Below are 110,313 nucleotides of genomic sequence, written 5' to 3' on the forward strand. Positions count from 1 at the left end.
GCTGACGGCCGCTGGGACGCGGCCTATGGCGGGCAGGCCGATGTGGAGGTCCCGGCGGACCTCGCGGCCGCCATCGCCGCGAACCCGGCGGCGCAGGCCACGTTCGATGTCCTTACCAGGACCAACCTTTTCGCCCTGGTGTTCCGCACCAATTCGGCCAGGCAGGCGGCCACCCGGGAGCGCAGGATCGCCGGGTTCGTGGACATGCTGGCGCGCGGCGAGACGCCGTTTCCGCAGAAGAAACGTGCGGCAGGGCAGGACTAGCCCCGGCTGTATGACGCGCGCGATTCGGTCCCCGGCGGCCCGGCCGGTAAAATTGACGGTTCACTTGCGCTGGTGCCGTTCCCCGAACCCGGGGGACGGCACTTGTGCTTTCAGCGACGGATCGACACCTCCATGCCCCCCACACTTCCGGGAACAGTTCTTGCCGTCCTTCGGCGCCGGCCCCTCCTTCGGCGCACGTCCCTCCTGTGGATCGCGGCAGCCGTGGTTGTGCTGGTGGTGGCCGGTTCGCTGGTGCTCGCGGCAAACGCCCGGCATGACGAAAGCCGGCCGGGAGCAGGACAGCCAACGGCCGCGCCCACGGAAGCTGCCCCCGCGGAGGATACCGGCTTCCGGCCCGCGTACCACCTCACCCCGGACCAGCACTGGATGAACGATCCGCAGCGGCCCTTCTTCCTGGACGGGCTGTGGCACTACTACTACCTCTACAACGCCGACTACCCGGAAGGGAACGGCACGGAATGGTTCCACGCCACCAGCACGGACCTGGTGCACTGGAAGAACCAGGGCGTGGCCATCCCCAAATTCCGCAACGGCCTGGGTGACATCGAGACCGGGTCCGCGGTGGTGGACACGGAGGGGACGGCCGGGTTCGGCAAGGGCGCCGTGATCGCCGTCCTCACCCAGCAGCACGACGGCGTCCAACGCCAATCCCTGTTCTTCTCCACGGACAAGGGCTACAGCTTCCAAAGCTACGGGCAGAACCCGGTGATGGAGAATCCCGGCGCCGGGCACTGGCGGGACCCGCGGATTGTGCGGGACGAGGCCAACCATCAATGGCTGATGCTGCTCGCCGAAGGCCACAAGATCGGCTTCTACACCTCCCCGGACCTAAAGCAGTGGACCTACGTTTCGGGGTTTGAACAGGACGGACTGGGGATTTTGGAGTGCCCGGACTTCTTCCAGCTGGACCTCGACGGCGACCCCGCCAAACGCACCTGGGTCCTGGCCGCGAGCGCCAACGGAACGGCGGAGGGACGCACCACCGGCCTTGCCTACTGGACCGGCAGCTTTGACGGCAGGGCCTTCACCGCCGATGGCGGCCACCAGTGGCTCGACGGCGGCTCCGACTTCTACGCGGCCGTCACGTGGGATGACCCGCGGCTGGATGACGGCCAGCGGAAGGCTTCGCGGCATGCCATCGGCTGGATGAACAACTGGGCCTACGCCCGGCACTTGCCCACTGACGGTTGGCAGGGGGCCGCCTCGGTGGTGCGGGACATCCGGCTCACGTCCGACGGCGGGCGGCCTGCGTTGGTATCCGCACCCACCGCAGCGCTCCAGTCACTGGAAGGGGAGCCGGCGCAGCTGGCGGGCGGCAGCATCGGGGACGGGGCCACACTGCCGGTTCCGGACAGCGGCGCATTCAAGGCCGACGTCGAGCTGGAAAGGCCCGCGGACGGGACCGGCGAGGCGCGGCTGCTGCTGCAAAGCGGGGGCGCAACGTACGCAACCATCGGCTACGACTTCGCTGCCGGCCGGGCCTTTGTGGCCCGCGACGGCGACGCGGTGGCCGGCGGCAACCGCGAGGCAGATGGTCCGGAAGGGCTGGGGGAGTACCGCGCGCTCCGTTCCGTGGACGCCAGGCCGGCCGGGGACACCGTGCGCCTGACCGCCTACGTGGACCGGTCATCCATTGAGGTCTTCGTGGCCGGACAGGCCCTGACGTCCCTGGTGTTCCCTCCCCCAGGCCACAAGGAGGTCCGCCTGACGGCCCACGGCCCGGTCGCGCTCAGGGCCGGCACCGTTACCCCGCTGGCCGGCATCCGCTAAGCAGCAGCCGGGGGAGTGCCGCCGGGAAGTGCCGCGGCGACGGCCGCCGCGGCTTCCAGCGTCATCCACGCCTGGAGCTGGGTGGAGAGTTCGACGGCGGCGCCCGGCGGATACGTGGCAGCGGCAGGTTTCGCGGCGTGCAGCGAGAAGATGCTCCTGCCCTCCAGCCTTGACCGGCCTTCTTTCGGTTCCACGGAGCGGCGGCCGGACCAGAACGCCTCCGCAGTGTCCGTCACCAGCCGGGCCGCCGTGGCGCGGGTTGCCCCGGGAAGCCGGCGGTCCGCTGCCGCGAGCGCCAGGTAGCGGCAGAGGATCCCGGTGAAGAGGCCGCCGTCGCCCGTTCCTTCACAGCGGAGCACGGAGCTGTCCGGAACGGTGAGCTTCCTGTCGACCGCTTCCACCAGCGCAACCGCCCGTGCCAGGTTCGCCTCGCCGCCCAGTTCCAGGAGCGCACCCAGCACCGGGCCCTGGTTGTAGGTGTACACCGCCCGCTCCAGCACCACCTCGCCGGCCGGATTCAGGCGTGCGCCGTCCAGGTACAGGGCCTGGTCCGGGTCGAAGAGGGTGGCGTCAAGCCAGTCCAGCAGGGCCTGGGCCTTGGCGTGCTGGCCGGTGCGGGCATAGAACAGGGCCACCGGTGCGGTGGCGGGGGTGTTCTTGAAGTCCCTTTTCTTGCTCCAGAACGTGCCGCCGCCCAGGTCGGCGGTGCACGCGGCGTCGAACTGCAGCGCCAGGGACGCACGGACCACCGCGTTGCGGCGGCGGCCAGGACGCCGCGTCTCCTCGGCCAGCCTGTCCAGCCGGAGGGTTGCCAGCGCAAGCCACGCCATGTCGTCGTAGTAGCTGTTCACGAAGGTCAGGGCGTTGCGGAGCCTGATTCCGGTGACCAGCCGTGAGGCCAGGTGCCCGGCGCTGGGCCGGTCCGGGCCGTTGAAGCGGGCTGCAGGGGTGGCTCCACCGCCCAGCTCCCGCCGGCCGGTGTCCACCAGGCAGTCCACGTAATGGGCCTGCCACCAGTAGTGCCACGGCAGGACCAGCGCGGCCGCGGGCCGTACCCGGCGGAGCGCGGCGAGCCACCGTGCCGGGGGCTGGCTGCCCGGTTCCTGGCCCTGCTCCGACGCCGAGGGTCCGCCCTGCCCTGCCGGGTGCTTGCCCTGCCACAGCACGGCGCCCAAATGGGTTCCGGGCAGGAACAGCAGCTTCCGGCCGAACAGGGCCGTCGCTGACTGGGCCGCGTGGTTCGCCCTGTCCTGCCAGGTGGTCAAAGGGGTGCTGCTGGACGTCATGCCGTCCACCCTAACCGTGCCGCCGGTGCCGGGAGCGCACCTGGAAGCGCGGCAGAGTGCGGCGGCGCCGGATTTCAGTTAACATTCATTAACTTTTGCTCGAGGCCGCGCCGCGGCATGGGGACACGCATCAAGGAGGATGTATGGACATCAAAGGCAGCGTCGCACTGGTGACAGGCGGTGCCTCCGGGCTGGGAGCCGCCACAGCGCAGAGATTGTTCGACGCCGGCGCTTCAGTCGTACTCGTAGACCTCCCGTCCTCGAACGGGCAGGCAGCGGCAGATGAACTCAATGGCCGCGCCCAGGCCGGGCAGTCCGCCGCCTTTGCCCCAGCGGACGTGACCAGCGAGACTGACGTCCGGGCCGCCGTCGGAACCGCCGCGGGGATGGGGCCGCTGCGGATCGTGGTGAACTGCGCCGGGATTGCCACCCCCGGCAAGGTGCTGGGACGCGACGGGGTGCTGCCCCTGGAAGCCTTCAGCCGCGTCATCCAGGTCAACCTGATCGGCACCTTCAACGTCCTGCGGCTGGCGGCCGAGGCGATGGTGGCCACCGAGCCCGCCGTCACGGAGCTGGGTGGCCCGGAACGCGGCGTCATCATCAACACCGCCTCCGTGGCGGCTTTCGACGGGCAGATCGGCCAGCCGGCGTACTCCGCATCAAAGGGCGCCGTGGCCGCCATGACACTGCCCATCGCCCGGGAGCTCGCGCGCTCGCTGGTCCGCGTGGTCACCATCGCCCCTGGCATCTTCGAGACTCCCATGATGGCGGGCCTGCCGCAGGAGGCGCAGGACTCCCTGGGCGCCCAGGTTCCGCACCCCTCCCGGCTGGGCAGGCCAGCGGAATACGCCAACCTGGTGGCGCACATCGTAGACAACGCCATGCTGAACGGCGAGACCATCCGCCTTGACGGCGCCATCCGGATGGGCCCGAAATGAGCGTGCCGGACGTGTCGCAGCTGCCGGCGGCCGACTTTTTCGAGGTCGAAGCAATGCTGGGCCAGGCCGAACGGAACAAGCTGGCAGAACTCCGGGACTTCCTGGCAGCCGAGGTGGCGCCCCATGCCGCGGACTGGTGGAACAAGGCCGAGTTCCCGGCCCACATCCTGCCCAAGCTGGCCGCCCTGGAACTGAGTACCCCGGCGCACCGCGGTTACAGCCACCTGTTCGCGGGGCTGGTGATCGCGGAGATGACCCGGGTGGACACCTCCCTCGCCACGTTCTTCCTGGTCCACCATGACCTCTTCGTCGAGTCCCTGCACACGTTCGGCAGCGAGGACCAGAAGCAGCGGCTGCTGGCCGACGCTTCCGAGCTGCGCACCACCGGCGCATTCGCCCTCACCGAACCCCTGCACGGATCCGACGTAGCGGGCGGGATGGAGACGCGGGCCCGGCGCATTTCGTCCCGCACAGGAGAAGCGGACGACGACGGCGACACCTGGGTGCTCACCGGTGCCAAGCGGTGGATCGGGAACGGGACGTTCTGCGACTACATGCTGGTGTGGGCCAGGGACGAATCGGACGGCTCCGTGCGGGGCTTCATCGTGGACGCCACCCTGCCGGGGGTCAGCCGGAGCAGGATCGAGAACAAGATCGCCCTGCGCACTGTCCAGAACGCGGACATCGTGTTCAAGGACGTGAGGGTTGCCGAGGCCGACCGCTTCGGCGGGATCAGCAGCTTCGAGGACACCAAGGAACTGCTCCGCAGCTCACGGATCATGGTGGCCTGGCAGGCGGTGGGCCAGCAGCTGGCGGCGTTCGACGTTGCCCGGCAGTACGCCGTGGAACGCCACCAGTTCGGCCGCCCGCTGGCCCACTTCCAGCTCATCCAGCAACAGCTGGTGACCATGCTGGGCAACGCGGTGGCCAGCATGGCCATGATGGTTGGGATCGCCAGGCTGCAGGACCAGGGTGCCGCCGGCATGCCACAAGTGGCGCTGGCAAAGTCCTACATCAGTGCCCGCATGCGCGAAACCGTGGCGCTGGGCCGGTCCATCCTGGGCGGGAACGGGATCGTCACCGATTACCGGATGGCCAAGATCTTCGCCGACGCCGAAGCCATTTACACCTACGAGGGCTCGTTCGAGGTCAACACCCTGATCGTGGGCCGGGCCATCACCGGAATTTCAGCCATTTCCTAGGCGGGATACGGTTCTTTCTCGCCCGCCTCCACCCGGATGTCCAGGCTGTTGTTCTTCACCGGCATGGGGCAGGTGCCGTAGGGGGTGAAGGCGCTGGGGTAGTTGATGGCCCGGTTGAAATCCAGTATCACCGAGCCGTCCGGGCGGGGTCTGGGCAGCTGGAGCTTCCGCCAGTCATCGGTGGTGTCGCCGTTGGTCTCGTCGTGGAAGGTGACGGTCAGGGCGCCCAGCTTCTCCTCCTCCGCCTGGAGCCGGAACTCGTGGCCGCTGCCCGGGCGGCTGAACACCACCTCACCCACGCTGCGGTGCAAACGGTCCACCAGCGGGTTCGCGGTGCCGATCGGTACGTCCACCGGTTCCGGGTAGGGCTCGAAGCGGCCCGTCACCTCCCAATCGGGGTTGTAGGGATAGGTGGGCACGCCGTCGAAGTCTGTGAACACCGGCGACGACGAGTCCCGGGTGCGGATGGCGTACCGCCCGCCGCGCATGGCCAGTTCCACCACCACCTGGTCCCCGTTGGGGCCGCCGAACTGCACCCACATCAGCGACTCCTCGTCCGCCAGGACGGCGGAGACAGTGCCGTCCACCGTTTCCCCGGTCTCCACCAGGGTGAGCCCGTCCGCCGGGACCGCGGTGAGGAACGCCGTCGTGCCCGTGCCGTCCGTGGACCATAGGCCAGGGACCAGGTCGACGGCGGCGCGGGAGTCCTCGAGCCACTGGAAGGAGGTGAGGGTGAGCCAGCCGTGAGGCGTTGCCAGGGCCTTGTCACGGTTGGCGCGGAAGCGCTGCCAGCGCTCGACTTTGGCGGCTGGGGCAGTAGCGGCTGCGGTGGTGGCCATGGTTCCTTCCGGTTGCGTTGCCCCCGCTACAACCGCCGGCCAGGCCCGTTCATTCCGCCTGACGGACGTCACGCCGGGGTTGAATGGGTGGGTGGACATCCTTAGCGGAGTGAATCGGGAGTGGCTGGCAGCCCTCACCTGGCTGGCGGCGGTGCTCGCCGGCGCGAGTGTGCTGCTCTGGCGCAGCCGGCGTGCAGACCTCGCCGCGCTCACCGCCGTCGTCGTCTTCATGGCAGCAAACGTCGGCGCGGGCGTCTACGTCCTGAACCACCTGGCCGACGGGCGCTGGGGCGGGGACGCGCAGGCCAAGCTCGCACCGCCCACGCTGTCCGGGGCCCCCGTGGTGGGCCAGTTCCTGGAGCCCCTCGACACAGCCATGGCGGGCATGGCCGGCGGGGTCAACGACTTTATCGACTTCCGTGCCGCGCTGCCCGTGGCGCTGGACTTCTTCGCCGCGGCCGGCTGGGCACTGGCCGTTTCGGTGCCGGTGGCGCTGGCAGCCGCCGTTGTGCAGGGCGGGAGGGCCCGCCGTCGGAAGGCCGAGGCTGCCGGCTGGCAGGGCGAGGTGGAAAAGCTCCGGGCGGAGCTGGACGCCGTGAAACGCCACGTGGGGTACCGCGACATCTTGTGAGACGGATTCCACTGAGCCGCCGGTCCGGGGGTAGCATCTTTAGCTAGTAACGTGGCTCACAGTATCCAGCGCAGTGTACGGGCCAAGTCCAAATCCGTCGAAAGATTGTTTCAATGGCTCACACTGCAACACCTCCCGAGACCGATCTTGCCTCCGAACTGCGCGCGGACGTCCGGCGTGTTTCCACGCTGCTGGGCGAATCGCTGGTCCGCCAGCACGGACCGGAGCTCCTGGACCTCGTGGAGCAGGTCAGGCTCCTGACCAAGGAATCCAAGGAAGCAGCACGTGGCGGTGCGCACGCCACGGGGCCCTGGAGCGCGCACGACGTCGTTGCCCAGGTCCGCGAAATGCTCGGCTCCCTGCCCATCGAGCAGGCAACCGACCTGGTGCGTGCCTTTGCGTTCTACTTCCACCTGGCCAACGCCGCCGAGCAGGTGCACCGGGTCCGCGGTCTGCGGACCCGTGCCGAAAAGGACGGCTGGCTGGCCAAGACCGTGGCGGACATTGCCGCGCAGGCCGGCCCGGACGTGCTGCAGGAAGTGGTCAACGGGCTGGACGTGCGGCCCATCTTCACCGCCCACCCCACCGAGGCGTCCCGCCGCTCCGTCCTGGACAAGATCCGCAAGCTCTCCGACGTCCTGTCCCAGTCCACTGCCGAAGGGTCCACTGCCCGGCGCCGGCAGGACCGGCAGCTGGCTGAAATCATCGACCAGATGTGGCAGACCGACGAACTCCGCCAGGTCCGGCCCACCCCTGTGGATGAAGCCAGGAACGCCATCTACTACCTGGGTGGCATCCTCACCGACGCCATGCCGGAAATGCTGTCCGAACTCTCCGAGCTGCTGGGCGAGCACGGCGTCACCCTCGCCTCCAAGGACGCCCCTATCCGGTTCGGCTCCTGGATCGGCGGTGACCGCGACGGCAACCCGAACGTCACCGCCGCCGTAACCCGCGAAATCCTGCAGATCCAGAACCAGAGCGCCATCCGGATCAGCATCGGCATGATCGATGAGCTGATTTCCATCCTGTCCAACTCCACGGCGCTGGCAGGCGCGGACCAATCCCTCCTTGAGTCCATTGATGAGGACCTGAAGAAGCTGCCCGGCCTGGACAAGCGCGTCCTGGAGCTGAACGCCCAGGAGCCGTACCGGCTGAAGCTCACTTGCATCAAGGCCAAGCTCATCAATACGGGCAAGCGGGTGGCTGCGAACACCAACCACGAGCACGGCCGGGACTACAGCGGAACCGAGGAACTCCTGGCGGACCTGCATTTGCTTGAGCTCTCGCTCCGGAACCACTCTGCGGCCCTGGCCGCGGACGGCGCCCTGGCCCGCGTCCGCCGCGCCATCGCCTCCTTCGGCCTGCACCTGGCCACCCTGGACATCCGCGAACACGCGGACCACCACCACGACGCCGTGGGCCAACTGATGGACCGGATCGGCGGCCCCGGCCTGCGCTACGCCGAGCTGAGCCGCAGGGAACGCTTCGAGGTGCTGGGCTCAGAGCTCGCCTCCAGGCGTCCCCTGTCAGGCCACCCCATCAAGCTCGAAGGCGCCGCCGACGGTACCTACGACGTCTTCCGCGAGATCCGCCGGGCCCTGCGCATGTACGGCCCGGACGTCATCGAGACCTACATCATCTCCATGACCCGCGGCGCCGATGACGTCCTGGCCGCCGCCGTCCTGGCCCGTGAGGCCGGCCTGGTGAACCTCTTCGGCGACAAGCCCTACGCCAAGCTCGGCTTCGCGCCGCTGCTGGAGACGGTGGAGGAGCTGCGGGCCTCGGCAGAGATCATCGACCAGCTGCTGTCCGATCCCTCCTACCGGGAGCTGGTGCGGCTGCGCGGCGACATCCAGGAAGTGATGCTGGGCTACTCGGACTCCAACAAGGAATCCGGCGTGATGACCAGCCAGTGGGAAATCCACAAGACCCAGCGCAAGTTGCGCGACGTCGCCGCCAAGCACGGCGTCCGCGTCCGCCTGTTCCACGGCCGCGGCGGTTCCGTGGGCCGCGGCGGCGGCCCCACCTACGACGCCATCCTGGCCCAGCCCAACGGCGTCCTGGAAGGTGAAATCAAATTCACCGAACAGGGCGAGGTCATCTCCGACAAGTACTCCCTGCCGGAGCTTGCCCGGGAAAACCTGGAGCTGTCGCTGGCTGCGGTGCTGCAGGGTTCGGCCCTGCATCGCAACCCGCGGACCTCCGAGGACCAGCGGGAGCGGTACGGACACGTCATGGAAGCCATCTCCGATGCCGCGTTTGACCGGTACCGGAAACTGATCGACCACCCGGATCTGCCCGCCTACTTCATGGCTTCAACCCCGGTGGAGCAGCTCGGTTCGCTCAACATCGGCTCCCGCCCGTCCAAGCGGCCGGATTCCGGTGCCGGACTGGGCGGCCTGCGCGCCATCCCGTGGGTGTTCGGCTGGACGCAGTCACGGCAGATCGTGCCCGGCTGGTTCGGTGTGGGCTCCGGCCTGAAGGCTGCCCGGGAAGCCGGACACTCCGCCCAGCTGGTGGAGATGATGGATCACTGGAACTTCTTCCGGTCCGTGTTGTCCAACGTGGAGATGACCCTTGCCAAGACGGACATGGACATCGCCGGCTACTACGTGTCCACCCTGGTCCCGGAGGAACTGCACCACCTGTTCCGCACTATCCGGGATGAGTACGAGCTCACGGTGGCCGAGGTCCGCAAGCTCACCGGCGAGAACATCCTCCTGGACGCCCAGCCCACGCTGAAGCGTTCCCTGGAGATCCGCGACCAGTACCTGGATCCCATCAGCTACCTGCAGGTTGAACTGATGCGCCGCATCCGGACCGAGGCGGAAATCAGCGGAGCCGAGATCGACGAGCGCCTCCAGCGGGCCATGCTGATCACCGTGAACGGCGTGGCGGCAGGCCTCCGCAATACCGGCTAGACGCCCGCTCATTTTTGGCCGTTTTTGATGGAACGCCCGCTCACCACCAGCCCTGGAGGTGAGCGGGCGTTTCGGATTCAAGCGCAGGATGTGAGCGGGGGTTTGGATAGGGTTGGAAGCATGCCTTCCTTCCAGACCCGCCTCAAGATCACCGGGCTGCGGCCGGGCAATCCGCCCGAGGCGGTGATGGACGCGGCCGTCGAGGCCCTGGGCACCCGGCACCACGTGGAGGCGCACCAGCTCCAGATCGCCGGCGGCGTGCCGCAGCTGAACCTGCGCTTCCTGGTTGAGGCGACCGAGTACAGCGGCGAGAACCGCCAGGCGGTGGAGTCGGCAGTGATGATGCGCGACGCCGTCGAACGCGTTGCGCTGACGGGTGCACTCAGCGTGCTGCGGCGCAGCCGCGGCAAGTGGCTGCCCGTCTAGCCTGCGTCGGGGACGGGCTCGTCCTCCACGGGTGACCGGTCGCCGCGGCGCCGGGTAACGATGATGCCGACGACGGCGCCGATCACCAGGCCAACGGCCACGCCGATGAGGGAGCTGGCCCAGAACGGGAGCTTGGTGGCCGAACCGGTGAAGTAGCCCAGTCCCACCAGCCAGCACGCCCACAGGACTGCCCCCAGCCCGGCGCACAGACTGAAGCCGCGGACGGAGACGTTGGCGATGCCGGACGCTGCGGATGTGGCAAGCCGGCCGCCGGGGATGAACCGGGCGCCGATGATGGTCCCATAGGTGGACGACCGGCCGGCCTTGGCCAGCGCGGAATGGATGCCGGCGTGGACGCGGCGGCCCCATTTCCAGCGGTCCAGCACATGGCTCAGCCGCCGGCGGAAAAGGTGGAACACCACCATGTCTCCCAGCCAGGAGGCGACGGCGGCCAGGACCAGCACCAGGAACACGTTGGCCCGGCCGTCCGCGGACAGTGCCCCGCCGGTAATCACCAGCATCTCCGACGGGATGGGCGGAAAAATTGCGTCGCCGATCACCACCGGGATGACCCAGAAATAAAGGGCCGTCCCCCAGCTGTCAACGCTGCCGAAGTCCATTGCCACAAGGTACCGCACTTGGGAAACTGGCGGCATGCGGATCTCGGTTCTGCAGGGTGACATTACGCAGCGGCGGGTGGACGTGGTGGTGAACGCCGCGAACCCGTCGCTGCTTGGCGGCGGGGGAGTGGACGGGGCGCTGCACCGGGCTGCCGGGCCGGAACTGCTGGCTGTGTGCCGGGAACTGCGTGCCACCCAGTTCCCGCATGGCCTCCAGACCGGGGCCGCTGTGGCAACACCGGCTTTCCGGCTGCCGGCACGCTGGGTGATCCACACGGTGGGACCAAACCGCCACGCGGGACAGACCAACCGCGCCCTCCTGGTGTCCTGCTTCAGCGAAAGCCTGCGGCTGGCCGCCACGTTGGAGGCCGGCACGCTTGCCTTCCCGGCGGTGGGAGCCGGGGCCTACGGGTGGAGCGCAGCGGCCGTCGCGCAGGCGGCGCTGGACGCGGTGACGGGCTTCCGGGCCTCGCATCCGGCCAGCGGACTGGAGCTGGTGGAGTTCGTGCTGCACACCGCCGAAGTGGAGGCAGTGTTCAAGGACGTGCTCGGACCGCTTCGCTGAGTTCCAGGCTGCTGCGGTACTCCACGGGCGTGCCGGAGATCGGATCCACGAACCTGATGCCGCGGGCCAGGAGCTGGAGCGGTTTGGCGTAGTCATCCGGGGCCTTGTCCAGCAGGTCCGGGTAAAAGGCGTCGTTGACGATCCCCAGTCCCAGCGAGGCCATGTGGACCCGGAGCTGGTGGGTCTTGCCGGTGTGCGGTTCCAACCGGTACCTGGCGAGGCGGGTGGCGGCCGTGCTGCCGTCGGCACGTGTGGAGGTGCCGGCGTCGAACGTTTCCAGCCGCTCAATCCTGGTTTCCGCGTTCGGTTCGCCGTCGATGACCTCTGCCAGCAGGTAGCTGCGGGACTTGGTCATCCGGTTGCGGACCACCACGGGAAAGTCGACGGCGGGGTGTCCCGGCGCTGGCTCGGCGGCCGAGACGCACTCGTATTCCTTCTGCACCTGCCGCTTCTCGAAAAGCACCTGGTACTTGCCGCGCGTCTGCGGGTTGGTGGAGAAGAGCAGGACGCCCGCGGTCATGCGGTCCAGCCGGTGCATGGGGATCAGGTCCGGAAGGTCCAGCTGGTTCCGCAGGCGCACAAGGGCCGATTCCTGGATGTAGGTGCCGCCCGGCGTGGTGGGCAGGAAATGCGGTTTGTCCACCACCAGCAGGTGTTCGTCCTGGTGCAGGATGCTGATGTCCACCGGCAGGCGCGTTTCCGGCGGCAGCGTGCGGTAGTACCAGATGAAGGTGTGGTCTTCGAGCTTGGTGTGCCGGCTCAGGGGTACGCCGCCTTCACCAACGATCTCGCCGGCGTCGAACCTGTCCTCGATCCCCTGCGGATCGATGTGGCCCCACCGGTGCATCATGTAGTCCATCGCGGTGTCCCACGGGCCTTCCTCCGGGAGGCGCAGGCGGGTGGCGTTGACGCCGTCGCGCACGGGGAGGGGGGATTGCATCACCGGTCCATTCTACCGGGGGCTCTTGGCCGGCCTTCGCCTGCAGCTTCCTGCTGTGCCCGCGCCGCGCCCGCGCCGCTCCATCCGACGATAAAAAAGTTCTTGACAACAAAATTTGTCGGTGGGCACACTGGAAGCATGCAGGACATCGCAGTCATCGAGGACCCGGCCGCCGCCGAGGTATCCCTGGATCCCATCCGCTCCCGCATCCTGCGGGAGCTGGCCCAGCCGGCCTCGGCCACGCAGCTGGCGGTGCGCGTCGGCCTCCCACGGCAAAAGGTGAATTACCACCTCAAGGCCTTGGAGCGGCACGGCCTGGTGGAACTGGTGGAGGAACGCCGCAAGGGCAACGTGACCGAACGCATCCTGCAGGCCACGGCAGCCTCATACCTCATCTCACCTTCCGCGCTCGCCGCCGTGTCCCCGGACCCGGGCCGGTTCGCCGACCGCTTCTCGGCGTTTTGGCTGCTGGCGCTCGCGGGCCGGATGGTGCAGGAGGTGGGCAAGCTGATCGCCGGCGCCGCCGCTGCGAGCCAAAAACTTGCCACCTTCGCGATCGACGGCGACATCACCTTCCGCACCGCCGCCGACAGGGCCGCGTTCGCCGAGGAGCTTGGCGTCGAGGTCGCGCGGCTGGTGGATAAGTACCACGACGGCGGCGCGTCCGCGGGCGGCCGGCGGCACCGGCTCGTGGTGGCGCTGCACCCCGCACTTAAAGAAGCCAGTGCACTCAAGGCAACCAACGAATCCACAGCAGGCAAGGAGCAGGACAAATGAATGACAAGCGGGACTTCGAGATCGTCCACGACACGGAGCTCCCCGGCACCCCCGAGCGGGTGTGGGAAGCCGTCACCGCCGGAACCCCGGCGTGGATGTTTCCCACGGACCAGTGGCCGGCTGTCAGGACGGTGGAGGAGTATCCCCACCACCTGGTGTCCCGGATGGAGGGCCCGGACGGCTGGTTCAACCAGCTGGAGCACGTGCTGGAGCCGCTCGACGGCGGCCGTGCCCGGCTCCACTACGTCCACAGCGGCATATTCGCGGACAACTGGGACCAGCAGTACGACGGCGCCAGCCGCCACACCGAGTTCTACCTGCACACGCTGGGCCAGTACCTGCAGTACTTCGACGGCCGGCCAGTCGTCTTTACCGACGTCCAGGCCCCCGCCGCATCCCAGGCCCCGGACGGCTTCACCCGGCTCCGCGAGGCATTGGGCGTCGGTTCGGCCGGGAAAGGCACTGCGGTGGATGTGGAGCTCCCCGGGGTGGGGCGGCTGACGGGCGAAGTGGACTTCTCGAATGAGCACTTCCTGGGCCTTCGCACCCCGGACGCCCTGTACCGGTTCTTCGGCCGCAACGCTTTCGGCGCTCCCGTGGGCATGACCGTGCACGACTTCAGCAGCGCCGGTGATTCCCAGGCCACGGCCACGGCGTGGGGCGGCTTCCTGGAGCGCGTGTACGCGTAGCCCCGGACTCCGGTTTGGCGCCCCGATCGCCGGAACGGTGCGGGGTCGCCGGACCGACTCTTCCGGCGGTTACGCACAGCTCCGGCGATTTTGGTGGCCCGGGTCAGGCAATGGCGACGGCGGGCGCCTGGGTCAGTGAGCGCCGCAGCTGGGGCGCGGCGTCCAGCCTGTCCTGGGCCGCCCGGAGTGCCAGGACTGCGGCCTCCAATTTGTCTGGCGGGAGCGTGAAGGGCAGCCGCAGGTTGCGTTCGAACGCGCCGCCGACTCCGAACCGGGGTCCGGCCGCCAGGCGGATGCCATAGTCCGGCGCGATGACGGTCAGGGCGGTGCTGAAGGGTCCGGGAAGGCGGCACCAGACGGAGAGGCCGCCGGCGGGCCGTGCTGCTTCCCATTCGGGCAAATGTTCCTGCAGGAGGGCGAGGAGTGCTGCCCGGTTGCCGCGCAGCGTCTCCAGTAGTGCCGGAAGGGGCTCATCCAAGGCCCGGACCAGGTGGGCGGCCGCAAGCTGCTCCATGACGGGCCCGCCCAGGTCCAGGGTTGTCCGCGCCGCGGCAAACCGCTGGATCATGGACTCCGACGCCCGGATCCACCCCGTCCGCAGGCCACCCCAGTGCGACTTGCTCAGCGATCCAACCGATACCACGGCGTTGCTGAAGCCAGCCAGGGGAGTGCTGGCGACGCCGTCGAGGTTCAGCTCCCGCAGGGTCTCGTCCGCCACGAGTACGGTCCCCGCTGCCGCAGCGGCCCGGACCAGGCGGCGGCGCTGGTCGTCGGGCATGATCATGCCCGTGGGATTGTGGAAGTCGGGGACGACGTAGGCGAGCTTCGGCCGCTGCTGGGCCAGCGCGGACTCCAGTGCCGGCATGTCCCAGCCGGACTCGGTGATGGGTACCGGGACCGGCTTGCAGCGGGCTGCCAGGACAGCGTCCAGGGCGTTGGGATAGCTGGGGTGCTCAACGAGGATACGGTCCTGCCGGTCAGCCAGGGTGCGGATGATGATGGTCAGAGCATGCTGTGCACCGGAGGTCACCATGATCTGCCCTGCCTGAGTGGGCACGCCGGCGGCCGAATATCGGTCGGCGATGGCCTGGCGCAGTGGCGGCAGGCCCAGTGCGTCGTATCCGAAGCCCGGCAGCAGTGCGGGAAGCTCCGTCAATGCCGCGGCGAAGGCGCGGTGGACTACCTCGCCACTGGCAGGCATCGCAGAGTAGGCCAGGTCGATCAGCCCTTCCGGAATGGTCAGTCCAGGGGCGGTCAGCGGACCGGTGGCCTGTGGCTGCGGCCCGTAAAGCGACCGGCCAAAGGGCGTGAGCTCGGGGATGCGGGTCCGTCCGCGGCTGCCCTGCCCGCTGCTGAGGAAGCCCTGCTCCCGCAGGCTCGAATACGCCGCGGTGACCGTGGTCCGGCTGACAGCCAGGGTTGTGCACAGTGAACGCTCGCTGGGCAGGGCTGTATCAAGCGGGATTCGGCCATCCAGGATGAGCAGCCGCACCACGCCGGCCAGTTCACGGTACGCCGGCCCGGCTCCGGTATTCCACGGGCCCAAAAGCCGGGACAAGGCGAGGGCGGTAAGGGCGGCAGCCATAAAGCCAGTATCTCAGACTGGATATGTAATTGAATGCCAGTTTGCTGCGAGCATGGTTTCATGATGACCCGCAGACTTGTCCAGCTCTTCACCGGCCTCGCCATGTACGGCATCTCCCTGGCCATGTTCATCCGTGCCGGGCTGGGCCTGGACCCGTGGGACGTGTTCCACCAGGGCCTGGCCAACCGGAGCGGATTGAGCATAGGCGTGGTGGTGATCGCCGTGAGCTTCCTGGTGCTGCTGCTGTGGATCCCCCTGCGCCAGATGCCCGGCTTCGGAACACTCTGCAACGCCATCCTGGTGGGCGTGTTCGCGGACATCGGGTTGGCAGTGATCCCGCCGGTGACCCACCTGGCCGGCCAGATCGGACTCCTGGCGGGGGCCGTGTTGGTGAACGCCGTTGCCTCGGCCTGCTACATCGGCGCCGGGTTCGGGCCAGGAGCCCGCGACGGCCTGATGACCGGGCTGGCCCGGCGCACCGGCTGGTCCGTTAGGTTGTCCCGCACGCTCATTGAGGTGACGGTGCTGGCCGCCGGCTGGCTGCTCGGCGGATCCGTGGGGGTGGGCACGGTGGTCTACGCCTTGGCGATCGGTCCCTTGGTGCACATATTGCTGCCGCGCTTCATGGTCGTAACCAGGGAGCCCAAAACCGCCAGGGAACCCAGCGCCGCGAACTGCTAAGGTCACCCAGGCCGCCCGTCAGGCCGGCGCGGGCTGGCACTTCGGGCAAAAGTAGATATCCCGTTCCTCGTCGCCGTTCGGCTTGCCCAGAAGCCCGCGCTGGATGGGCGTGCCGCATTTCAGGCATGGCCGCCGCTCTCCTCCATACACCCAGTAGCCGGGGCGGCCTGACATCCGGCCGACCGGCATGCCGCGGGCATTGAGGACGGTGACCCGGCGCCCCGGGCCCAGGTTGACCTCCAGGAGCTGCTTGGCGTCGGTCATCATGGTCCGCACGTCCGCGACGTCGGAGACGGGAGTGGCAGGATGCACTCCGGAAAGGAAGCACGCCTCGCAGCGGTAGATGTTTCCAATTCCCGCGAGGTTCCGCTGGTCCAGCAGCGCTACGCCGATGGGAACCTCGGGGCGCGACCGGATGCGGCGTTCGGCTTCGTCCAGGTCCCAGTCCGGGCCCAGGAGGTCCGGGCCGAGGAATCCAACGATTGAGTCCTCGTTGGCGGTGGCCACGACTTCCACGATTCCAAGGGAGAAGCCGACGGCGTCGGCTACGGCGGTGCGCAAAACGCAGCGGGCGGTGAAACCCGGCTTGCGCCACCTCCCGCCGGGCGGATAGACCTGCCAGGCACCTTCCATCTTCAGGTGCGAGTGGATGGTCAGTCTGTTGTCCTCCGGGCTGACCACCCGCATCAGCAGATGCTTGCCCCTGGGGATCACCTCGTCGACGGTCCAGCCGGCCAGATTCAGCGTGGCGAACCGGGGCACACGGAAGTCCGAGGCAATCAGTGTCTGTCCCGCCAGGGCCTCATGCAGCTGGTGAGCCGCCCGCCAGACGGAATCGCCCTCAGGCACGGATCCTCAGCCCCTTCGGTGTCGAATAGGCGCCGGCGGCGCTGAGGGCAACAGCGATCGGAGTATCCAGGATTCCGTGCCCGTTCACCTTTTCCATGATCAGCTTGTCCACCGCTCCGCGGGTCACCACGCCCACCAGCGCCGCACCTGCCGCCGCCAGGACGGCGTCGTCCCCGCTGAAAGCCAGCAGGGTTTTCCCGCCGCGCTCCACGTAGAGGACCAGCGCGCCGTCCACCAGGACAACCAGCGCACCCGCCTTCCGGCCGGGACGGTGGCCCGTGCCGGCGTCATCCCGCAGTGCCGGCCAGGGGAGGGCTGCGCCGTAGGGGTTGGCAGGGTCGGTGGCGGCGAGGGCCAGGGCCACGGGGTCCGCCTTGGCCAGCTGGGTGTCCTCCGAGTAGGAGCGGAGCCGGTCCACGGTGGCGGGAACTGCGAACTGGGCAGCACCGAGGTGTTCGATGAAGTAGCCGCGGCGGCAGCGGCCGGCCTCCTCCAGCCGGGCAAGCACCTTGTACATGAGCCCGAAGCCGCCCAGGATCTGCTCAGCCATGACGGAGCCACGGGTGACCACGCCGTAGCGGTCCAGCAGCAGTTCCGCGGTGGCGCGGGCGTGGATGGTGGCATCGAGTTCTGGCTCGGGCAGCGCAGACCACCTGCCCGCGGCCGTTGGCGGGGTGGTGGCACCCTGCGATCCATACCGGCCACCCGACAGCCCCGGAGATCCCATCAGGCCGGTTCCGTGGGAACGGCCCAGCCGGCTCAGCCGCGGGGCGCGTGCGCGCGGTGCCCGGGCCACCTGCCGGTGGGCGGTGTGGCCCCCGGCAATCAGTGACCGGACAGGGGCGAACGTGTCCCCGGTGATCCTGCCGGCCCAAGCAAGATCCCAGAGCGCAGCCACCACCTCCTGGTCGCTGAGGACGGCGTCCATGCCCCCGGCCACCTCAGTCAGCTGCCGGAAGAAATACCCGCCGCCGTTGTTCCGCAGGTGGTCCAGGAGCCGTTGGCCGGCGTCCCCGGGTTCAAACTCGGGCGACGGGTTCAGCGTCAGTTCCACCGAGTCCGCCAGGTGAAGGCTGATCCAGCCGTCGTTCCCGGGCAGCGCCCCGGCCCCGGACCACAGGACTTCCCCGGCAGCCATAAGTTCATCAAGCATGGCCGGCTGGTAGTTGGACACCCGCGTGGCCAGCACCAGGGGTTCCCATGCTGACGCGGGAACGGGAACCCCGGAGAGCTGGTCGATGGCGGTGATGATGCCATCCAGCCCCCGCAGCGAGGGCTGGCCACGGCCGCCGCCCGGGGTCCTGACATGCTGCCATGCGGGCAGGAAGCGTCCGTAGGCGGCGGCGTCCACCGGCTCCACTTCCGCGCGCAGGGCCGCCAGTGAACGACGGCGGAGCTTGCGCAGCACTTCGGCGTCGCACCATTCGCTGGTGATGGCGTGCGCAATGTCGGCGGGGGAGCCGCCGGCAGGTCCCGGCACCCCACCCGTTGGCTTCGCCTCGGCAACAAGCCCCGACTCCCCGGCCGCGCCGTCCTCCTGGGTGGAGCCCGGTTGTGTGGCCCCGGGCGGGGCGGCGTGGGGCCGGAACTCGCCCTCCACCACCCGGCCGTCCGCCGCCAGGCGTTTCAGGGCGGTGCCCACCACTGCCACGCCAAGGCCCAGCCGGGCCGCCGCCTCCGCTGCAGTGAAGGGGCCATGGGTGCGGGCATACCGGGAGACGAGATCGCCCAGGGGATCGGCAACCGGCTCGATGAAAGCCAGCGGAACCCCCATGGGCAGCGGCACACCGATTGCGTCGCGGAGGCGCGCTGCATCCTCCACGGCCGCGAAGCGTTCCACGCCGCCGACGTTGACTTTGATGGCGCGGTTGGCACGCTGGAGGGCGGCCAGGTGTGCTGCCGCTTCCGCGACGGTTGCGGCGGTTTCCCCGGGCGCGGGTTCCACAGGAGTTGCCTCGACAGGCCCGGCTTCCACGGGCGCGGCCTCCTCGACTCCAGCGGTAACCTGCCCAACCACAGCGGCACCCTGAAGCCGCGCCGCCGTTTCCTCGGGCGCGAGCGGTCCCAGCAGCCGCAGCAGGTCCGCCACGCCTTCCATCCCGCGTGCCCGACGGTCCGGAGCCAGGCGCTGCAGCTCGCGTTCGGTGGCGTCGATGACCTTGGCGTCCAGGAGTTCGCGCAGCTCCACCCGGCCCAGCAGCTCGTTGAGGAGGGTGGAGTCCAGTGCCAGCGCAGCGGCGCGCCGTTCCGCGAGCGGGGAATCGCCCTCGTAGAGGAACTGGGCCACGTAGCCAAAGAGAAGGGACTTGGCGAACGGCGAGGGCTGCTGCGTGGTGGTCTGCACAATCCGCAGTTCCCGCCGCTCCACGGACGCGGCAATGTCTTTCAATGCGGGCAGATCGTAGACGTCCTGCAGGCATTCGCGCACCGTCTCCAGCACGATGGGGAACGTGGGGTATTTCCTGGCCACGTCCAGCAACTGGGCCGACCGCTGGCGCTGCTGCCACAGGGGCTGGCGTTTGCCGGGGGTCTGCCGGGGGAGCAGGAGCGCACGGGCCGCGCACTCCCGGAACCGGGACGCGAACAGGGCGCTGCCGCCCACCTCGGCTGTGACAATCTGTTCCAGTTCCTCAGGATCGAAGAGGAACAACTCGGCACCGGGCGGCTCGTCCTCCATCATGGGCACCCGCAGCACAATCCCGTCGTCGGCCGCCATGGCGGAGCCGTCCAGCCCGTAGCGCTGGTGGAGCCGCTGCCCCACAGCCAGGGCCCACGGCGCGTGCACCGGCATGCCGAACGGACTGTGCAGGATAACGCGCCAGTCGCCCAATTCATCGTGGAACCGCTCCACCACCAGGGTGGTGTCGCTGGGGACCACTTCGGTGGCCTGCTTTTGCTCGCTGAGGTACTGGATGAGGTTGTTGGCGGCGAAGTCGTCCAGGCCGCTGGCCTTGCAGCGCTCGGTGGCAGGGCCGACGTCGGACGCGGACAGCTCGCGGACAAACGCGCCCAGGGCGCGGCCCAGGTCCACCGGCCGGCCCAGGGAATCGCCCTTCCAGAACGGCAGCTTGCCCGGCTGCCCGAACGCCGGGGAGACCAGGACGCGGTCGTGCGTGATGTCCTCGATCTTCCAGCTGGTGGCACCAAGGGCAAAGACGTCGCCCACCCGGGATTCGTAGACCATCTCTTCGTCGAGCTCGCCCACGCGGCGGCCGCCCTTGGGTGCCCGCGCCGGTTTGCCGTCCTCCGAGGGGGAGGCCGAACCTTCCTGTTCGGTGCCGATGATGTAGACGCCGAACAGGCCGCGGTCCGGGATGGTACCGCCGGACGTGACGGCCAGGCGCTGGGCTCCGGGCCGGCCTTCGATGGTGCCGGCATTGCGGTCCCAGATGATCCTTGGCCGGAGCTCGGCGAATTCGTCCGACGGGTACCGCCCCGCCAGCAGGTCGAGGGTGGCTTCGAACGCTGACCGGGGGAGGGACGCGAAAGGTGCGGAGCGCCGGACGGTGCTGAACCATTCCTCCACATCGATGCTGCCTAGGGCCGTGGCGGCCACGGTCTGCTGGGCCAGGATGTCCAACGGGTTGGCCGGAATGCTGAGCCGCTCGATCCTGCCGCCCAGCATCCGCTCCACGGTGATGGCGGTGTGGACCAGGTCTGCCCGGTGCTTGGGGAACAGGACGCCCTGGGAAATCTCGCCCACCTGGTGCCCGGCCCGGCCCACCCGCTGCAGGCCGCTGGCGACTGACGGCGGCGACTCCACCTGCACCACCAGGTCCACAGCGCCCATGTCGATGCCCAGTTCCAGGGATGACGTGGCCACCACGCACCGCAGCCGTCCGGACTTGAGGTCGTCCTCAATGAGCGCACGCTGGTCCTTGGACACGGAGCCGTGGTGGGCCCGGGCCAGCACCGGGTCAGCCCCCGCGGAGCTGCCGGCCTGCGCCATCATGTGCGCGGGCGTGGCAGTCGAGGCGGGAAGTCCGGACGGCGGTCCCCCTGCCGTGCCGGGTGCACCCGCCTGCCCTTCCGGGCCGGGCTCGTCCCAGCCGCCGCCCACCGCAATCAGTTGGCGTTCGGCGTAGATTTCGTTGAGCCGTGCGGTGAGGCGCTCGGCAAGGCGGCGGGAGTTGGCGAAGACGATGGTGGACTGGTTGGCCAGCACCAGGTCGACGATCTTCTCCTCCACATGCGGCCAAATGGAAGCCTGCGGCTGCAGCCCGGATGCGGGGCCGGAATCGAACGCCCCGGCCGCGCCCTGCAGGTCCGACATATCCTCCACCGGCACGGAGACCGTCAGGTCCCAGTTCTTCCTGGCCGGTGGCGCGACGATCTCCACGGGGGCCGACCCGGCAAGGAACTGTGCCACGAGTTCCCGGGGTTCCACCGTGGCGGAAAGCCCGATGCGCTGTGCGGGTTTGGGCAACAGCGCGTCGAGCCGCTCGAGGGATACCGCCAGGTGCGCCCCGCGCTTGGTCCCGGCCACGGCATGGACCTCGTCGATGATGATGGTGTCCACCTCGGCCAGGGTCTCCCGGGCCTTCGAGGTCAGCATGAGGAACAGCGACTCGGGGGTGGTGATAAGGATGTCCGGCGGGTTGCTCAGAAGCGTGCGGCGCTCCGCGGCGGGAGTGTCCCCGGACCGGACCCCCACCGTGATCAGCGGGGCCGGGAGTCCCAGCCGCTTTGCCGTCTGGGTGATGCCGATCAAGGGGGAGCGCAGGTTCCGTTCAACGTCCACGCCCAAAGCCTTCAGGGGCGAAATGTAGAGAACACGGGTTTTACGCTTGGGTGCCCGTGCGCGTTTGCCTTTCGCGGGCGCCTCCGCCGCGGCAGGGTCTGGGGATTCGGACGCCGCGGCCAGGAGCCGGTCCAGCGCCCAGAGGAAGGCGGCAAGTGTCTTTCCGGAGCCCGTAGGGGCCACCACCAGCGCGTGCGAACCGGAGGAGATGGCGTTCCAGGCCCCGGCCTGCGCCGGAGTTGGCTCCGAAAATGCGCCCAGGAACCAGTCCCGGGTGGGCCGGCTGAACTGGCCCATGGGGGCAGCCGTGCCGGAGGCGCCGCCGCCGGCAGGACGCTGTTCCTGCTTCATGCCTCCATCATGCCCCAAGGCACCGACACTCAACGCCGCAACCGCCCCAGGCTCCGCCGCCAGCAGAACCCCGCCGGATCCAGCCAAAAACGCCGCCTACTGATGTTCCCCTAATGCAGCCCCGCTCACGCAGTTTCAGCCCCCGGCAGGTCCTTGGTGGCAGGGCCCTCGAGCAGCTTGCCCTCATTCGTGAAGCGCGAGCCGTGCAGGGGACAGTCCCACGTCTGTTCGTTGTCGTTCCAGTGCAGGACGCCGCCCAAGTGGGTGCAGACTGCCGACAACCTGCACGTGCTTCCGCCGACCGTGGACACTGCCACCGGCCGGTTGCCGTCGCGGTAGACCGTGCCCTGGCCCTCAGCCGGGGCGGCGGCAGCGGCGGAGCCCGCAGGAACAGGTGTTGTGGGGACGGTCGCCTCGGAAGCAGTCACGGCAGACCGGTCCGTGCCCCGCTTCAAGCCAGCAAACCTGCGGCCTTCAGTGGTCACCTTTCCCCAGTCCGAGGCCAGCTTGGCCGCCACACCGGCGTTCAGTGCGACGGCGGAAAACGCACCGGCCGGTGAGGTGACGCGGTGGTGGATGGTGTCAGCCCAGGGCACCTGCCCGCCAAGGATGTCTGCCGTTATGCCCAGTGCTGCGGCGACGGCGTTGGTCATTCCCCATTTGTTGTAGCCGGTGCCGAAGTAGATCTGGCCCTTGCCCCGGGGGAGTTTGCCGAAAAACGGCATGAGGTTGGTGGGCATGTAATCCTGCGCGGACCACGTGTGCGTGGTGACAGCGCCGGGGTAATGCCGGCCGGCCCAGTCGAGCAGGCCGGTGAGGTGCGCCTTCTCGGAGTCCGTCCGGCCCACGTGGTGCCCGTGGCCGCCCACGAGCAGCAGGTTCCTGCCGTCCACTTGGTAGTCGCGGAGGGAGTGGGTGGGCTGTTCGACGGAAATGTACATACCCGGCGGGGGAGCCTGGTCATCCTGCAGTTCGAGTGCGGCCGCGTAGGAACGGCTTGGTTTCAGCTTGGCGAAATACAGGCCGCGGTCCAGGACCGGGATCCCGGTGGCCAGGACCACTTTGTCCGCCCTGACACTGCCCCGGTCAGTCCGGACGGCAGAGGGAGGATCCCCGGTCACGTCGCGAAGCCGCACGCCGCTGGCGATCCGTCCGCCCCGGCTGCGGATATCCGCCACCAGTGCGTCCAGGACATCCATGGGGTTGATCTGGGCTTGGTCGCGCAGGCGGACGGCGCCGTGGACGGGAAACGGCAAACCGGCGTCGCGCACGTAGTCCACGTCCAGCCCGGCAGTGCCGGCGGCGCTGATTTCTTCCCGCAGCTTCTCCGTGCCCCGGGCGGACGCAGCGTAGGTGTAGGCGTTGCGTCGCTGGAACGGCACATTTTGTTCTTCCAGGTAGCGCAGCAGCCATGCCTGGCCCTCCCGGTTTGCGTCCACGTAGGCCTGAACCTGTTTCTGCGAATATTGGCGGGCGAGCTGGGACAGGAACGTTCCTTGCAGCAGGGTTACCTTGGCGGTGGTGTTGCCGGTGGTCACAGCCCCCGGGTAACGGGCCTCCAGCACCAGCACGCGTTGCCCGGACCGGGCCAGCAGCAGGGCGGTCACCAACCCGGTGAGACCTGCGCCCGCCACCACGGTGTCATACCTGGAGTCCGGTTCGAATGGATCAGACGTGAAGGGATCGCTGCGGTCCAGCCAAATCGACGTCATGCCAGTCCAACCTGCCTTCGGTCCAAGGCCCTCACAAGGCGTTTTGTGATGGGTCTGTTATGCACCCCTGCTATCCGCGGCGTATTTGCTAAGTGTACTTAGGATATTGGGGTTTAATCACGACATCGTCCCACTGCTCTTTGCTACCGCGGGCGCCGGCCGCACCACCCGGCACCGCGGTAACAACCAAAAGGGCCGGCGGCGAAACAGAAACGTCCGACGGCGGCCCAACAGAATGGAAGGCGGCCCGGCTTGTTAGCCGGGCCGCCTTCCGTCATTCCAAGGTCCTTCCCGGACGGTCAGGCGGGCTGGAATGCTCCGATGCTGAGCAGTGTGATTTCTGCGTTGCTGCAGGCCGTGGTGGGCTGCGGGATGAACAGCGAGTCAGTGTCCTCCGGCGGGTAGACCCGGTAGCCGGCGGCGTCCACGGCCGTGCAGCCCTGGTAGTTACGGGCCTGCGTGTAGCGGAGGACGGCGGTGCCGGTCTGGCCGGGGGCCAGGAGGACGTCCATGACGCCGGCGGAATCGTCCCGCGTTGCCGGAGCTCCGATGGGGGCGCCGGCAGCGTCCGCCACCAGGGAGACGCCGGGGAATCCCCTGAGGATGCAGGGGTCGGAGCCCTTGTTGGTGAGGTTGAGCTTCATGTAGACACTGCCGGCCGCCCCGCCACCGGAGGCATCGGTTGCGGCGGTGAGCCCGGCTGCCTTGCACAAGCCGGGCTCACCGGCGGCTGTGGTGCCCGGGGCGGGCGAGGCCGGTGTCGACGTGGCGGGCGCTGAAGACGCCGGAGGCGGCGTGGACGCCGTCGCCGTGGGGGACTGGCTCGCCTGCCCGGTGGCGGGCGACGTCGTCGTCTGGGACTGCGGCTGGCCTGGACCACACGAGGTGAGCAGCAGCGCTGCCGCTGCGGCCGCCGTCGTCATGGCAAACCCCTGGGAAATTATCTGAGACCTCATGGCACCACCTTCGCGGTAGCCGTTGCCCGCGTCAACGATGCAACCTGCAGTAGTGGCAATTTGATGCCCGGATCGTGATGATCCGGGCATCAAATGCGTCCTTACTTGGTGCCGGTTGGTGCCTGGCTGGCCGTGCGGGCCGCCGGCGTGCGGCGTCCGCCCCTGCTCCGGAAGAGGGCAGCCCCGCCCAGGACCAGCCCGCCCACTCCGGCAGCCAGCCCGGTCCAGCTCCGTGCCTCGGCACCGCTGTCGGTCACGGCCGCCGCCTGCTCGGTGGCGTGTGCCGCGCCGGCGGCCCCGTGTCCGTCTCCGCTGTGCCCGTCTCCGCCGGCCGAGGCAGTGAGGGTGATTGAGGGAGCGGGCGCCTTCAGGTCATGCGGGTCCTGGCCGTCGGCGGCGATCTGGGACCAGTCGGTCTGGCCGCTTTCGCAGGTCTGCAGCGTGGGGAAGTGCAGGGTTGTGCCGGCAGTGTCCGGCAGGTGCACGGACAGGACCAGGGTGTCGCGGAGTTCGGGGCTCAGCGGCGCCTTGGCGGTGTACACAATCTGGCTGGTCCGCTTGGTGATGGCCGTACCGTCAGGGAGCTTGCGGGGTTCGGCGAACTGTTCGGTCACCTTCTCCGCGGTCCAGTTGGGGTTGACGGTGGGCTGGGCGTCGTTCAATTCCTGCGGCAGCGTGATGGCCACCTTGGTGGTGGGGGATGTATCGCAGCCGTGCGGGATTCCGAACGTCAGCAGTGCGTAGGAGCCGGCGTCGGTCTTGTCCGGCGTCACGCCGACGTGTGCGGAGGCGCCGCCCGCCGCGGCGAGCAGCAGGGCGGCTGAGCCCGCGGCGGCTGCGGAGGTGGTCAGGGTACGGCGAAGGAATGGGGTTGTCATGGGTGCCTTTCTGGCGCACGCCTCTCAAGGAGGGGTGCAAAGTCTGGTCCCCGGCGCCGAAAAGGCCGGTGCCGGGCTTTAAAGGGGGAGCACGACGGCGGAAGGCGGGCCGCGCCGGCTGTCTTGGCGGAGGTTGCGCCAGGGGGAGCGGCGCGAGGGGGCGTGCCTGAACAGTCCGTCCAGGCGGACGGCAGGCAGTGGTGCCACGGGGCGGGGAAGGCCGGCGAAAGGCCGGAGCCAGCCGGCGAGTGCCCACAGGGCAGTTTCGCCTTTGGCGAGAAGCAGTGCGCAGGCCAGCGTCGCCGCCGCGTGCGCTCCCAGCATCAGGGGCGCCAGCCCCGGATCCGCCGGGCTCAGGTGTTCTGCGAGGGGGGCAAGACCGTGCAACGCGAGCAGGCTGTCGCTGTGCAGGTGGGCCGGCGCTGCCCCGGCTGCGTTGCTTGGAAGGGGGGTGGAGAAAGCAGTGAGGAGCTCGTGCAGGGCCAGCTGGCCGCCGCCCAGAAGCGCTGACATGGCGGCGAGGGAGAGCCGGAGCCGGGTGGCAACCGTGCTGGTCAGGGCGGTCAGCGCCAGTACCGCGAGGAGGATGACGGGCGCCGGCAGTTGGCCCCCAGCAGCTACGTGGGCGCCGGCGGCGAGGGCCAAGGTGCCGGTGGCAAGGGCCGATGCGCGGAGGAGGTGGAAGGGCGCCCGCGGGAGGGAACCACGCACGGCTGCTCCTCCTGCTGTCAGCCGGCACCGCAGGTTGCAGGGCCGGGTCCGCTTGCTGGTCCGGAGCGGAGGCTCCGGCCTTCCAAATTCTATCGGCAATACCGGTGCGCCCGGCCCTGTGACGGCGCGGAGGGGCAGGGTTAGACTGCCTGCGTACGTGTTGGCGATCGAAGGAGAAGTTCATGGACTACACCGGAAGCCAGTCGGAGAAGGCCGTTCAGGCCGGTGAACTGGGCCGCAGCCACATCGGGCAGACAATCAGTTTCCAGCCGAACGAGTTCACCGTCGTTTTCGGGAAGCTCGCCGGCATCGCACGGACTGAGGCCATGGTCTACCTGTCCCTGACGGGAGTGGGAAACGGGACCCATCTGAAGGATGAATACGACCTTCCGGTCACCCATGAGGTGTACGTGCCGGTGGACGTCATTTCCAACGCGGAATCCACCATCAAGGACCTGTTCGGCAAAGTCCAGGAGAACCTCCGCGGGGCAAGCCACAAGGGCGGCGAGGAGCGGACAGACCGGCTCTAACTGGTGTCACAGCAAGTGGGAAGGCCGGTACGAAAGTGCCGGCCTTCCCACTTTTCCACCTAGTACGCCTTGACCCGCTGCTCCACCACGAGGTGGATGAGGGCGAACACGCCGTCCTGGTCGATCGCTGCCAGGGCGGCATCCAGCGCGGCCGGGACATCCCGGTCCTCCGTCACCGTGACTCCGAACCCGCCAAAGGCCTTGGCCATCAGCGCAAAGTCGGGGTTCTTTAGCTGGGTGCCGGACACGCGCTGGGGGTAGTGCCGCTCCTGGTGCGTACGGATGGTGCCGTACTCCTGGTTGTCCATGACAACCACCAATGGGGTGGCGCCGTACTGGGCAGCCGTTGCGAGCTCCTGCCCGTTCATGAGGAACTCGCCGTCCCCTGCGATGGTGACCACGCGCCGTCGCGGTTCAGCCAGGGACGCGGCGATGGCCGAGGGGACGGAGTAGCCCATGGAGCCGTTCCGCGCGCTGAGCATGGACGCGTAGCGGCGGGTGGGGAAATACCGGTGCGCCCAGTTGGTGTGTTCCCCTGCACCGAACGTCACCAGCGCGTCCTTGGGAAGCCGGGGGACGAGATTGGCCATCAAGGTGTCCATCCGCGCCTGTCCTTCCGCCGGGGCAGCGGGGGGCAGCGCCGCAAAGCGGTCCTGCTCTGCGCGCATCCGGCCCGTCCAGGCCTTCCACTTTTCCTTCACCGGCAGGCTGATGTCAGCCAGGCCGCGCACGAACGCTTCCGGCTTGGCCAAAATCTGCCGGGACACCGGGCCGGACCTTCCGCGCAGCGACGGGTCCACGGTGACCAGGAAATTCTTCTTGGCCCAGTCCTGCCGGCAGACGAAGCCGTCCGTAATGACGTCCCCCGGCACCGTTCCCACGAAGACCAGGAGGTCGGTTTCCTCCAGCAGGTCATAGGTGGGGCGTGGACGGCCGTAGCCGATGGGGCCCACATAGGAGGGCGAATCGAAGGGCACCGTCCCCTGCGTCCGCCATTCCGCCGCGGCCGGGATGTGGTGCCGCTCCAGCCACTCGGTGAGCTGGTCCGCGGCCTCCTGGGTCCAGTCGTTGCCGCCGGTGACAAAGAGGGGCTTGCTGGATTCAGCCAGCGCCGCTTCCAGGGCCGCCGTATCCGTGCTGGCCATGCCGCCTGCAGCAACGGGGATCGCAGGGTGCAGTGCGGGGCTGATTTGATGCCGGATGACGTCCTCGGGCAGGCCCACCACCACGGGCCCGGGCCGCCCGCTCATGGCAGCAAACATGGCTTCCGCCACGATCTCGGACGCCCGCTCCGCGTGGTCGAGGACCATCACCCGCTTGGCGCCCGTATCGAACCAGGACTTGATGTCGAATTCCTGGAACGCTTCACGGTCCCGGTGGGCAAACGGGATCAGGCCCACGAAGAGCAGCATCGGGGTGGAGTCCTGCCAGGCCGTGTGCAGGCCCACATGGGCGTTGGCGGCACCCGGGCCACGGGTCACCATCGCGACGCCGGGCCGCTGGTTCAGTTTCCCGTCGGCTTCGGCCATGTAGGCGGCGCCGCCTTCATGGCGGCAGACGATGGTTTCGATCGTCGAGTTGTGCAGGCCGTCCAGCACGTCCAGGAAGCTCTCGCCGGGAACCACATAGGTGCGTTCCACGCCGTGCGCCACCAGCGAATCAACGATCACATGCCCCGCGGATTTCAGGGCGCGCACCGCGCTGTCCCGGTGATGGACGACGGCGGCGGGCCGGGTAGGGGAGGAGGTCAGGGTGGACTGCGGCTCTGGTGTCATGTTCTTTCTTTAGCTCGGAGGTTGCGGAAGTGCGGGGTCAGGAGATGGGAGTGCGGTTGGCGATGACGGGTGCCTTCCCGGTGTAGCCGTCGCGGGTTTCGGCGATGTCGCGGATGCGTTGGCGGCAGGCGTACCAGCCGATGACCATGAGGATGGAGGCGATGGCGGTGACGAGCATGGTCAGGGGTGAGTCGATGAAGACCATGATGAGGACGCCGATGAGGAAGAGGAGGGAGAGGTAGCCGGTGTAGGGGGCGCCGAACATGCGGAAGGAGGGGCGTTCGACCCAGCCTTTGTCGGCCCAGCGTTTGAGTTGGATTTGGCACAGGACGATGGTGGCCCAGGTCATGATGATGCCTACGGAGGCGATGTTGAGGACGATTTCGAAGGCTTCGGCGGGGACGAGGTAGTTCAGGGGGACGCCGAGGAGGGAGACGGTGGCGGTGATGGCGATGCCGCCGTAGGGGACGCCTGCTTTGTTCATGCGGGAGGCGAACTTCGGTGCTGAGCCGTTGACGGACATGGAGCGCAGGATCCGGCCGGTGGAGTAGAGCCCGGCGTTCAGGGAGGACAGGGCGGCGGTGAGGACCACGAGGTTCATGATGACGTCCACGCCCTGGACGCCGATGGAGCCGAAGAACGTCACGAAGGGGCTGACGCCTTTTTGGTAGGAGGTGAAGGGCAGCAGCAGGGCCAGGAGGATGACGGAGCCGACGTAGAACACGGCGATGCGGAAGACCACGGAGTTGATGGCTTTGGGCATGATTTTTTCGGGGTTTTCGGTTTCGCCGGCGGCGGTGCCGACGAGTTCGATGGAGGCGTAGGCGAACAGGACGCCCTGCATGAGGATGATCATGGGCAGCAGGCCGTTGGGGAAGATCCCGCCGTTATCGGAGAGGAGGTTGAGGCCGACTTGTTGGCCGTCGACGGGGGTGCCGAAGATGACGAAGTAGGTGCCGATGATGAGGAACGCGACGAGGGCGGCGACTTTGATCAGGGCGAACCAGAATTCCATTTCGCCGAAGACTTTCACGGAGACCAGGTTCAGGGCCAGGACGACGATGAGGGCGGTCAGTGCCCAGGCCCACTGCGGGACGTCGGCCATCCAGGGGATGTAGTTGCCGAAGAAGTGCATGTAGAGGGCGGCGGCGGTGATGTCCACGATGGTGGTGGTGGCCCAGTTGATCCAGTAGAACCAGCCGGAGACGAACGCGGCTTTTTCGCCGAAGAATTCGCGGGCGTAGGAGACGAAGGAGCCTGAGGAGGGCCGGTGCAGGACCAGTTCGCCCAGGGCGCGCAGGATCAGGAACGCGAAGAACCCGCACACGGCGTAGGCGATGACCAGGGACGGGCCGGCCGCGTTGAGCCGGCCGCCGGCGCCGAGGAACAGGCCGGTGCCGATCGCGCCGCCGATCGCGATCATCTGGATCTGCCGGGGCTTGAGGTTCTTGTGGTAACCCTTGTCCTCCGCGTGCAGGGAGGTCTCGGACGCATGCGCGTGACCACCATCAATAATGTGGTCGAAACCAACCTCGTCATTGGGGTTGTTGGGCATGGGTATTTCCTTTCGATCCGGGGAAGATCTGATGGGGTGGGAAAAATCTAGAAAACTGACCAGCCGGTGCGGTCGGAGAGGTCGGCGAGGGCTGCGGTGCCGGCGAGGGAATTGCCTTTCGCGTCCAGGCGCGGGCTCCACACACAGATGGCGCACTGCCCGGGGACGATGACCAGGATCCCGCCGCCCACCCCGCTCTTGCCGGGCAGGCCCACGCGGTAAGCGAATTCGCCGGCGGCGTCGTACATGCCGCAGGTCAGCATGATGGAGCCGATCCGCTTGGCCTCGCTTGCCGACAACACCGTGCCGGAGGCTCCCTGGCCATCATTGGCAAGGAACAGTCCGGCCTTGGCCAACTCCGTGCAGGTCATCATGATGGAACACTGGCGGACATAGTTTTCCACCACTGATTCCGCAGGCTGGGTGAGGTTGCCGAAGTCCTTCAGGAAGTGCGCCAGGGCCAGGTTGCGGCTGCTGCCGGCCAGTTCACCGGCAGCCGCCGCCTCATCGATGAACGGCCCGGACTCTCCCTGCCCCAGCTTGCCCGCCTGCTTGCCCGCTTGTTCGGTGAGGAACCGCAGGAGGTGCGCGGCGGCGTCGGGCGTCTGTTCCATCAGGTGGTCGGTGACCACCAGGGCGCCGGCGTTGATGAAGGGGTTGCGCGGGATGCCGTGTTCGGCTTCGAGCTGGACCAGGGAGTTGAAGGCCGTTCCGGACGGTTCGCGCAGCACCCGCGGCCACAGGCGGGCGGAACCGCCGCCCTGCAGCGCCATGGCCAGGGTGAACACCTTCGAGATGCTCTGGATGGAGAACGGGACGTCCGCATCGCCGGAGCAAAAGACGTCACCGGAGGTGGTGGCGACGGAGATGCCAAAACGGTTGAAGGGGACTTTGGCAAGGAAGGGGATGTTGCGGGGTACTGCACCCATTTCCTTCCGCGGCCGGTGATGCCGGACGATGTCCTCGAGGAGGATGTCCAGGGGTGGTGCGCCGAGCGTTGTGGTCATTTCCTGCCTGAGGTGTCGTAGGAGGTGGAGGCCCACTCCTGGAGGTGGAGCAGTGCCACCAGGGAGTCCCTGGGACTGCCGAAGTTGAGACCGGTCACCCGGGTGGCTTTGGCCACCCGGTAATAGACCGTGTTCTTGTGCAGGTTCATCCGCCTGGCGCACTCGGCCACGTCGAAGGACGCGTCGAAATACGCGCGGAGGGTTTCAGCGAGTTCGGCGTCCTCCTGGAGGAGCGCTGCCAGGCTGCGGTGGCGGAAGGGTGATGAGTGGAAGTTCCGTACCGCCTCGCGGTAGAGGATCTCGGCTTCGAAATCGCCTACCGAGGCAACCGTGCCGGGTTCCGCGGTGCCCACGCAGGTTAACAGCGCCTCCGTAATCCGGGTCACCGTGTGAAGGGACACCAGGTCCGGTGCCAGGGGGCCGACGGCTGCGAACGGACTGATGCCGAGGTGTTTGCCGGCATCCCGGACGATCGCTTCGGCCAGCGACCGCAGCCCCGCTTCCGCCGTGCTTGACTGCAGGTCAGGGACGATGATGGCGGTGTCACCGTTGAACTGGCCCACGACGGCGGTGGGCTTGTAGGCGGCTGCGTGGATGGAGGCGAGGTTGGCAAGTTCGCCGTGCTTGAGCGCGGCGTCGTCGGCACGTGAGTCGGCGTCGGACATGCCGATCAGAATGAGTGCGGCGGGACGTTCCGAAGGGATTTTCCCGCTGTGCGCGCTGGCGGCGGCCTCGGCGGGACCTGACAGGATCCGCACTATCCGGTCCTCGCGCATGTGGACGGACTGCTGGTTGCGGTAGCGGATCAATTCGGCGGAAACGCGGGCCGCGGACCCCGTAAGGACGTATTCGACATCGGGACCGAAGCCGTCGCCGGTCTCCTGGAGCCAGATGTAACCCATGATCCGTTCGCCGGCAAAGAGCGCGATGGCCACCCGTTCCCGCAACCCGTCCTGCGGCCTGGCCGGGACACGGACCGGCTGGCGGGTGCGGTGGAGCTCGCGGTAGGCGCCGAGGTCCTTGAGCAGCAGTTCGTACTTCCGGGGGCCGCGGCGGGCCAGGATGGAGGCTTTCCGGAGTTCATCGATGTCATTGGTGACCGTGGAATAGGCCAGGACTTTGTTGGCCGCATCCTCGATGAGCACGTGGCTGGACGTGAGCCGCGCCGTGGTCTGGGCGATCGCGAACAGGTCTTCCTCGAGCAGCGTCAATACTTCGCTCTGGTAGCTGCGCGGCTGGATCCGGTCCTTGGCAATGGACAGCAGGCGGTCCCAGTCTGCTGCCGGGTCCACCAGCAGCAGCCCGGACCCGGCCGCGCGGAGGAGCTCCTCCGCTTCCGCGAGGTCTTCCCGCTGGCCCTTCACGGCGACCACCGGGGGCGGGTCCTTCAGGAGGCGCCGGAGGGCAGGCAGCGCGGACCTGCCGCGGACCCCGATGAGCAGGACAAAGGCTCCGGAGGCTTCGACTGCTTCATCGTCGGCGTCGACAATCAGGAACCGTTCAATGGCCGGCGCAGAAGGGGCGGCCCGGAGGATGAGGCTGGCGAAGCCAAGGGGAAGGTCCGAGAGGATGTCATCCACCGTAACCGCAGGCATGGTTGTCCTTTGCGTCGATCCCACCGGACGGCTTTGTCCGGTCACCTCATGCTATCCAGCGTCCTGAGGCGAAATTATGGAATCTGATCCAAGCTCGGCGGTTCGTTTTTGGTTTCCAGTCCGAGGCGAAGCCCTTGAGGTGGAAATGGCCAGCAGCGCCGAAAGGCGGGCCAGCCCGTGCTGGCCCGCCTCCCGTGCGGTTTTCTGGTTCCGGTCAAATCCAGGCCGGCGCCGGCGGCGCCGGGGTGACCGACCCGCCGTCGCGCGTTGCCGTGGTTCCGTCCGTGCCGCGGCCCGTCGCCCACTGTGCGATGGCGGGCAGGGGACCGGAAACCACGGTGGGTGAGGCAGCCGCCGTGTCACCGTAGGTCAGCGGCGACGCTGCGCCGGTGACCTTGACCAGAAGCCCTTGGTCGGTGCCGCGGGTGTGCCAGGCCCCGGTGATGTCCTTGAGCAGCCGTTCCAGGACGGGTGCGGGGATGTCCTTGAACGTCGCCCCGTTGTCCAGGTCCACGGCGTGCACCCATACCTCGCGGGTGCGCATCCACACGGTCTCTTCCGCCGGGACGGTCCTGCCCTGGACGGTTTTGACCTTATGGTGCCAGTTGTCGGCGGGCAGGTCGCGCCATTCCACGTTCAGGTGGACCGCCGAATGGTCGAACAGGTTCCGCAGTGCGATGGGACTCAGAGTGGCGCCGAAGTCGATCTCGTGGTTGCGGACCTCAACGGAGGAGTACATGGGTGTTTCCACTCCTGTGGCCGCCCATTCCACCAGCCGGGCGACGGCGCGGGCGTTGTAACCCACGTGGGCTACAACGTGGCGGCGGGTCCAGCCCGGCAGCAGCGAGTCCCCATCGAGTTCCGCGTCGGTCAGCTCGTTGAGCTTGCGGGCGAAGAACGCGGTGCCGCGCCGGGCCTGCAGCAGCCCGTCGAGCAGGACGGGGTCGGTGGTCAGGTCGTGCCGGGCAACCATCAGGCTTCCTTAACCACGCGGTTCGTCAGCTGGCCCAGGCCCTCGATGGTGGTCACCAGGACCTGGCCCTCCTGCAGGTAGCGCTTGGGGTCCTGGGCGTGGCCCACACCGCCGGGGGTGCCGGTGGCAATGACGTCGCCCGGGTTCAGGGTGATGATGGTGGAGATGTAGGAGACCAGGAATTCGGGCGTGAACACCAGGTCCGAGGTGGGGGTGCTCTGCTGGACTTCGCCGTCCACGGCCGAGGTCATCAGCGGTCCGGCAGTGAATTCGTCCTTGGTTACCAGTGCCGGGCCGAATGGGGTGGACTTTTCCCAGGTCTTGCCCTGCAGCCACTGGATGGTGCGGAACTGGTAGTCGCGCATGCTGATGTCGTTCAGCACGGAGTAGCCGGCGATGTATTCGGCTGCCTCTGCTTCGGGGATGCGGCGGCCGGACTTGCCGATGACCACGGCGAGCTCTGCTTCCCAGTCCACGGTGTCCGATTCCTGCGGCAGCGCGAGGTCATCGTTGGGGCCGATCAGGGATTCGGCGTACTTGGCGAACAGGGTGGGGTGCTCGGGGACCTCGCGTCCCATCTCCTTAATGTGGTTGCGGTAGTTGTGGCCCACGCAGATGATCTTGCCGGGGGACGGCACGACGGCGGCGAGGTCGGCGCCGTCCAAGGGGTGCGTTGCGCCGTTGGCTGCCTTCGCCGTGGTTTCCCAGGTGGGGTCCTTCAGCAGGGCCCCGACGTCGGAGAAGCCCGGGATTTCGGTGAGGGTGCCGCCGTCCTGGCGGACCGCCGTCGTGCTCTTGCCATTGCCTGTGTCTCCGGAATTCAGGCGGAGGGTGAGGAGTTTCATTACTTGGTGCGTCCTTCGATGTAGGTGCGGTTGAAGTTCAGGCGCTCAAAGATGGGGGCGTCGCTGAACCGGAAGAGATCAAACTCGGTTTCGGCCTGCAGGGACCAGGCGGCCCAGGACGGGACCACGAACAGGTCGCCCTTGGCCAGGACCCGGGTTTCGCCGTTCAGGGTCACGGTGCCGGTGCCTTCGAAGACCTGCCACACGCTGGAGCCCACCTCGCGGACGGTCTCGGTCCAGGCGCCGGCACGGAGCCGGTGGAACTCGGCGCGGATGGTGGGCATGACGTCCCCGCCGGTGGTGGGGTTGGTGTAGCGGATGGCCGCGTGGCCCTGGGAGACGGTGGCAGGGTGGCCCTCATCCTCGAGGAGCAGCTGTTCGCGCAGGGCGGCGTCGGTGTACTTCCACCGGTAGGCGGCGATGGGGGAGTTGGTGGTGTCATCGAGCCCGGAGAGCGGGCGGAGTCCGGGGTGGGCCCAGAGCCGTTCCGAGCGGGAGATGTCCGGGGTGGCTTCGTCGGTGACCCGCTCGGTGCCGAACTCGAAGAACCCTGCGTCGGCGTAGTGCACGAACGGGATGTCCAGGCCGTCGATCCACGCCATGGGCTGGTCGGTGTCGTTGTGGTGGCCGTGGAAGTTCCAGCCAGGGGTGAGCAGGAAGTCGCCGCGGGACATCCGGACCGGGTCCCCGTTCACCACGGTCCACACGCCCTCGCCCTCGACCACAAAGCGGAAGGCGTTCTGCGAATGGCGGTGCTCCGGGGCCGTCTCGCGGCCGCCCAGGTACTGGATCGCTGCCCACAGCGTGGGGGTGGCGTAGGGCGTCCCGGCCAGGCCCGGGTTGGCCAGTGCGATGGCGCGGCGTTCCCCGCCACGGCCCACGGGCACCAGGTCCCCGGCACGGGCGGCCAGCGGGTAGAGGTCATCCCACCGCCACACATGCGGCACTGCTTTGGGGGACGGGACCATGGGCATCAGGTCCGCGATCTCCGTCCACAACGGAATCAGGTTTTCCTTATCGAAATCCTTGTACAGCTGCTCGAGCTGGGCAGCCTCCTCGGGGGTGGGTTCGGGAACATGGTGTTCCTGCGCCACGGACTGGTGCGTTTGGTTTTCAGCGCTGATCGACACTGGCCTTCTCCTTGCGTGCGGACTGACTGCGACGTGGATTCGACCCTAAGGAAGCCTGCCTGTGATCTCCAACATATTCTGGCTGGCAGAATTGATGCGATGGGCCCTTGGAAGAGGTTCAGCCGCTGGCTGCCCCGTCCACCGGATTGGCTGCGATGTCTATTTCCAGCTGGCGCCGGGTTTCCATCATGACGCCCACCAGTCCGGCGTCGAACAGCGGCCGGAACCTGGCCACCGGCGTGGCCACGCTCAGGGCGCCCACCACCATGCCGCTGCCGTTGTGCAGCGCCATTCCGAAGGCGCTGATGCCCTCCTCGGTGCCCTCGAAGTTGGCCGCGAATCCGTTGGCCCGCACGGACTCAAGTTCGCGCAGGAAGGCCGGGTACTCGGCATCGGGAATGTAGTCGCCCGCGAGCTCCGCGTTCGGGCTGCGGAAGAGCTGCTCCAGCACGGCGGGATCCAGCTCGGCCAGGATGGCCTTTCCGCCGGAGGCCTTGTGCGCGGGGAGCAGGGTGCCCTGGCGGTCCCCGACGCGCAGGATGTTCGAGCTTTCCACCGTGTCCAGGAAGCGGACCTTGGTGCCCACCCGGATCATCAGGTTGACGGTCTCGTTAGTGCGCGCACACAGCAGTTCCATGTGCGGCCGGGAAATGTCCCGCAGTTGCCGGGTCCAGCTGAATCCCGCGGGCCCCGCACCCATCGCCGGGCCCGGCACGTACCGGCGCGTCTCATCCTGGACCGCAAATCCCCGGTAGACCAGCATGGCCAGGAGCCGGTGCGCCGTGGAGGGAGCCACGCCGAGTTCCGCGGCCGCGTCCTTGAGCCGGAGGCTGCCCACGTCCCGCAGGAGTTGGAGGAGCTGCAGTGCGTTGTCCACTGCCTCGATGGAGTAGGTGGGCTTCCGCCGTGCCGGAAGATTCTGCATAACAGAATCTTATGGGCGGGCCCGTAGGACTGCCAGCACAGTGGTGGGATGAATCACACAACTTCCGCTGCAGCGCCGCAGCGCATGGCCGCCCCCGCTCCGGGCGCAGGCCTTTCCGGGTTCCCCCGGCGTTCCGTGCTCGCCGTCCTGGTGTGCTGGCTGCTGGTCGTTTTCGACGGCTATGACCTGATCGTCTATGGCACCGTCCAGGGCTCCCTCATCAGCGACACCGGCTGGGGCCTGACCAAGGCCACAGCCGGAACCATCGGGTCCATGGCCTTTATCGGCATGATGATCGGGGCCGTCTTCGCCGGCCGCATGTCCGATACCTGGGGCCGCAGGCGCACCATCATCGGCTGCGCCATGGTGTTCTCCCTCTTCACCATCCTCTGCGCCTTCGCGCCCAACGCGCCGGTCTTCGGCGGCCTCCGCCTGCTGGCAGGCATCGGCCTGGGTGGCCTGGTGCCCTCCGCCAATGCCCTGGTGGCCGAGCTGGTGCCGGAAAAGTGGCGGTCCACCATCGCCACCCTGATGATGTCCGGCGTTCCCATCGGCGGCTCCATCGCCGCCCTGGTGGGCATCCCGCTGATTCCGGCCATCGGCTGGCCCGTGATGTTCCTGGTGGCCGTCGTCGCCCTGGTGGTGGTGATCCCGTTGGGTATCCGCTACCTGCCGGAGACGCTGGCGCCCAAACCTGCCGGCACAGCCGGCAGTGAGGCCAAGGACTCCGTGGGATTCGGCTCCCTCCTTCGGGCGCCGTACCTCGGCATCAGCCTGCTGTTCGCCATCGGCACGCTGGTGACCCTCTTCGCCTGGTACGGGTTGGGTACCTGGCTGCCCAACCTCATGCAGCTGGCCGGTTACAACCTTGGCTCCGCCCTGACGTTCGCGCTGGCGCTCAACCTGGGCGCCGTGGCCGGCTCGGTGCTGACCGCCTGGGCCGGCACCAGGTTCGGTCCCATTCCCACGGCGATCGCGGCAGCTGCCGTGGCCGCCGTCGCCCTGGTGGTACTGGTGACCGGGCCGCCCGTCGCCGTCGTCTATTTCATGCTGGTGCTTGCCGGCGTGGGAACGCATGGCACCCAGTGCCTGATCATCGCCGCGGTGGCCAGCCACTATCCGGCCCACCTCCGCGGTACCGCCCTTGGCTGGGCGCTCGGTGTTGGCCGGATCGGCGCCGTTGCCGCACCGCAGGCCGGCGGGCTCCTGCTCGCAGCGGGCCTGGGCGTCAATTCCAACTTCCTGGCGTTTGCCGGAGCAGCCGCCGCGGCAGCAGTCCTGATCGCGGCAGTCGGCATCAAAATCAAGAAATCAACAGCAGTAGGAGTTTCCAATGTCTAACGTCAAAGAGTCCACCGATGTCCTGGTGGTTGGTGGCGGCATGGCCGGACTGGCCGGAGCCCTGGCGCTCCGCGAAAACGGCGCGGACGTCACCCTGGTTGAAGTGGCACCGGCCTTCGGTGAAGTGGGTGCGGGCCTGCAGATGGCCCCCAACGCTTCCCGCGTCCTCAAGCGCTGGGGCCTGCTGGAGAAGGCGCTGGAAATCGGCGTCCAGCCCAAGCACCTGGTGTTCCGCGACGCGGTAACGGGCGAGGAACTGACCCGCCAGACCCTGGGCGGTGAGTTCGAGGAACGCTACGGCGCCCCGTACGTCGTCATCCACCGCAGCGACCTGCACCGGATCCTGCTGGAGGCCTGCCAGGAAGCCGGCGTCACCCTGGTGAACGACGTCCTGGTACAGAAGGTGGAAACCGACGGTGACCGGGCCCGCGCCTACACCGCCAAGGGCGAGGTCTTCGAAGCCGACGCCATCCTGGCAGCGGACGGACTGAAGTCCACCCTCCGCGGCACCGTTGCCAACGACGGTCCGGTGAACTCGGCCTACGTGGCGTACCGCGGAACGGTGCCCATCACGGAGGAGACGCCGGCCGCGGACCTGGAGGACGTCATCGTCTACCTGGGCCCGAATTGCCACCTGGTCCAGTACCCGCTCCGCAAGGGCCAGCTGCTCAATACCGTGGCAGTCTTCAAGTCCCCTTCATTCGAACGCGGCGAAGAGCAGTACGGCGGCGTAGACGAACTCGAGGCAGCCTACAAGGACTGCGTCCCCGCAGTTCAGGAAGCCCTGAAGAACCTGGCCACCGGCATCCGCTGGCCCATGTACGACCGCAATCCCATTGAGAACTGGGTCTCCGGCCGCATGGCACTCATGGGTGACGCCGCGCACCCCATGCTGCAGTATCTGGCCCAGGGTGCGTGCCAGGCGCTGGAGGACGCAGCCGTCCTGCAGGACGTGGCCCGCGACAAGGTCTTCACCCCCGAGGGCGTCGACGCCGGCGCCTGGGAAGCTGCCTTCCGCGAGTTCAACGAAACCCGTGCAGCCCGCACCGCGCGGGTCCAGCGGACCGCCCGGATCTGGGGCGAGTCCTGGCACGTGGACGGCGTGGCCCGCGTCCTGCGGAACATGCTGTTCAAGAGCCGCGGCGACAACAACTTCCAGTACAACGACTGGCTGTACGGCCGTAACGAGCCCGGCGCTCCGGCGGAGGTTCCGGCCGGCGCCAAGCTGGTGGAAGCCTAAGCACCGCATTCCCAAGGCGGGCATACGACGGCGGGTGGCTCCCGGCGTCGTACGCCCGCCTTTTGCATGGGCTGGGTGCGGAACAACCCATCGATTGCTCCGTACCTGTCCTTTTGGCCGCTGAAAACGGCAGTTTTGGAGCAATGGATTCGGTTACTGGGGCGCGGGACCCGTGGACTCCCTGACGGTCAGGTGCGTGGGCATGACGGCCAGCTGGCGGGTTGCACTTCCTGCAAGCGGGTTGAGCTGGGCCAGCAGCATGGACACCGCCACCCTGCCCGCCTGTTCGATGGGACTGGAGATGGTGGTCAGGGGCGGGTTGCAGAAGTCCGCCCCAAAAATATCGTCCGACCCAATAATGCTCATGTCGGCGGGCACCCGGATGCCGCGGGCCTGCAGCCGCTGGAGCATGCCGATGGCCAGCAGGTCGTTGAAGACGATGCAAGCCGTTGCCCCCGTCCTGACCGCGGCGTCCGCCGCCGCGGCCCCGGACGTCGTTTTCGGCGTGTAGGGGCCGATCCGGTGAACCTCCATCCCGCGCTTGGTCGCATCTTCCTCGAAGACCTTCCACCGCATCTGGTTGGACCACGAAGTGGGAGGTCCGGCCACGTAACAAACCTTGTGGTGGCCCAAGGAGGCCAGGTGCTCCAGCGCCTGGATGATGGCGGACGGCGTATCAATCATCACCGTCGGGGCGCTGGTGGATGCCCGGTTGAAGGTGACCAGCGGCTGCGTCCGCGAGACCTCCGCCAGTTGGGCGTCCGTCAGGCGCGAGGCGGCAAGGATGAAACCGTCGGCGGACTTGCGCATCTTATGCAGCGCGTCCAGTTCCATTTCGCTGGACTCCTCGGTGTCAACCAGGAGCTGGGTGACTCCGGCTGCCTTGAGCTGGTGCTGGGTGCCGCGGATGATGTCGAAGTAGAACGGGTTGGTGATGTCAGGCACCAGCACAGCTACTGCGTTGGTTCGCCCGGAGCTGAGCCCGCGCGCCTGCGAGCTCGGCACGTAGTTCAGTTCCGCTGCCGCCTCTTCGATCCTTACCCGGGTGCGCGGGTTGACCCGGTCTGGACGGGCGAGGGCGCGCGACACCGTGGAGGTGGCAACGCCAGCCAGTTCGGCCACGTCGCGGATGGTGGGCGGGCGGTCCGGCCGGGCATCCCTTTTGGGTACGCCCCTGGCGGTGTCTGTAGTCCCCGGGTCAGCCATGGCAGTGGACCTTTCCTTGCTGGCTGGACGAACCGCCGTCCGCAGTTTCCCGCCGGCGTGCCCTGACTTTTGCTTTATCCATATGAGCACTTATGGCAACTTTTGGCAACCGCTTGCCACGCGCTTGCCACCTTCCTAGACTGGCTTTCGAGTCGCCTGCAGTGATTTCCGCCACAGGACGGATGTGGCCATGCGGGTGTCCTAGAGGAGAAAAAACAATGAGGTTTAAATCGACTACTGGGCTTGCGGCGATCGTTACGGCGGCGGCACTCGCCCTGACCGGTTGCGGATCCAGCTCGGGCGGGGGCGGGGGCTCAACGAACGCGGACGGCAAAGTGGACGGGACGGGCAAGACCCTGAACGTTTTGACCGGCGTCCTGAGCCAGTACCCGGAGCAGCAAAAGCAGTGGCAGAGCGATATCGCTGCCAAGTTCAAGGCTGAGACGGGCGCCGACGTGAAGTTCGAAACGTTCGCCTCGGCCAACGATGAGCTCACCCGGATCCAGACGTCGGTCGTCTCGGGGCAGGGCCCGGACATCTACGGCTTGGGCACAACCTTCACTCCCACGGCCTACGCCACCAAGGCATTTGTCACCCTCTCCGACGACGACTGGAAGAAAGTGGGCGGCAAGGACCGCTTCAACCAGGCCGCCCTCGGCATCTCCGGGCCGGACAAAGACCACATGGCCGGCATCCCCTTCGTGAGCCGCCCGTTCGTGATGGCCTACAACAAGGACCTGCTGGCCGCGGCCGGCATTGACAAGCCCGCCACCAGCTGGGATGAGTTGGCAGCCCAGGCCAAGAAGATGACGACGGGTGACACCTACGGCATCGCCACCGGCTACAAGGACAACTATGATCCCTGGAAGTTCATCTGGGCCATGTCCGTGCAGGCAGGCAATCCGCTGGTTGATGGCAACAAGCTGAAGATGGACGACCCCACCGTCAAGAAGGCTTACGAAACCTATTTTGGCTGGCTGACCAATGACAAAGTGGTTGACCCCGCATCGGTGGGCTGGAGCAACAGCAACGCCGTTGCCGCCTTCGCCAGCGGCAAAGCCGGCTACCTCATGATGACCACCTCCAGCTCCATCCCCACGCTCGACAAGTCGGCCGTTGCCGGCAAGTACGCGTACACCCTGATGCCCACCATCGCCCCCGGTGAGACGCAGTCCAAGTCCGACGGCGACGCCGCCAGCATCCTGTCCGGCGACAACTTGGTGGTGGCTGACTACTCCAAGCAGAAGGACCTCGCCTTCGCCTACATCAAGCTCATCACCTCCAAGGATGAGCAGTTGAACTACCAGAAGACCTTCGGCGACCTGCCGGCCAACGCCGAGGCTCTCGCCAGCCTGACAGATCCCACGCTCAAGCCGGTGGCCGACGCCGCCGCCAAGTCCAAGGCAACTCCGTTCACCGGTGCATGGGGCGACATTCAGCTGGGCCTCCTCAACGTCACCGTGCAGTCCATCCCGGACCTGGCTGCGGGGAAAGTAGACGGTTCCGCCCTGGACCAAAGGATCAAGGACGCCCAGAACAAGGGCCAGGCTTCCCTGGACCGGGCCTCCAAAGGATAAGTTCTGATGTCAACCGACGCCTCACATGAAGTCCGGCTTGCGGCGGATACCGCCGCAGGCCGGGCGCCCCGGAACACCGACAACGATGGGCAACAGCCCGGCCACAAGGGTGGCCTGCGCCGCAAGGGCCTGAGCGAACGCAACCGCCCGCTCTGGATGCTCATCCCCGGCGGAGCCTTGATGATCATCATCATCGTGCTCCCGCTCCTGCTGGGCATTTACATGTCGGTCCTCAACCTGGACCAGTACACCCTGCGGAAGTGGATCAGCGCGCCGCTCATCGGAGTCGAAAACTTCGTTGAAGCAGTCACGGCTTCGCCCCTCCTGCACGCTGTCTGGCTCAGTGTCAGCTACTCGCTGTTGGCCATGGTGGTGACGCTGCCGCTGGGCATCGCTGCCGCGGTGGCCACGCAGAACGCGTTCAAGGGCCGGGCAGTGATCCGCTCGATCTTCCTCATCCCGTACGTCCTCCCGTCCTTCGTGGTGGCCACCGTGTGGCGGACCATGCTCCAGCCCGGCGGAATTGTTGATGAGGCTCTGGCTACCGTGGGTATCCACGTAGGGCTCTGGCTCAATGGCCCGCAGACCTTCTGGACGCTGGTGCTGGTCCAGATTTGGGCTTCCTGGCCTTTCATCTACCTGCTGGCGCTGTCCGGCCTGCAGTCCGTAGACCACGAAGTGCACGAAGCGTCAGCCCTGGACGGGGCACTGTGGTGGAACAAGCTGCGGTACGTGATCTTCCCCTACCTGAAGGGCCCGCTGGCGCTGGCCTTCCTGATCGGGATGCTGCACCACATCAACAACTTCACCCTCCCGTTTGTGCTGTTCGGCGTCCCGGCCCCGGCCGACGTCGAAGTCCTCCCCATCCTGACCTACGTCACCAGCTTCCAGAGCTTCCGCTTTGGCCTGAGCGCCGCCATGGCCTTCATTTCCCTGGTGCTCATCGCCATCCCGCTGTTCGTTTACCTGCGCGCCGTGAAGCTTGACGACGCCGAGACTCCAGGAGCGAAGAAATGAGCGCCACTACAGCCACCCGGCGCAGCGCGCGAAGTGTCGCAGTTGACCGTCCGGGCTCGCACCGGCAGCACGAGGTGTTGCGGCTGCTCCCCGGCCCCCTGCTCGTTATCATCCTTGTCTTCCTCGGCGCCCTGGTCCTGATCCCTGTGCTCTACATCTTCCTGGCCTCCGTGAATTCGGACATCGGGGTGGCCAATGGCGAGTTCTGGCCATCAACGGTCACGTTTGAGAACTACTCGAAGATCTGGACCAGCGTGGGCCTCGCCACCGGCCTGACCAACAGCGTCCTGGTGGCCGGTGCCACCGCAGTGGTCTCCGCGGCGCTGTCCATCTCCACGGCGTTCGTCCTGGTCCGCTACACCTTCCGCGGGCGCCTGACCATCCTCCGTGGCCTGCTGGCTCTGCAGTCCGTGCCCGGCACCCTGATGGTGCTGCCGGTCTTCGTCCTGTTTTCGTCGGCTGCGACCTATCTCGGGATCCAGGTCATCGGCACCCAGTGGGGCCTGTTCGTCACCTACCTGACGTTCGCCATGCCGTTCTCCACCTGGGTGATGGTGACCTACCTCCGGGGGCTTCCCAAGGAGCTGGAAGAAGCAGCCCGGATCGACGGCGCATCCCACCTCGGGGTCCTCTTCCGCATCATCCTGCCGCTCAGCTGGCCCGGCATCGTTGTCTCCGGCATCTTCGCGTTCCTGCTCGGCTGGAACGACGTGCTGTTCGCCTCGGTGATGACCCGGCCGGAAAGCCAGACCGCCGCCGTCGCGCTCCAAATCTTTGGTGCCTCCCAGGAAGGCGGCGCCATTCCCTTCTACGGCCAGATGATGGCGGCGGCACTGGTCTGCGCTGCTCCGGTGGTCATTCTTTACTTGATTTTCCAGCGTTACCTAGTAGGCGGGCTGACCGCCGGAGGAGTTAAATAACCATGGTTTCGACCACCCAGGTCACCTGGCAGCTGTCAGGCTTCGGCGACGAGATCGACGACGACCCCGCAATCCAGATCGCAGTGCTGCAGGCTCTCGGCGCCAACCACATCGAGGTCCGCAGCGCATGGGGCACCAACATCGTGGACCTCAGCGACGAACAGCTCCAGTCCCTCGCAACCCTGCTCGCCCAGAAGGACATGAAGGTTTCCGCCATTGCGTCCCCCGTCGGGAAGGTGGATGTCAGCCTGCCCGTGGAGCACGAGGTGGAACGCCTCCGCCGGGCGGCCAATGCCGCCAAGGCCCTGGGTGCCAAGTACATCCGCATCTTCTCCTTCTACTACGGAGAGTCGGTACAGGTGGAGAGCATCCGGGATGCCGTGATGGAGCGCATGCGCGCCCTTGCCGACGTTGCGGAGGAAGCCGGCGTGGTCCTCCTGCACGAGAACGAGAAGGACATTTTCGGGGACATCCCGGACCGGGTCCTGGACATCATCGAGACCGTGAACTCGCCCGCCCTGAAGGTTGCATGGGATGCCGCGAACTTCGTCCAGGTAGGGGTCAAACCCTTTGACGAGGGATACGCCAAGCTTCGCCCGCACCTTGAGTACCTCCAGGTCAAGGACGCCCTCTTCGCCAACGGCCACGTGATGCCGGCCGGTGAAGGCGACGGCGACCTCCTCCCCACCGTGGAAGCGCTTAAGGCCGATGGGTACCAAGGCTTCGCCTCCCTGGAACCGCACCTGGCCGGAGCCCACGGACTGGGCGGTTTCTCAGGCCCCACCGCCTTCGGCATTGCAGCACGAGCCTTCGCAAAAGTCACCGCAGAAGCAGGAGTCCAGACCGCATGAGCACCCTGAACGTAGCCATCACCGGATGCGGCACCATTGGCCGCACCCACGCCGTGGCCCTCCGCGAATTCCCGGAAACCCGCATCGTGGCACTCATTGACGCCATACCCGCAGCGGCCGAGGCCCTGGCGGATTTTATTGAGAAGCAGGGCGGGGAACGGCCTGCCCTGTACACCACGCAGGCGGAAGCGTTCGCCGCGGAGGACATCCACCTGGTGGCGTTGGCAACGCCCAGCGGCCTCCACATCCAGCAAGGCCTGGAAGTCCTGGCCGCCGGCAAGCACGTAGTGATCGAGAAGCCCTTGGATGTAGACCTCAGCCAGGCCCAGGAGATCGAAGCCGCAGCCAACAAAGCTGCGGAAAAGGGGATCGTTGCATCGGTGATCAGCCAGCACCGGTTCGACCAGTCAAGCGTGGCCGTAGCCGACGCCATCGCCAAGGGACGCTTCGGCCGGCTGACGTCTGCGATCGCTTCCGTCGCCTGGTGGCGCAGCCAGGGATACTACGATTCGGGCGACTGGCGCGGCACCTGGGCCATGGACGGCGGCGGCGCCCTTATGAACCAGGGCGTCCACACCGTGGACCTGCTCCTGTGGTTCATGGGCCGTCCCGTGGAAATCCACGCCCACACTGCCCGGCTGGCCCACGAACGCATCGAAGTTGAGGACACGGCAGTAGCTACCGTCACCTTCGAAAACGGCGGGCTGGCCGTCCTGCACGCCACCACCGCTGCCTATCCGGGGCTGACCGTTCGTGTCCAGCTCATGGGATCCGAAGGATCGGCCGTGGTGGACAATGACCGCCTGCAGTACTTCCACAGCAGGGACGCCGGCGGCGAATCCGCGGACATGGGCCTTCAGGGCGGCGGCAACCAGGCCGACGAGGAACTGGCCAAGTACCCGCAAGAGGACTACAAGGCCGCCGATCCCACCGTCTACCCCGCCGGGCATGTGCGGCAGTACCGGGACATCCTGGGCGCCATCGCCGCCGGCAGGCAGCCGGGTGTCACCGTCAGTGACGCCGTCAATGCGCTCGCGGCGGTGCGCTCCGTCTACGTTTCAGCCACCCTGGGCCAGCCCGTCCTCTTCGACGACGTCCTGGCGGGCAAGTACAACGACCTTGAAGTCCGCACCGGCAGCACCGCGGCAGAAAGCGCCTAAGACCATGAAGTTTTCAGTATTTACTGCATCAACCCCCGAATGGACCCCTGAAGAAGCAGTACAGCACCTCGCTGAGCAGGGCTGGGACGGCGTTGAATGGCGCATTACAGACCAGGCTGAGTCTGCCGAGCCGGGCTTCTGGGCCGGCAACAAGGCCACAGTTCCGCTCACCGGCATGGAAGACCACCTGGACCGGATTGCCGCCATCACCAGCGCCGCCGGCCTGGAGTTCTCCGGTGTAGGTGGATATGCCCGGTGCGATAACCACGCGGATGTGGACCGGATGCTGGCTGCCACGGCCAGGCTTGGCGCACGCCAGGTCCGGGTAACCACACCTCCGCTGGGAACCGCGGCGTGGGGCAACGAACCGGCCAGCGGCACGTCCTACCCGGAACTGTTCGAAGGAGCGCGCCGTGACTTCGAATGGATCGCGGAGCGGGCTGCCCACCACGGCGTCAAAGCCCTCGTGGAACTGCACCACCGCACCATCACCGCTTCCGCCTCGTCCGCGCTCCGCCTGCTGGACGGACTGGATGCGCGCCATGTGGGCGTCATCCATGACCTGGGCAACCTGCTCATCGAAGGGCAGGAGGACTACCTCCCTGCATTCGAGCTCCTGGGCGACTACCTGGCCCACGTGCACGTGAAGAACGCCATGTGGGTCAACAGCGGTGAAACCGACGAATCCGGAGCCGCCATTTACCGGAACGAGTGGGCTCCGCTGCGTTCAGGCCAGGGCAGCGTGCTGCAGTACTTCAAGGCGCTCGCTGCGTTCGGCTACGACGGATGGGTGACCGTGGAGGACTTCTCCACCGAGCACCCGTTGGCCCAGCGGACGGTTGACAACCTTGACTACCTCCGCTCCACGGCTGCCCTGGCCGGGCTCTCCGTCCCGGCGGGGAGGCGTTGAGCCATGCGCCAACCCATAGCCGACCACCCGGACCGGCTGCTGCCGGCCGATCCCGGTGTCCGGGACATCGCGCGGTCGCTTTTCGAAAAGGTGGAGCGGCTCCCCATTATCTCGCCACACGGGCACGTGGACGCGGCGGTCATCGAACTGAACACCCCCTTCCCTGACCCGGCCGCTCTCCTGGTCACTCCTGACCACTACGTCACCCGGCTGATCCATGCCGGCGGTGTCTCCATGGACCAGCTGGGCCTGGGCAGCCGGCCTGCTGATTCGCGGCAGGTGTGGCGCCACTTCTGTGACGCCTGGCCGGACTTTGAAGGAACGGCGTCCGGCTACTGGATCCGGCAGGAGTTCGCCCACGTGTTCGGCCTGGCGGAGGAACCGTCCGCGGAGAACGCGGACCGGCTTTACGACGCCCTGCAGGCCAAACTCTCCGAGCCGGGCTTCCGGCCCCGCGAGCTGTTCAAAGAGTTCAACATCGAGGTGCTCGCCACCACGGATGACCCCCTGGACTCGCTGGACAGCCACGCCGCCCTGCACGCAGACCCCTCGTTCGCCGCCCGCGTGCTCCCTACCTTCCGCCCCGACCAGTACCTCAACATGGCGCATCCGGCCTGGCAGGACAACGTTGAGCGCCTCATTGCCACTGCCGGGGAGGGTTCCTCGGGGTATGCAGGCTATATCAAGGCCCTCGAAGCGCGCCGCCGCCACTTTGTGGAGCGCGGGGCTGTGTCCGCTGACCACGGCGTGTTCACGCCCACCACGCTGAAGCTGGACGTTGCCGAGGCGGAGCGGCTGTTTGAGCGCGGCAGGGCAGGCCAGGCGAGTGCTGCGGACAGGAACGCCTTCGAAGCGCACATGATCTACCAGATGGCGCGGATGTCGGTGGAGGACGGGCTGGTCATGACCATCCATCCCGGCTCATTCCGCAACCACCACGCGCCCACGTTCGAAGCCTTCGGGGCGGACACCGGCCATGACATCCCGGTGGCGGTCAACTACACGGAGGCCGTGCGCCCGCTGCTGCAGGACTTCGGGACGGCCAAGGACTTCCACCTGGTCCTGTTCACCCTGGATGAGACGGTGTTTTCCCGGGAGCTGGCCCCGCTGGCAGGTTTCTACCCCTCGGTGTACCTGGGAGCGCCATGGTGGTTCCTGGATGCACCGGACGCCATGCTCCGCTTCCGCTCGGCGGTGACGGAAACGGCAGGGTTCTCACGGTCATCAGGGTTCATCGACGACACCCGGGCGTTCTGCTCCATTCCAGCCCGCCACGACACGGCCCGGCGGATCGAGGCTTCCTTCCTGGCCCGGCTGGTGGCCGAGCACCGGATCACCGAAGAGCGGGCCCACGAGGTGATTGTGGACATCATCGATGCCTCACCGCGGCGGGTGTTCAAGCTGTGAACGCCGCGCCGCCTGCACTCAGCCGCAGCCTCAAGCCGCTGCCCAAGGCCCCGGTGCGCATCGTGCACCTCGGCCTGGGGGCATTCCACCGGTCCCACCAGGCCTGGTACACGCAGCATGCGCCGGACGCGGCGGAGTGGGGCATTGCGGCGTTCACCGGCCGCCGGCCCGACGCTGCGGAGGCGCTGTCCGCACAGGACTGCCTCTATACGTTGGTGGAGCGGTCCGCTGGTGGCGACAGCTTTGAGGTGGTGGGCAGCATCGTCGAGGCCGTGGATGGCGCCAACGTCGCCAGGCTCAGCGAGCTTGTGGCGGCGAAGGAGACCGCCATTGTCACGCTGACCATCACCGAGGCAGCCTACGGGCTGGCCGCGGATGGAACGTTCGACGCCGACGCACCGGCCGTGGCGGCTGACCTCCGCGCGCTGGCAGCAGCAGCGTCCGGGGGGACTTCCACTTCCGGGAGGACGGGGGTGCCAGGCACACCTTTGGGGCGCCTGGTGCTGGCCCTGGCCGGCCGTATGGGCAGCGGTGCGGGACCACTCGCCGTCGTCAGTTGTGACAATCTTTCGGCCAATGGCGACGTTGCCCGAAAGGCAGTCCTGGGCATGGCGTCGGCCTGGGGGCCTGGCTTGGGGGAGTGGATCGGGGCGAACGTCAGCTTCGTCAGTACCTCGGTGGACAGGATCACACCGCGGACCACTGACGCGGACATCTCGGAGGTGGCAGAGCGGTGCGGCTACAGTGACAGCTCGCCGGTGGTGGCCGAGCCTTTCCGGAACTGGGTGCTCAGCGGAAGCTTCCCGGCCGGGAGGCCGCGCTGGGAGGATGCCGGCGCCGTCGTTGTTGATGACATCGAGCCATACGAGAACCGCAAACTGTGGCTCCTCAACGGGTCGCACTCCATCCTGGCGTACGCCGGGCAGCTCCGCGGGCACGCAACCGTAGCCGAGGCCCTGGCCGACCCGGCCTGCCGTAAGGCAGTGGAGGACTTCTGGGATGAGGCCGCAAACCACCTGCAGGCTGCAGGGCTGGACATTCCTGCATACCGGCAGGCCCTGCTGGAGCGGTTCGGGAATGCCCGCATCGCCCACCGGCTGGCCCAGATCGCTGCCGACGCCACCACAAAGCTGCGGATGCGCGCCGTGCCCGTCATGGCGGCGGAACGGGCCAGCGGCCGCAGCGGTTCCGGCGCCGCCCTGATGCTTGCCGCATGGATCGACTACGTGGCGGCCGCGCAGGACTTCCAGGACCCGCTGGCGTCCGGGATCCGCGAGGCAAATGCGCTGGAAGGCAGCGAGAGGGTCCGGGCCCTGCTTCGCCTGGTCAGTGCGGACATCGCCGAGGACCCTGGCGTTGTTTCCCTGGTCCACGGTCTGTGCGGATCCTTCACAGCCACAGCGGCACATTCCGCCACCCCAACACGTCTTTAGACCCTGCTTTTTTACTTCCGGAAGGAACAGTTAGTCCCATGAAGATCATTGCCGCCGAGGTGTTTGTTACCAGTCCGTCCCGGAACTTCGTGACGTTGCGGATTACTACGGAGGATGGTGTGACCGGGATTGGTGATGCCACGTTGAATGGGCGTGAGTTGGCTGTTGCCGCGTATTTGAAGGAGCATGTGGCGCAGTTGCTGATCGGGAAGGATCCGCACCGGATTGAGGATACGTGGCAGTTCCTGTACCGGTCGTCGTATTGGCGGCGGGGTCCGGTGACGATGGCGGCGATCGCCGCGGTGGATATGGCGTTGTGGGATATCAAGGGCAAGGTGGCCGGGCTGCCGGTGTACCAGCTGCTCGGTGGTGCGTCGCGGAACGGGTTGCGCGCGTACGGGCACGCGTCGGGTTCGGATATTGAGTCGCTGTTTGATTCGGTGCGGGAGCATTTGGAGTTGGGGTACAAGTCGATCCGGATCCAGACGGCGGTGCCGGGGATCAAGGCCGTGTACGGGGTGGCGGCGCAGGCGCAGGCGTCGGGGGAGCGGTATGACTATGAGCCGGCCGGGCGGGGTGCGTTCCCGGTGGAGGAGGACTGGGACACCCGGGCGTATCTGCGGCATTTGCCGACGGTGTTTGAGGCGGTGCGGAATGAGTTCGGCCCGGAGCTCCCGTTGCTGCATGACGGGCATCATCGGATGACGCCGATCCAGGCGGCGAGGCTGGGCAAGGCGCTGGAGCCGTATGACCTGTTCTGGCTGGAGGACTGCACGCCGGCGGAGAACCAGGAGGGGCTGCGCCTGGTCCGCCAGCACACCACCACGCCGCTGGCCATCGGGGAGATCTTCAACACCGTGTATGACTTCCAGACGCTGATCAAGGAACAGCTGATCGATTATGTCCGGGCGGCGTCCACGCACTTCGGCGGGATTTCGCCGTTGAAGAAGGTGATGGATTTCGCCGCGCAGTACCAGATCAAGTCCGGGTTCCACGGCCCTACGGATATTTCCCCGGTGGGCTTCGCGGCGCAGCTGCACGTGGGGTTGGCGATCCATAATTACGGGATCCAGGAGTACATGCAGCACTCGGACAAGACCAACGAGGTCTTCGAGCAGTCCATGACCTTCTCCGACGGGTATCTGCACCCGGGCGACAAGCCCGGGATCGGCGTTGAATTCAACGAAGAAGCCGCCGCAGCCTATCCGTACCAGCAGGCCTACCTGCCCTACAACCGCCTGGTCGACGGCACCGTCCACGACTGGTAAGAAGGACAATTTCGGTGAGCAACAACAAACCCGCCCCTGCCAAACCCCGTGTGGTGGTGATGGGCGTCTCCGGATGCGGCAAGACCACCATCGGCGACCTCGTGGCCCGCGAACTGGGGGTCCCGTTCCTTGACGGCGACTCCCTCCACCCCGTGGAAAACGTGGCCAAGATGGCAGCCGGCACGCCGCTGACGGATCAGGACCGCTGGCCCTGGCTGGCAACGGTCGGCAGCAGGCTTGCAGCTGCGGGCAACGGCGGATTGGTCCTGGCCTGCTCGGCCCTTCGCCGCAGCTACCGCGACGCCATCCGGGAACAGGCCCCGGACACCATCTTCCTGCACCTGAACGGCAGCAAGGAGGTTCTGAAGGCCCGGACCGAAGGACGGACCGGGCACTTCATGCCTCCCGCGCTGCTGGAATCCCAGCTCGCCACCCTGGAACCGCTGCGGGAAGACGAATCCGGAGTGGTGGTGGACATCTCCGCGCCCGTCCCGGAAGTGGTGGCCCAGGCACTCAAGGCGATTGCCGGCGTCGTACGTCCCGCCAACGGTGCCCGGGGCACCGCGCCGCGCCAGTTCGACGTCGACCTCGCGGCAGCGCCGTTCAATCTCGACGCCGACGCCATCGCCTGGGTGGAGGGCACCATTGGTGCCATGACGCTCGAGGAAAGGATCGGGCAGCTGTTCATCAACCACAACAACGACTACTCGCCGGAGTACCTCGACGGGGTGCTGGAGAACTACCACGTGGGCGGCATGCGCTATCGGCCCGGTCCTTCAGCCGCGGTCCAGGAACACATCCGCTACGCACAGTCCAAGACCCGAATTCCCCTGCTGATTGCGTCCAACCCGGAGATGGGCGGCGCCGGCAGCTGCGACGATGGCACGTTCGTGTCCACGCACCTGCAGGCGGGCTCGCACCCGGACAAGAACATCGCCCGGCAAATGGGCCAGGTCGCAGGCGTTGAGACGGCGGCACTGGGCTGCAACTGGGCCTTCGCGCCGATCGTGGACATCCACTACAACTGGCGGAACACGGTCATTTCCACTCGTTCATTTGGCAATACGCCAGAGGTCGTGGTGGAGCGGGCCAAGGAATACTTCGACGGCATCAGCGAATCGCCCACGGCCTGTGCCATGAAGCACTTCCCCGGCGACGGCATCGATGAGCGGGACCAGCACGTAGTGACGTCCTACAACACCCTTGGCTACGAGGAGTGGGACCGGACGTACGGGCACGTGTACCGGGAGATGATTGCGCACGGCGTGCAGTCCATCATGGTGGGCCACATTGGCGCGCCGGAAGTCTCCCGGCATTTCCGGCCGCGTCTTTCGGATGCCGAAATTTTGCCGGCCACGTTGTCCCCGGAGTTGCTGCAGGACCTGCTGCGGGGCGAGCTTGGCTTCAACGGGCTGGTGCTCACCGACGCCTCTCAGATGGTGGGCCTGACGCAGGCGAAGAAGCGCAAGGACCTGGTACCGGCCACGATTGCCGCCGGCTGCGACATGTTCCTGTTCTTCCGGAATCCAGCCGAGGACTTCCAGTACATGCTGGACGGGTACAAATCGGGCATCATCACCGAGCAGCGGCTGCATGATGCGCTGCGGCGGATCCTTGGGCTGAAGGCGTCCTTGGGACTGCACCTGAAAGCTGCGGACCAGCTGGTGCCGACTGCCGGGGCTCTTGCCGTCATTGGATCCGCCGAGCACCGGGCCATCGCCGCTGGGATTGCCGACAAGACGGTGACCCTGGTTAAGGACACCGCAGGGAACCTGCCCATCACCCCGGCCACCCATCCGCGGATCCGTTTGTACGGCATTTCCGGTGGCGCCGACTTCACCCGTGCCGACCCGCTGGCCTACCTGGAGGTGGTGAAGGAGGAACTGGAGGCTGCCGGCTTCGAGGTGCATCTGTTCCGTACTGCCGAGCAGCGCGAGGCTGCGGGGGAGACCGGGGTGAACTTTATGTCCATCATCTCCGAAGAGGCCACAGGGGACTACGCGGACAAGTACGACGCTGCCTTTGTCTTTGCCAATGTGAAGGGCTTTGCGCAGGAGGCGGCAATCCGCATCAAGTGGTCTTCGCCGATGGCAGCGGAAATCCCGTGGTACGTCACGGAGGTGCCCACGGTGTTCGTGTCCCTCAACCAGCCGAACCACCTGATCGACGTGCCCATGGTCAAGACGGCCATCCACGCGCATGCAGGGACGCGGGAGGCCATTCGGGCTGCGGTGGAAAAGATCCAGGGCAAATCGGAGTTCCAGGGCACGTTCAACGACAACGTGTTCTGCGGGTCGTTTGACACCCGGCTGTAGCACTACTGTGCTTGTGGGAGGGCGCCGCCGTCGAAACCGCAGTGACCGCAGCCGCTCTCAGCGCTCCCTTTGCTGTGCCCTGTCTGGCTTGCCGGTCCGGCTGCGCTGCTCCGATAACCAAGTAAGGGCAACGGGTTCGCTGGTGAAGTAGGCCGTAGGAGTCAGGGACCGCTGGGAAAACGCCGCCACAACTTTGCCCATGGGACCATCCCCAATGAGCGCCACAGCGGAGAACCCGCGGTAAGCGTTCATGCCGGCCCTGGCTTCCGGGGTCAATCCCGGCCACTCCTGCGAGATCAACGAGAAGAGGCAGGACCCGGCCGCCGCTGAGGCCTTCCAGGACCCGGGCAGCCCGGACGGCAATGTCGTACGTTATGAGGACTTCCGGTGTCCACCGCAACTGCAGCACGCCCTTTTCACAAGCGGCAGTAAAGAATTCGTTCATTCCCGCCCTGGATTCTCCCTAAGGGTTTTTATTCCAGACACTTGACTGGTTGAGACCCTATCCTGCCTGATCACTACGACAATTGGCCCGACGTTAGGCAGGCGTAAATTGTTCGGACCGGCCGCCCATCCCGCCTATGTAGTGTGAACACGTGGACTCCTCCTGTGAACTCGCTGATGGCATTGTCCTCCGTCCCGTCAAGGCGGCGGACGCAGGGCCGCTGGCTGCGGCGTTCCAAACGAACCGAGTCCACCTTGCCCCTTGGGAACCGGTCAGGGCAGAGGAGTTCTACACAGTCGAGGGGCAGCGCGCGGTGATTCAAAGACGGCGGGCTGAACGTGATTCAGGCACAGCGCTCTCCATGGTGCTGGCACGTGATGACGGCATCCTGGGCCTGCTGACCCTCAGCTCGATTGTGCGCGGTGCGTTCCAGAACGCCCACCTCGGCTACTGGATCTCCCGATCCTTCCAGGGCAGGGGGCTCATGACTGCGGCGGTGGCCGCGGCCCTGGACATCGCGAAAGATAATCTCGGACTCCACCGCCTCGAAGCCGCCACCCTGGTGCACAATGTTGCTTCGCAAAGAGTGCTGGAAAAGAACGGATTTGAGGCCTACGGTACGGCGCGTGCGTACCTACAAATAGCCGGCCAGTGGCAGGACCACCGCATGTACCAGCGGATTCTCTGACTGCCGCACGGTTTCGGTGGGCCGGGGAGAGTAGTTGCTTTTGCGGCTACCAATGCCTCGACGACACATGCGAAGATGTCGGCCGGACCCGCGGATGGATGCAAACGGGCGAAGTCGATATGTGGGAGGTCATGTGCGCGCGATTGTCTTGGACCAGATAGCAGGGCCGTTGGCTGTCCGGGAGGTTGAAGAGCCAAAGGTGCCGGTGGGCGGCGTCGTCATCAGCGTCGTCGCTACCGGGCTTTGCCGCAGCGACTGGCACGCGTGGGCCGGCCACGACGAAATTGCCCTGCCACACGTCCCCGGCCATGAGTTCGCCGGCGTCGTCGTCAGTGTCGGTCCGGGAGTGACGAAGTGGACGGTCGGCGACCGGGCCACCGCACCATTCGTTGAGGGCTGCGGCACCTGCGAGTGGTGCCTTGCCGGCAACGCGCAGGTTTGCCCGGAGCAGCAACAGCCTGGCTTCACCCACTGGGGTTCCTTTGCCGAGCAGGTGGTGATTCACGCCGCGGATACCAATCTCGTGGCGATCCCCGAAGGGGTCACCTTCGAGGCAGCTGCCAGCCTGGGATGCCGGTTCGCGACTGCTTACCGTGCGCTTACCGGCCGGGGCCGCCTTGCTGCCGATGAATGGGTCACTGTCGTAGGGGCAGGCGGGGTGGGGCTCAGCGCCGTCATGATCGCCAAGGCACTTGGCGGCAAGGTCATCGCTGTTGACCGGAACCCGGCTGCCCTCGATGTGGCGGCGTCCCTCGGTGCCGACCACGTATTGGTTGCAGACGGCTCAGATATCCCGCCGCAGGTGCATGCACTGACGGGAGGAAGCCATATCTCCATCGATGCCGTGGGCAGTGAGCAGACGTGCGCCGACGCGCTCCTGAGCCTTCGCCGCCGCGGACGGCACGTGCAGATCGGGCTCCTGCCGCCCGTCGACGGTCATCCCCGTGTGCCCATGGCAAGGGTGATCGCGTGGGAACTGGACGTCTTTGGAAGCCACGGAATGGCCGCGGCGGACTATCCCGGGATGCTTGCCCTGATTGAATCGGGGGCGCTCGAACCGCAGAAGCTCATCGAACGCGTCATCGGGCTGGAGGAGGCAGCCGGCATGCTGCCACGGCTCGACACCGCGAATGTCGCGGGCATGACGATGATTGATCCGACGCGCTGACGCTTTCGTCGTCGACAGCCCGTTAGGCCGCTTCCTTCCGGGATGAGAAAAGGCCCTGCTCCCTTCGTTTACAAGGGAAACAGGGCCTTTCTCTTTGGCGGTGACGGTGGGATTTGAACCCACGTTGGCTTTTACACCAAACAACATTTCGAGTGTTGCACCTTCGGCCGCTCGGACACGTCACCAACCTCAATAGGGTACCGGAGCAAGGCCTGCATCCCCAAAACGTGGGTACACCAAGCCGATGGTCCCGCAGCTGATCTCAAATGTCGTACCCCCTTGTCATGATGGGTTTATGGGGAAAGCGGCGGTGGCGAAGGCGTTTGAGGACATCAAGGCTGCCCTCACTGTGCTCAACACAGAAGTTGATGGGGCGGGCTCAGAGGCGTTTTCGAAGGCTGACCCGTTGGCGGGGTTGGCGGATGGTTGCCTGGACGTTCTGGCCCGGTCCCGGGAGGTCGAGGCCGGGATCGCGGGGCTAAAAGCGAAAGCCGCGGTGCGGCATGCGGAGACTGCCTGGGCTGTTGCGGGGCCGGATGTGCCGGTGGTGGCGCAGGAGATGGCGGTCGCGGCCGAGATCGGGTGCGTGCTGGCACTGGGGCCGCGGGCTGCGGCGTCGTTCCTGGGCACGTCCCACGCCCTGACAGCGACGTTGCCGCGGACCTTTGCTGCACTGCAGGCCGGGGTTCTGTCCTGGAGCCATGCGGTGGCCATGGCAGATGAAACGGCGAGCCTTGATCCTGCGGGGGCCGCGGCGTTGGAAGCCCATTTCATGGATCCCGACGCGCTGGACCCGGCCAGGGGCTGCCCGGTGGGGGAGATGCCCGCGCATCGGTTCAGGGCCAAGGCCCGCACCTGGCGGGAACGCCACCACGCCGAGAGCATCGAGAAGCGGCACGCCAAGGGAGTTGCTGACCGGAGGGTGGAGCTCCGGGCTGACCAGGACGGCATGGCCTGGCTCTCCGCGTACGTCCCAGCGGACCAGGCGGTGGCTGGGTGGAACCGGCTCACGGCTATCGCCAGGGGAATGCAGGGACCGGACGAGTCCCGCAGCATGGCCCAACTGCGGGCGGACACCTTTGCCGACGCGGTTCTTGGCAGCGGAACTCCCACCAGCACGGACGCCCGCGATACCGCAGCCGTGACCGTTGAAGGAACAGATTTCCCGTCGTCACCAATCCGCGCCCAGGTCCTGGTCACCGTCCCGGTGCTCTCCCTGTCGGGCATGACGGATGAACCGGCCATGCTGGACGGGTATGGGCCCATCCCGGCGTCCATGGCACGGCGGCTCGTCGCGAACGGTGCGGGGTCGTTTTACCGGGTGCTGGTGGATCCACGGGACGGGGCGCCGCTGGAGATCGGCAGGACCAGCTACCGAATCACGAAAGCGATGCGGGCCTGGCTGAGGATGCGGGACGGCAAGTGCCCGTTCCCCGGTTGCAGCAACAACTCCCTGGACAACGACGCCGACCACATCCTCGCCTGGGCCAACGGCGGCACCACGGGCATCAGCAACCTGGGACAGCCCTGCCGCAAACACCACAAACTCCGCCACACCACAGGCTGGAAACCCACCCCGGCCAGCAAAAACGAACCACCCGGCTGGACCTCACCCACAGGCCGGCACTACAAAAGCGAGCACCAGGACTGGGAACCAACCCAATGGCCCTCGGGATTCCTCCCCGGCGAACGAAGCCTCCTCGAGGAAGCGCTCCTTGAGCATCTTGTCTCTTGACGCGGCGTCGAACCATGCGCCATGAAACCCCGCCATGCGCCGTCGGACTTTCGCCGTCCATGCGCGTCCGGCTAGATTCATCAGCAAGATGACAAATTCACAGACTCCGATCCACGCAACCGCATACTGGACCACTGCCAAGGAGCACGGCGAGCTCAGGGCCGAGGAGGTGCCCGCCCCAGGGCCGGGCGAAGCGCTGGTCCGTACCCTCTACTCCGGGATCAGCAAGGGCACCGAAATGGTGGTCCACGCTGGAGCGGTGCCGCCCCGGGTCGCGGAAGAAATGCGGGCGCCGCGCCAGGAAGGTGAGTTTCCCGGGCCGGTAAAGTTCGGTTACCTCTCCGTTGGGGTCGTGGAGGAGGGGCCCGAAGACTGGAAAGGCGCGCGCGTCTTCTGCCTGAACCCCCACCAGGACCTTTATGTGGTTCCGGTGGACTCACTGACCAGGATTCCCGGCGACGTTCCATCCCGGCGCGCCGTCCTCACCGGCACCGTGGAAACGGCGGTCAATGCCCTCTGGGAAGCCGGGCCGCGGCTGGGAGACCGGATTGCAGTCGTCGGCGCCGGCCTGGTGGGCGGCATGGTGGCCACGCTGCTTCGCACCTTTCCGCTGCAGCGCCTGCAACTGGTGGACCTCGACCCCGGCAGGAAGGAACTCGCGGACGCCTTGGGGGTGGACTTCGCGCACCCCGATGACGCGCTGCCTGATTGCGACATCGTGTTCCACTGTTCTGCCTCGCAGGAAGGCCTCGCGCGCAGCCTGCAACTCGTCGGCGATGAGGGCGACGTCATCGAAATGTCCTGGTACGCCAACCGGGAAGTTACTGTCCCGTTGGGGGAGGATTTCCACGCAAGGCGGCTGTCCATCCGGGCCAGTCAGGTAGGCATGGTGGCCCGCGCCCGGCGCCACCGCCGCACCAATGCCGACCGCCTGGACCTGGCAGTGTCGCTGCTGAAGGACTCCGTCTTCGACGCATTCCTGACCGGAACCTCCCCGTTCGAGGACCTGCCGGGCGTGGTTCAAAGCCTCGCGGACGGCACCCTGGAAGCCCTGTGCCACGTCGTCGAATACCCCGCGAGCAGCCCAACACCCAGCCCAGCCGCCCACGACTCCGAAAACCTGAGGTAACCCATGTTCAGCCTGACCGTCCGCCGCCACTTCATGATCGCCCACAGCCTTCCGCGCGAGGCCTTCGGCCCAGCCCAGGGACTCCATGGGGCAACCTTCGTCGCAGAGGTGTCTTTCCACCGTCGCGCCCTGAACGACGATGCGATCGTCCTGGACATCGGCGCCGCCGGGACCATCATCGAGGAAGTGCTCGCCGGCCTGAACTACCGCAACCTGGATGAGCACCCGGACTTCCAGGGCAAGCTCAGCACCACGGAGGCCCTCGCCGAGTACATCGCCCGGAAGGTTGCCGCGCAGGTCAAGGAGAGCGATGACGGCCGCGAACTCGCAGGCATCGACGTAACCCTCCGCGAGAATCCGGACGCCTGGGCCACCTATTCCCTGGACCTCACCGCCTGACCGTGCGCTCCATCCGGATGCTGGTCCCCGGCAACATCCGCCACAGCTCCGGCGGCAATGTCTACAACGCGCGCCTCGCGGCAGGGCTGCAGGCACTGGGCGCCGAGGTGGACGTCCTAAGCGTCGAGGGCAACTGGCCTGACGCCAGCGCCAAGGCACGACGCCGGCTGGGCGCCCTCCTTGGGGCATGGGAACCTGACGCAGGTCCAGGGCAGGCCGTGGCCGTCGTGGACGGGTTGGTTGCCGTGGGTGCCCCGGATGAACTCGAATTCGCGGCGAAGGGAGGCCGGAAAACATGGGTGCTGGTGCATATGCCCGTTCCGGAAAGTTCCGGGACTGCAGCCCTTGCAGCGGAAGCCAGGGCCCTCCGTGCGGCAACGGGCGTGATCTGCACCAGCACCTCGTCAGCCTCGCTCCTCCTGGAAAGGGGGATTCCGCGGACCGGCGTTGTCCTGCCCGGCGTCAATCCCGCACCCCGGGCATCCGGGTCCACGCCTCCGCACCTGGCTATCGTTGCCGCGCTGCTGCCCAACAAGGACCAGCTGCTGACAGTGGAGGCACTGGCCCGAATCCAGGACCTTGAGTGGACTGCGTCCTTCGTAGGCTCCGGCCAGGCGGATCCGGACTACGCACAGGAGGTCCGGGCTGCCATTACTGCCAACGGGCTCCACGGTCGGGTGCAGCTCACCGGCGAGCTCACCGGCGACGCCCTCGAGGCTGAATGGGCGCGGGCGGACCTGACCTTACTGGTGTCACGGGTGGAGGCGTTCGGGATGGCCGTCACCGAGTCCCTGGCCCACGGTATTCCGGTAATGGTCCGCGACGGGACAGGGGCGGTGGAGGCGCTGGGGATGGCCGGGCTGGCAGCGGCCGACGGCGGACCGCGCCTTCCGGGGGCAGTGCTGCCACTTCCCGCCGGGGGACACGAGAGTCCGGCACGGCTGGCCGATGCCCTGCGGCGGTGGCTGGTGGACGGAAGGACCCGGGAAAGCTGGCGGACAGCAGCCCTGGATGCGCGGACCAGGTTGCCGGGGTGGAGCAAAACGGCGCAGGATGTGCTGGCCCTCGTCGAAGGACGTGACGAACCAGGGCAGCGGCAGCAAAGCTAGAGGCTGCTGCGGTGCCCCGCGAAAAATTCGCGCAGCAACAACGCGCACTCTTCCTCGCGTACCCCCGGATACACCTCAACCCAGTGGTTGAGCCGGCGTTCGCGAAGGATGTCAAACACCGAACCGGCTGCGCCGGCCTTCTCGTCCCAGGCTCCGAACACCACCCGCGGGATCCGGGCCAGGACTATCGCGCCGGCACACATGGCGCAGGGTTCCAGCGTGACCACCAACGTGCAGTCGGACAGCCGCCAGCCGTCGCCGCGCCCGCCGTCGAGCCGCGCCCGCTCCTGGAGCCGTCCGGCCGCTTCCCTGATGGCCACCACCTCGGCGTGGGCTGTGGGGTCGCCCAGTTCCTCCCGCTGGTTCCGGCCTGAACCCAGCACGCCGCCGTCGGGCCCTATCACCACGGCGCCGATGGGCACATCCTCCGTGGCCAGCGCCCGGCGGGCCTCCGCCAGGGCAAGGCCCATCCAGGCATCATGTTTCTTTTCGGGCAACGGCATGGCTCAATGATAGTTTCGGGGATACTCAGGTTACTTACCGATGCCGGGAGGCACCATGGACACTCTTCGGGACCGTTTAGGTATTTGGTTCAAACCCTACGCGGCGCTGGTCCTCACCATCCTTGTGGGTGGCGTGATTATCGTGTCCCTGGCATTGCTCGGCGCCGAGGTGTACGACAACGTGGTGGATTCTGCGGGGCTGGCCAACCTGGACAAGCCTGCCCTGGGCCTGGCCGAGAGCCTGCGCAGTCCCGGACTCGATGCGTTCGTTACGGGTTTCACCAACATCGGCGGCGGCATCGGCATGCCCATCCTTGCCAGCATCCTTACTGCCTGGTTGACCTTCCTCAGCCGGAACTGGCGTCCGCTCGTCCTGATCGGCGGTGCGGCGGGGGTCTCCATCATGGCCACTACCTTCGGCAAGAAACTGGTGGGCCGCACCCGCCCGGACCATGCAGACGCGGTGCCCCCTTACGAGGACTCGCCATCCTTCCCCAGCGGCCACACCCTGAACACCACTGTGGTGATCAGCTTGGTGGTGTACCTCATCTGCCTCCAGTTCCAGGCCATGGCTGTGCGCGTCACAGCCATCACGGCCGGCACGCTCTTCATCATCGCCATGGGGTTAAGCCGCGTCTTCCTTGGCCACCACTGGCTGACGGACGTGATGGCCGGGTGGTTGCTGGGCCTCACCTGGGTGGGAGTGGTGATCCTGGCCCACAGGCTGTTCCACCTGGTCCGCAGGCGAGAGCACGCCGGGGCGGCGCCGTCGTTCGACCGTCCGATCGTCCGGGACGTGGTTGCCGAGGAAGTGCACCACCACGGCGACGGCGGCAAGGAGCACGCCCATGGCAGCCAGAACAAGGACACCGCCGGATGATAGTTTTGGGGGATGCGTACTCTCGTTGTTGACCACCCCCTGGTCGCCCACAAGCTCACCGTCCTGCGGGATAAGAACACGCCGTCGCCGGTCTTCCGGCAGCTGACGGAAGAGCTGGTGACCCTGCTGGCCTACGAAGCCACGCGGGAAGTCCGTACCGAGCCCGTCACCATCGAAACGCCGGTCAGCACCACCATCGGCACGGCGTTCACCAAGCCCACCCCGCTGGTGGTCCCCATCCTGCGCGCGGGCCTGGGCATGCTGGAGGGCATGACCAAGCTGGTCCCCACCGCCGAGGTGGGTTTCCTGGGCATGGCCCGGGACGAGGAGACGCTGGACATCATCACCTATGCCGAGCGCCTGCCGGAGGATCTCACCGGCCGCCAGGTGTTCGTCCTGGACCCCATGCTGGCCACCGGCGGCACGCTGCGCGAGGCCATCAAGTTCCTGTTCAAGCGCGGCGCCTCCGACGTCACCTGCATCTGCCTGCTGGCCGCTCCCGAGGGCCTGGCCAAGCTGGAGGAAGAACTGGGCGACGCAAACGTGCACATCGTCCTGGCCTCCATCGACGAGAAACTCAACGAGAAGTCCTACATCGTTCCCGGCTTGGGCGATGCAGGTGACCGCCTGTACGGCATCGCAGGGTAGCCTTCCCCCTTTTCGGGCAGGGGCACCGCCGCTAGCCTGTGCGGATGGACTGGAAACTCGAACTTGTCTTTGTCCCCGTCTCCGACGTTGACCGCGCCAAGGATTTCTACGTCAACAAGGTGGGCTTCAACGCCGACTACGACGAGCGGCCTTCGGACGACATCCGCTTTGTGCAGCTGACGCCGCCCGGGTCTGCCTGCTCCATCTGCTTGGGGGAGGGGCTGGTGGACGCCCCTCCCGGCACAGGATCAAACCTGCAGCTGGTGGTGGACGACATCCAGGCGGCGCACGACCACCTGAAGAATAACGGTGTGGACGTCAGTGACATCGAAGTGCTGCCTTGGGGCCACTTCGTCTACTTCGCCGATCCGGACGGAAACAAGTGGTCCGTCCAGTACATCCCGTGGCGGAACGCCGGGCCGGACGCAACTTAAAGCACTTCGGGCCGCATCCACATGGATGCGGCCCGAAGTTGGCGCTGCAATTCCCCTGCTGTGCCCCACGCCCAAGGCGTACGACGGCGCGTGGCCGGGTACGCGCCGTCGTACGCCGTCCATGGTGGGGAGACTCAGCGGAGGGCTCGCGTGGCGTCGCGGCCGCCAGGGGGGTGGGTGCCTAGTACCAGTTGTGCGCCAGGTGGAAGTTCAGGGCACCGCAGGGCGACTGATAGCTCTTTTTGATGTAGTCCAGGCCCCAGTTGATCTGCGTGCGGTAGTTGGTGAGGTAGTCGGCGCCGGAGCTGGCCATCTTCTCAGCAGGGAGGGATTGGACAATACCGTACGCTCCGCTGCTGGGATTGGTGGCCGTGGTGGTCCAGTCCGATTCCTTGGTCCACAGCGTCTGCAGGCACTGCATCTGGTCCGGTCCCCAGCCGTAGGTGGCCAGCTGGCCGGCGGCGTACGCCTGGGCGCCGGCGGGATCGTTAACCGCGACGGCCGGTGCCGGCTCAGGAGCGGGGGCCGGTTCCGGTGCTGGTGCCGGGGCGGGCGCGACAGGCGCCGGGGCGGGCGCGACAGGCGCCGGGGCTGCCGGTGCTGCCGCGGGAGCCGGTTCCGCGGCCTGCGGTGCCACGCTGATGGCGGCGGGAGCGGGGGACGCTGCCGGGTTGGACCGGATTTCGCTCTTCTCGATGCTCATTTGGGCGTCGGACGCTGCCGGGTTTGACCCGGTGGATGCCACCGGAGTCATGCTGCTGGTGGCCTGTCCGGCCGCGCCTACGCCAACCAGCACCGCGCACGATGCTGCAAGGACGGCGGCGCGCTGGCCCAGGGTGGTCTTCTTTGCCTGCTGCTTGGCCCGGTGTTTAGCCTTGGCATGCAGGCGTGCTTCTGCCGTGTTTTTGGACATGATTGATCGCCTCTCACACCTGCGGAGTTAGCTGTCGGGTTCGGATGAGGGCATCCGGCCGCACGGAAAAATCACGTGCTGGCTTAACCCCAAGGGCATTCATTGCCCGGGACGGTGGGTCCCCCGCCTCTGCCGTTGCTCAATCGGAATCCGGGGAAGCGGCAGAGCTTGGCGTCAACCCGGGATATGCGGCCCGAACGGGGGCCGCACCCAATCGACGGTACAGGAAGATTAAGCAGAAGTCACATTTAGGTAACGGAAGTCACGGACGCCGCGCGTCGGTTTGCGGCGCCCTCCGGGTTTCTTGATCCCGGAGGGCGCCAACGGTGTTCAGGTACGGGGGCCGCTGCTGGCACTACGCTGCGGCACCCCGGGGCTACCGGGCGAAGTACTCCCGGATACTCGTCAGCGAGCTCGACCCGTGATAGCCCAGATCGCCGGGGCCGGCTGAGACGGCGTCGTCCGGCGAAAAAATCCCGACACCGAACGTACCGCCCTCCACATCCTTGATGCTGTCCAGCAGCACCGGCATGGCGTCCTGCAGGGTCCCCATAAGCGCCTGCTTTTGCGCGCTGTCGGCTACGAGTTTCACCGTTATGAACTCGCCGGACGTGCTGACGTTGGCGTCGGCCTGCACGGCCGTGACGCCGGAAACCGACATTCCGGCCTTCTGCAGGGCGCCCTCCAGCTGCTCGGCTTTGGAAGGTCCGCCAAGACCGCAGGCAGCAAGGCTCACTGCCAGAACTCCCATCAATAGTGTTCCGGTCATGGGTTGGATCAGGTTGTTCATCGGTTTCCTCCACTACGGTCCGGCCGCGGAACTCCTGCGTTGGCTCCCGTTGAGCGTAGTCGGCCTTGCTGCAGTGTCCTACTTGGTGAGCCGGTAAACGGTGGAGTTTCCTACTGTCTGGGCCTGGAAGTTGGCCTGCACCCAGGCGGCCACCTGGGAGTTGCCGCGGCCGCCCATGCCGCCCATGCCGCCTCCGCCCATGCCTCCGCCCTCAATGAAGTAGCTGATTTCACCCTTGGCCACCATGTCCTGGAACTCGGCGAGCGTGGGGTACGGATCCCCGCCGTTCCAGCCGCCGAGCGCGATGACGTTGGTGTTCGTGGCAAGTTCCAGGCTGGCTGCCTGGCTGGCGCCGGAGACGATCGCGGACCACTTCGTGGTGGTGGAGGAGAGCAGTGCGGTCACTGCGGCATCGGCGGTTCCCTCACCGGGGCCGCCCGCTCCGCCGGGACCACCGGCCCCGTCAGCTGCCCCGCCAATTCCGTTTGCGGGGTCAAACCTGTCGGTTCCGGTGGCAGCGTCGGCGCCGTCGGTCCGGTCGCCGCGGAAGCCGGCAGCCCGGTTGCCGAAGCCGCCCGCCGAACCCGCGGGCCCCGACGTCGGAATGGACCCCGAGTGGGCCGAGGCAGTGGTGGCCAGGGTCCAGGCCGCAGCCCCAAGGCCACCGGCCAGCAGGGATACGACGACGGCGGCGGCAGCCCCCGCGCGCCGGAACCGTCCGGAGGCGGCCGCTGCGTCGAGGCGGAGAAGGATGCCTGCGGCGGCAAGGACGCCGAGGACGATGATGGCGATGCGCAGCCAGGGGAGCCATGAGGCGTCGCGGCCCAGGAGGACCGCCGACCAGATCGAAGTGCCCAGGACGGTTACGGCGAGGACAATCCTGGCCGGCCAGTAGGCGCGGCCGCGCCAGAGCTCCACGGCACCGATTCCCACCAGTGCCGCGATCGCCGGCGCCAGTGCCACCGAGTAGTAGGGGTGGACGATGCCGCTCATGAAGCTGAAGACACCCGCGGTGACCAGAAGCCAGCCGCCCCACAGGACCAGCGATGCACGGCCCATCGAGGTGCGGGCTTCCCGCCGGGTGAACCACAGCCCGGCCACCAGCAGGATCAGGGCGGCCGGCAACAGCCATGACACTTCGCCGCCAAAGCTCGTCCCGAACATCCGCAGCAGCCCGGCCGCCCCGCCGAATCCGCTGTTCCCGCCGCCGAATCCGCCACTGGCACCGCCGGCCGCACCGCCCGCTCCGCCGCCGGGCATGCCTTCGCCCGAGCCGGTGATGCGGGCCAGCCCGTTGTAGCCGAAGGTTAGTTCCAGGAAGCTGTTGGTGGTGGAACCGGCCATGTACGGGCGCTCCGAGGCCGGTGTCAGCTGGAAAAGGGCGATGTAGCTGCCGGCCACCACGATGATCCCTGCCAGGGCTCCCAGGAGGTGTGCCAGCCGGCGGCCGATCGAGGTGGGGGCAGCCCACAGGTAGGCGAGTCCCAGCGCCGGAACGATCAGGAAGCCCTGCAGCATCTTGGTGAGGAAAGCCAGGCCAATGACGGCGCCCGCCGCCACAAGCCACTTCCAGCCCGCCCGCTCGATGGCCCGGGTCGTGAAGTACGCCGCCAGCACCAGGCAGAGGGTGAGCATGGCGTCGGGGTTGTTGAACTTGAACATGAGTGCAGCCACCGGCGTCAGCGCCAGGGCGCCACCTGCCAGCAGGCCGGCGGCCGGGCCTGAGACGCGTTTGACGGCCAGGTAGAGGACGCCGACGGCGGCGACGCCCATGAGTGCCTCCGGTACCAGCATGCTCAGCGGCGAGAATCCGAAGATCCGGCCTGCGAGGTCGGGGATCCACAGGGCCGCGGGCGGCTTGTCAACGGTGATGGCGTTGCCGGCATCGAGCGATCCGAAGAGGAACGCGGTCCAGTCCTTGGTGCCCGCCTGGATGGCTGCGGCGTAGAAGGAGTTCGCGTAGCCGGTTGCTGCGAGGTTCCACAGGTACAGGACTGCCGTGGCCACGAGGAGTCCCGCGGCGGAGGGCCGCACCCAGCGGGGTTGGCCGCCGAAGGCGTAGCGGGTCCAGTGCGGCGTGGGCTTCACAGTCCCGGCGGCGGAGGCCACACCGGTGGAGGTAGAGGGCTGCGGGGCGGCAGTTGAGCCGGCGCCTGCCGGTGAGATGGTGGAGGTCATGATGCTGCCGTTTCTGTGGGAGTGCTGGCTGGAGTGTCGTCGGCGGTGCTTGTGATGTCGGCTTCGTTGGTGCCGGCGGATGGGGCAGCGTGCGGTGCCCGGTCACGGAAGACCCACAGCCGGAACAGCAGGAACCGGACCGCTGTAGCCGCAAGGTTCGCCGCCACGACGGTGAGGACCTCCGCCCACCGGTCAGGCGTCGTCGTGCGGTGGACCAGGGCAAGTGCTTCGGAGGTGAGCAGCAGGCCGATGCCGAACACGATCAGCCCCTCGAAATGGTGCCGGACGGGGTTGCCGCCCTGGATACCGAAGGTGAAGCGCCTGTTGGCGCCCGTGTTGGCAACGGCCGTGACCAGCAGCGCCAGGAAGTTTGCCAGCTGCGGATCCATGAACCCCCGGCAGAACAGGAAGATCAGCAGGTAGGCCAGCGTTGAGGCGGCGCCGATCGCGGCGAACCGGACCAGCTGGCCAAAGAGGCTGCCGCCACGGGTCTGTTCGTCAGCCCGTGACGACGCGGGAAGCGGGCCCCGTGCCAAAGCCGCGCGCAGTTCCGGGACTGGGATGCGGCCGTAGACCAGGTCGCGGGTGAGCCGGGCCATGCCACGGAGGTCGGCCAGCGCAGTGCGCACCACGTCCACGCTGGAATCCGGATCGTCGATCCAGTCCACGGGAACTTCATGGACGCGCAGGCCGCAGCGCTCGGCCAGGACCAGGAGCTCGGTGTCAAAGAACCAGGAATTGTCCACGGTGTGGGGGAGGATCTGCTGGGCGACGTCGGCACGGATGGCTTTGAACCCGCATTGGGCGTCACTGAACCGCGCTGCCATCAGGGAGTGGAGCATCAGGTTGTAGCTGCGCGAGATGAACTCCCGCTTGGGCCCGCGGACAACCCGGGAGTTGCGGGTCAGCCGGGTGCCGATGGCCAGGTCCGAGTGCCCGGAAATCAAGGGTGCCAGCAGCGGGGGCAGGGCTGCCAGATCGGTGGAAAGGTCAACGTCCATGTAGGCCAGGACCGGAGACGGGGAAGCGAGCCATACCTTGCGCAGCGCGTTCCCTCGGCCCTTCTCGTCAAGGTGGACCACGGTGACCTCCGGGAACTCACGGGCCAGCCGTTCGGCGATCTTCAGGGTTCCATCCATGCTGGCATTGTCCGCCACGGTGATCCGGAAACTGTGCGGAAAGGTGTCGCGCAGGTGTGCGTGGAGCCTGCGGAGGCATTCCTCAAGGTCGCGCTCCTCGTTGAAGACGGGAATGGTGACATCAAGGACAGGGGCGGCGGTGCGGGTGTCCACGGGGGCACGCCGTACGGCATGCCCCCTGGAAGGAAGGCCCGGCGGCGCCACCGCGGCGTCCTGAAGGGTCCCTGAAGTGGAGTCGGTGAGCGTCATGAATCAAGAGTGGCGCCGCCAAATTTGTGGGCTTTAGGCACAACCTGTGACGTGCCTGTGTAAGTCAGGGCGCAGCGGAGCCGGTACCTGGAAGGCGGACCGCAAACTCGGTCCTGCCTGGCCGGGAAACCAGTTCCACGGTGCCGCCGTGGGCCGCCACGATGGACTCGACGATTGAAAGGCCCAGGCCCGAGGACCCCTCGGAGCCGGAACGGGCGGCGTCCGCCCGGGTGAAGCGCGAGAAGATGCTGCCCTGGAATTCGGCCGGGATGCCGGGCCCGTCATCGGTCACCGTGACCACCACGCTTCCGTCGGCGGAGCGCATCACGCCGGTGGTCACCGTGGTGCCGGCAGGCGTGTGCTTCCGGGCGTTGGAGAGCAGGTTGGCCAGCACCTGGTGGAGCTGGGTGGAGTCCCCGCGGACCGCGACGGGCTCGTCGGGCAACTGCAGCTGCCAGGTGTGGTCCGGAGCCATGACCTTTTCGTCGCTGACCGTTTCGACCACCAGTTGGGTCAGGTCTACGTCGGTGGTTTCGGTGGCCTTGCCCTCGTCCAGCCTGGCCAGCAGCAGCAGGTCCTCCACCAGGGCGGTCATGCGCTCCGACTGGCTTTGGACGCGGCCCAGCGACTTTTGGCCGTCCTCGGTGAGGGTTTCGGTCATGCGCATCAGTTCGGTATAGCCGCGGATGGCGGTCAGCGGCGTCCGCAGTTCGTGGGAGGCGTCGGCAACAAACTGGCGCACCTTCATCTCGCTGCGCTGCCGGGCTTTAAGCGCACTGGAGACGTTGTCCAGCATCAGGTTCAGGGCGTGGCCCACGCTGCCCACCTCGGTGGTGGGATGCGCGGCGGAGGGTGGTACGCGCACAGCGAGCGCCACCTCACCGGCGTCGAGGGGCAGCTTGGAAACTTTGGTGGCGACGTCGGACAGCTGTTCCAGCGGCCGCATGGTCCGGCGGATCAACGCTGTGCCGGCCAGCCCGATCAGGACCAGGCCGCCCAGCGACACCAGCACCATTGTCAGTACCAGTGAAGCCTCGGTGCTCTGTTTCGTTGCCAGTGGCAGGCCGGTGATCACCACGTCGCCGTACGGGGTTTCGGTTGCCATCAGCCGGTAGTCGCCGTTGGACAGCTCGCGGTTGACCGGGACGCCATTGTGGGGGAGCCCCTGCAGGGTGGACACGTCGCGGGAGGTCAGCGCGGTACGGGTGGCATCAGAGGACAGGAAGCCTGCTTCCCGGCTCACCTGTCCGCCCACGACCCGGGCGTTGAGCGTACCCACGCTCTGGCCGCGCGCATCCAAGGGGTCGGGACGCCCGGACGGGTTGCCTTCCGGCGGGCGTCCGCGGGAGGCCAGCATGAGCTGTGCATCCAGCTGGTTGGTAAGGACCACATCCATCGAGGCGTAGCTGACCACGCCGATCGCGCCGGAGATGGCCACCAAAAGAGCCATGGAAAGCAGGATCAGCCGGGTACGGAGGTGCCAGGTGGAGGGGTTGAACCAGGACCGGCCGGCGGGCCGGGGGACACCGGAAAGAGACATGCGTTTCCTTGGCTAGTCTGCGGGCTTGATGACGTAACCCGCCCCGCGCACGGTATGGATCATGGGCGGATGGTTGGCTTCGATCTTCTTGCGCAGGTAGGAGATGTACAGTTCCACGATGTTTGCCTGGCCGCCAAAGTCGTAGTCCCACACGTGGTCCAGGATCTGGGCCTTGCTGACCACGCGCTTGGGGTTTTCCATCAGATACCTGAGGAGCTCGAACTGTGTGGCCGTCAGCTGGATGTCGTCCCCGGCGCGGGTGACTTCCCGGGTGTCCACGTTGAGGACCAAATCGCCCACCACCAACTCGGCGGTGTCCATGGCGGCCACCCCGGAACGCTGGACCAGGCGGTGCAGGCGCAGCAGGACTTCCTCCATGCTGAAGGGCTTGGTGACATAGTCGTCCCCGCCGGCGGCCAGCCCCACGATGCGGTCCTGGACGTCATCCTTGGCCGTCAGGAAGAGCGCGGGCACCTCCGGCGCGAAGGCGCGGATCCTGCCCAGCAGTTCCACGCCGTCGAACCCCGGCAGCATGACATCGAGCACCAGGACGTCCGGATGGAAGTCCTTGGCAAGCTTGACGGCAGTGGGGCCGTCCCCGGCCACGGCTACCGACCAGCCCGCCATGCGCAGGCCCATGCTCATCAGTTCCGACAGGCTGGGCTCGTCATCGACCACCAGGGCGCGGATGGGGGAGCCGTCCGGGTGGGTGAGCTGGGGAAGGTTGTTGGTCATGGGGTGCGGGGATGCCATGGGACAACTCTCTGATCTGTCGGTTTGCCGATGCTTTGCCGTTGCTGTGTTCCGGCTGTGAGCTCCAGCCTAGCTACCCGGGCGGCGGCGACGGGCAGGCTCCCGGGCGCGGCTCCGGACAGGTCACAGGCAGGCTTGGCTCGCCGCACAGCCCCTGCACAGCAAGGCGGCAGAGCCTGTTTGGACAACAGCATCGCCACCAGCAGCTACAACTTCTTGGAGAACGCCATGGATCAGCAAGACAACCGCACCTACCCCGGGGCATCAGGCCAGGGCGGGCAAGGGCGCCCCGCCGCGGAAGGCTGGGAGCAGAAGGGCCAGCCGGCCCCGGTATGGGAAGGCGAAGCGGCCGGGACGGACAACCAGGGCGCGGCTCCGGGGTTCAAGGCCCGGGCCGGGCAGGCCAGCGGCGCGCAGGAGCCCGCCGCGCAGGACGAGGCACTGCGGGAGCAAGCAGGGCAGGAGCAGCCTGCCCAGGGCTGGGGCGCACCCGTTCCCGGTTCGCCGCCGGCAGGGTGGGGTACGACGACGGCAACCGGCCAAGTGCCCAACCCCGGCACGGGATGGGGCGCACCGCAGCAGTACGCACCCAACGCTTCGCCCCGGGCGGGGAAGGGTGACTGGACCGCGAAGAAGGGCGTTCTGGTGGGCGGTGTTGCGGTGGTTGTAGCCGCGGCAGCCGGCGCCGGTGCCTATGCTGCCGGAAACGGGACCGGAACTGCTTCAGCGAACAATGGCCAAGGCACAGGTTCAGCAAGCCAGTTCGGCCCGGGAGGGGAGAACGGCATGACCGGCCCGGATGGCCAAAGCGGGATGGACGGAAGCGGCATGACGGGTGGCATGGAGAACGGCATGGGAATGGACGGCGGCCCCGGCGGCCTGGGGATGGGATCCGCCAGCCTGAATGCAGCCGTCCACTCCGAATACGTGGTCCTCCAGGGCTCAAACTACGTGACCATGGCGGGCCAGGCCGGCACCGTAACGGAAATCTCGGCCACGTCCCTGACGGTCAAGAGCGACGACGGCTTTTCCCGCACCTATGCAGTCGGGTCCGATGTGCAGGTGACGCAGGGAATGCGGCAACGTGGAGGATCCACCGGGAGCACGCTGAGCCTGTCCTCCGTGACCACAGGCGCGAGCGTTCGCGTAACGGCACTCAAGGACTCGGACCTCTACACCGCCCAGACCATCCAGCTGGCAGGGTCCACCTCGGCTACGACCCCCAACTCCGGCACCAGCAGTAACTGACGGCCGGCCTACAACGATGGTGAACCGTCCTGCCTCCGCCGCTCCGCACGATTCGCGGCAAAAAATCTGCTGGAGGCAGGACGCCGGCTGGACATGCCGGCGGCCTATCGGAACGATTCCACGTCAAACGGTTGAATTTCGGACACATTCGGTATTAGTCCACTTTTTCGCAGATTATTCTGTAGAGGCAGGAAATGCGGCCTTCTATCGACATAAGCGTTCAAATTTTTTCCCGCTTCCGAAATAGTGACATGCAGCACAATTCCCCCGTTTGTCTCACAATGTGGACGATTCGGTCCATTGTTACTTGCAAGTTGGCATTGTTACGCTGCACACTTCCAATGTGAACAAGAACTCAACAGCACCTGCAGCCGCAGAATATTGGCCCAGCACATCCGCTGCTGCCGACATGCGCTGTTGTCGAATGCACGCCTGACCTTCCCACCCACCGAAGTTCTTAGGCATTCGCCCCCAAGCCCAGCGTCGGGCGCCCCTCCCCGGTCCGCGTGACGGGGAAGCCAGCATTCGAGCCGCGGAGACGGCCATTTCACATTGAGGTAAGCATTTCATGTCAGTTGCATCCGGATACGTCCACATCTCTGTCCGTAACGCCGCCAAGGCAGGCCAGCCTTCCGGGCTGCGTCCCGGCTTCGGCCCGCGTCCCTCGCTTGCTCCCTCCACTTCCGGAAGCAGCTTCCCCGCCCAGGGCTTCGCCCCGCAGGGATACAACCCCAACTCCTACGGCCAGCTCCGCGCCGTGCACCCCGCAGAGTCCGCTCCCGTTACTGCCCCTACCCCTGTGGTGCCCGGGGCAAACCAGGTCCGCCCGGTAGCCAACGACAACGTCGCCCGCGGGTTCGTCCTCTACATGGGCATCGATGAGGAGACCGCTGCAGCCGCCGGCACCTCCATTGCCAAGCTCGCGCAGGAAATCCGCGCCTACGCCCAGTCACTGGTCTCCGGTGCCGAAAGCTACGCTGCCGTGGCGGTAGCCCCCGCCGGCACCCCCGGTTCCGCGCTCGACGTCGTCCGCTCCACCTTTGGCGACCCCACCGTCAACTCCCGCCAGCGCACCGAAACGCCCCGTCCTGCCCAGCCGCAGGAACCGCGCCCCTCCGGTGTGCTCATCGACCTCGCCCGCCGCGAAGTCCACCTCGACGGCGAATCCCTGAACCTCACCTTCAAAGAGTTCGAGCTCCTCAACTACCTCGTCGAAAACGGCACCCGCACCGTGGGCCGCGACGAACTCCTCGAAGGGCTGTGGCGCAACGCCGAAGAGGTGCCCAACGAGCGCACCATCGACGTCCACATCCGCCGCCTCCGCTCCAAGCTCGGCCGGCTCGCCAACACGGTCCGCACCGTCCGCGGCCAGGGCTACCGGTTCTACGAGCACCCGGAAGTGGTTGTCTGGGCCGCTCCGGAGTACTCGATCTAGCCCTCTCTCAACGCGCAAAGGCGACCTGCTCCGGGGGAGTGGGTCGCTTTCGCTTTCGCGGGACATCCTTCGGCGCCTGCGCTCGTTCCGCCCCACCGCCTCCCTCGCCTCGCAAGCTCGGCCAGGGAACCCGGGCGGCGTGGGCCCAGCAACAACGGCGCTTTCAGGATGCCCCGCTGCGCTGCAGCGACGTCCTAACCGAATGTCTCCTAGGCGCGCTCGGGGCTCTCCGGGTACTGTGCCTCCGCGGCTAGTTGGTCCTGGTGTCACTGTGGGCATGCTTTGGGGCTGTTGTCTGCGGCTGCCCCCTGGTTTTTCCGGGCATTTCGTTTCCTCGGGGTCCTCAAAGCGTGCGTGGCGTGACGGTGTCCTGGCTTCTGTGGCCGCTGCCCTTGCTCCCGCTAGGCTTGGGCCATGAGTTCGCACCACGTTCGACGCCTTGTGATCATGCGCCACGCCAAGGCCGACTGGCCCGGCGGGGTGGCCGATCACGAGCGGCCGCTGGAGGAGCGCGGGCACCGGGAGGCGCCGCTGGCCGGGCGCTGGCTGCTCAAGCACAACATCGTTCCGGACTTCATCCTGTGTTCCAGCGCCCTGCGAACCCGGCAGACGTGCACGTGGGTCTGCGCCGAGCTTGGCGACAAGGCGCCCACGCCCAAGCTCGAAGACGGCCTCTATGCGGCGTCGGCCCTCCGGATGCTCGCCGTGGTCAACCATGTGCCGGACACCGTGACCACGCTGATGCTGATCGCGCACCTGCCCGGCGTGCAGGACCTCGCCATGCATCTCGCCTCACGGGATTCGGACCACGACGCCTACATGGACGCCGCCACCCGCTTTCCCACCAACGCGCTCACCGTCCTGGAGACAGAGAAGCCGTGGGCGGAACTCGACGGGCAGGATGCCCGGATCACCCGGTTCAAGGTGCCCCGGGCTCATTAACTCCGGGCCCAGCAACCCCGGGCCCACCAACAGCGATTTCCCGCAGCAGCCCCGCGACATGCCTGATGCCCGGGCTGGCCGTCATGGTCCTGCGGTGGACAAGCCCCACCTGCCGTGCCTGAACCGGATTGACCACCGGGACCGCCACCACACCAGTCGGGAGCGCCGGCCGGCCCAGGCGGGGTACCAGCGCAATGGCTACTCCCTGCTCCACCAACGCGATGTGCGTGGCAAAGTCGGGGTCGTAAACCCTGATGTCCGGAACCCGCCCCAGGTCGGCGAAAATCCGCAGGAGGGCTTCGTTGCAGATTGCTCCGTCCGGCGTGCTGATCCAGCGCTCGTCCACCAGCTGCGCGGGTTCGACTTCCGGCTGTTGCGCGAGAGGATGGCTGCTGTGCACCAGGACGTCCGCCACGTCCTCGCACAGCCATTCAAGCGCCAGGTGCTCCGGGATCACCAGCGGCACGGAGTTCCAGTTGTGCACCAGGCCCAGGTCCGCTTCACCGTTGGCAACCCGGGCCACGGCCTCGCGCGGATCCTCCGCCAGCACGGCAATATCCAGCGCCGCCTCCGACTGTCCAATCCGGGCCAGCAGCGGGCCTACCAGCCCCCGGCAGGCAGTGGAAAAGGAAACCACACGGAGGCTGCCGCCGGGCTTGGCCGGATCCGCCAGGAGCGTGGACTCCAGCTCCTCAAGCTCGGCCAGGATACGCCGGCCATAAGCCGCCAGGGCCAGTCCGCGCTCGGTCAGCAGAACTCCCCGGCCCCGGCGCTCCAGGACAGCGAAGCCACCCTCTTTCTCCAGCTTCTTCACCTGCTGCGACACGGCAGACGGGCTGAATCCCAGGGCGTCCGCGGCAGCAATGACTGTGCCGTGCTGCTCAATCGCGGCAAGAGCGCGAAGGGACCCGATGTCGATCATGAAGTAAAGGTACATGATTACATGCTGAATTAAGCGCTGGTGCTTCATTGGGCGCTCTGCCAGAGTGGGAACGTGAACCTGCGCGATTCCCTCCTTGCCGTCCTCGTGGCCCTGCTGTGGGGCCTGAATTTCGTGGCCATCGACCTCGGGCTGCACGCCGGAGGACAAAACTTTCCCCCACTGTTGTTCGTGGCCATGCGCTTCGTCCTGGTGGTTGTCCCTTGGATCTTCGTTGTCAGGAAGCCGGATGTGTCCTGGAAGGCAATCATCGGCGTCGGGCTCTTCATGAGTGCGGGCCAGTTCGGCCTCCTCTACCTGGCCATGGCGCTGGGCATGCCCGCGGGCCTCGCGTCGCTGGTCCTGCAGGCGCAGGTGCTGCTGACTGTTTTGCTCGCAGCGGCGTTCCTGGGCGAGCGGCCCAGCAGGCGTCAGCTGGCAGGTGTTGGGCTGGGCGTCGCAGGGCTCGCCCTCGTGGCCGTGGGACGGAGCGCCGTGGCACCGCTGCTGCAGCTGGTGATCGTCCTGGCGGCCGCGCTGTCATGGGCTGCCGGCAACGTCATAGCCCGGAAGGCCAGGGCTGCCTCGGGGCTGGGGCTGGTGGTGTGGTCAGGTGCCGTGGTGCCGCTTCCGCTGGCAGCGTTGTCGATGGTGGTCGATGGACCCGGCGCCGTCGGGCAGTCACTGGCCAATCTTCAGGCGCCAACCATCATCAGCGCCCTGTACACCGCCGTCTTTGCCTCACTGGTGGGCTACGGAATCTGGAACCGGCTCCTGGCCAGCCACCCGTCGTCGGCAGTTGTGCCGTTCACCCTGCTGGTCCCGGCGGTGGGAATGAGCGCAGCCTGGCTGGTCCTCGCGGAGGTGCCGTCGCCAACGGAGCTGGCGGGAGGACTGCTCCTCCTGGGTGGCGTCGCGACGGCGGTGCTCACCGGAGCAGGCGGCCGGCGTCAGCGGCGGGGGAGCGGACCGCTGCCGGATCGGGTTGCCGGCTTGGGCGGTGGTGAAGCGGACGACGACGGGCGCTTGGCTGGGGTGGAGGTCCCCCGGGTGGGGGTGCGGGAGGCTGACGCGCGCTGAATGGCAGATCCTTGCGCGCCGGCTGCCTGGCCGCCCGCCCGGGGTGCGGGCACCCGGGGGCTGCGCGCCGCCGTCGCACCGGCCCGTTGTGCTGGGGCACGCTGCGATGTGGCGCGCTGGGCCGCCTGCCGTGGTGCCGGCCTGCGGGCCGTCGTCGTCCGTTTCTTTCCCGGCCTCAAGGCACCCAGGAACAGGACGCCGAAGGTCGCCGCCAGTGCGCACGCGGCGCCCAGGAAGTAGTTGTCCGGGTCCCTGGTGGGGAGCGGGGTGCCCAGGAAGGAGGACTGGCCATCGAACGCCAGCTCCCACGTGCTGAGGAACGCCAGCGAAAAACCGAGGGCAAGGGCGGTCCCGGCGCCTGCCGCAAGCAAGGCGATGCGCCGCCGCCTGACCAGGATCTCGGCAAGGGCGGCCAGGTAGGCCAGCCCCAGGACGCCGAGGAAAGCAACGAACACCGGCTCGGCGAGGGTCATGGCCGTGAGCACCAGCAGCCCTGCAGCAACAACACCGCAGATCACCGCAAACTTTCCGATCTTCCCCGTATGGCGCATGTGCTCCATCATCCCTGAGGAGTGGGCCCCTTCAGGACGTAGCCGCGCATGATGGCCATGATTGCCGCAACGCTTTGGTCACGGGTGCGCTCGGGGTTGTACGTCTGCCGGTCCAGGCCCACCACGAAGCAGGCACCGAAGATGGCCGTCTCCAGGCTGCCCCGGGACACCGAGCCGTCCACGGGGTAAGCGTTGGCCACCTTTTCCACTGCCTGGCCGATGACTTCCAGGAGCTCCCCGCGCAGCACAGAAAACGTGCCCTGCCATTCACTGGGAATCCGCCAGTTTTCGCTGACCCACAGGCGGGCGAAGGACGGGTACTCGGCCATGAAGTCCATGGCCTGTCCGATCATGGCTTCCATGGCCAGCAAGGGGTCGCGGCCCGTAGCTCCGCCGTCGGCCGCCTCGAGCAGCCGCGCCTTGAGGATGTCCACGCCGTGCCGCAGGAGCTGGGCGATCAACTCGGATTTGCTGCCGAAGTTGTAATAGACGGTGCCCTTGGATACCCCGGCCGCTGCCGCGATCTCATCCACGGTGACGCTGGCAGCTCCGCGCTCGCCGATCAGCTCCATGGAGGCATCGAAGAGCTTCTGGCGGGTGGCGTTGGTCCGGGCCGGCCGGAGCCCCTTGGCCGCGGACGTGGGTTCGGTGGTCATACCGCGATCTCCGGCTTCAGTGTCTTGAGCGTCCAGTACTTGTTCTTCCGCACCGCGAGCGTGGACATGGCCGCGCCCAGCAGTGTGTAGCCCAGCAAGCCCACAAAGGTGGGGGCGATCATGGACAGGTCCCCGCCATAGATCAGGTGCCGCATTCCGGTCACCACGTATCCCATGGGCAGGACCTGGTGCACCACATGAAGCGGCTGCGGGGTGGTCTGCCACGGGAACGTGCCGCCGGATGACACCAGCTGCAGGACCAGGAGGATGAGCACCACGAGCTTGCCGGGGGAGCCCAGCAGGGCCACCACGCCCTGGATGAGCGCGCTGAATGCCATGGCAGCGGCCAGCATCAACAGCCACATCAGGACGGGATGGGCGGGATCCAGGCCCAGCGCCACGTCCGCCACCAAGGTCAGCAGGGACGCCTGCACCACCGAGACCAGGAAGAAGGGCAGCCAGCCACCCAGGGCGATCTTCCACGACGGCGCGTTGGAGGCCAGTGCCCGCTGCGTGATGGGGCGCATGGCCTGGACCAGCATGAAGATCCCGATCCACATGGCGAGCGTGAGGAAGAACGGCGCCAGCCCGGCACCATAGGATCCGGCCTTGGCCTGCGAGACGTTGCTGACCGCCACAGGATCGGCCATCACCTGGGACAGGTTGCTCTTCTGCGCGTCGTCGGGGTTGGGTACCTGTCCGGCACCCTTCCCGATCTCGTCGGCCAGGGTGCGCGAACCGGTCGCCGCCTGGCCCGCGCCATCCGCAACCTGGGCCGCTCCGGCATCCACCTTCCGTGCGCCGTCCGCAAGGCCGGCGCCGCCGTCGACGGCGGACTGCTCACCGGCTGCCAGCGCGGCGGCACCCGTGTGCAGCTGGTCAGCCCCTGCCGAGGCCTGCGCAACGGCACCCTTGAGTGCCGGCATTCCAGCTGCCAATTGGGCAGCGCCAACGCTGACCGCTTCGGAACCGCTGGCCAGCTGCTGGACCTGGGCCGCATCTGCCTGAATTTTTCCCTTGGCAGCTGCCACCGGACTGGTCGCCGCCGTGGCATCAAAATCCGCCAGGACTTTGTCCGCCTGTTCCTGGGTGAGGACGCCCGAAGCGACGAGCCTGCTGTTGGACTCCACCACGCGGTTGCGCAGGCCCTGGTCCGCTGCGTCCATTTGGGCCGCCACGTCCTGCACCTTGGCGTTCAGCTGTGCGTTCCCGGCGGCAACCTGCGCGGCACCGGAAGCAAGCGTCTGGGTATCCGTGGGCAGGGTGGCCGTCTTATCCTTGAGGGCTGTCAGGCCGCCGCTGAGCTGCCCCGCGCCGTCGGTCAACTGGTTGGCGCCGTCCCGCAGCTTCAGCTGGCCCGCATACAACTGGTCCGCGCCGCTGCTCAAGGCCGAAGTCCCGTCGTGGAGGGTGACCGTTCCGTCCCTGAGCGTGGCCACGCCGTCGGCCAGCTGGGAAGCGCCGTCCGCTGCCTGGACCATCTTGGAGTGGATGGTGCCGAGACCGGTGAGCAGCTGGTTGGCGGTCTCTTCGCCTACTTCCTTGGCCACCGTGGTGTGCACGGCGGTGGTCAGTTTGTCCACGATGGTGCTCAGGAGGTAGTTGTTGGCATCGTTCGTGGTCACGTTCAACATGGCCTGGCTGGCGGAGTCAAAGCTGCCGGGGGAGACCAGGTTGGCCGAGAAGTCCTTGGGGATCTTCAGCGCGAAGGCGTACTGCCCGCTGCTGACCCCCGCATCGGCTTCCGCTGAGCTGTCCACCGGGATCCAATGGAACACATTGCCTTCCACCAGGCTTTCCGCCACCTTGTGTCCGGCCTCCAGCCGCGTGCCGTCGGCAGCGGTTGCGCCGGAGTCCTCCACCACCAGGGCGGCATCCAGGTTGTTGAGGTGGCCGTAGGGATCCCAGTTCGCGTACAGGTAGACCGCGCCGTAGAGCAGCGGGACCATGGTCAGCGCCAGGATGGTCAGCTTGGGCAGAAGCCCGCCGGTCATGCGCTTGAGTTCGGAGCGGGCCAGCCGCAGGACAGTCACTTGGCAACCTCGGTTTCGAGTTCGGTTTCCTGGTCTTCCCGGTCAGGCATGGACTCCGCTGAGTGCTTGCCTGCCGGGGCGTCGGGCGCGGGTTCGGATACGCGTTCAGGCGCGGGTTCGGGGGCGGCTTCCCACGGCTCCGCTGCCGGCGCGGCGTTGCCGATTTCGGCAACCGGCCCGTCCCACGAGGCGGGGACGGCACTGACTGCCGCCACGACGGCGAGTGGCCGCCCGGCGTCGTACGCCAACTCCTGCAGACGCGGCAGCCAGGTGAGCTCATCTGCACTGTGGCGGTCCGGGGAATCCACCACCAGCAGGTCCGTGCGGGGGTTGGCCAGGGCCAGCGCCGTCAGCAGTTCGAGCCGCCGACCGGGTTCCAGCTGTTCCGTCCACAGTCCGGCAATGTCCTCGAAGCGGTTGACTTTCAGCCACGGGCCGCTGAGCAACGCCCCGCGGTAGCGGCGGGGTACCAGGGCAAGGTCCTCGGTCACCAGGTCGCGGACGCTGAGGTGCTCCTCGGGTTCGTTGACGCCGGGGGAATCCACCAGGGCAGCCGCCAGGCGGAGCTGCTTGGTCCGGGAGCCGTTGTCCCAGCTGACTTGTCCGCCCGCAGCCTTCATCCTCCCGCTGAGCAGGAGGGACAACGCGGTGCGCTGGTCCTGGCGGTCGCCGGTAACCAGCAGCAGTTCACCGCGAGTCGCGGTCAGCGAGGTGGGCGGAAGCAGCGGGTCCCGGCGTCCTTTGGCCTGGAGCTGGTGTGCTGAGAGCAAGGCTGGCCTTTCACAGAAATGGTCTGCATCAAGGCTAACCGAACTGACTGGTCAGTTCAAATAAGGGTCAGAGGCCGTACTTTTCCAGCAGCCGGAGCCACACCTCGCTGATGGTGGGGTAGGAGGGGACGGCATGCCAGAGCCGGTCCAGCGGCACCTCGCCCACTACGGCAATGGTGGCTGCGTGCAGGAGTTCCGCCACATCCGGGCCGGCGAACGTGGCGCCGAGGAGGACCCTGCGGTCTTCGTCAACCACCAGCTGCGCCCACCCTTCGTAGTTCTCCGAATGGAGGGAGGACCCGGCCACCTGGATGGGCAGTTCCACGGAGGATGCGTTGTACCCATCCTTCCTGGCCGTCTGCAGGGTGCGTCCCACGCTGGCCAGCTCCGGGTCCGTGAAGACGACGCTGGGCACGGCATGCTGGTTGGCCGTCTGCGCATAGCGGGTCCAGTCGGCGGGGGTTCCCTTCAACTCGCCTTTGGCCCGCGCCACGATGGCGTCGCCGGCGGCACGGGCCTCATACTTGCCCTGGTGGGTGAAGAGGTTCTTTCCAGCGGCGTCCCCCACCGCGTAGAGCCAGGGTCCGTCACCGGGTGTTTCCCGGACCAGGCCCGAGGCGTCCGTTGACAGGGACAGGTGGCCGGATTCGTCAGGCTCGAAGCCGACACTCTCCAGGCCCAGGCCTTCCAGGGCCGGGTGGCGGCCGGTGGACACCAGGATTTTCTCGGAGGTGACGGTGGTTCCGTCGCCCAGGCTTATCGTGAGGGTTCCGTCGTCGTTCTGGCTGATGCGTTCGGTGGCGGTGTTCAGCCGGAGTTCCACGCCGTCCGCGCGCAGTCCTGCTGCAACCAGTTCCGCAGCCTCCTCCGGAAAGTTGCCCAGCAGCCCACTGCGCGCCACCAGGGTCACGCTGGAACCCAGGCGGGCGAAGGCCTGGGCGAGCTCGGTGCCGGCCACGCCGCCGCCCAATACCGTCAGCCTATCCGGGACCTCACGTGCCGATGTGGCTTCGCGGGTTCCCCATACCGGTACGTCCTGCAGGCCCTCAATGGGCGGGGTGTTGGGGGTTGAGCCGGTGGCGAGCACAACAGCGTGCCGCGCCCGCAGCAGGTGTTGCGTCCCTTCCAGGCCGGCCACCTCCACGGCCTTGGGTCCGGTCAGCCAGGCGTGGCCGCGCACCAGTTCGATGCCGGTGTCCTTCACCCACGAGACCTGGCTGTCATCCTGCCAGTTGGAGGTGAAGTAGTTGCGGCGTTCCAGGACGGCGGCGGCTTCGAGGGTGCGGGTGACTGCTTCCTTGGCGCCCGGCGTGGTTTGTGCCCCGTGCAGCGCGGTGCCCGGCCGGAGGAGTGCCTTGGATGGCATGCAGGCCCAGTAGGAGCATTCACCGCCCACCAGTTCCGCTTCCACGAGCACGGCTGTGAGCCCGCCCTCGACAACGCGGCCTGCCACGTTTTCCCCTACGGCGCCTGCGCCGATCACAACAACATCAAATTCGCGCTCAGCGGCGTCGGGCATCATGTGCAAAGCCTAGCCGGGGATGACGGGCCTGACTGCACAAAAAAGGTCCGCACCGGCGAACCGGTGCGGACCTTGTTGGTGCGCCCAAAGGGATTCGAACCCCTGACCTTCTGTTCCGTAGACAGACGCTCTATCCAGCTGAGCTATGGGCGCATTCCGTGTCCCGGGAGGAGAACCGCTCTCCCTGAACCTCGAATTACTTTACGCGAGCAGGGCCCGGAGTGCCAAATCGAAACGGATGTAATCTCGGCAACTAGACCGGTATAGGTGACCTTTGTCACTTAATCGGGCTTTTTGCGGCAATAATTCCTTGAATTTCCGCGGAATTCACTTTTGGTGACCGCAGATGTCAGTCAAGCGCCCCGAAAATCCCACTGGTCCGGACCATAGCATTTAGCTCACACCGATGAACCCGAGGAAGGGAACTGCAATGGGCGATCTGGCGCAGAAGCCGCTGCTTGAGAAAGCACCCACCACACATGCCGGCCTGCTGGCATGGGTCGAAGAGGTTGCTGAGCTTACGCAGCCGGACCGCATCTACTGGGTTGACGGGTCCGAAGAGGAAAACACCCGTCTCACCGACGAGCTTGTTGCTGCCGGAACGCTGACCCGGCTCAACCAGGACCTGTTCCCGAACTCCTTCGCCGCGTTCTCGGATCCCGCTGACGTTGCCCGCGTCGAGGAGCAGACCTTCATTTGCTCGGAAAACAAGCGCGACGCCGGCTTCACCAATAACTGGATGGACCCGCGGGAGATGAAGGAAAAGCTGCGCGGGCTGTTCGCCGGTTCCATGCGCGGCCGCACCATGTACGTCATCCCGTTCGTCATGGGCCACCTCGACGCCGAGGACCCCAAGTTCGGTGTGGAGATCACCGACAGCGCCTACGTTGTTGCCTCCATGCGCATCATGGCGAACATCGGCACCGAGGTTCTGGACAAGATCACGGCCACCAATGCCTTCTTCGTCCCTGCCCTCCACTCCCTCGGCGCCCCGCTGGCGCCGGGCCAGGACGACGTGCCGTGGCCCTGCAACCCGGACAAGTGGATTGTGCACTTCCCCGAAGAGCGGTCCATCTGGTCCTTTGGCTCCGGCTACGGCGGCAACGCCCTGCTGGGCAAGAAGTGCTACGCCCTGCGCATCGCCTCCGTTATGGCACGCGACGAAGGCTGGCTGGCGGAGCACATGCTCATCCTCAAGCTCACCTCGCCGGAGAAGAAGTCGTACTACATGTCCGCAGCCTTCCCCTCGGCCTGCGGCAAGACCAACCTTGCCCTGCTCGACCCCACCATCGAAGGCTGGGAAGTCGAAACCCTTGGCGATGACATCACCTGGATGCGCATCGGCAAGGAAGGCGAGCTGCGCGCCACCAACCCGGAGGCCGGCCTCTTCGGCGTGGCCCCCGGCACCGGCTGGGGCACCAACCCCAACGCCATGCGCGCCATTGCCAAGGGCCACAGCATCTTCACCAACGTGGCACTGACCGACGATGGCGGCGTGTGGTGGGAGGGTATGACCGAGGAAACTCCGGCGCACCTGACCGACTGGGAGGGCAACTCCTGGACTCCGGATTCGGACAAGCCGGCCGCCCACCCGAACTCCCGGTTCTGCACCCCGATCTCGCAGATCGACATGCTCGCCGAGGAGTACTACAGCCCCGAAGGCGTGGAGCTCTCAGCCATCCTGTTCGGCGGCCGCCGCAAGACCACCGTTCCGCTGGTCACCGAGGCGCGCAGCTGGACCAACGGCATCTTCATGGGTTCCACCCTCTCCTCCGAGACCACGGCCGCTGCCGCCGGCCAGGTGGGTGTGCTGCGCCGCGACCCGATGGCCATGCTTCCCTTCATCGGTTACGACGCCGGTGACTACCTGAAGCACTGGATCAGCGTTTCCGGCAAGGCCAACCCGGAGCGCCTGCCGCACATCTTCCTGGTCAACTGGTTCCGCCGCACCGCCGACGGCGGTTTCGCGTGGCCCGGCTTCGGCGACAACGCCCGTGTCCTCAAGTGGGCCATCGAGCGCCTCGAAGGCAAGGCTGATGCCATTGAAACCCCCATCGGCTACGTGCCGGCGGGCCACTCACTGGACCTGACCGGCCTGGACCTGACCCACGCCCACGTGGAAGACGCCGTCCGCGTCGACCGCGGGGAGTGGGACGCCGAACTGGCCTCCATCGAGGAATGGTACGCCAAGTTCGGGGATTCACTTCCGGACGCCCTGCGCGCCGAGCTCGATTCGCTCAAGGAACGCATGGCGGGCCACAGCTAGCCAGCTGGGGACAAACAGACACAACGACGGCGGCCCCGCACCTTTTCGAAAAGGTGCGGGGCCGCCGTCGTTCCCGCCGGCCCCTCGCCTCGCAAGCTCGGCCAGGGAACCCTGCCGGCGTGGGCCCACGTACTTGTCGTTTTCAGCCCTCAAAACGACAAGTACGGAGCAGCCGATCTAGCTGGCGAGCCAGATGTCCGGGCCAAAGACCTCGTAGTGGATCTTGGTGGCCGGGATGCCCGCGTTGATGGCCTCGTTGCGGATGTTCTTCATGAACGGCAGGGGACCGCACAGGTAGAGGGAGGCGTCGGCCGGAAGGTCCACTTCACGCAGGGTCATGAATCCCTCCTTGGCCCCGTCCACCGGCTGCTCCAGCCAGAGCTGCAGTTCTGCACCGTCAAGGCGTTCGACGTCGTCCGTCATCTGGCTGCGCAGCGCCCAGCTGTCCAGGGTGCTTTCCGCGTGCAGCACCAGGACCTGCCGGTCGGAGCCGGACTCGGCAAGGGAACGGAGGATGGAGGCAGTGGGGGTGCAGCCGATGCCGGCCGAGGCGAGAACCACCGGGCCGTCGCCCTCCTTCAGGGTGATCTCGCCGTAGGGGTTGGAGATTTCGACGACGTCGCCCACCTGGACGGTGTTATGCAGGACGGGGGAGACCTCGCCGCCGTCGTCAAGCTTGGTGGTGAAGGTGCGGCTGGTGCCGGCATCGCCCGAGAGGGAGTACTGGCGGACCTGGCGCAGGCCGTCCGCCACGGCCACCTTGACGCTCACGTACTGGCCGGGCAGGGCGGAGGTGACCGGGGTGTCGTCCGCGGGCTCCAGGGTAAAGGTCATGGAGCCGGTTCCCGCCGGCGTCTTGGCCGCCACCCGCCACGGCGTCCACATCCTGTCATTGGCCTGGGCGGCGTAGAGGCCCTTCTCGAGCTTGATCAGGGCATCGGCCATGAGCCAGTACACCTCGGTCCAGGCTTCGGCGATCTCCGGGGTGATGACCTCGGCCAGGTCCTCGGCGATGGCAGCGAACAAGTGCTCATAGACCACCTGGTACTGCGGTTCGGTGATGCCCAGGGAGGCGTGCCGGTGTGCGATGCGCGACAGGACGGTCTCCGGCAGGGTACCCGGGTTGTTGACCAGGTGGGTGGCGAAGGCGGCGATGCTTCCGGCGAGGGCCTGCTGCTGGTTTCCATTGCGCTGGTTGGAGCGGCTGAACAGGCCATCCATCAGTTCGGGGTGGGCGGCGAAGAGGCGGCCGTAGAAGTTGGGGGTGATGGATCCGATCCGGGAGCCGACCAGCGGCAGGGTGGCCTCAATGACGGGGCGGGACTTGTCCGAGAGCATCTGAACTCCTGAGGTTATGGCCGGGGCCTTCGTCCGGCCGGAGGAAAACTCATATTTCAAATACGAGTATTTCTGCCTCAGTTCTACACCTTGTAGAAGTTTGAAATCAAACCGATAGCGCGCGCCCGGATAACGGGCTGTCAGAGCCCCGGGCGGAGGCCGATCATCTGGAAGACCGGGGCCATCTGCCGGGCCTGCGGCAGGTCCCCGATGACCACGGAGTCCAGCTCGGCGTAGAAAGCTTCGCGGGCGCGGGCCAGGGCACGCCTGAGTTTGCACTCGTTGATCAGCGGGCAGTTGCCTCCGGGGGCCACGCAGTCGGCCGGATCGGTCCGGGTGTCAAGCTGCCGCAGGATCTGGCCCACGGTGGCGATCCGTCCCGCATGGCTGAGCCGCGACCCCCCTGAGCGGCCGCGGACAACCTCAATCAGCCCCATGCTCCGCAGCTTGGCCATGGCCTTGCTGACGTGGTTGTAGGGCGTGCCCACTGAGTCCGCGATGCTTTGGGTGGTGAGCAGCGTGCCGTCCGGAACCGCTGCGAGCACCATGAGGGCGCGCAGGCTGACGTCAGCGAAGGCATTGATTTTCATGGCTGCGGATCTGGTCTAGTCCGCCCAGATAACGGGCTCGCTGGCGTCCGCGCCCAGTTCGCCGAATTCCCAGGTCTGGGTAGTTGCGTTGGCGGCATAGGGCAGCACGGCCGCGAAAAGGGAACCGTCCCGGTGCTCGGTGGCCACATGGATGGCATCCGAATCCTCCTCCACCAGCAGGATGTCGCAGACCACGGCGGCAGCACGGAAGTCGTCCCGGTTCTGGCGGAGGAGGGCCTGCAGGTCGCGGATCATGGCGTCGGCGTCGAAGTCGGCGTCGCTGTCTTCCTCGGCACCGGCCGGAGAAACGGCAACCAGCCGCACCTCGCCGTCGTTCTGGACGGTCAGTGCGAAGGGCAGGAAGCCGCCGTTGCGCTGGAGCTGCTCCTGGGCCGCGCTGACGCCGGTGCCCAGGAGGTTCTCCAGGTCAGTTGCCGTGGCTTCGGCGACAGAGTCGCGCCAGCTCTCCTGCCCGCTGTGTCCGTCCGCTGCCTGCCCCGTGTGTTCAGCCATCCGGCGCTAGGCCCGAACCAGGGACAGGACGCGGTCGCGGACGCGTTCCATGGTGGCGCGGTCCGTGGCCTCCGCGTTGAGCCGCAGGAACGGTTCAGTGTTGGACGGGCGCAGGTTGAACCAGTAGCTGCCGTCGTTGGCCGTGAACGTGCTGCCGTCCAGGTTGTCGATGGTGAGGTCCTCGTCCGCGAAGGCCTGGCGCACCCGCTCCACCGCTGCCGGCTTGTCCGCCACCTCGGAGTTGATCTCGCCGGAGCTGACATAGGGCTCGTATTCGCGGGCCAGCTCGGAGAGCGGGCCGTCCTGCTCGCCCAGGGCTGCCAGGACGTGCATCGCTGCCAGCATGCCGGTGTCGGCGTTCCAGAAGTCGCGGAAGTAGAAGTGGGCGGAGTGCTCGCCGCCGAACACTGCGCCTTCCTTGGCCATGACTGCCTTGATGAAGGAGTGGCCCACGCGCGTGCGGACGGCGCGTCCGCCGTCATGCTCCACCAGTTCGGCGACGGCGCGGGAGGTGAGCAGGTTGTGGATGATGCTGGGCGTTTCCTCGCCCTGGGCCTTGGCGCGGGCGATCTCGCGGCGGGCCACCATGCCGGTGATGGCCGACGGCGACACGGGTTCGCCCTTCTCGTCGATGACGAAGCAGCGGTCGGCGTCGCCGTCGAAGGCCAGGCCGATGTCCGCACCGTGTTCGATGACGGCGGCCTGGAGGTCGCGGAGGTTTTCCGGTTCGAGCGGGTTGGCCGGGTGGTTGGGGAACGAACCATCCAGTTCGAAGTACAGGGGAACGATGTCGAAAGGCAGCCTGGGCAGCAGTGTGTCACCCAGGACTGCCGGGGTGGTCAGGCCGGCCATGCCGTTGCCGGCGTCCACCACCACCTTCAGCGGGCGGGAGGCGGAGAGGTCAACGAGTTTGCGGAGGTACTCGGAGTAGTCCTTGAGCACGTCGCGGACGCTGATGAGGCCCCGGGTGCCGGCAGCGGGAATGGACCCCGAGTTGAGGTACTGCTCCGCGAGGGCCTGGATCTCCTTGAGGCCGCTTTCGGAGGAGATGGGAACGGCGCCTGCCTTGGCCATCTTGATGCCGTTGTATTCGGCAGGGTTGTGGCTGGCGGTGAAGGTGGCCCCGGCACGGTTGAGGAATCCGCAGGCAAAGTACAGTTCATCGGTGGAGATCAGGTCCAGCAGCTCCACGCTGGCGCCCCGCGTTGCCGCACCGTTGGCGAAGGCCTTGCTGAACTCGGGGGAGGAAGGGCGCATGTCTCCGCCCACCACGATGGTCTGGCCTTCGAGCTGCAGGACATCCACGAACGCGGCCCCCACGGCTTCGACGATTTCGGCGGTGATCGACTCGCCCACAATCCCACGGACGTCGTAGGCCTTGAAGGATGCCGAGAGATCAAATGTCGTTGTCTGTTCGCTAGTCACGGGCTTTATCTTACGTGTGCGGCGCATGTGGCCAAGGTGGTTTTGGGTGCACTTTCGTAACAGCTGCGGCGTGGCAGCCGGTATTGGGGCGGTTTCCACATAGCGGTGCGATGCTGTGCGGGGTGTCGGAGGGTGCTGGGATACTGAATCAATGGCCAATAACCAGTACGCTTCCACAGTCTCCGCTACCGCAGTTGCAGATACGGCAGGTCCGGATGCGCCCGGGACCGCCACGCACGCCGAGGCGCTTGAGGTCCTGCGCGGCCTCGTGGGGACTCCAGGCGCCGTCTTCCACGACGGGCAGTTTGAAGCCATCGAGGCATTGGTCGACGGCGGGCGGCGGGCTTTGGTTGTCCAGCGCACCGGTTGGGGCAAGTCCGCCGTGTATTTCGTCGCATCCCTGCTGTTGCGCCGCCGGGGAGCCGGGCCCACGCTGATCGTCTCGCCGCTGCTCGCCCTGATGCGGGATCAGGTGGCAGCCGCCGCCCGGGCCGGGGTACGCGCTGTGGCCATCAACTCCGCCAACCAGCTGGAGTGGGACACTGTCCGAGAACAGCTGGCCGCCGATGAGGTGGACGTTCTCCTGGTTTCCCCGGAACGGCTGACCAACCCCGCCTTCCGGGAAACCCAGCTGCCCGAGCTTCTGCGCCGGACCGGCCTGCTGGTCATCGATGAGGCCCACTGCATTTCGGACTGGGGCCATGACTTCCGCCCCGATTACCGCCGGATTGCGGACCTCATCACCCGCCTCCCTGACACGGTTCCGGTCCTGGCCACCACGGCCACTGCCAACTCACGCGTGGTGCATGACATCGAGGAGCAGCTGGGCGATGGCGTCCTGACTATCCGCGGTTCCCTGGGCCGTGACTCGCTGCGGCTCGGCGTCCTTGCGCTTCCTGATTCCAAGGCGCGGCTGGGCTGGCTCTTGACCCACCTGGCGGATCTGCCGGGCAGCGGAATTATTTACACCCTGACCGTTTCCGCGGCAGAGGACACCGCCCGGCTGCTGGCGGAGGCAGGGCATAACGTGCTGGCCTACACCGGGAGGACCGATCCGGCGGACCGGGAGCGGGCAGAGCAACTGCTGAAGGACAACCAGGTCAAGGCGCTGGTGGCCACGTCCGCCCTGGGTATGGGCTTCGACAAGCCCGATCTTGGCTTTGTGGTCCACCTGGGCGCGCCGTCCTCGCCCGTGGCCTACTACCAGCAGGTGGGCCGCGCCGGCCGTGGTGCTGCGAACGCCGATGTCCTGCTTCTTCCCGGCTCCGAGGACCGTGAGATCTGGCAGTACTTCGCCACCGCGTCCATGCCGTCCGAGGAGAAAGCAGCGGCCGTGTTGACGGCGTTGGCCGAGGCAGGATCCGCGTTGTCAACGGTGGCGCTGGAAGCCCGGGTTGATCTTCGCCGCACCCCGCTTGAGCTGCTGCTGAAAGTCCTGTCCGTGGACGGGGCGGTGGAGCGGGTCGGCGGCGGCTGGCGGTCCACCGGCCAGCCGTGGGTTTACGACGCGGAGCGCTACAGCCGCATTGCCGGGGCACGCGTGGACGAGCAGGACTCAATGGTGATCTACCAGGACACTGCGGGGTGCCGGATGGAGTACATCACCTCGGTCCTGGACGATGAGACGGCCCGTCCGTGCGGCCGGTGCGACAACTGCGCCGGCCAGTGGTTCCCGGCGGACGTGGCAGCCGACGCCACGGCGGCGGCCAGCCAGACCCTGAGCAGGGCTGGCGGCATCCTGGAGCCGCGCCTTCAGTGGCCCAGCGGCATGGACCGCCTGGGGGTGCCGGTGAAGGGGAAACTCAAACCGGGTGAGGGCCTCGCGGAAGGGCGGGTCCTGGCCCGGCTGACGGACCTGGGCTGGGGCGGTGCCCTGCGGGAACTGTTCGCCGCCGGGGCGGAGGACCGGCCGGTGGATCCCGGCATGCTCCAGGCCTGCGTGCAGGTACTGCGCGAATGGGGAACCGGTGATGGCCGGAACCCGGGGTGGAGCGGGGTGGGCAGGCCGGCCGCCATTGTGGCTGTGCCGTCCCGCAGCAAGCCTCAGTTGGTGGGCTCGCTTGCCCGGGGAATATCCGATATCGGGCGCATCCCCTACCTTGGCGAGCTGCAGCTGGCGCACGGCGGTCCCACCGGCGGCCGCGGCGGCAACAGCGCCTACCGGCTGGCGGGGGTATGGGACCGGCTGGTGGTGGGCCCTGAACTCGAAGCCGCCCTGCAGTCTGCCCAGGGGCAGACAGTGATGCTGATCGACGACCTCGCAGACAGCCGGTGGACCCTCACCGTCGCGGGGCGCGCCCTTCGGCAGGCGGGGGCGGGAGCGGTGCTGCCGCTGGTTCTGGCTCAGGCCGGCTGACGGCAGCCCCGGCATGGCGGGGGAGCAGGATGCTGTCCGCGGTGCTTGCGAGCATCAGGGCGGCCATCGCCAGGAAAGCGCCGCGGAAGGGTGCGGCCGGATCCTGCGGGGCGGAGGCCAGGCCGTCGAAGGTCCGGATCAGCAGGGCAGCTATTGCAATGCCCGAACCCGTGCCGAGCTGCACCAGCGTGGCGGAAACAGTGTTGGCGGAGGTCAGCTGGGCCGGAGGAATGTCCGCGTACTGGACCGAGGCGTAGGCCGAGAAGCCGATGGAGCGGAAGGCGCCACTGCACACCAGCAGCACGACCATCAATGCTTCAGGGGTTTCCGGCGTCAGGAGCGCACAAAGCGCGAAAGTGAGGGCTGATGCCAGCGAGGCGAACACCAGCACCGCTTTAAAGCCGAACTTCCTGATCAGCGGTGTCGTGGCCGGCTTGATGCCGATGTTCCCGATGAACACGGCTGCCACCAGGGCGCCGGCGTGCAGCGGTGACCAACCGAACCCCGCCTGGAACATCAGCGGCAGCAGGAACGGCACCGAACTGATGGTGACCCGGTAAACGAACCCGCCGGTGGCCATTGCCCGGAAGGTCCGGGCACGGAAGACCTGCAGGTTGAACAGCGGATGGGGAGTCCGGCGCATCCAGAGCACGGCGCCGGACAGTGCTGCAGCCCCGGTCAGAGCACTTATGCCGGCCCAGGGCAGTTCCGCGTGGCTGCTGGCGAGCTCCAGCCCGGTCACCAGCGCACCCACCCCAACCGTGGTCAGGGCCATCCCGGGCCAGTCCAGCCGCCTGCCGGGATCTCCGGGTGCCACGGGAACCAGCCGCAGCGAGGCCACAAATGCGGCAACGCCAAGCGGAAGGTTGACCAGGAAGATCCAGTGCCACGACAGGTACGTGGTGAGCGCCCCGCCTACCAGCGGTGCGAGTACCGGTGCCAGGAGCCCTGGCCACACCAGGAACGCGGTGGCACGCAACAGCTCGGACTTCGGAGTGCCACGCAGGACCACCAGGGTCCCCACCGGAACCATCATGGCGCCGCCGGCACCCTGGGCAATGCGGCTCAGGGTCAGCGTGGCCAGGTCCTGGCTGAGGGCGCAGGCCAGGGACGCCAGGGTAAACACTGCGATCGCCGTGCAAAAGATCCGCCTGGCACCAAACCGTTCCGCCAGCCAGCCGCTGAGGGGAATGCCGATGGCCACCGTCAGCAGGTAGGCGGTCATGGTGATGTTGACGTCGGCGGCGGGAATGGCGAAGTCCGCTGAAATGCTGGGAATGGCCGTGGTGAGAACCGTGCCGTCCAGGAATTCCATGAAGAACGTTGCCGCCACCAGGAGTGCCAGGCGCGGATTCCATGCCGTGCGGGCGCCGTCAGGGTGCTCTGGGTTGCTGCGTGCCGCCATGCGCTAATCCTGCCACCCCGGCACCGGTGGCGCCCGGCGCGTCCGTTGGTCGGACAGCGCGTTCCAGAATGCCCCGGAAACGCAAAAGGCCCCGGTCCAGGGACCGGGGCCAAACGCGGAGACGGGGGGATTTGAACCCCCGCTAACGCCAAGAATACCGCCGAACTTCCCTGTGTTTCCGGGGTTCCAGCCCAACGAGTCTAACTGAATTTAAGTGGACTGAAGGTTTTTGTGCACTTTGTACACATGGCTACGCGGCGCATTCGAACCGCATTTGGAGGACGTACCGGGCATCCTCCGGGAGGCTGGCGATCCAGTCAGATAGGACGCTCTTGGTCACCATGACGTCCTCGGCCAGCTCGTCCAGTGAGTGCGCCCAGGGCGCGTGTTCCCACACCGCCTGCCAGGACACGAGCCGGTCAGCTGCCACTGCCCGGACCTTCTTCTCGACGGCGGGGGACTGGCACTCTTTGTGGCCGAGTTCGATGTGCACGAGTTCGTGGTAGATCGCGCAGCGCCGCTCCCGCTGGGTGAGCCGGTCATCAACGTAGATCGTCCGCCCGTCCGTGGCCGCAACGAGGAATCCGGGCAGCCTGTGGGTGACGATACGCACACCCATCGCCTCGGCTAACCGTTCCCCCAGTTCCATGCCGCCACCATATTGGGGACGTCTGACAACCGGGAAGTAGCTTCCACTTAGGGATGCTCCTGCGATTCCTCCCCCCGCCGGGCGGAGCGTGCGGCTTCACGCTTGCCCTCGGATTCCGTCTCAGTCATGGCGGCCATTTTGGAGAAGTCGGGCTTCTCTTCGGCGGTCTTTCGTGTGGGCAACTTCACAACGTTATCGACACTGGGGGAAGGGGCTGGTTTGCGGCTGCCGTCCATCCAGTTCATGAGTTCCCCGGCAGTGTGGCGGAGGACGTCCTGGGACTCCTGCGGGAGGCGGCCGGCGCCCCACAGGACCAGGTCGGATTCCCGGTCATCCCCAATGTCGATTCCGAGGGTGCGGGCCGCGGCGAGGACAAGTTCTCGGGGGCTGATGCTGAAGGCTTTGGAGAGCCCGGCGAATGTTTCCGGGGTGGGCATGCGGGTGAAGCCGTCTTTGACGATGGACTGCAGGGCGCGGGCTTTGGGGACGCCGCCGGCGCGCTTGGAGATCGTCTCGAAGGAGTCGTCCTTTTTGTGGGCCAGGACGAGCTGCTGGAAGTTGGGGCCTTTGTTCGTGGTCATGCTCTGAGCTTTCCTGTGGGCTGGGTGGGCCGCAATGCCGCCAGTGGGCACTATGCCTACCGGTAGGCGGTACACCCAATTGTAGGTACGTGCCTACTAGAAAATCCCCCCGTTGCTCTAGGAATTAATGACGGCAAGGAAAATGTGTACTGACAGTGCTTGACTTACCGCCTACCGGTAGGCAATACTCAAAGGGCAGCAGATAACAGGCGAACCGCCTACCGAAACAGAAGGAGATCTCATGTCACCCTGGCGAACTAAGGCCCGTTGGCCGAAAGGAACCTACATGCGATTGGTCTCAAAGGAAGCCCTCCGGGCCTTCCTCATCACGCAGAAGGACATCGAAGCCCACAAGGCAGGAGCACCCATCCCACACAAGATGACCCAGCGGGGGCTGGCAGACCGTGTAGGCGTCCACCCCAGCTTCATCAACCACCTCACCAGCGGCCGGCGCCGCTGCCTCGAACCCGAAACCGCAACCCGCATCGCGGAGGTCCTCAACGTCCCCGTAGAGGTCCTTTTCGAGCCCGTTGCACCGTCTGCCAAACGGCAAACCACCCGCCAACAGCGTCTACAAATCGCCTAAGAAAGGACACGCCGACATGACACAGGCAATGGCCCTGGAGGACACCACATGGACCGAGGAGGCTGTGGACACGATCGCTGACCTCGCCCGCAGGAAGGGCACTGTCACTGCCGACGACCTCCGCCAGAACCACCGACCGGCACCACACCCCAACCATGTAGGGGCTGCTTTCAAGATCGCCCGGTCCCGCGGCCTCATCGCCCAGGTAGGTATGGCGACCTCGAAGCAGCGTTCCCGCCACGGCGGCACCCTGCGGCAGTGGGTGGCAGTGTGACCGAGTTCTACACCGTCCCCGAGGTCGCCAAGATGTTCCGCGTCTGTGAACAGACCGTCCGGAACCGGGTCAACGAAGGCAAATGGCAGGCATGGCGCGACGGCCGGCAGATCCGCTTCGGCCCCGAAGATATCGAGGCCATCCGAGCCCAGGGCCAGAAAACCCCAACCAGCATCAGCAAGGAAGACAAACGGAAGCGGAACAAGCAGCTCCGCAACCTCCCCGTCTTCGCCCAATAGAAAAGGGCCCCGCAGCCGACCAAAGCAATCGCGGGACCCATCAACAAGCAAGAAGCTCATCTACCGGAAGGATACCCGATGTACACGTACCACTTCACGAAGCGGCAGGCCGAGACCGCCGCCCGGGCAACCATCGTCAACTACTCCGAGCGGTACCCCAACGAGTGGCAGGACGAAGAAGCCCTGGCCTACGACGTGTCCGCCCTCCTCGGCATCAAGCCCGAACCGAACTACGTGGCCGCCGCGCTGCAGGCCCTCGATGATCTCCGCAAGGTGGAGAACGGCACCCACATGGACCTCGACGCGAACGACCCGGCGGACCTGATCGAGCGGTTCGAGGGGGACCTCCTCACCGCTGTCCGCGACGTCATCAGCACGTTCCCGTTCAGCGGGCGGGAAGTCTTCATCCCGACCATGGAGCTCGCGGCATGATCACCGCCTCATTCCTTATGTGCCTCGTCCTCTTCGTCGGGTTCGGCGTGGCGATTCCGTGGGCGATCCGGGCGGACCGCGCCGACGCGCATCTCGCCCACCGGCCCGGCGCATGCCCTGACGGTATCTGCGACCAGCCATGACCGACTGCTACTGCCGCGGCCAGGCCGTGTGCACCAACTGCGGCCAACATTCCTGCACCAACTGCCAGTGCGACGACATAGACCAAAGGAAGACCCGATGACGACGAAGACCACCGGCCTCGCTCGGCTGCGCGAACCATTCGAGCCGCACCAAATTAACAAGCTCCCCAAGCCGTACACGAAGGACGCCCGTAAAGGTGAATGCCGGGAATGCGGCGGATACCACGGCCTACCGGCCATGCACCTGGACTACGTCGGGCACGCAGCGCTGACAGACCGGCTCCTCGAAGTGGATCCGGAATGGTCTTGGGAACCTTTGGCCATCAGCCAAGACGGACTCCCGAAGTTCGATAACTTCGGCGGCCTCTGGATCAAACTCCGGATCTGCGGTGTGGAACGACTTGGCTACGGCGATGCTCAGGGCAAGAACGGGGCGAACGCCGTCAAGGAAGCCATCGGTGACGCCCTCCGAAACGCGGGTATGCGTTTCGGAGCTGCGCTGGACCTCTGGCACAAAGGCGACCTGCATGACGCCTCTGAGGAACAGGGCAAGAACGCCGACCGAGCTGCCGCGACGGTGTCTGATGCAGCAGTGACCAGCCTCAGCCAGTACCGCCACGAGCCGCCTAAGTGGGAAGAGCTTCTGGAGAAGGCCAAGAACAACCGCGAAATGCTTCTGGACCTTCTTGCCAAGGCCCGAGGGATGAACGCAGACCAGACCGTAATCGACAACATCACGGCCGCCGGCACCGCCCTGGCCGCCCGAACCGCATAGGAGACAGCAGTGAGCATCAAGACCGAGAACCTCCGCATCGCCCTCATCAAGACCTTCGCTGACGCCCTGGCCGACTTCATGAAGGACGCCCGTGGCCAGCACCTCGAACAGCTTCTCGAGAAGTACAACGAGGAAGGGACTAAGTCCTTCGCCGTGGTCCTCCCGGACGGTACCCGCGTCGGCAACATCACCCTTCCCGAGGGGAAGCCCTCGGACCAGACCGTGGACGAAGCCGCCCTGTTCGAGTGGGCCGAAGCGCAGGACGGAATCGTGGAAGAGGTCATCCCCGCCACGAAGAAGCGCGTCATCAAGAAGATCAGCCCCTCATGGCTGGCGGACAAGATCAAGAACGCGATCGAGGGAGACGACGGCGAACTCATCGACGTCACCACCGGTGAGGCCATCCCCGGGGTTCGCCGCGTGCCGGGCAAGGCTCCGTCCTCGTTCACCATCACGTACGCCAAGGACGGCCGGGAGAAGATCGCCACCGCGTACCGCCGCGGCCTCCTCAACGACTTGGCCGCCGGTTCCGCGCTCCCGCAGATCGAAGCCGCGGAGCACCGGGCAGCAGCGTGACCACACCAACCGCTAACGATGTCGTCCTCCTCCTGGCCCGTCTGGGCCGGGAGTTGGACGCCAAGCAAGGCGAGATCAGCCGCCTGGACGAGGAGGCCGTCCGGCTCCGGTCACGGTACGAGATCACCCTGTCCCGGGCGTTCCTCACGGCTGAGGGTCCGATGGATGTTCGGAAGCATCAGTCCATCATCGACGCGGCGGCCTACAAGCTGGATGCCGAGATCGCGGATCAGAAGCTCCGGGCGGCCCGGGAGTCCATCCGGGTCCTCCGGGACCGGCTCGACATCGGCCGGTCCCTGAACTCGGCCATCAAGAGCGAGTGGGCGGCTCAGCCGGCCGGGCAGCAGGGGGCAGCATGATCCGCTGGAAAGTACGGAAGTCATCTGCCGGAGCATGGTGGGCGCACGAGCCCCATTGCACTGGGCGCGGCGGCCTCTGGTGCAGCCTCTTCAATCGGTGCATGAACTGCGGGACTTTCCGGAAGGCATTCCTGTATGCGGAGGTCCAGACCGTGATTGACCGGCGGAACTCCAACCAGTACTTCAGCCCATTCGGTTCGGGAGTCATCAAGTGAACGGCTTCACGAAGGCGCAGAAGATCCTGATCAGCGCCCGTGACCTCGGATGCGTCATCCACGGCGCCACCGGATGCGCCGGGGAACTTGTCCACCACCACCGGAAGGGCCGCGGGGTCGGGGGAGTGAAGTCCCGCAACCGGGTAGCGAACGGCCTCCTCGTCTGTTCCGAGTGGAACTTCCAAGTCGAGACCCTCCCGGACCTCGCAGCCCAGGCCCGGAAGAACGGCTGGAAGCTCCGCACGGACCACGAGATCGACACCCTCCCCGTCTACATCCCCAAGCTCGGCCTGTTCGTCTTCCTGGACGACGCCGGCAACTACCTCGACATGCACCACCAACCCCTACGAAAGGCGGCCTAGCCATGGCTGGCGAAACCACAATCACGATCATCGGGAACCTTGTCCAGGATCCGGAGCTGAGATTCACTCCGAGCGGCGCCGCGGTGGCGAACTTCACCATCGCATCCACCCCCCGGACCTTTGACCGGCAGAGCAACGAGTGGAAGGACGGGGAGGCCCTCTTCCTCCGGGCGGCCGTCTGGAAGGAACCGGCGGAGAACGTGGCCGAGTCCCTGACGAAGGGCATGCGCGTCATCGCTCAGGGCCGGCTGAAGTCCCGCTCCTACGAGACCAAGGAGGGCGAGAAGCGGACCGTTATCGAGTTCGAGGTAGACGAGATCGGGCCCTCCCTCAGGTATGCGAATGCCAAGGTCAACCGGACTCAGCGGAGCGGGAACGGCGGCGGTAACTACCAGGCGTCCTCCGGTAACTGGGGCGGTAACCAGCAGCAGGAAGACCAGTGGGCCAACAACTCGACCGCAACCGCCGGCGGCTTCGGCGGCCACGACTCCGAGCCCCCGTTCTAACCACCCCACCCCTGAAAGGAACCCATCTTGACCATCACCGACCTCACACCCCGCATCGAAGCCCGCGACGGCGTAGCAGTCACCGTCTATACCAAGCCTTTCGGATGCGTCCAGTGCGATGCCACGAAGCGCAAATTCAAAAAGGAAGGCCTCATCGAGGGCCGCGACTACACGCTCGTGGACGTCACCCAAGACGAGACCGCGCTGGCCTTCATCAAGTCCCTTGGCTACGCGCAGGCGCCGGTCTTTTACGTCTCCAGGCCAGAAGGAGATCACCACTGGTCCGGCTACAACGTGGGCGAGATCGAGGAACACATCCTCGGGAAGGCCGTTCCCGGGGCCGGGCTGGAGGCCGCCTCGTGAAGAGCATCGCCCTCAAACCACCCAAGCCGGCCATGAACATCCCCCGCCGGCGGCCGGACGTCATCCTCTGCAGCTCGTGCGACAAGCCGCTGAACCGTACCGAAGAGTGCGCCGGCTGCACCAAGTAGAACCCTCTGTCAGCGCCTGCAGAACCGGGCCCGTGCAGGAACACACCCGGGGCTCCCACCAGAGCGTGGGAGCCCCGCCCACCCCCTTGGAAGGAAACAGCATGAACCAGGAACTGCAAGCACCCATCGGATACGTCGTAGTTGACCGAGTAACCAAGGAAATTGACTGGGACTGTGAACTGCACACGTCGATTGACCAGGCCATCAGATCCCTCACGGCTCCACAGCAGATGTACTGCAAGACGTTTGAAGAGGAAACCGAAGACAAGACGTACTGGGCGAAGCACTACATGATCTGCCCCGTAGGTCAGGAGATCGGAGCCATCGTCCAGCCTGCCGACCACAATGAGGCTGTCTGCTCCGCCGGCCTAACCATGTGCCACGAGTGCCACTGCGCCGCCGCAGACCTCGGAGAAGCGGTGTGAGCACGAAGCAGGCGTACCGGGTCCAGCACCGAAAACCGCACTTTTTCACCTGCCAATGCGGGAAGGCCTACTCCCCACCACGGGACGAAGCCAGACGGCTACGCAGGGAAATAGCGGGACCCGGGGCGCTGCTGGAGGTGTGCCGGTTCTACGAATGCGAATTTGGTGGCCATCACTGGACCAGACAAGTAGAGGAAAAATGGCAATGAAAGACGACAAGACATGCTCGGTCACCGACTGCGGAAAGGTCATAGCGTCCCGTGACATGTGCGATATGCACCGCGCCCGGGAGGCCAGATCAGGCCGGCTGGAAAAACTCATCCCCCAATCTCCCGAGCAACGCTTTAGCTCCAAGGTTCAGCCCGGACCAGGGTGCTGGGCATGGACGGGAGCCACGAACAACCGGGGATATGGGGTCTTCCGGCTCGACGGCCGGACGCAGCTCGCCCACCGCGTGGCCTGGTACTTCGAGCACGGCGCGTGGCCCGACCCGGAGAAGGTCCTGGATCATGCCTGCGACAACAAGGCATGCGTCAACCTTGAGCACCTTCGGGAGCTAACGAACGGGCAGAACATCATGCGTGCGCACCCCAGAGGCGACGAAGCGACTGAACGCCGGCGGGCACTCAACCGGACCGCTAAGGCCAAGTACCGGGCCAAGCTCAAGGCGAAAGCAGGTGGGTCCAATAGCGTGGTTTAACGCGGATGACAAGATGCATTCGCACCCGAAGTCAAGGGCGGCGGGGCTCGAAGCGATAGGACTGTGGACCCTCGCGGGGACGTACTGCACGGACTACCTCACGGACGGGGCTGTGCCGGAATGGTTCGTGGACTCCTGGCCCCGCGGCAAGACCCTCGCCGGGAAGCTGGTGAAGGCCGGTTTCTGGGACGTCACCGAGGACGGCTGGCAGTTCCGGGCATGGGCCGAGTACCAGCGCACGAAGGAACAGGTCCTGATCGACAAAAAGAAAGCCGCGGACCGCAAACGAAAGTGGCAGGAAGAACACGGCAAGAACGGATGAAGAACGCCGTTCCGTCACCGTTCCGAACGCTCGTAGAACGGCGGTGGCACAAGTGCCCAAGACCAAGACCAAGACCAAGTACTTAACTCACCCAGGTGCCACTCCAGTTTTAAAGACCTTGGGGTAAAGAAAATCGTCGATCGTCACTTAGGTGATAAGGCCGCCGGGACGCACGACGATTCAAATTTTGATCAAGGAGAAAGCCATGTACAAGCTCACGGACCAGGAAGGCGCGAGGCTCACCGCCATCATGACGAACACCCGCCCCGACTGGATCCCGAACAAGCCCGGACTGGTCCTCAAGGAAGCGAACGAGGGTGACGGGTTCCCGGGTAGGGACTTCGGGCATTGCGTCCGGGCCCTCGCCCACTACGCCACCCAGCTGGATCCGAAGGGTGGTTGGGCGAAGCGGACCCCGAACTTTTACCCGCAGGACGGGAAGCATTGGGCGGCGACAGCCCCGGAGGACTGGCAAGCCCCACGCACCTGGACACCCTGTGCCGACCATCCGACATTCGAGGCCGCCAACTGCAGGGCCTGCTGGGGAGACGTGAAAGCCGGCATCCGCCCCGAAACCCACATCGGCAAACACCACAACCCAGAAAGCGAAGACACACCATGAAAGCAACCCACCCCAAGTGCGGGAAGACCTTCCCCGGCGGCGACGGCTCCGGCCACTGCTCCGGATGCTGCGAAACATTCATCGGCCTCGCCTCATTCGAAGCCCACCGCGTTGGTTCACACACCGACCAGACACGCCGCTGCGAAACCCAGCCATACGAGAGCATCGACCCCGACACCGGGAAAACCCGCTACGGCCACTGGCAAGACGACAGAGGCTACTGGCGATACGGGCGCAAGCTCACCAAGGACGAAGCCAAAGCACTCTGGACCAAGAACGACGAACAGGACGAAGCAGCATGACCACCACCATCACCCGCCGGGAAACCGACACCCTCAAAGCCCGCTACGACGAAGCCCTCGCCATCAAAGACGCATGGGACCACCGAGTAGCCCGAGCCAACGCCGAATACCGCGCAGCCCTCACCACCGGCCAAGGCGTCCAACAAGCCCAAAACAACCTCAACGCCGTCAACATCCAACACTCCGAAGCCATCGCCTACATGGGAACCTGCCTAGACGCATGGCTCGACGCCGTAGACACGGCCCGCCACAGAGCCACCACGCTGGCTCTAAGCGCCTCAAACACCCCCGGACGTCTCCATGCCCACAGGACGCACTAACAGTGCCTGAGAACGGCACTGAGCGTGCTACCGGACAAGGCCAAGAACGCGCATATGGGTTCAAGCAGTTGGAGGTTCTGGCGCCGGCTGGGTGGATCAATTCGAATCAGCGGGTGCATCGGATGCAGGTTGCGAAGTTGACGGCGGCGTGGCGTGCTGCTGCTCGTGAGCGGGTGCCTGGTTGCTGGGAGCCGTGTGTTGGGCCGGTGCGGGTGGTGGCTGAGGTGTGGAAGCCGAGGCGTGGCCGGTATGACCCGGGGAACTTGTACCCGACTGCGAAGGCTGTGCTGGATGGGATCGTGGATGCGGGGTTGTTGTCGGATGATGACTGGGTGCATGTGGTGGGTCCGGATATGCGTCATGGTGGTGTTGGTCCGGCGGCGTTGGTGGTGAAGATTTATCCGGTTTAGGCACTGACAGTGCTTGGTCTACGTACCGATAGGCGGTAGACTTGGTGGAGCAGCAGACACCAGGCCAGGGATGGCCGAATCCCGAGGGGGGAAACACAATGAAGAAAGACACCCGCACCGCATACCGGGCACGGGCAGCCGCAACAGAGCGCAGCGTTGATGCCGCCATTGCGAAGGTCAAGGAACTCCAGGACGCAGAGCAGGCCGAAAGGTCAGCCGCTTACGCTGAGCGCAACAAGGCGGTCCCGTTCAGCCCGGAAGAGCTCAAGGCAGCCCGCGCCGTCCGCACTCACTACGGCTGGGACCGTGTCGTCCGGGTCAACGCTAAGTCCGTCACCGTCGTGGGCGACTTCGGAGACTACCGGGTTCCCGTCTCGAACATCCTGGAGGTCCGGGCATGAGGGGCGTCTCGTGGTTCCGCCGTCGTCGGCCGGTATGCCACGTCCAGCAGATCACCCGGGAAGACATCCGCACCGCCCACGCATGGGACATGAACCTGACTCAGTGGTTCAGCCTGACGGACTTTGAACGGGCCGAGTGCCGCCGCAACATCATCGCAGCGCCCAGGTTCGAGGCGGCAGCGTGAACCCGCCAGTCCAGCCCGAACGCACGGAAACCTTTGGTCTCCCACCCTGTGACACGCACCTGATTGGGAAGCTCCGCCGCCTTGACCCGGCACTCCTCGCCACCATCCTTCACGCCCCCGAAACGAGAACAGCATGATCACCGAACGCCGAACCAAGCGCCGATACGCCCACGAGCTCTACCCGCACGGTAACGAATGGGAAGTTCGTCCCCTTGAAGTCGAGATCCCGTACCTGTATGCCCGGGCCATCGGTTTCGACGTGCAAGGCACCAACTGGTTCAACGGCGGCGGACAACTGACCGGAGCCCGCACCGCCCAGTTGCTCGATACACGGCATATCGCACTCATGGCAGACGCCATGCATCAGGGGCTCACGGGACAGGAAGCGTGGGCGTGGGCCGAATCCCGGATGGATGAGTCCGGGGAATGGATCTATGAGCGAGCAGTCCATTACGGCGTCCGGCCCGAACTCATCAAGCCTTATCCCTGCGGACCGGAACCGGACCACCACGACCATGACGAGCCTGTCGAGGGCCGGACTTGGCTCAGGGTGCACCGGATCGAGGGCAAGGAAAGCGAATGCCCCGACTGCACGGAACCTATCGAGGCCGCATCATGACGGCCCGTGTCGAGTGGTTCGGCACCCTCCAAGTCCACCAGCCCGTCCGCCCCCGCCCGGCCAAGTGCGGATGCCTACCCGATGAACGCTGCTGGTACTGCGACCCCTGCAAAGCAACCCCCGGATGCATCCGGATAGACCGCCACAAGAGCAAATGCACGGTGCGAGGATGACCCGCCCGGCCACCAAACCCCAGGAGAACACCAAATGAGCGAACGCGACGAACTGGCGCGGACGATTGGCAACGCGCTTATCGACCACATGAGCGACGATGGCTATGCCAGTTACGGCACCAGCGACCTTGACGCAACGCTGGACGGCGAGATCAGCCTCAAGATAGTAGCCGCCGCGGTCCTCGCTGCTGGTTTCCGGAAGCCCCGGACGGTGACGACCGTGGAAGAACTCGACGCACTGCCGGATGGGGCTATCATCCGCGAGGCCAACGGTGATCCAACTCGTGCGGTCAAGCGTCAGGATGGCAAGGTCTGGTGGATCGATGGACCTCACGGCATGTCAGCATCGGATCTGATCCCACTTCCCGCGACGGTCCTGCACGAACCGGAGGCCACCAAATGAGCGAGACGTGGCACGCCGACGATTGCGGCGGAACCTGTGACGGCTGCGGGCATATCGCGGCTGATGGCTTCTGGTACAACGCCCCATGCCCGGACGACCTGTTGAAGTTCCAGTTGGAGTGGGCAGAGAACGGAGTCCCAAGTGCTTGAAGATACCCCGCGTAAGTTCGCATATGCGGACCCGCCATACCTCGGATGTTCGCACTTCTACGATCACCCGGAAGCCCACATCTGGGACGAGAAGCAAACCCACTTGGACCTGCTGGCCTCACTGGATAGGGACTATGACGGATGGGCGTACAGCTGTACCGCACGGGATCTTGGTTGGCTCGCACCCGTCCTCGAACTCGAAGGCGTCCGTGTGGCGTCATGGGTCAAGCCGTTCGCAGCATTCAAGCGCAACGTTGCCATCGCTTACACCTGGGAGCCGGTGCTGTTCCGCCGCGCACTCCCCCGCCGAGAGAACGACCCGATAGGCCGGGACCATCTGGCCGAACCGATCACGCTCAAGCGCGGATTCACCGGGGCCAAGCCTCATAAGTTCAACCGATGGGTGCTTGACCTCATGGGCTATCAGGAGGGCGACTCCATCACGGACCTCTACCCCGGCACTGGAGGGATGGCCAAGGCTGTCAACGAAGGAGTCCTATTATGACCGCCGCGGAACTGCAAGCCGAGGCCACGGAGGCAGCGACCAGGACGGCCCGGTACGAGTTACTAACGAACCAAGCCGAAACGAGCGGGGCGGTATTCGATTACCTGGCACCCGTCCCGCCACTCACCAACCACCGCACCCGCCGCGAATGGGAAACCAACAAGGAGACAACATGAGCGACATGGTAGCGGTCCTTCTCCTGCACCAGGACCACACCGACGAATACGCCCACAAGTGCTCCTGTGGCTGGTCCAGCATGACGGCCCATACGCAGTCCCATCAGGCCGCCGCCCTGTCTGCTGCGGGGTTCGGGCCGGTCAAAGAAGCCAAAGCCGAAGCACTCCGGGACGCGGCGGCGAACATCCTCACAAACGACCCGCTCGACTACTGGAATGGACATCTCCCGGAAGGACTCGGATTCCAGGAAGCAATGTCCCACTGGCTCAAGGCGCACGCTAAAGCAATCCTGGCCACCTCGTGAGCCGGTCTGTGCGTGGCCCCGATTACCGAACCAGCACGGCGGCGAAGGAACCTACCCAGTGTGTGAAGCCCAAGAAGCACTCATGAAACTCGCGTTCGAACTGGAACTCCAATGGGGCGCCGGACGCATCGACTTCGGCAAACTCAAAGGCCTCGCCACCTCGGCCACCTGCACCCACAAGGAAGAAGCAACAGCATGACAGTGGAAACCGTCCCGGACGCTGGACTATCCACCCTCGAAGCGATAGAGACACCCTGCGATGTTGGGCGGGTCTGGGATATGTCTGAGGGCCGGGAGGACGAGCCCACCTGTCCGAACGCGGCCGAATGGTCAGCTCTCGCCCACGACTGTCACGTAGGGAGGCCGATCCTGCTATGCACCCGGCACCTCGCCATGGGGCGAAAGGACAGGCGCCCGGAGCAGTTCATCAAGTGGAAGTGCAGCAACTGCGGCCTGATCGCAGTTACCAATGACGAAATTATCTGGAACGTGAGGAGGCTCTGATGTGCACGCTGCAGGAGCATATTGAGCGGGAGATCCGCGCCCGGGAACGGGAAACGGTTGATGCTGAAGAAACAACCACAAACGTCTCACCAACCCCATAACAACCACCAGCCAGACTCATCTAGGGGGAAACCACTTGGGCCGCTTCGCCGTACACGTCCACCAACTCATCGCCACCCACATCAGCGACGGCGAAATCCACCCACCCTTGCTGACCAGGCTCCGCAACGCATCAACACCCGGCAGCGACGGCGGCCGCTCCGGCAGCAGTGACAGCGGAAAACCCATCCCCATCGACCCCACCGCCATCGACCTCTTCTGCAAAATCGAAACCCAGGCCCGCAACGAATGGCGACTCCTCCGCGGCTTCGTCTACGTCGGCCGCCTAGAGAACCTCCTCTGGGACCTCATCTCACCCCCGTTCACCGAACTCCCCGAAGACTGGGACCTGTACCTCTACGACGTCGCCACTGGGTGGATAGATGAGATCCTCGGCCTCCTCAACCCGAAGAAGCCACGCCGGAAGCTCCACAGCCCCTGCCCAGCCTGCGGGGTGAAGTACCACGGCCAGGAGCGGGTGCCGGCGCTCACCCTGAACTGCTGGGACGAGGACGAGGAAATGATGCACCCCTCAAAGTGGGACGCTGCATGCTCAGCCTGCGGTGCGGAGTGGCATGGTGACGAGGTTCAGTGGCTTTCTCGCACCCTGGTTGCCGTCTGATGGTGCGCGTGTCGCCTTGTGTCAGTGCCTAAAGTCCCGTAACATGGGTCATGGCTTCGGAGTACTGTCTCCAAAGCCATTTTGGTTTCTACCCAGATGACGGGTAGGCATGGATGTGGTGGCGGGTGTCTGCTGCAACGGATCTCCACGCGGTGAGCTCGGCCTATCCAGCCTTGAGCGTTGACCCGCACGGGCCCGCCACCACCTACTCTTCCCCACCGAAAAGCCAAGGGCTGAGGCGGAAGGCACAACTGAATAGCCCGCCGGACATGAACGGCGGGAGAGGCTGATGTGGATGACGGCGACCCCCATACGCCGTTGCAGGTTCGACACCTGCCAGCCCCACTGAGTGCGAAAGCCGCCGGGCAACAACCGACACCGCGGACGAGCCGTGTAGCACTCCACCCATCCAAACAAACGCACCTCGGAGGTTTCCGCATGACGCTATTCCAGCAACGCGGCAACCTCACCCAGTTCTGGTGCCCCGGCTGCGACGACATGCACCAAGTAAGCGACAGTTGGGACGTCCGCACGGACAACGGGCTCCTCACCATCGCGCCTTCCGTGCTGGTGCTCTACGGCAGCCAGCCCGGAGCCAAGCGCTGCCACAGTTTCGTCAACAAAAGCCGCATCGAGTTCCTGCAGGATTGCACCCATGACCTCGCGGGCGGCTCCACAGACCTCGACCCGCTGCCCGAATGGCTGGTCAAGGAAGCCGAAGGCGGTGACTAACCTCTTGTGCCCAACCCGAAACGCACACAAGCAGACCGAGACACCGTCCTCAAACTCCACGCTCAAGGCACCACCCGCAACGACATAGCCCGCGAAACCGGCTACTCCACCGCATGGGTCTCCAAAGTCGTCCAGGAGGCCGGCAAAAGCTTCGCCAGGGGAGAGCAAGTCAAGGCGGCCACCGAAGCAAAACAGGCCGACAACAAAGCCCGGCGGGCCAACATCATCGGCCGCCTCTACAAGCAGGCCGAAGACATCCTCACGAGGCTCGAAGCCAGCTCCTTCGCCACCCTCGTCCCAACAGGCCCGGGTATGCAAACCCCCCGTGACTTGGACTTCATCCCGCCAGGAGACCACCGGAACCTTGCCACGTCCATCGCCGTATTCCTGGACAAAGCACTCCTGCTGGAGAAGACCGACACTGACACGTCCGGCACGGCCGCCGTAGATAAGTGGCTGGAATACATGACCAGCGCCCCACTACCAAACTCCGGAGGTGCAGCATCGACGCCAAGCCACTCTCCGGAAAGTCCCTCCTAGCCCTCGCCAACCCCTCACCCTCCATAGAGGCGTACGAAGGCGCGGTCCGCTCCGGGAAGACCATCACCAGCCTCATCGACTGGCTCCGCTACATCCGCACCGGCCCGGCCGGTGCCCTTGCCATGTGTGGGCGCACAGAGCGGACCATCATCAACAACCTGCTGCTGCCACTGCAGGAGATGCTGGGCAAGGAACGTGTCAAGGTCAACTACGGCACCGGAACCGCAATCATCCTTGGCCGCGAAGTGCACATCTACGGCGCGAACAACGAGCAGGCAAGGACCAAGATCCAGGGCCTCACCCTCGCTGGCGCTTACCTGGACGAAGCCGAGACCATCCCGGAATCGTTCTTCACCATGCTCTACACCCGTCTCTCAGTGCCCGGGGCGAAGTTCTGGTTCACGTCCAACCCTGGCGGCCCGAATCACTGGCTCAAAGTGGATTGGCTCGATAAGGCCCGCTTCTGGATTGACGGGGCAGGCAAGTTCCACCGGAACACCGGCCCGGACGCCAAAGACCTCCACCGGTACACGTTCCTCATGGACGACAACAAGACCCTTGACCCGGCCTACGTGGAGCGGCAGAAGAAGTCCTACAGTGGCCTCTTCTACCGGCGTTACATCCTCGCTGAATGGGTGGCCGCTGACGGGGCAGTGTTCGACTCATGGAACCCCGAAACCCACGTGGTCAAGCACGAGGAACTACCGCGCATGCGGCGCATCCTCGGCGCCGGCGTGGACTACGGAACAACCAACGCAACATCCATGATCGTCCTCGGCCTCGGGGAAGACGGCATCCTCTACGCCATCGATGAATGGCGGTACGACTCCCGCCAAGCCCAGATCCGCCTCACGGACGGGCAGCTCTCAGCGTCCATCAAGTCCTGGATATTCGGCACGCTCAAGGACGAAGGAATCGTCCCGGAGTGGGTGATCGTTGACCCTGCCGCCGCGTCCTTCAAAGTCCAACTCGCCGCTGACGGCATCAACAACGTCATCAACGGCGACAACAACGTCCTCTACGGCATCCGCACCGTGGCATCCCTACTCACCGCCGGGAAGCTCAAGGTATCGGACCGCTGCCAAGGCCTCATCAACGAGATGCCGGGCTATTCATGGGACAAAAAAGCGACCGAGAAGGGCGAGGATCAGCCCATCAAGGTAGCTGACCACTCCATCGACGCATTCCGGTATGCCATCACGACTACTGAAACGAACTGGCGTTCCCTCGTGGACCTCGCCGCCTAACCTGCAACACCAACCCTTGGAGAACTACATGGCAGCCATCGGCAAAGCAACACTAGACGTCCACATAACCGTCAAGGACCTTGTCGCCGTTCGGCAGCGGTCACTGGAACTCGCCATTGAAAGCGGCGATGGATACAAGTTCCGCGAAGTCATCGACCTCGCCAAGGTCTTTGAGGAGTACATCCTCGAAGGCAAGACGCCGGCCCCGAAGTAAAAACCACAACAGCCCTTAGGAGGCCATAGTGGCACTGCCAGACAACGGCATCGCATGGCCGCCCAAGGAACTCGCCAACGTCCTGCCCGTCCTCCGGACCTACGGCGCCTGGTACTCAAACGAGACCGCGACCCTCTCAACTATCTACGCCCAAGCAGCCAGCCGGCCCGGCCTGCTGCAGCGGATCCGCACATGGTTCGTCGGTGCGAAGTCCACCGCGTCCCCGGACATGGCGAGCATCCACATCAGCCTGGCGCAGGAGATCTGCCGGACCAGCGCGAACCTCCTCTTCTCCGAGCCCGCCGCATCGGTCATCGACGCCGCCGAGGAAACCTCCGAGGACAAGGTCACGGCCGCCCAAGAGCGCCTGGACCTCATCACCGGGCCAGAGTTCGAACAGACCATTGTCTCGGCCGCGGAGATCAGCGCAGCCCTCGGTGGTGTGTACCTCCGCGCTACTTGGGATAAGGCCACCGCTGACCACGTCTTCCTCTCCAAGGTGGACGCGGACATGGCATGGCCCACGTTCCGGTGGGGCCGCCTCCACACCGTCACGTTCTGGCGGACGGTGAAGACGGACGGCCAGCAGTTCACCCGCCACCTGGAGCACCACTGGAAAGACAGCTTCGGTATTGGCATGGTCTCCCATGGCCTCTACGTCGGCACCGCGGACAACCTCGGCCAGCGGGCACCGTTCGACACGGACCCTGCTACCGAGTGGCTTGCCGCGCCCGGGAACGTCGAACAGCTCCTCAACGGGGACACGCTCTCCACCCTCACCCCCGGCCTTGCCGTCGAATACGCCCCGAACGTCACCCCCTCCGCCCTGTGGAGGAATGACCCCATCGGTGCGCACCTCGGCCGGTCCGACCTCGAAGGGATCGAGCAGAAACTCGACGCCCTGGACGAGCTCTACTCCAGCTGGTTGCGGGACATCCGCCTTGGCAAGGGCCGCCTCATCGTGGGCGAATCCATGCTGCAGGACCTCGGCGCCGGCAAGGGTGCAGGGTTCGATCTGGACCAGTCGATCTTCACCCCGGTGAAGGCGGCGCCGTCCTCCATGGGTGACTCGAAGATGGCGATTGAGAAGGTCCAGTTCGAGATCCGCACGCAGGACTTCCTGCTGGCCATTGACCACTTCCGCCGGATTATCCTGACCGCCGCCGGGTACTCGCCGGCGACGTTCGGGATGCAGGACTCCTCCGGGTCCGCGGTCACGGCCACCGAGGTCGCGGCCAAGGCCCAGACCTCCTACACCACGAGGAAGCGGAAGATCCTCGGCCTCAAACCGGCCATGGAACGCATACTCACCAAGGCCCTCGCCGTGGACGCTGAAATCTTCAATACCGGCGTCACCCCGTTCCCCGTGCGGGTGGAGTTCACGGATGGTGTAGCGGAAGACGCTGAGGCTGTGGCCCGCCAGAACCAGCTCGACTACACCAGCCAGTCCGCGTCCATCGAGGCGCGGGTGAAGCGGAGGAACCCGGACTGGGACCAGTCGGCCGTGGACGAGGAAGTGGACCGCATTCGTGCGGACTTCAACCTCGGCGCCCTCGAAGACCCGGAAACGTTCGGCACGGACGGCCAGGGGCTCGGCGGGACATTCCCCACCACAGAGTAGGATGCAGCCATGGCGATCCGCCCGGATGATGCCACGACCCTGGCGAAGGGCCTGAGGGAACAGTTCGCAGAAGCTGAAACCCTCCTCCTCCAGAAGATCGCCAAGGCACTGTCAGACGGTGAAGACACGCCCGATTGGGTGGAACGGAAGCTCCGTAACATCCAAGCCCTCCGCGCCCAGACGGACAGGATCATCGCCCGCCTCCTCGCCGGCCTCCCCGGGGCCCTGGATGAGGCTGTGGGCCTGGCCTACAACCGGGGCATAGCGACGGCGGGCGGGGAACTCACCAAGGCGGGCCTGAAGCATGGGGCCTTCGCTGAGGTGCAGCCCACCGGCGCCGTGTCCGCCATCGTCACCGAGGCAATGGACCGGATGCGGCCCATGTCCTTCCAGATCAGCCGGGCCGCGACGGACATCTACACCCAAGTGGTGCAGCAAGTCGCCGGGCAGACAGCACTGGGCGTGATCACACGGCGGGAAGCTGCCGGGATGATCCTCGAACGCCTCGGCAAAGCCGGTGTGAACGGGTTCCGGGACGCTGCCGGACGGAACTGGAACCTCGTTTCGTACGGGGAGATGGCCGCCCGCACCTCGGCAGCGCAGGCCATGCTGCAGGGCCACACGGACCGGATCCAGGAACTTGGCGTGGACACCGTCATCGTGTCCAACGCGCCCGAAGAATGCTCCATCTGCCGCCCGTTCGAGGGGAAAGTCCTTTCCCTCTCCGGACGAACAACAGGACGCCTCAGGGACGGGAAAACGGTGGTCGCCTCCCTGGCCGAGGCGAAAGGCAAAGGCCTCTACCACCCCAACTGCCGACACTCCCACAGCATCTACCTGCCCGGCATCACCAACGGCCCGCAAACGGACACCGCAGACCCCGAGGGTGACGCGCTCCGGCAGCAGCAAAGGGCCTTTGAGCGGCGCATTCGGGAGCTGAAGCGGCAGGACGCCATCGCCAAGGAGTTCGGCGGGAATAACGCCGCACAGGTCCGGGCCAAGCTGCGGGACAAGACATCCGAGTTCGCCGCCTGGCGAGAAGAGAACGACCGCAAGAACCTCAGCTACAGGACGTCGCTGAAGGTCCGCTAACCACACACCCACGAAAGGGAGTCACCACACGGTGGCTCCCTTTTTCTATGCCACTTGGAGGGCACCATGTCAGAAGCAGCAGCAGAGGCCACCAGCGAAGCCACGACCGCCGAGCAGCAGGCACAGGGCACCGGAACCGCAGCGACGGAAACCAAGGCCGCAGAAACCACCGAGGCGAAGGCCGCCGACTGGGACGGCAAGGTTGAATCTCTCCCCGCTGGCGTGCAGAAGATCATCACCGACCTCCGCAAGGAAGCCGGAGACGAACGCGTGGCGAGCAAGACCCTCGCCGCGATCCAGTCCGCGCTGAACCCCGATGCCAAAGCCGGGGAGAAGCCCGACGCCGCGGCGCTCA

General features: G+C 66.4%; 112 protein-coding genes, 2 tRNA genes and 1 riboswitch (2 of these 115 running past the window's edge). Of the genes, 73 read left to right on the forward strand and 41 right to left on the reverse strand.

The window, feature by feature from the left end; translation table 11 throughout:
* A protein-coding gene (locus ACTAQI_RS19740) for a YdeI/OmpD-associated family protein (RefSeq protein ID WP_457948125.1) crosses the window boundary here: on the forward strand, positions 1-264 show its end. 339 nt of this gene lie to the left of the window's left edge; the window shows 264 of its 603 coding nt (coding positions 340-603); its start codon lies beyond the left edge, outside the window; it ends in the stop codon at positions 262-264.
* A 132-nt stretch (positions 265-396) separates the two neighbouring features.
* A complete protein-coding gene (locus tag ACTAQI_RS19745; RefSeq protein ID WP_457948127.1) occupies positions 397-2,055 on the forward strand; it encodes a glycoside hydrolase family 32 protein in 1,659 nt (552 codons plus the stop codon).
* Here ACTAQI_RS19745 and ACTAQI_RS19750 read toward each other — a convergent pair.
* Entirely contained in the window at positions 2,052-3,341 is a 1,290-nt protein-coding gene (locus ACTAQI_RS19750) for a glycoside hydrolase family 76 protein (RefSeq protein WP_457948129.1), read from the reverse strand. The genes ACTAQI_RS19745 and ACTAQI_RS19750 overlap by 4 nt on opposite strands.
* 143 nt (positions 3,342-3,484) lie before the next feature.
* Between ACTAQI_RS19750 and ACTAQI_RS19755 the strand changes: the two genes are divergently transcribed.
* Both ACTAQI_RS19755 and ACTAQI_RS19760 read left to right on the forward strand, forming a co-directional pair.
* Positions 3,485-4,279, forward strand: coding sequence for a 3-hydroxyacyl-CoA dehydrogenase (locus ACTAQI_RS19755; RefSeq protein WP_457948130.1), 795 nt, complete (start codon positions 3,485-3,487; stop codon positions 4,277-4,279).
* Positions 4,276-5,481 carry an acyl-CoA dehydrogenase family protein gene (locus tag ACTAQI_RS19760; RefSeq protein WP_457948132.1) on the forward strand — a complete coding sequence of 402 codons (1,206 nt, stop codon included), beginning with the start codon at positions 4,276-4,278 and terminating at the stop codon, positions 5,479-5,481. Before ACTAQI_RS19755 ends, ACTAQI_RS19760 begins: the two co-directional genes overlap by 4 nt.
* On the opposite strand, the gene ACTAQI_RS19765 is transcribed toward ACTAQI_RS19760, so the two are convergent.
* Positions 5,478-6,320 carry a DUF1684 domain-containing protein gene (locus ACTAQI_RS19765; RefSeq protein ID WP_457948133.1) on the reverse strand — a complete coding sequence of 281 codons (843 nt, stop codon included), beginning with the start codon at positions 6,318-6,320 and terminating at the stop codon, positions 5,478-5,480. The two genes, ACTAQI_RS19760 and ACTAQI_RS19765, sit on opposite strands and share 4 nt — an antisense overlap.
* 91 nt (positions 6,321-6,411) lie before the next feature.
* On the opposite strand from ACTAQI_RS19765, the gene ACTAQI_RS19770 reads away from it, so the two are divergent.
* The 3 genes from ACTAQI_RS19770 (at position 6,412) to ACTAQI_RS19780 (ending at position 10,298) form a co-directional block, all read left to right on the forward strand.
* The gene (locus ACTAQI_RS19770) at positions 6,412-6,951 is read left to right on the forward strand and encodes a hypothetical protein (protein ID WP_457948134.1); all 540 of its coding nucleotides are present in this window, start codon (positions 6,412-6,414) and stop codon (positions 6,949-6,951) included.
* A gap of 113 nt (positions 6,952-7,064) precedes the next feature.
* Entirely contained in the window at positions 7,065-9,872 is a 2,808-nt protein-coding gene (gene ppc, locus ACTAQI_RS19775; protein WP_457948135.1) for a phosphoenolpyruvate carboxylase, read from the forward strand.
* Positions 9,873-9,992: 120 nt separating this feature from the next.
* Entirely contained in the window at positions 9,993-10,298 is a 306-nt protein-coding gene (locus ACTAQI_RS19780) for a hypothetical protein (protein WP_457948136.1), read from the forward strand.
* Here ACTAQI_RS19780 and ACTAQI_RS19785 read toward each other — a convergent pair.
* Complete coding sequence (locus ACTAQI_RS19785; RefSeq protein WP_457948137.1) at positions 10,295-10,918, reverse strand: DedA family protein; 624 nt, start codon at positions 10,916-10,918, stop codon at positions 10,295-10,297. The two genes, ACTAQI_RS19780 and ACTAQI_RS19785, sit on opposite strands and share 4 nt — an antisense overlap.
* 34 nt (positions 10,919-10,952) lie before the next feature.
* Here ACTAQI_RS19785 and ACTAQI_RS19790 point away from each other — a divergent pair, with 34 nt between their 5' ends.
* Entirely contained in the window at positions 10,953-11,483 is a 531-nt protein-coding gene (locus tag ACTAQI_RS19790; RefSeq protein ID WP_457948139.1) for an O-acetyl-ADP-ribose deacetylase, read from the forward strand.
* Here the strand turns inward: ACTAQI_RS19790 and ACTAQI_RS19795 are convergent.
* A complete protein-coding gene (locus ACTAQI_RS19795; protein WP_457951114.1) occupies positions 11,455-12,423 on the reverse strand; it encodes an RluA family pseudouridine synthase in 969 nt (322 codons plus the stop codon). The genes ACTAQI_RS19790 and ACTAQI_RS19795 overlap by 29 nt on opposite strands.
* A 138-nt stretch (positions 12,424-12,561) precedes the next feature.
* Here ACTAQI_RS19795 and ACTAQI_RS19800 point away from each other — a divergent pair, with 138 nt between their 5' ends.
* Both ACTAQI_RS19800 and ACTAQI_RS19805 read left to right on the forward strand, forming a co-directional pair.
* On the forward strand, positions 12,562-13,200 hold the full coding sequence (locus ACTAQI_RS19800) for a helix-turn-helix domain-containing protein (protein WP_457948140.1): 639 nt from the start codon (positions 12,562-12,564) through the stop codon (positions 13,198-13,200).
* Positions 13,197-13,889, forward strand: coding sequence for an SRPBCC domain-containing protein (locus ACTAQI_RS19805; protein ID WP_457948141.1), 693 nt, complete (start codon positions 13,197-13,199; stop codon positions 13,887-13,889). Before ACTAQI_RS19800 ends, ACTAQI_RS19805 begins: the two co-directional genes overlap by 4 nt.
* A 103-nt stretch (positions 13,890-13,992) precedes the next feature.
* Here ACTAQI_RS19805 and yczR read toward each other — a convergent pair whose 3' ends face one another.
* Positions 13,993-15,474: a MocR-like transcription factor YczR gene (gene yczR / locus ACTAQI_RS19810; protein ID WP_457948143.1), complete on the reverse strand. Its 1,482-nt coding sequence runs from the start codon at positions 15,472-15,474 to the stop codon at positions 13,993-13,995.
* Positions 15,475-15,534: 60 nt separating this feature from the next.
* On the opposite strand from yczR, the gene yczE reads away from it, so the two are divergent.
* Positions 15,535-16,155: a membrane protein YczE gene (yczE, locus tag ACTAQI_RS19815; protein ID WP_457948145.1), complete on the forward strand. Its 621-nt coding sequence runs from the start codon at positions 15,535-15,537 to the stop codon at positions 16,153-16,155.
* Between the two features lie 18 nt (positions 16,156-16,173).
* Here the strand turns inward: yczE and ACTAQI_RS19820 are convergent, their stop codons facing one another.
* The 6 genes from ACTAQI_RS19820 to ACTAQI_RS19845 all read right to left on the reverse strand — a co-directional run bounded on the left by ACTAQI_RS19820 (position 16,174) and on the right by ACTAQI_RS19845 (position 26,353).
* A complete protein-coding gene (locus ACTAQI_RS19820; protein ID WP_457948147.1) occupies positions 16,174-17,004 on the reverse strand; it encodes an Fpg/Nei family DNA glycosylase in 831 nt (276 codons plus the stop codon).
* Complete coding sequence (locus ACTAQI_RS19825) at positions 16,997-22,096, reverse strand: Lhr family ATP-dependent helicase (RefSeq protein ID WP_457948149.1); 5,100 nt, start codon at positions 22,094-22,096, stop codon at positions 16,997-16,999. Before ACTAQI_RS19825 ends, ACTAQI_RS19820 begins: the two co-directional genes overlap by 8 nt.
* Before the next feature lie 125 nt (positions 22,097-22,221).
* The gene (locus ACTAQI_RS19830) at positions 22,222-23,808 is read right to left on the reverse strand and encodes an FAD-dependent oxidoreductase (RefSeq protein ID WP_457948151.1); all 1,587 of its coding nucleotides are present in this window, start codon (positions 23,806-23,808) and stop codon (positions 22,222-22,224) included.
* 299 nt (positions 23,809-24,107) lie between these two features.
* Positions 24,108-24,764: a DUF4232 domain-containing protein gene (locus tag ACTAQI_RS19835; RefSeq protein WP_457948153.1), complete on the reverse strand. Its 657-nt coding sequence runs from the start codon at positions 24,762-24,764 to the stop codon at positions 24,108-24,110.
* 101 nt (positions 24,765-24,865) lie between these two features.
* Entirely contained in the window at positions 24,866-25,642 is a 777-nt protein-coding gene (locus ACTAQI_RS19840) for a YcnI family copper-binding membrane protein (RefSeq protein WP_457948155.1), read from the reverse strand.
* A 78-nt stretch (positions 25,643-25,720) separates the two neighbouring features.
* Positions 25,721-26,353 carry a hypothetical protein gene (locus ACTAQI_RS19845; RefSeq protein WP_457948157.1) on the reverse strand — a complete coding sequence of 211 codons (633 nt, stop codon included), beginning with the start codon at positions 26,351-26,353 and terminating at the stop codon, positions 25,721-25,723.
* Between the two features lie 182 nt (positions 26,354-26,535).
* On the opposite strand from ACTAQI_RS19845, the gene ACTAQI_RS19850 reads away from it, so the two are divergent.
* Positions 26,536-26,883: a hypothetical protein gene (locus ACTAQI_RS19850; RefSeq protein WP_457948159.1), complete on the forward strand. Its 348-nt coding sequence runs from the start codon at positions 26,536-26,538 to the stop codon at positions 26,881-26,883.
* A 59-nt stretch (positions 26,884-26,942) separates the two neighbouring features.
* On the opposite strand, the gene ACTAQI_RS19855 is transcribed toward ACTAQI_RS19850, so the two are convergent.
* From ACTAQI_RS19855 to ACTAQI_RS19890, 8 genes are all read right to left on the reverse strand, one after another.
* Complete coding sequence (locus ACTAQI_RS19855; protein WP_457948161.1) at positions 26,943-28,658, reverse strand: thiamine pyrophosphate-dependent enzyme; 1,716 nt, start codon at positions 28,656-28,658, stop codon at positions 26,943-26,945.
* A 37-nt stretch (positions 28,659-28,695) separates the two neighbouring features.
* Positions 28,696-30,213 carry an amino acid permease gene (locus ACTAQI_RS19860; protein WP_457948163.1) on the reverse strand — a complete coding sequence of 506 codons (1,518 nt, stop codon included), beginning with the start codon at positions 30,211-30,213 and terminating at the stop codon, positions 28,696-28,698.
* Positions 30,214-30,260: 47 nt separating this feature from the next.
* Positions 30,261-31,220 (reverse strand): glutaminase, encoded by a 960-nt coding sequence (locus ACTAQI_RS19865; protein WP_457948165.1) that lies wholly within the window; start codon positions 31,218-31,220, stop codon positions 30,261-30,263.
* Positions 31,217-32,815: a PucR family transcriptional regulator gene (locus ACTAQI_RS19870; protein ID WP_457948167.1), complete on the reverse strand. Its 1,599-nt coding sequence runs from the start codon at positions 32,813-32,815 to the stop codon at positions 31,217-31,219. Before ACTAQI_RS19870 ends, ACTAQI_RS19865 begins: the two co-directional genes overlap by 4 nt.
* A 214-nt stretch (positions 32,816-33,029) precedes the next feature.
* Positions 33,030-33,788: a maleylpyruvate isomerase family mycothiol-dependent enzyme gene (locus ACTAQI_RS19875; RefSeq protein WP_457948169.1), complete on the reverse strand. Its 759-nt coding sequence runs from the start codon at positions 33,786-33,788 to the stop codon at positions 33,030-33,032.
* Positions 33,788-34,633: a fumarylacetoacetate hydrolase family protein gene (locus tag ACTAQI_RS19880; protein ID WP_457948171.1), complete on the reverse strand. Its 846-nt coding sequence runs from the start codon at positions 34,631-34,633 to the stop codon at positions 33,788-33,790. The genes ACTAQI_RS19875 and ACTAQI_RS19880 overlap by 1 nt, the downstream gene beginning before the upstream one ends.
* Complete coding sequence (locus tag ACTAQI_RS19885) at positions 34,633-35,763, reverse strand: cupin domain-containing protein (protein WP_457948173.1); 1,131 nt, start codon at positions 35,761-35,763, stop codon at positions 34,633-34,635. The genes ACTAQI_RS19880 and ACTAQI_RS19885 overlap by 1 nt, the downstream gene beginning before the upstream one ends.
* Positions 35,764-35,881: 118 nt before the next feature.
* Complete coding sequence (locus ACTAQI_RS19890) at positions 35,882-36,688, reverse strand: IclR family transcriptional regulator (RefSeq protein WP_457948175.1); 807 nt, start codon at positions 36,686-36,688, stop codon at positions 35,882-35,884.
* A gap of 48 nt (positions 36,689-36,736) precedes the next feature.
* On the opposite strand from ACTAQI_RS19890, the gene ACTAQI_RS19895 reads away from it, so the two are divergent.
* Together ACTAQI_RS19895 and ACTAQI_RS19900 are read left to right on the forward strand one after the other, a co-directional pair.
* Entirely contained in the window at positions 36,737-38,029 is a 1,293-nt protein-coding gene (locus tag ACTAQI_RS19895; RefSeq protein WP_457948177.1) for an MFS transporter, read from the forward strand.
* Complete coding sequence (locus ACTAQI_RS19900; protein ID WP_457948179.1) at positions 38,022-39,269, forward strand: FAD-dependent oxidoreductase; 1,248 nt, start codon at positions 38,022-38,024, stop codon at positions 39,267-39,269. The genes ACTAQI_RS19895 and ACTAQI_RS19900 overlap by 8 nt, the downstream gene beginning before the upstream one ends.
* A gap of 153 nt (positions 39,270-39,422) precedes the next feature.
* Here ACTAQI_RS19900 and ACTAQI_RS19905 read toward each other — a convergent pair whose 3' ends face one another.
* Positions 39,423-40,475 carry a LacI family DNA-binding transcriptional regulator gene (locus tag ACTAQI_RS19905; protein ID WP_457948181.1) on the reverse strand — a complete coding sequence of 351 codons (1,053 nt, stop codon included), beginning with the start codon at positions 40,473-40,475 and terminating at the stop codon, positions 39,423-39,425.
* Positions 40,476-40,693: 218 nt separating this feature from the next.
* Here ACTAQI_RS19905 and ACTAQI_RS19910 point away from each other — a divergent pair, with 218 nt between their 5' ends.
* The 12 genes from ACTAQI_RS19910 (at position 40,694) to ACTAQI_RS19965 (ending at position 55,634) form a co-directional block, all read left to right on the forward strand.
* Positions 40,694-42,052, forward strand: a complete 1,359-nt coding sequence (locus ACTAQI_RS19910) for an ABC transporter substrate-binding protein (RefSeq protein ID WP_457948183.1) — start codon at positions 40,694-40,696, stop codon at positions 42,050-42,052.
* A 6-nt stretch (positions 42,053-42,058) separates the two neighbouring features.
* The gene (locus ACTAQI_RS19915) at positions 42,059-43,069 is read left to right on the forward strand and encodes a carbohydrate ABC transporter permease (protein ID WP_457948185.1); all 1,011 of its coding nucleotides are present in this window, start codon (positions 42,059-42,061) and stop codon (positions 43,067-43,069) included.
* A complete protein-coding gene (locus ACTAQI_RS19920; RefSeq protein WP_457948187.1) occupies positions 43,066-43,989 on the forward strand; it encodes a carbohydrate ABC transporter permease in 924 nt (307 codons plus the stop codon). Before ACTAQI_RS19915 ends, ACTAQI_RS19920 begins: the two co-directional genes overlap by 4 nt.
* A gap of 2 nt (positions 43,990-43,991) precedes the next feature.
* Entirely contained in the window at positions 43,992-44,840 is an 849-nt protein-coding gene (locus ACTAQI_RS19925; protein ID WP_457948189.1) for a sugar phosphate isomerase/epimerase family protein, read from the forward strand.
* Positions 44,837-46,000, forward strand: a complete 1,164-nt coding sequence (locus ACTAQI_RS19930) for a Gfo/Idh/MocA family protein (RefSeq protein WP_457948191.1) — start codon at positions 44,837-44,839, stop codon at positions 45,998-46,000. Before ACTAQI_RS19925 ends, ACTAQI_RS19930 begins: the two co-directional genes overlap by 4 nt.
* 4 nt (positions 46,001-46,004) lie before the next feature.
* Positions 46,005-46,910 carry a sugar phosphate isomerase/epimerase family protein gene (locus tag ACTAQI_RS19935; protein WP_457948193.1) on the forward strand — a complete coding sequence of 302 codons (906 nt, stop codon included), beginning with the start codon at positions 46,005-46,007 and terminating at the stop codon, positions 46,908-46,910.
* A 3-nt stretch (positions 46,911-46,913) separates the two neighbouring features.
* Positions 46,914-48,317 (forward strand): glucuronate isomerase, encoded by a 1,404-nt coding sequence (gene uxaC, locus ACTAQI_RS19940; RefSeq protein WP_457948195.1) that lies wholly within the window; start codon positions 46,914-46,916, stop codon positions 48,315-48,317.
* On the forward strand, positions 48,314-49,750 hold the full coding sequence (locus tag ACTAQI_RS19945; protein ID WP_457948197.1) for a mannitol dehydrogenase family protein: 1,437 nt from the start codon (positions 48,314-48,316) through the stop codon (positions 49,748-49,750). The genes uxaC and ACTAQI_RS19945 overlap by 4 nt, the downstream gene beginning before the upstream one ends.
* Positions 49,751-49,788: 38 nt before the next feature.
* Positions 49,789-51,018: a D-mannonate dehydratase ManD gene (manD, locus tag ACTAQI_RS19950; RefSeq protein WP_457948199.1), complete on the forward strand. Its 1,230-nt coding sequence runs from the start codon at positions 49,789-49,791 to the stop codon at positions 51,016-51,018.
* Between the two features lie 59 nt (positions 51,019-51,077).
* Positions 51,078-53,333 (forward strand): gluconokinase, GntK/IdnK-type, encoded by a 2,256-nt coding sequence (locus ACTAQI_RS19955; RefSeq protein ID WP_457951115.1) that lies wholly within the window; start codon positions 51,078-51,080, stop codon positions 53,331-53,333.
* A 596-nt stretch (positions 53,334-53,929) separates the two neighbouring features.
* Entirely contained in the window at positions 53,930-54,466 is a 537-nt protein-coding gene (locus tag ACTAQI_RS19960) for a GNAT family N-acetyltransferase (RefSeq protein WP_457948201.1), read from the forward strand.
* A 133-nt stretch (positions 54,467-54,599) separates the two neighbouring features.
* A complete protein-coding gene (locus ACTAQI_RS19965) occupies positions 54,600-55,634 on the forward strand; it encodes a zinc-binding dehydrogenase (RefSeq protein ID WP_457948203.1) in 1,035 nt (344 codons plus the stop codon).
* A gap of 95 nt (positions 55,635-55,729) precedes the next feature.
* On the opposite strand, the gene ACTAQI_RS19970 is transcribed toward ACTAQI_RS19965, so the two are convergent.
* Positions 55,730-55,819 (reverse strand) — tRNA-Ser (locus ACTAQI_RS19970).
* A 110-nt stretch (positions 55,820-55,929) separates the two neighbouring features.
* Between ACTAQI_RS19970 and ACTAQI_RS19975 the strand changes: the two genes are divergently transcribed.
* The 4 genes from ACTAQI_RS19975 to ACTAQI_RS19990 all read left to right on the forward strand — a co-directional run bounded on the left by ACTAQI_RS19975 (position 55,930) and on the right by ACTAQI_RS19990 (position 60,006).
* The gene (locus ACTAQI_RS19975) at positions 55,930-57,369 is read left to right on the forward strand and encodes a DUF222 domain-containing protein (protein WP_457948205.1); all 1,440 of its coding nucleotides are present in this window, start codon (positions 55,930-55,932) and stop codon (positions 57,367-57,369) included.
* An 88-nt stretch (positions 57,370-57,457) separates the two neighbouring features.
* A complete protein-coding gene (locus ACTAQI_RS19980) occupies positions 57,458-58,498 on the forward strand; it encodes a dehydrogenase (RefSeq protein WP_457948207.1) in 1,041 nt (346 codons plus the stop codon).
* A gap of 3 nt (positions 58,499-58,501) precedes the next feature.
* The gene (locus ACTAQI_RS19985; RefSeq protein ID WP_457948209.1) at positions 58,502-58,897 is read left to right on the forward strand and encodes a 6-pyruvoyl trahydropterin synthase family protein; all 396 of its coding nucleotides are present in this window, start codon (positions 58,502-58,504) and stop codon (positions 58,895-58,897) included.
* Between the two features lie 2 nt (positions 58,898-58,899).
* On the forward strand, positions 58,900-60,006 hold the full coding sequence (locus ACTAQI_RS19990) for a glycosyltransferase family 4 protein (RefSeq protein ID WP_457948211.1): 1,107 nt from the start codon (positions 58,900-58,902) through the stop codon (positions 60,004-60,006).
* On the opposite strand, the gene ACTAQI_RS19995 is transcribed toward ACTAQI_RS19990, so the two are convergent.
* Positions 60,003-60,509, reverse strand: a complete 507-nt coding sequence (locus ACTAQI_RS19995; RefSeq protein WP_457948213.1) for a nucleoside deaminase — start codon at positions 60,507-60,509, stop codon at positions 60,003-60,005. The two genes, ACTAQI_RS19990 and ACTAQI_RS19995, sit on opposite strands and share 4 nt — an antisense overlap.
* A gap of 55 nt (positions 60,510-60,564) precedes the next feature.
* Between ACTAQI_RS19995 and ACTAQI_RS20000 the strand changes: the two genes are divergently transcribed.
* The 3 genes from ACTAQI_RS20000 to ACTAQI_RS20010 are packed head-to-tail and all read left to right on the forward strand — an operon-like array spanning position 60,565 to position 62,471.
* Positions 60,565-61,389 carry a phosphatase PAP2 family protein gene (locus ACTAQI_RS20000; RefSeq protein ID WP_457948215.1) on the forward strand — a complete coding sequence of 275 codons (825 nt, stop codon included), beginning with the start codon at positions 60,565-60,567 and terminating at the stop codon, positions 61,387-61,389.
* 12 nt (positions 61,390-61,401) lie between these two features.
* Complete coding sequence (gene upp, locus ACTAQI_RS20005) at positions 61,402-62,037, forward strand: uracil phosphoribosyltransferase (protein WP_141158139.1); 636 nt, start codon at positions 61,402-61,404, stop codon at positions 62,035-62,037.
* A 44-nt stretch (positions 62,038-62,081) separates the two neighbouring features.
* Positions 62,082-62,471 (forward strand): glyoxalase superfamily protein, encoded by a 390-nt coding sequence (locus ACTAQI_RS20010; protein WP_457948217.1) that lies wholly within the window; start codon positions 62,082-62,084, stop codon positions 62,469-62,471.
* Positions 62,472-62,652: 181 nt separating this feature from the next.
* Here the strand turns inward: ACTAQI_RS20010 and ACTAQI_RS20015 are convergent, their stop codons facing one another.
* From ACTAQI_RS20015 to ACTAQI_RS20040, 6 genes are all read right to left on the reverse strand, one after another.
* Positions 62,653-63,384, reverse strand: coding sequence for an aggregation-promoting factor C-terminal-like domain-containing protein (locus ACTAQI_RS20015; protein WP_457948219.1), 732 nt, complete (start codon positions 63,382-63,384; stop codon positions 62,653-62,655).
* A gap of 5 nt (positions 63,385-63,389) precedes the next feature.
* A riboswitch (cyclic di-AMP (ydaO/yuaA leader) is annotated at positions 63,390-63,550 on the reverse strand.
* Positions 63,551-63,760: 210 nt separating this feature from the next.
* On the reverse strand, positions 63,761-64,174 hold the full coding sequence (locus tag ACTAQI_RS20020) for a hypothetical protein (protein WP_457948221.1): 414 nt from the start codon (positions 64,172-64,174) through the stop codon (positions 63,761-63,763).
* Between the two features lie 78 nt (positions 64,175-64,252).
* Positions 64,253-66,352 (reverse strand): glycosyltransferase family 39 protein, encoded by a 2,100-nt coding sequence (locus ACTAQI_RS20025; protein WP_457948223.1) that lies wholly within the window; start codon positions 66,350-66,352, stop codon positions 64,253-64,255.
* On the reverse strand, positions 66,349-67,740 hold the full coding sequence (locus ACTAQI_RS20030) for a glycosyltransferase (protein WP_457948225.1): 1,392 nt from the start codon (positions 67,738-67,740) through the stop codon (positions 66,349-66,351). The genes ACTAQI_RS20025 and ACTAQI_RS20030 overlap by 4 nt, the downstream gene beginning before the upstream one ends.
* 64 nt (positions 67,741-67,804) lie before the next feature.
* Positions 67,805-69,280 (reverse strand): HAMP domain-containing sensor histidine kinase, encoded by a 1,476-nt coding sequence (locus tag ACTAQI_RS20035; RefSeq protein ID WP_457948227.1) that lies wholly within the window; start codon positions 69,278-69,280, stop codon positions 67,805-67,807.
* 12 nt (positions 69,281-69,292) lie between these two features.
* A complete protein-coding gene (locus tag ACTAQI_RS20040; protein ID WP_159632959.1) occupies positions 69,293-70,033 on the reverse strand; it encodes a response regulator transcription factor in 741 nt (246 codons plus the stop codon).
* A gap of 180 nt (positions 70,034-70,213) precedes the next feature.
* On the opposite strand from ACTAQI_RS20040, the gene ACTAQI_RS20045 reads away from it, so the two are divergent.
* The 3 genes from ACTAQI_RS20045 to ACTAQI_RS20055 all read left to right on the forward strand — a co-directional run bounded on the left by ACTAQI_RS20045 (position 70,214) and on the right by ACTAQI_RS20055 (position 73,658).
* Positions 70,214-71,281: a hypothetical protein gene (locus ACTAQI_RS20045; protein ID WP_457948229.1), complete on the forward strand. Its 1,068-nt coding sequence runs from the start codon at positions 70,214-70,216 to the stop codon at positions 71,279-71,281.
* 568 nt (positions 71,282-71,849) lie between these two features.
* Positions 71,850-72,716, forward strand: a complete 867-nt coding sequence (locus tag ACTAQI_RS20050) for a winged helix-turn-helix domain-containing protein (RefSeq protein ID WP_457948231.1) — start codon at positions 71,850-71,852, stop codon at positions 72,714-72,716.
* A 414-nt stretch (positions 72,717-73,130) separates the two neighbouring features.
* Positions 73,131-73,658, forward strand: a complete 528-nt coding sequence (locus tag ACTAQI_RS20055) for a SixA phosphatase family protein (protein WP_457948233.1) — start codon at positions 73,131-73,133, stop codon at positions 73,656-73,658.
* Here the strand turns inward: ACTAQI_RS20055 and ACTAQI_RS20060 are convergent.
* Positions 73,636-74,580, reverse strand: coding sequence for a LysR family transcriptional regulator (locus tag ACTAQI_RS20060; RefSeq protein ID WP_457951116.1), 945 nt, complete (start codon positions 74,578-74,580; stop codon positions 73,636-73,638). The two genes, ACTAQI_RS20055 and ACTAQI_RS20060, sit on opposite strands and share 23 nt — an antisense overlap.
* Before the next feature lie 72 nt (positions 74,581-74,652).
* On the opposite strand from ACTAQI_RS20060, the gene ACTAQI_RS20065 reads away from it, so the two are divergent.
* Complete coding sequence (locus ACTAQI_RS20065) at positions 74,653-75,657, forward strand: EamA family transporter (RefSeq protein WP_457948235.1); 1,005 nt, start codon at positions 74,653-74,655, stop codon at positions 75,655-75,657.
* Positions 75,658-76,216: 559 nt separating this feature from the next.
* On the opposite strand, the gene ACTAQI_RS20070 is transcribed toward ACTAQI_RS20065, so the two are convergent.
* From ACTAQI_RS20070 to ACTAQI_RS20090, 5 genes are all read right to left on the reverse strand, one after another.
* Positions 76,217-76,864: a TetR/AcrR family transcriptional regulator gene (locus ACTAQI_RS20070; protein WP_457948237.1), complete on the reverse strand. Its 648-nt coding sequence runs from the start codon at positions 76,862-76,864 to the stop codon at positions 76,217-76,219.
* Positions 76,861-78,897 carry a YhgE/Pip family protein gene (locus tag ACTAQI_RS20075; protein WP_457948239.1) on the reverse strand — a complete coding sequence of 679 codons (2,037 nt, stop codon included), beginning with the start codon at positions 78,895-78,897 and terminating at the stop codon, positions 76,861-76,863. The genes ACTAQI_RS20070 and ACTAQI_RS20075 overlap by 4 nt, the downstream gene beginning before the upstream one ends.
* Positions 78,894-79,667: an ABC transporter ATP-binding protein gene (locus ACTAQI_RS20080; protein ID WP_457948241.1), complete on the reverse strand. Its 774-nt coding sequence runs from the start codon at positions 79,665-79,667 to the stop codon at positions 78,894-78,896. Before ACTAQI_RS20080 ends, ACTAQI_RS20075 begins: the two co-directional genes overlap by 4 nt.
* A 67-nt stretch (positions 79,668-79,734) precedes the next feature.
* Positions 79,735-81,189, reverse strand: coding sequence for a dihydrolipoyl dehydrogenase family protein (locus ACTAQI_RS20085; RefSeq protein ID WP_457948242.1), 1,455 nt, complete (start codon positions 81,187-81,189; stop codon positions 79,735-79,737).
* Between the two features lie 76 nt (positions 81,190-81,265).
* Positions 81,266-81,342 (reverse strand) — tRNA-Arg (locus ACTAQI_RS20090).
* Between the two features lie 277 nt (positions 81,343-81,619).
* On the opposite strand from ACTAQI_RS20090, the gene ACTAQI_RS20095 reads away from it, so the two are divergent.
* A complete protein-coding gene (locus tag ACTAQI_RS20095; protein WP_457948244.1) occupies positions 81,620-83,455 on the forward strand; it encodes a phosphoenolpyruvate carboxykinase (GTP) in 1,836 nt (611 codons plus the stop codon).
* 177 nt (positions 83,456-83,632) lie between these two features.
* Here ACTAQI_RS20095 and ACTAQI_RS20100 read toward each other — a convergent pair whose 3' ends face one another.
* The 4 genes from ACTAQI_RS20100 to ACTAQI_RS20115 form a co-directional block, all read right to left on the reverse strand.
* On the reverse strand, positions 83,633-84,793 hold the full coding sequence (locus ACTAQI_RS20100) for a globin domain-containing protein (protein ID WP_457948246.1): 1,161 nt from the start codon (positions 84,791-84,793) through the stop codon (positions 83,633-83,635).
* 140 nt (positions 84,794-84,933) lie between these two features.
* Entirely contained in the window at positions 84,934-85,383 is a 450-nt protein-coding gene (locus ACTAQI_RS20105) for an RrF2 family transcriptional regulator (protein ID WP_457948248.1), read from the reverse strand.
* A 15-nt stretch (positions 85,384-85,398) separates the two neighbouring features.
* On the reverse strand, positions 85,399-85,896 hold the full coding sequence (locus ACTAQI_RS20110; protein WP_457948249.1) for a hypothetical protein: 498 nt from the start codon (positions 85,894-85,896) through the stop codon (positions 85,399-85,401).
* Between the two features lie 6 nt (positions 85,897-85,902).
* Entirely contained in the window at positions 85,903-87,321 is a 1,419-nt protein-coding gene (locus tag ACTAQI_RS20115) for a phosphomannomutase/phosphoglucomutase (protein ID WP_457948250.1), read from the reverse strand.
* Between the two features lie 151 nt (positions 87,322-87,472).
* Here ACTAQI_RS20115 and ACTAQI_RS20120 point away from each other — a divergent pair, with 151 nt between their 5' ends.
* Positions 87,473-89,677 (forward strand): RecQ family ATP-dependent DNA helicase, encoded by a 2,205-nt coding sequence (locus ACTAQI_RS20120; protein ID WP_457948252.1) that lies wholly within the window; start codon positions 87,473-87,475, stop codon positions 89,675-89,677.
* Here ACTAQI_RS20120 and ACTAQI_RS20125 read toward each other — a convergent pair.
* The 3 genes from ACTAQI_RS20125 to ACTAQI_RS20135 all read right to left on the reverse strand — a co-directional run bounded on the left by ACTAQI_RS20125 (position 89,601) and on the right by ACTAQI_RS20135 (position 92,312).
* Positions 89,601-91,082, reverse strand: a complete 1,482-nt coding sequence (locus ACTAQI_RS20125) for an MFS transporter (protein WP_457948254.1) — start codon at positions 91,080-91,082, stop codon at positions 89,601-89,603. The two genes, ACTAQI_RS20120 and ACTAQI_RS20125, sit on opposite strands and share 77 nt — an antisense overlap.
* Positions 91,083-91,332: 250 nt before the next feature.
* Positions 91,333-91,731, reverse strand: coding sequence for an ImmA/IrrE family metallo-endopeptidase (locus tag ACTAQI_RS20130; RefSeq protein WP_457948256.1), 399 nt, complete (start codon positions 91,729-91,731; stop codon positions 91,333-91,335).
* A gap of 47 nt (positions 91,732-91,778) precedes the next feature.
* Positions 91,779-92,312, reverse strand: a complete 534-nt coding sequence (locus ACTAQI_RS20135) for a hypothetical protein (RefSeq protein WP_457948257.1) — start codon at positions 92,310-92,312, stop codon at positions 91,779-91,781.
* Positions 92,313-92,598: 286 nt separating this feature from the next.
* Between ACTAQI_RS20135 and ACTAQI_RS20140 the strand changes: the two genes are divergently transcribed.
* The 34 genes from ACTAQI_RS20140 to ACTAQI_RS20305 form a co-directional block, all read left to right on the forward strand.
* Positions 92,599-92,898, forward strand: coding sequence for a helix-turn-helix transcriptional regulator (locus ACTAQI_RS20140; protein WP_349034017.1), 300 nt, complete (start codon positions 92,599-92,601; stop codon positions 92,896-92,898).
* A gap of 16 nt (positions 92,899-92,914) precedes the next feature.
* Positions 92,915-93,172, forward strand: coding sequence for a hypothetical protein (locus tag ACTAQI_RS20145; RefSeq protein ID WP_457948259.1), 258 nt, complete (start codon positions 92,915-92,917; stop codon positions 93,170-93,172).
* Positions 93,157-93,411, forward strand: coding sequence for a helix-turn-helix domain-containing protein (locus tag ACTAQI_RS20150; protein WP_457948260.1), 255 nt, complete (start codon positions 93,157-93,159; stop codon positions 93,409-93,411). Before ACTAQI_RS20145 ends, ACTAQI_RS20150 begins: the two co-directional genes overlap by 16 nt.
* 78 nt (positions 93,412-93,489) lie before the next feature.
* Complete coding sequence (locus ACTAQI_RS20155) at positions 93,490-93,843, forward strand: hypothetical protein (protein ID WP_457948261.1); 354 nt, start codon at positions 93,490-93,492, stop codon at positions 93,841-93,843.
* The gene (locus tag ACTAQI_RS20160) at positions 93,840-93,986 is read left to right on the forward strand and encodes a hypothetical protein (RefSeq protein WP_457948263.1); all 147 of its coding nucleotides are present in this window, start codon (positions 93,840-93,842) and stop codon (positions 93,984-93,986) included. Before ACTAQI_RS20155 ends, ACTAQI_RS20160 begins: the two co-directional genes overlap by 4 nt.
* Before the next feature lie 97 nt (positions 93,987-94,083).
* Positions 94,084-94,761 carry a hypothetical protein gene (locus ACTAQI_RS20165; protein WP_457948265.1) on the forward strand — a complete coding sequence of 226 codons (678 nt, stop codon included), beginning with the start codon at positions 94,084-94,086 and terminating at the stop codon, positions 94,759-94,761.
* 9 nt (positions 94,762-94,770) lie between these two features.
* Positions 94,771-95,337 carry a hypothetical protein gene (locus ACTAQI_RS20170; protein ID WP_457948267.1) on the forward strand — a complete coding sequence of 189 codons (567 nt, stop codon included), beginning with the start codon at positions 94,771-94,773 and terminating at the stop codon, positions 95,335-95,337.
* Complete coding sequence (locus ACTAQI_RS20175; protein ID WP_349034010.1) at positions 95,334-95,696, forward strand: hypothetical protein; 363 nt, start codon at positions 95,334-95,336, stop codon at positions 95,694-95,696. Before ACTAQI_RS20170 ends, ACTAQI_RS20175 begins: the two co-directional genes overlap by 4 nt.
* Before the next feature lie 211 nt (positions 95,697-95,907).
* A complete protein-coding gene (locus ACTAQI_RS20180; protein ID WP_457948269.1) occupies positions 95,908-96,273 on the forward strand; it encodes a hypothetical protein in 366 nt (121 codons plus the stop codon).
* A gap of 2 nt (positions 96,274-96,275) precedes the next feature.
* Positions 96,276-96,779 (forward strand): single-stranded DNA-binding protein, encoded by a 504-nt coding sequence (locus ACTAQI_RS20185; RefSeq protein ID WP_457948271.1) that lies wholly within the window; start codon positions 96,276-96,278, stop codon positions 96,777-96,779.
* A gap of 27 nt (positions 96,780-96,806) precedes the next feature.
* Positions 96,807-97,142, forward strand: a complete 336-nt coding sequence (locus ACTAQI_RS20190) for a glutaredoxin family protein (protein ID WP_457948272.1) — start codon at positions 96,807-96,809, stop codon at positions 97,140-97,142.
* On the forward strand, positions 97,139-97,270 hold the full coding sequence (locus tag ACTAQI_RS20195; RefSeq protein WP_457948273.1) for a hypothetical protein: 132 nt from the start codon (positions 97,139-97,141) through the stop codon (positions 97,268-97,270). The genes ACTAQI_RS20190 and ACTAQI_RS20195 overlap by 4 nt, the downstream gene beginning before the upstream one ends.
* A gap of 101 nt (positions 97,271-97,371) precedes the next feature.
* Positions 97,372-97,695 (forward strand): hypothetical protein, encoded by a 324-nt coding sequence (locus ACTAQI_RS20200; RefSeq protein ID WP_457948274.1) that lies wholly within the window; start codon positions 97,372-97,374, stop codon positions 97,693-97,695.
* Between the two features lie 199 nt (positions 97,696-97,894).
* Positions 97,895-98,395, forward strand: coding sequence for an HNH endonuclease signature motif containing protein (locus ACTAQI_RS20205; protein WP_457948276.1), 501 nt, complete (start codon positions 97,895-97,897; stop codon positions 98,393-98,395).
* 13 nt (positions 98,396-98,408) lie between these two features.
* Positions 98,409-98,717: a hypothetical protein gene (locus tag ACTAQI_RS20210; protein ID WP_457948277.1), complete on the forward strand. Its 309-nt coding sequence runs from the start codon at positions 98,409-98,411 to the stop codon at positions 98,715-98,717.
* 205 nt (positions 98,718-98,922) lie between these two features.
* Positions 98,923-99,339, forward strand: coding sequence for a hypothetical protein (locus ACTAQI_RS20215; protein ID WP_457948278.1), 417 nt, complete (start codon positions 98,923-98,925; stop codon positions 99,337-99,339).
* Entirely contained in the window at positions 99,336-99,641 is a 306-nt protein-coding gene (locus ACTAQI_RS20220; protein WP_457948279.1) for an FDXHR family putative zinc-binding protein, read from the forward strand. Before ACTAQI_RS20215 ends, ACTAQI_RS20220 begins: the two co-directional genes overlap by 4 nt.
* On the forward strand, positions 99,638-99,961 hold the full coding sequence (locus ACTAQI_RS20225) for a hypothetical protein (RefSeq protein WP_457948280.1): 324 nt from the start codon (positions 99,638-99,640) through the stop codon (positions 99,959-99,961). The genes ACTAQI_RS20220 and ACTAQI_RS20225 overlap by 4 nt, the downstream gene beginning before the upstream one ends.
* A 508-nt stretch (positions 99,962-100,469) precedes the next feature.
* Complete coding sequence (locus ACTAQI_RS20230) at positions 100,470-100,772, forward strand: hypothetical protein (protein ID WP_457948281.1); 303 nt, start codon at positions 100,470-100,472, stop codon at positions 100,770-100,772.
* Entirely contained in the window at positions 100,769-100,957 is a 189-nt protein-coding gene (locus tag ACTAQI_RS20235; protein WP_457948282.1) for a hypothetical protein, read from the forward strand. Before ACTAQI_RS20230 ends, ACTAQI_RS20235 begins: the two co-directional genes overlap by 4 nt.
* A gap of 133 nt (positions 100,958-101,090) precedes the next feature.
* Positions 101,091-101,576, forward strand: a complete 486-nt coding sequence (locus ACTAQI_RS20240; RefSeq protein ID WP_457948283.1) for a hypothetical protein — start codon at positions 101,091-101,093, stop codon at positions 101,574-101,576.
* Between the two features lie 207 nt (positions 101,577-101,783).
* Positions 101,784-102,152, forward strand: a complete 369-nt coding sequence (locus ACTAQI_RS20245) for a hypothetical protein (protein WP_457948284.1) — start codon at positions 101,784-101,786, stop codon at positions 102,150-102,152.
* 141 nt (positions 102,153-102,293) lie between these two features.
* Complete coding sequence (locus ACTAQI_RS20250; protein WP_457948285.1) at positions 102,294-102,806, forward strand: hypothetical protein; 513 nt, start codon at positions 102,294-102,296, stop codon at positions 102,804-102,806.
* On the forward strand, positions 102,803-102,982 hold the full coding sequence (locus ACTAQI_RS20255) for a hypothetical protein (protein ID WP_457948287.1): 180 nt from the start codon (positions 102,803-102,805) through the stop codon (positions 102,980-102,982). The genes ACTAQI_RS20250 and ACTAQI_RS20255 overlap by 4 nt, the downstream gene beginning before the upstream one ends.
* Entirely contained in the window at positions 102,979-103,287 is a 309-nt protein-coding gene (locus tag ACTAQI_RS20260) for a hypothetical protein (RefSeq protein WP_457948288.1), read from the forward strand. The genes ACTAQI_RS20255 and ACTAQI_RS20260 overlap by 4 nt, the downstream gene beginning before the upstream one ends.
* A gap of 195 nt (positions 103,288-103,482) precedes the next feature.
* Positions 103,483-103,791 carry a hypothetical protein gene (locus tag ACTAQI_RS20265; RefSeq protein ID WP_457948289.1) on the forward strand — a complete coding sequence of 103 codons (309 nt, stop codon included), beginning with the start codon at positions 103,483-103,485 and terminating at the stop codon, positions 103,789-103,791.
* A gap of 136 nt (positions 103,792-103,927) precedes the next feature.
* Positions 103,928-104,512 carry a hypothetical protein gene (locus ACTAQI_RS20270; RefSeq protein WP_457948290.1) on the forward strand — a complete coding sequence of 195 codons (585 nt, stop codon included), beginning with the start codon at positions 103,928-103,930 and terminating at the stop codon, positions 104,510-104,512.
* A 438-nt stretch (positions 104,513-104,950) separates the two neighbouring features.
* Positions 104,951-105,244: a DUF6527 family protein gene (locus ACTAQI_RS20275; RefSeq protein ID WP_457948291.1), complete on the forward strand. Its 294-nt coding sequence runs from the start codon at positions 104,951-104,953 to the stop codon at positions 105,242-105,244.
* A 6-nt stretch (positions 105,245-105,250) separates the two neighbouring features.
* Complete coding sequence (locus tag ACTAQI_RS20280; RefSeq protein WP_457948292.1) at positions 105,251-105,784, forward strand: hypothetical protein; 534 nt, start codon at positions 105,251-105,253, stop codon at positions 105,782-105,784.
* Positions 105,697-107,031 carry a PBSX family phage terminase large subunit gene (locus ACTAQI_RS20285; protein WP_457948293.1) on the forward strand — a complete coding sequence of 445 codons (1,335 nt, stop codon included), beginning with the start codon at positions 105,697-105,699 and terminating at the stop codon, positions 107,029-107,031. Before ACTAQI_RS20280 ends, ACTAQI_RS20285 begins: the two co-directional genes overlap by 88 nt.
* Before the next feature lie 28 nt (positions 107,032-107,059).
* A complete protein-coding gene (locus ACTAQI_RS20290; protein WP_457948294.1) occupies positions 107,060-107,245 on the forward strand; it encodes a hypothetical protein in 186 nt (61 codons plus the stop codon).
* A gap of 28 nt (positions 107,246-107,273) precedes the next feature.
* Positions 107,274-108,866, forward strand: a complete 1,593-nt coding sequence (locus ACTAQI_RS20295; RefSeq protein ID WP_457948295.1) for a phage portal protein — start codon at positions 107,274-107,276, stop codon at positions 108,864-108,866.
* Between the two features lie 9 nt (positions 108,867-108,875).
* Positions 108,876-109,958: a phage minor capsid protein gene (locus ACTAQI_RS20300; protein ID WP_457948297.1), complete on the forward strand. Its 1,083-nt coding sequence runs from the start codon at positions 108,876-108,878 to the stop codon at positions 109,956-109,958.
* Positions 109,959-110,024: 66 nt separating this feature from the next.
* Positions 110,025-110,313, forward strand: the start of a protein-coding gene (locus ACTAQI_RS20305) for a hypothetical protein (RefSeq protein ID WP_457948299.1). The gene runs 320 nt beyond the window's last position; 289 of the gene's 609 nt are visible here — the first part of the coding sequence; the start codon lies at positions 110,025-110,027; the stop codon falls past the right edge of the window.

Source organism: Pseudarthrobacter sp. alpha12b (assembly GCF_054130495.1).

Excerpts from the sequence above, each read along its gene's own strand:
- ACTAQI_RS19745 (WP_457948127.1), top strand. The coding sequence starts at position 397 with ATGCCCCCCACACTTCCGGGAACAGTTCTTGCCGTCCTTCGGCGCCGG.
- ACTAQI_RS19750 (WP_457948129.1), bottom strand. The coding sequence starts at position 3,341 with ATGACGTCCAGCAGCACCCCTTTGACCACCTGGCAGGACAGGGCGAAC.
- ACTAQI_RS19755 (WP_457948130.1), top strand. The coding sequence starts at position 3,485 with ATGGACATCAAAGGCAGCGTCGCACTGGTGACAGGCGGTGCCTCCGGG.
- ACTAQI_RS19760 (WP_457948132.1), top strand. The coding sequence starts at position 4,276 with ATGAGCGTGCCGGACGTGTCGCAGCTGCCGGCGGCCGACTTTTTCGAG.
- ACTAQI_RS19765 (WP_457948133.1), bottom strand. The coding sequence starts at position 6,320 with ATGGCCACCACCGCAGCCGCTACTGCCCCAGCCGCCAAAGTCGAGCGC.
- ppc (WP_457948135.1), top strand. The coding sequence starts at position 7,065 with ATGGCTCACACTGCAACACCTCCCGAGACCGATCTTGCCTCCGAACTG.
- ACTAQI_RS19780 (WP_457948136.1), top strand. The coding sequence starts at position 9,993 with ATGCCTTCCTTCCAGACCCGCCTCAAGATCACCGGGCTGCGGCCGGGC.
- ACTAQI_RS19785 (WP_457948137.1), bottom strand. The coding sequence starts at position 10,918 with ATGGACTTCGGCAGCGTTGACAGCTGGGGGACGGCCCTTTATTTCTGG.
- ACTAQI_RS19790 (WP_457948139.1), top strand. The coding sequence starts at position 10,953 with ATGCGGATCTCGGTTCTGCAGGGTGACATTACGCAGCGGCGGGTGGAC.
- ACTAQI_RS19795 (WP_457951114.1), bottom strand. The coding sequence starts at position 12,423 with ATGCAATCCCCCCTCCCCGTGCGCGACGGCGTCAACGCCACCCGCCTG.
- ACTAQI_RS19800 (WP_457948140.1), top strand. The coding sequence starts at position 12,562 with ATGCAGGACATCGCAGTCATCGAGGACCCGGCCGCCGCCGAGGTATCC.
- ACTAQI_RS19805 (WP_457948141.1), top strand. The coding sequence starts at position 13,197 with ATGAATGACAAGCGGGACTTCGAGATCGTCCACGACACGGAGCTCCCC.
- yczR (WP_457948143.1), bottom strand. The coding sequence starts at position 15,474 with ATGGCTGCCGCCCTTACCGCCCTCGCCTTGTCCCGGCTTTTGGGCCCG.
- yczE (WP_457948145.1), top strand. The coding sequence starts at position 15,535 with ATGATGACCCGCAGACTTGTCCAGCTCTTCACCGGCCTCGCCATGTAC.
- ACTAQI_RS19825 (WP_457948149.1), bottom strand. The coding sequence starts at position 22,096 with ATGAAGCAGGAACAGCGTCCTGCCGGCGGCGGCGCCTCCGGCACGGCT.
- ACTAQI_RS19830 (WP_457948151.1), bottom strand. The coding sequence starts at position 23,808 with ATGACGTCGATTTGGCTGGACCGCAGCGATCCCTTCACGTCTGATCCA.
- ACTAQI_RS19835 (WP_457948153.1), bottom strand. The coding sequence starts at position 24,764 with ATGAGGTCTCAGATAATTTCCCAGGGGTTTGCCATGACGACGGCGGCC.
- ACTAQI_RS19840 (WP_457948155.1), bottom strand. The coding sequence starts at position 25,642 with ATGACAACCCCATTCCTTCGCCGTACCCTGACCACCTCCGCAGCCGCC.
- ACTAQI_RS19850 (WP_457948159.1), top strand. The coding sequence starts at position 26,536 with ATGGACTACACCGGAAGCCAGTCGGAGAAGGCCGTTCAGGCCGGTGAA.
- ACTAQI_RS19855 (WP_457948161.1), bottom strand. The coding sequence starts at position 28,658 with ATGACACCAGAGCCGCAGTCCACCCTGACCTCCTCCCCTACCCGGCCC.
- ACTAQI_RS19860 (WP_457948163.1), bottom strand. The coding sequence starts at position 30,213 with ATGCCCAACAACCCCAATGACGAGGTTGGTTTCGACCACATTATTGAT.
- ACTAQI_RS19865 (WP_457948165.1), bottom strand. The coding sequence starts at position 31,220 with ATGACCACAACGCTCGGCGCACCACCCCTGGACATCCTCCTCGAGGAC.
- ACTAQI_RS19870 (WP_457948167.1), bottom strand. The coding sequence starts at position 32,815 with ATGCCTGCGGTTACGGTGGATGACATCCTCTCGGACCTTCCCCTTGGC.
- ACTAQI_RS19875 (WP_457948169.1), bottom strand. The coding sequence starts at position 33,788 with ATGGTTGCCCGGCACGACCTGACCACCGACCCCGTCCTGCTCGACGGG.
- ACTAQI_RS19880 (WP_457948171.1), bottom strand. The coding sequence starts at position 34,633 with ATGAAACTCCTCACCCTCCGCCTGAATTCCGGAGACACAGGCAATGGC.
- ACTAQI_RS19890 (WP_457948175.1), bottom strand. The coding sequence starts at position 36,688 with ATGCAGAATCTTCCGGCACGGCGGAAGCCCACCTACTCCATCGAGGCA.
- ACTAQI_RS19895 (WP_457948177.1), top strand. The coding sequence starts at position 36,737 with ATGAATCACACAACTTCCGCTGCAGCGCCGCAGCGCATGGCCGCCCCC.
- ACTAQI_RS19900 (WP_457948179.1), top strand. The coding sequence starts at position 38,022 with ATGTCTAACGTCAAAGAGTCCACCGATGTCCTGGTGGTTGGTGGCGGC.
- ACTAQI_RS19905 (WP_457948181.1), bottom strand. The coding sequence starts at position 40,475 with ATGGCTGACCCGGGGACTACAGACACCGCCAGGGGCGTACCCAAAAGG.
- ACTAQI_RS19910 (WP_457948183.1), top strand. The coding sequence starts at position 40,694 with ATGAGGTTTAAATCGACTACTGGGCTTGCGGCGATCGTTACGGCGGCG.
- ACTAQI_RS19915 (WP_457948185.1), top strand. The coding sequence starts at position 42,059 with ATGTCAACCGACGCCTCACATGAAGTCCGGCTTGCGGCGGATACCGCC.
- ACTAQI_RS19920 (WP_457948187.1), top strand. The coding sequence starts at position 43,066 with ATGAGCGCCACTACAGCCACCCGGCGCAGCGCGCGAAGTGTCGCAGTT.
- ACTAQI_RS19925 (WP_457948189.1), top strand. The coding sequence starts at position 43,992 with ATGGTTTCGACCACCCAGGTCACCTGGCAGCTGTCAGGCTTCGGCGAC.
- ACTAQI_RS19930 (WP_457948191.1), top strand. The coding sequence starts at position 44,837 with ATGAGCACCCTGAACGTAGCCATCACCGGATGCGGCACCATTGGCCGC.
- ACTAQI_RS19935 (WP_457948193.1), top strand. The coding sequence starts at position 46,005 with ATGAAGTTTTCAGTATTTACTGCATCAACCCCCGAATGGACCCCTGAA.
- uxaC (WP_457948195.1), top strand. The coding sequence starts at position 46,914 with ATGCGCCAACCCATAGCCGACCACCCGGACCGGCTGCTGCCGGCCGAT.
- manD (WP_457948199.1), top strand. The coding sequence starts at position 49,789 with ATGAAGATCATTGCCGCCGAGGTGTTTGTTACCAGTCCGTCCCGGAAC.
- ACTAQI_RS19955 (WP_457951115.1), top strand. The coding sequence starts at position 51,078 with ATGGGCGTCTCCGGATGCGGCAAGACCACCATCGGCGACCTCGTGGCC.
- ACTAQI_RS19975 (WP_457948205.1), top strand. The coding sequence starts at position 55,930 with ATGGGGAAAGCGGCGGTGGCGAAGGCGTTTGAGGACATCAAGGCTGCC.
- ACTAQI_RS19980 (WP_457948207.1), top strand. The coding sequence starts at position 57,458 with ATGACAAATTCACAGACTCCGATCCACGCAACCGCATACTGGACCACT.
- ACTAQI_RS19985 (WP_457948209.1), top strand. The coding sequence starts at position 58,502 with ATGTTCAGCCTGACCGTCCGCCGCCACTTCATGATCGCCCACAGCCTT.
- ACTAQI_RS19995 (WP_457948213.1), bottom strand. The coding sequence starts at position 60,509 with ATGCCGTTGCCCGAAAAGAAACATGATGCCTGGATGGGCCTTGCCCTG.
- ACTAQI_RS20000 (WP_457948215.1), top strand. The coding sequence starts at position 60,565 with ATGGACACTCTTCGGGACCGTTTAGGTATTTGGTTCAAACCCTACGCG.
- upp (WP_141158139.1), top strand. The coding sequence starts at position 61,402 with ATGCGTACTCTCGTTGTTGACCACCCCCTGGTCGCCCACAAGCTCACC.
- ACTAQI_RS20010 (WP_457948217.1), top strand. The coding sequence starts at position 62,082 with ATGGACTGGAAACTCGAACTTGTCTTTGTCCCCGTCTCCGACGTTGAC.
- ACTAQI_RS20015 (WP_457948219.1), bottom strand. The coding sequence starts at position 63,384 with ATGTCCAAAAACACGGCAGAAGCACGCCTGCATGCCAAGGCTAAACAC.
- ACTAQI_RS20020 (WP_457948221.1), bottom strand. The coding sequence starts at position 64,174 with ATGAACAACCTGATCCAACCCATGACCGGAACACTATTGATGGGAGTT.
- ACTAQI_RS20025 (WP_457948223.1), bottom strand. The coding sequence starts at position 66,352 with ATGACCTCCACCATCTCACCGGCAGGCGCCGGCTCAACTGCCGCCCCG.
- ACTAQI_RS20030 (WP_457948225.1), bottom strand. The coding sequence starts at position 67,740 with ATGACGCTCACCGACTCCACTTCAGGGACCCTTCAGGACGCCGCGGTG.
- ACTAQI_RS20035 (WP_457948227.1), bottom strand. The coding sequence starts at position 69,280 with ATGTCTCTTTCCGGTGTCCCCCGGCCCGCCGGCCGGTCCTGGTTCAAC.
- ACTAQI_RS20040 (WP_159632959.1), bottom strand. The coding sequence starts at position 70,033 with ATGGCATCCCCGCACCCCATGACCAACAACCTTCCCCAGCTCACCCAC.
- ACTAQI_RS20050 (WP_457948231.1), top strand. The coding sequence starts at position 71,850 with ATGTCAGTTGCATCCGGATACGTCCACATCTCTGTCCGTAACGCCGCC.
- ACTAQI_RS20055 (WP_457948233.1), top strand. The coding sequence starts at position 73,131 with ATGAGTTCGCACCACGTTCGACGCCTTGTGATCATGCGCCACGCCAAG.
- ACTAQI_RS20060 (WP_457951116.1), bottom strand. The coding sequence starts at position 74,580 with ATGATCGACATCGGGTCCCTTCGCGCTCTTGCCGCGATTGAGCAGCAC.
- ACTAQI_RS20070 (WP_457948237.1), bottom strand. The coding sequence starts at position 76,864 with ATGACCACCGAACCCACGTCCGCGGCCAAGGGGCTCCGGCCGGCCCGG.
- ACTAQI_RS20085 (WP_457948242.1), bottom strand. The coding sequence starts at position 81,189 with ATGATGCCCGACGCCGCTGAGCGCGAATTTGATGTTGTTGTGATCGGC.
- ACTAQI_RS20095 (WP_457948244.1), top strand. The coding sequence starts at position 81,620 with ATGGGCGATCTGGCGCAGAAGCCGCTGCTTGAGAAAGCACCCACCACA.
- ACTAQI_RS20100 (WP_457948246.1), bottom strand. The coding sequence starts at position 84,793 with ATGCTCTCGGACAAGTCCCGCCCCGTCATTGAGGCCACCCTGCCGCTG.
- ACTAQI_RS20105 (WP_457948248.1), bottom strand. The coding sequence starts at position 85,383 with ATGAAAATCAATGCCTTCGCTGACGTCAGCCTGCGCGCCCTCATGGTG.
- ACTAQI_RS20110 (WP_457948249.1), bottom strand. The coding sequence starts at position 85,896 with ATGGCTGAACACACGGGGCAGGCAGCGGACGGACACAGCGGGCAGGAG.
- ACTAQI_RS20120 (WP_457948252.1), top strand. The coding sequence starts at position 87,473 with ATGGCCAATAACCAGTACGCTTCCACAGTCTCCGCTACCGCAGTTGCA.
- ACTAQI_RS20125 (WP_457948254.1), bottom strand. The coding sequence starts at position 91,082 with ATGGCGGCACGCAGCAACCCAGAGCACCCTGACGGCGCCCGCACGGCA.
- ACTAQI_RS20130 (WP_457948256.1), bottom strand. The coding sequence starts at position 91,731 with ATGGAACTGGGGGAACGGTTAGCCGAGGCGATGGGTGTGCGTATCGTC.
- ACTAQI_RS20135 (WP_457948257.1), bottom strand. The coding sequence starts at position 92,312 with ATGACCACGAACAAAGGCCCCAACTTCCAGCAGCTCGTCCTGGCCCAC.
- ACTAQI_RS20140 (WP_349034017.1), top strand. The coding sequence starts at position 92,599 with ATGCGATTGGTCTCAAAGGAAGCCCTCCGGGCCTTCCTCATCACGCAG.
- ACTAQI_RS20145 (WP_457948259.1), top strand. The coding sequence starts at position 92,915 with ATGACACAGGCAATGGCCCTGGAGGACACCACATGGACCGAGGAGGCT.
- ACTAQI_RS20155 (WP_457948261.1), top strand. The coding sequence starts at position 93,490 with ATGTACACGTACCACTTCACGAAGCGGCAGGCCGAGACCGCCGCCCGG.
- ACTAQI_RS20160 (WP_457948263.1), top strand. The coding sequence starts at position 93,840 with ATGATCACCGCCTCATTCCTTATGTGCCTCGTCCTCTTCGTCGGGTTC.
- ACTAQI_RS20165 (WP_457948265.1), top strand. The coding sequence starts at position 94,084 with ATGACGACGAAGACCACCGGCCTCGCTCGGCTGCGCGAACCATTCGAG.
- ACTAQI_RS20185 (WP_457948271.1), top strand. The coding sequence starts at position 96,276 with ATGGCTGGCGAAACCACAATCACGATCATCGGGAACCTTGTCCAGGAT.
- ACTAQI_RS20200 (WP_457948274.1), top strand. The coding sequence starts at position 97,372 with ATGAACCAGGAACTGCAAGCACCCATCGGATACGTCGTAGTTGACCGA.
- ACTAQI_RS20205 (WP_457948276.1), top strand. The coding sequence starts at position 97,895 with ATGGCAATGAAAGACGACAAGACATGCTCGGTCACCGACTGCGGAAAG.
- ACTAQI_RS20210 (WP_457948277.1), top strand. The coding sequence starts at position 98,409 with ATGCATTCGCACCCGAAGTCAAGGGCGGCGGGGCTCGAAGCGATAGGA.
- ACTAQI_RS20215 (WP_457948278.1), top strand. The coding sequence starts at position 98,923 with ATGTACAAGCTCACGGACCAGGAAGGCGCGAGGCTCACCGCCATCATG.
- ACTAQI_RS20220 (WP_457948279.1), top strand. The coding sequence starts at position 99,336 with ATGAAAGCAACCCACCCCAAGTGCGGGAAGACCTTCCCCGGCGGCGAC.
- ACTAQI_RS20225 (WP_457948280.1), top strand. The coding sequence starts at position 99,638 with ATGACCACCACCATCACCCGCCGGGAAACCGACACCCTCAAAGCCCGC.
- ACTAQI_RS20230 (WP_457948281.1), top strand. The coding sequence starts at position 100,470 with ATGAAGAAAGACACCCGCACCGCATACCGGGCACGGGCAGCCGCAACA.
- ACTAQI_RS20235 (WP_457948282.1), top strand. The coding sequence starts at position 100,769 with ATGAGGGGCGTCTCGTGGTTCCGCCGTCGTCGGCCGGTATGCCACGTC.
- ACTAQI_RS20240 (WP_457948283.1), top strand. The coding sequence starts at position 101,091 with ATGATCACCGAACGCCGAACCAAGCGCCGATACGCCCACGAGCTCTAC.
- ACTAQI_RS20245 (WP_457948284.1), top strand. The coding sequence starts at position 101,784 with ATGAGCGAACGCGACGAACTGGCGCGGACGATTGGCAACGCGCTTATC.
- ACTAQI_RS20255 (WP_457948287.1), top strand. The coding sequence starts at position 102,803 with ATGACCGCCGCGGAACTGCAAGCCGAGGCCACGGAGGCAGCGACCAGG.
- ACTAQI_RS20260 (WP_457948288.1), top strand. The coding sequence starts at position 102,979 with ATGAGCGACATGGTAGCGGTCCTTCTCCTGCACCAGGACCACACCGAC.
- ACTAQI_RS20265 (WP_457948289.1), top strand. The coding sequence starts at position 103,483 with ATGACAGTGGAAACCGTCCCGGACGCTGGACTATCCACCCTCGAAGCG.
- ACTAQI_RS20275 (WP_457948291.1), top strand. The coding sequence starts at position 104,951 with ATGACGCTATTCCAGCAACGCGGCAACCTCACCCAGTTCTGGTGCCCC.
- ACTAQI_RS20290 (WP_457948294.1), top strand. The coding sequence starts at position 107,060 with ATGGCAGCCATCGGCAAAGCAACACTAGACGTCCACATAACCGTCAAG.
- ACTAQI_RS20300 (WP_457948297.1), top strand. The coding sequence starts at position 108,876 with ATGGCGATCCGCCCGGATGATGCCACGACCCTGGCGAAGGGCCTGAGG.